100 protein-coding genes, 2 tRNA genes and 1 pseudogene (1 of these 103 running past the window's edge) are annotated in these 115,343 nt (G+C 62.6%); 64 read left to right on the top strand and 39 right to left on the bottom strand.

All coding sequences use genetic code 11. The features are described 5' to 3' along the window. Both ACKAMS_RS20075 and ACKAMS_RS20070 read left to right on the top strand, forming a co-directional pair. On the top strand, positions 1-616 hold the 3' portion of the coding sequence (locus ACKAMS_RS20075; RefSeq protein WP_050768703.1) for an ABC transporter ATP-binding protein. 236 nt of this gene lie to the left of the window's left edge; only the last 616 of its 852 coding nucleotides appear in the window; the start codon falls outside the window, past its left edge; it ends in the stop codon at positions 614-616. After that, the gene (locus tag ACKAMS_RS20070) at positions 613-1,653 is read left to right on the top strand and encodes an ABC transporter substrate-binding protein (RefSeq protein WP_408989431.1); all 1,041 of its coding nucleotides are present in this window, start codon (positions 613-615) and stop codon (positions 1,651-1,653) included. The genes ACKAMS_RS20075 and ACKAMS_RS20070 overlap by 4 nt, the downstream gene beginning before the upstream one ends. A gap of 1 nt (position 1,654) precedes the next feature. On the opposite strand, the gene ACKAMS_RS20065 is transcribed toward ACKAMS_RS20070, so the two are convergent. After that, positions 1,655-2,629, bottom strand: a complete 975-nt coding sequence (locus tag ACKAMS_RS20065) for an ABC transporter substrate-binding protein (protein ID WP_408989430.1) — start codon at positions 2,627-2,629, stop codon at positions 1,655-1,657. 71 nt (positions 2,630-2,700) lie between these two features. After that, positions 2,701-3,339 (bottom strand): helix-turn-helix domain-containing protein, encoded by a 639-nt coding sequence (locus ACKAMS_RS20060; protein ID WP_308370981.1) that lies wholly within the window; start codon positions 3,337-3,339, stop codon positions 2,701-2,703. An 84-nt stretch (positions 3,340-3,423) separates the two neighbouring features. Here ACKAMS_RS20060 and ACKAMS_RS20055 point away from each other — a divergent pair, with 84 nt between their 5' ends. The 7 genes from ACKAMS_RS20055 to ACKAMS_RS20025 all read left to right on the top strand — a co-directional run bounded on the left by ACKAMS_RS20055 (position 3,424) and on the right by ACKAMS_RS20025 (position 11,407). Next, positions 3,424-4,806, top strand: coding sequence for an MFS transporter (locus ACKAMS_RS20055; protein ID WP_408989429.1), 1,383 nt, complete (start codon positions 3,424-3,426; stop codon positions 4,804-4,806). 55 nt (positions 4,807-4,861) lie between these two features. Next, the gene (locus tag ACKAMS_RS20050) at positions 4,862-5,851 is read left to right on the top strand and encodes an ABC transporter substrate-binding protein (RefSeq protein WP_020908588.1); all 990 of its coding nucleotides are present in this window, start codon (positions 4,862-4,864) and stop codon (positions 5,849-5,851) included. Continuing rightward, positions 5,848-7,713: an ABC transporter ATP-binding protein gene (locus ACKAMS_RS20045; protein ID WP_408989428.1), complete on the top strand. Its 1,866-nt coding sequence runs from the start codon at positions 5,848-5,850 to the stop codon at positions 7,711-7,713. Before ACKAMS_RS20050 ends, ACKAMS_RS20045 begins: the two co-directional genes overlap by 4 nt. After that, positions 7,710-9,446: an ABC transporter ATP-binding protein gene (locus tag ACKAMS_RS20040; protein WP_408989427.1), complete on the top strand. Its 1,737-nt coding sequence runs from the start codon at positions 7,710-7,712 to the stop codon at positions 9,444-9,446. Before ACKAMS_RS20045 ends, ACKAMS_RS20040 begins: the two co-directional genes overlap by 4 nt. Before the next feature lie 21 nt (positions 9,447-9,467). Further along, positions 9,468-10,109 carry a TetR/AcrR family transcriptional regulator gene (locus tag ACKAMS_RS20035; RefSeq protein WP_019744674.1) on the top strand — a complete coding sequence of 214 codons (642 nt, stop codon included), beginning with the start codon at positions 9,468-9,470 and terminating at the stop codon, positions 10,107-10,109. Positions 10,110-10,206: 97 nt separating this feature from the next. Then, positions 10,207-10,707 carry a nuclear transport factor 2 family protein gene (locus ACKAMS_RS20030; protein WP_020970307.1) on the top strand — a complete coding sequence of 167 codons (501 nt, stop codon included), beginning with the start codon at positions 10,207-10,209 and terminating at the stop codon, positions 10,705-10,707. A 25-nt stretch (positions 10,708-10,732) separates the two neighbouring features. Next, positions 10,733-11,407 (top strand): pyridoxal 5'-phosphate synthase, encoded by a 675-nt coding sequence (locus ACKAMS_RS20025; protein WP_408989426.1) that lies wholly within the window; start codon positions 10,733-10,735, stop codon positions 11,405-11,407. A 15-nt stretch (positions 11,408-11,422) separates the two neighbouring features. Here the strand turns inward: ACKAMS_RS20025 and ACKAMS_RS20020 are convergent, their stop codons facing one another. Beyond that, a complete protein-coding gene (locus tag ACKAMS_RS20020) occupies positions 11,423-11,731 on the bottom strand; it encodes a hypothetical protein (protein WP_283301934.1) in 309 nt (102 codons plus the stop codon). Between the two features lie 55 nt (positions 11,732-11,786). Between ACKAMS_RS20020 and ACKAMS_RS20015 the strand changes: the two genes are divergently transcribed. Next, positions 11,787-11,978: a hypothetical protein gene (locus tag ACKAMS_RS20015; protein WP_306490524.1), complete on the top strand. Its 192-nt coding sequence runs from the start codon at positions 11,787-11,789 to the stop codon at positions 11,976-11,978. A gap of 93 nt (positions 11,979-12,071) precedes the next feature. Here ACKAMS_RS20015 and pnuC read toward each other — a convergent pair whose 3' ends face one another. Further along, entirely contained in the window at positions 12,072-12,722 is a 651-nt protein-coding gene (gene pnuC / locus ACKAMS_RS20010) for a nicotinamide riboside transporter PnuC (protein WP_019744670.1), read from the bottom strand. Next, the gene (locus ACKAMS_RS20005; protein WP_135000451.1) at positions 12,722-14,326 is read right to left on the bottom strand and encodes a peptide chain release factor 3; all 1,605 of its coding nucleotides are present in this window, start codon (positions 14,324-14,326) and stop codon (positions 12,722-12,724) included. The genes pnuC and ACKAMS_RS20005 overlap by 1 nt, the downstream gene beginning before the upstream one ends. 353 nt (positions 14,327-14,679) lie before the next feature. Between ACKAMS_RS20005 and ACKAMS_RS20000 the strand changes: the two genes are divergently transcribed. Beyond that, a complete protein-coding gene (locus ACKAMS_RS20000; RefSeq protein WP_408989425.1) occupies positions 14,680-16,314 on the top strand; it encodes a fatty acyl-AMP ligase in 1,635 nt (544 codons plus the stop codon). A 3-nt stretch (positions 16,315-16,317) separates the two neighbouring features. Here the strand turns inward: ACKAMS_RS20000 and pth are convergent, their stop codons facing one another. Continuing rightward, positions 16,318-16,890, bottom strand: a complete 573-nt coding sequence (gene pth / locus ACKAMS_RS19995) for an aminoacyl-tRNA hydrolase (RefSeq protein WP_003946229.1) — start codon at positions 16,888-16,890, stop codon at positions 16,318-16,320. Positions 16,891-16,993: 103 nt separating this feature from the next. Next, a complete protein-coding gene (locus tag ACKAMS_RS19990) occupies positions 16,994-17,602 on the bottom strand; it encodes a 50S ribosomal protein L25/general stress protein Ctc (RefSeq protein WP_020908579.1) in 609 nt (202 codons plus the stop codon). 290 nt (positions 17,603-17,892) lie between these two features. On the opposite strand from ACKAMS_RS19990, the gene ACKAMS_RS19985 reads away from it, so the two are divergent. Then, positions 17,893-19,098, top strand: a complete 1,206-nt coding sequence (locus ACKAMS_RS19985) for a GAF domain-containing protein (RefSeq protein ID WP_019744666.1) — start codon at positions 17,893-17,895, stop codon at positions 19,096-19,098. Here ACKAMS_RS19985 and ACKAMS_RS19980 read toward each other — a convergent pair. After that, positions 19,095-20,555 (bottom strand): FAD-dependent oxidoreductase, encoded by a 1,461-nt coding sequence (locus ACKAMS_RS19980; protein WP_408989424.1) that lies wholly within the window; start codon positions 20,553-20,555, stop codon positions 19,095-19,097. The two genes, ACKAMS_RS19985 and ACKAMS_RS19980, sit on opposite strands and share 4 nt — an antisense overlap. A gap of 82 nt (positions 20,556-20,637) precedes the next feature. Continuing rightward, positions 20,638-21,819: an aminotransferase class V-fold PLP-dependent enzyme gene (locus ACKAMS_RS19975; protein ID WP_195790641.1), complete on the bottom strand. Its 1,182-nt coding sequence runs from the start codon at positions 21,817-21,819 to the stop codon at positions 20,638-20,640. A 14-nt stretch (positions 21,820-21,833) separates the two neighbouring features. Between ACKAMS_RS19975 and ACKAMS_RS19970 the strand changes: the two genes are divergently transcribed. From ACKAMS_RS19970 to ACKAMS_RS19945, 6 genes are all read left to right on the top strand, one after another. Further along, the gene (locus tag ACKAMS_RS19970) at positions 21,834-23,108 is read left to right on the top strand and encodes an APC family permease (RefSeq protein WP_021332722.1); all 1,275 of its coding nucleotides are present in this window, start codon (positions 21,834-21,836) and stop codon (positions 23,106-23,108) included. 78 nt (positions 23,109-23,186) lie between these two features. Then, positions 23,187-24,410 carry an ergothioneine biosynthesis glutamate--cysteine ligase EgtA gene (gene egtA, locus ACKAMS_RS19965; protein ID WP_408989423.1) on the top strand — a complete coding sequence of 408 codons (1,224 nt, stop codon included), beginning with the start codon at positions 23,187-23,189 and terminating at the stop codon, positions 24,408-24,410. After that, the gene (gene egtB, locus ACKAMS_RS19960) at positions 24,407-25,714 is read left to right on the top strand and encodes an ergothioneine biosynthesis protein EgtB (protein ID WP_408989422.1); all 1,308 of its coding nucleotides are present in this window, start codon (positions 24,407-24,409) and stop codon (positions 25,712-25,714) included. Before egtA ends, egtB begins: the two co-directional genes overlap by 4 nt. A 1-nt stretch (position 25,715) precedes the next feature. Further along, on the top strand, positions 25,716-26,462 hold the full coding sequence (egtC, locus tag ACKAMS_RS19955) for an ergothioneine biosynthesis protein EgtC (RefSeq protein ID WP_020908572.1): 747 nt from the start codon (positions 25,716-25,718) through the stop codon (positions 26,460-26,462). Continuing rightward, positions 26,459-27,430, top strand: a complete 972-nt coding sequence (gene egtD / locus ACKAMS_RS19950; protein WP_019744659.1) for an L-histidine N(alpha)-methyltransferase — start codon at positions 26,459-26,461, stop codon at positions 27,428-27,430. The genes egtC and egtD overlap by 4 nt, the downstream gene beginning before the upstream one ends. A gap of 132 nt (positions 27,431-27,562) precedes the next feature. After that, the gene (locus ACKAMS_RS19945; protein ID WP_408989421.1) at positions 27,563-28,768 is read left to right on the top strand and encodes a PQQ-dependent sugar dehydrogenase; all 1,206 of its coding nucleotides are present in this window, start codon (positions 27,563-27,565) and stop codon (positions 28,766-28,768) included. A gap of 3 nt (positions 28,769-28,771) precedes the next feature. Here ACKAMS_RS19945 and ACKAMS_RS19940 read toward each other — a convergent pair whose 3' ends face one another. The 6 genes from ACKAMS_RS19940 to ACKAMS_RS19915 form a co-directional block, all read right to left on the bottom strand. Then, positions 28,772-29,659 carry a cyclase family protein gene (locus tag ACKAMS_RS19940; protein WP_047888909.1) on the bottom strand — a complete coding sequence of 296 codons (888 nt, stop codon included), beginning with the start codon at positions 29,657-29,659 and terminating at the stop codon, positions 28,772-28,774. After that, positions 29,659-31,239, bottom strand: coding sequence for an SLC13 family permease (locus tag ACKAMS_RS19935; protein WP_408989420.1), 1,581 nt, complete (start codon positions 31,237-31,239; stop codon positions 29,659-29,661). Before ACKAMS_RS19935 ends, ACKAMS_RS19940 begins: the two co-directional genes overlap by 1 nt. 78 nt (positions 31,240-31,317) lie before the next feature. Next, a complete protein-coding gene (locus ACKAMS_RS19930; RefSeq protein WP_024487329.1) occupies positions 31,318-31,974 on the bottom strand; it encodes a hypothetical protein in 657 nt (218 codons plus the stop codon). Between the two features lie 239 nt (positions 31,975-32,213). Next, a complete protein-coding gene (locus ACKAMS_RS19925) occupies positions 32,214-33,194 on the bottom strand; it encodes a ribose-phosphate diphosphokinase (RefSeq protein ID WP_020970292.1) in 981 nt (326 codons plus the stop codon). 73 nt (positions 33,195-33,267) lie between these two features. Beyond that, the gene (glmU, locus tag ACKAMS_RS19920; RefSeq protein WP_080909203.1) at positions 33,268-34,716 is read right to left on the bottom strand and encodes a bifunctional UDP-N-acetylglucosamine diphosphorylase/glucosamine-1-phosphate N-acetyltransferase GlmU; all 1,449 of its coding nucleotides are present in this window, start codon (positions 34,714-34,716) and stop codon (positions 33,268-33,270) included. 78 nt (positions 34,717-34,794) lie between these two features. Further along, positions 34,795-34,865: transfer RNA gene (locus ACKAMS_RS19915), tRNA-Gln, on the bottom strand. A gap of 154 nt (positions 34,866-35,019) precedes the next feature. Between ACKAMS_RS19915 and ACKAMS_RS19910 the strand changes: the two genes are divergently transcribed. From ACKAMS_RS19910 to ACKAMS_RS19860, 11 genes and pseudogenes are all read left to right on the top strand, one after another. Beyond that, entirely contained in the window at positions 35,020-35,673 is a 654-nt protein-coding gene (locus tag ACKAMS_RS19910; RefSeq protein WP_019744652.1) for a TetR/AcrR family transcriptional regulator, read from the top strand. 189 nt (positions 35,674-35,862) lie between these two features. After that, positions 35,863-36,504, top strand: a complete 642-nt coding sequence (locus tag ACKAMS_RS19905; protein WP_003946317.1) for a ScbR family autoregulator-binding transcription factor — start codon at positions 35,863-35,865, stop codon at positions 36,502-36,504. A 286-nt stretch (positions 36,505-36,790) separates the two neighbouring features. Beyond that, on the top strand, positions 36,791-37,237 hold the full coding sequence (locus ACKAMS_RS19900) for a holo-ACP synthase (protein WP_408989419.1): 447 nt from the start codon (positions 36,791-36,793) through the stop codon (positions 37,235-37,237). Beyond that, positions 37,230-37,472: an acyl carrier protein gene (locus ACKAMS_RS19895; protein WP_003946296.1), complete on the top strand. Its 243-nt coding sequence runs from the start codon at positions 37,230-37,232 to the stop codon at positions 37,470-37,472. Before ACKAMS_RS19900 ends, ACKAMS_RS19895 begins: the two co-directional genes overlap by 8 nt. Beyond that, a pseudogene (locus ACKAMS_RS19890) lies at positions 37,469-38,658 on the top strand (acyl-CoA dehydrogenase family protein). Before ACKAMS_RS19895 ends, ACKAMS_RS19890 begins: the two are co-directional and overlap by 4 nt. Next, positions 38,655-39,611: an amino acid--[acyl-carrier-protein] ligase gene (locus tag ACKAMS_RS19885; protein WP_031333718.1), complete on the top strand. Its 957-nt coding sequence runs from the start codon at positions 38,655-38,657 to the stop codon at positions 39,609-39,611. Before ACKAMS_RS19890 ends, ACKAMS_RS19885 begins: the two are co-directional and overlap by 4 nt. Beyond that, positions 39,611-40,597, top strand: a complete 987-nt coding sequence (locus ACKAMS_RS19880; RefSeq protein ID WP_070385479.1) for a DUF1839 family protein — start codon at positions 39,611-39,613, stop codon at positions 40,595-40,597. The genes ACKAMS_RS19885 and ACKAMS_RS19880 overlap by 1 nt, the downstream gene beginning before the upstream one ends. Positions 40,598-40,599: 2 nt before the next feature. After that, positions 40,600-43,185 carry a glycosyl hydrolase 2 galactose-binding domain-containing protein gene (locus ACKAMS_RS19875; RefSeq protein ID WP_113683192.1) on the top strand — a complete coding sequence of 862 codons (2,586 nt, stop codon included), beginning with the start codon at positions 40,600-40,602 and terminating at the stop codon, positions 43,183-43,185. Between the two features lie 128 nt (positions 43,186-43,313). After that, positions 43,314-46,940 carry a transcription-repair coupling factor gene (gene mfd / locus ACKAMS_RS19870; protein ID WP_031331022.1) on the top strand — a complete coding sequence of 1,209 codons (3,627 nt, stop codon included), beginning with the start codon at positions 43,314-43,316 and terminating at the stop codon, positions 46,938-46,940. A gap of 7 nt (positions 46,941-46,947) precedes the next feature. Then, a complete protein-coding gene (locus tag ACKAMS_RS19865; RefSeq protein ID WP_259121050.1) occupies positions 46,948-47,784 on the top strand; it encodes a MazG family protein in 837 nt (278 codons plus the stop codon). A gap of 320 nt (positions 47,785-48,104) precedes the next feature. Then, positions 48,105-49,586 carry a sugar transferase gene (locus ACKAMS_RS19860; protein WP_060939761.1) on the top strand — a complete coding sequence of 494 codons (1,482 nt, stop codon included), beginning with the start codon at positions 48,105-48,107 and terminating at the stop codon, positions 49,584-49,586. 14 nt (positions 49,587-49,600) lie between these two features. Here ACKAMS_RS19860 and ACKAMS_RS19855 read toward each other — a convergent pair whose 3' ends face one another. From ACKAMS_RS19855 to ACKAMS_RS19830, 6 genes are read right to left on the bottom strand one after another with little or no spacing between them, the layout of a single operon-like run. Beyond that, positions 49,601-50,155 (bottom strand): YdcF family protein, encoded by a 555-nt coding sequence (locus ACKAMS_RS19855; protein ID WP_029255883.1) that lies wholly within the window; start codon positions 50,153-50,155, stop codon positions 49,601-49,603. A 33-nt stretch (positions 50,156-50,188) separates the two neighbouring features. Next, positions 50,189-51,310, bottom strand: a complete 1,122-nt coding sequence (locus ACKAMS_RS19850; protein ID WP_029255882.1) for a glycosyltransferase — start codon at positions 51,308-51,310, stop codon at positions 50,189-50,191. Continuing rightward, positions 51,307-51,843, bottom strand: coding sequence for a DapH/DapD/GlmU-related protein (locus tag ACKAMS_RS19845; RefSeq protein ID WP_283383915.1), 537 nt, complete (start codon positions 51,841-51,843; stop codon positions 51,307-51,309). The genes ACKAMS_RS19850 and ACKAMS_RS19845 overlap by 4 nt, the downstream gene beginning before the upstream one ends. Then, positions 51,840-52,820, bottom strand: coding sequence for a GDP-L-fucose synthase (locus ACKAMS_RS19840; RefSeq protein ID WP_133727856.1), 981 nt, complete (start codon positions 52,818-52,820; stop codon positions 51,840-51,842). Before ACKAMS_RS19840 ends, ACKAMS_RS19845 begins: the two co-directional genes overlap by 4 nt. After that, positions 52,817-53,854 (bottom strand): GDP-mannose 4,6-dehydratase, encoded by a 1,038-nt coding sequence (gene gmd, locus ACKAMS_RS19835; protein WP_133727855.1) that lies wholly within the window; start codon positions 53,852-53,854, stop codon positions 52,817-52,819. Before gmd ends, ACKAMS_RS19840 begins: the two co-directional genes overlap by 4 nt. After that, positions 53,851-55,242 carry a glycosyltransferase family 4 protein gene (locus ACKAMS_RS19830; RefSeq protein ID WP_408989418.1) on the bottom strand — a complete coding sequence of 464 codons (1,392 nt, stop codon included), beginning with the start codon at positions 55,240-55,242 and terminating at the stop codon, positions 53,851-53,853. The genes gmd and ACKAMS_RS19830 overlap by 4 nt, the downstream gene beginning before the upstream one ends. A gap of 382 nt (positions 55,243-55,624) precedes the next feature. On the opposite strand from ACKAMS_RS19830, the gene ACKAMS_RS19825 reads away from it, so the two are divergent. The 7 genes from ACKAMS_RS19825 (at position 55,625) to ACKAMS_RS19795 (ending at position 65,443) form a co-directional block, all read left to right on the top strand. Beyond that, a complete protein-coding gene (locus tag ACKAMS_RS19825; protein WP_283383913.1) occupies positions 55,625-56,884 on the top strand; it encodes a hypothetical protein in 1,260 nt (419 codons plus the stop codon). A 192-nt stretch (positions 56,885-57,076) separates the two neighbouring features. Next, positions 57,077-58,381 carry a hypothetical protein gene (locus ACKAMS_RS19820; RefSeq protein WP_408989417.1) on the top strand — a complete coding sequence of 435 codons (1,305 nt, stop codon included), beginning with the start codon at positions 57,077-57,079 and terminating at the stop codon, positions 58,379-58,381. After that, the gene (locus ACKAMS_RS19815; RefSeq protein WP_408989416.1) at positions 58,378-59,814 is read left to right on the top strand and encodes an oligosaccharide repeat unit polymerase; all 1,437 of its coding nucleotides are present in this window, start codon (positions 58,378-58,380) and stop codon (positions 59,812-59,814) included. Before ACKAMS_RS19820 ends, ACKAMS_RS19815 begins: the two co-directional genes overlap by 4 nt. After that, positions 59,811-60,614, top strand: a complete 804-nt coding sequence (locus tag ACKAMS_RS19810) for an SGNH/GDSL hydrolase family protein (protein ID WP_024488192.1) — start codon at positions 59,811-59,813, stop codon at positions 60,612-60,614. The genes ACKAMS_RS19815 and ACKAMS_RS19810 overlap by 4 nt, the downstream gene beginning before the upstream one ends. Further along, on the top strand, positions 60,611-62,026 hold the full coding sequence (locus ACKAMS_RS19805) for a hypothetical protein (protein WP_408989415.1): 1,416 nt from the start codon (positions 60,611-60,613) through the stop codon (positions 62,024-62,026). The genes ACKAMS_RS19810 and ACKAMS_RS19805 overlap by 4 nt, the downstream gene beginning before the upstream one ends. Next, the gene (locus ACKAMS_RS19800; RefSeq protein WP_408989414.1) at positions 62,023-63,804 is read left to right on the top strand and encodes a Wzz/FepE/Etk N-terminal domain-containing protein; all 1,782 of its coding nucleotides are present in this window, start codon (positions 62,023-62,025) and stop codon (positions 63,802-63,804) included. Before ACKAMS_RS19805 ends, ACKAMS_RS19800 begins: the two co-directional genes overlap by 4 nt. Before the next feature lie 253 nt (positions 63,805-64,057). Next, positions 64,058-65,443 (top strand): glycoside hydrolase family 71 protein, encoded by a 1,386-nt coding sequence (locus tag ACKAMS_RS19795; protein WP_223257897.1) that lies wholly within the window; start codon positions 64,058-64,060, stop codon positions 65,441-65,443. Here the strand turns inward: ACKAMS_RS19795 and ACKAMS_RS19790 are convergent, their stop codons facing one another. Both ACKAMS_RS19790 and ACKAMS_RS19785 read right to left on the bottom strand, forming a co-directional pair. Continuing rightward, positions 65,444-66,676 (bottom strand): lipase family protein, encoded by a 1,233-nt coding sequence (locus ACKAMS_RS19790; RefSeq protein WP_053062022.1) that lies wholly within the window; start codon positions 66,674-66,676, stop codon positions 65,444-65,446. It abuts the gene before it with no gap. After that, positions 66,673-68,511: a serine aminopeptidase domain-containing protein gene (locus ACKAMS_RS19785; protein ID WP_408989413.1), complete on the bottom strand. Its 1,839-nt coding sequence runs from the start codon at positions 68,509-68,511 to the stop codon at positions 66,673-66,675. Before ACKAMS_RS19785 ends, ACKAMS_RS19790 begins: the two co-directional genes overlap by 4 nt. A gap of 141 nt (positions 68,512-68,652) precedes the next feature. On the opposite strand from ACKAMS_RS19785, the gene ACKAMS_RS19780 reads away from it, so the two are divergent. Then, positions 68,653-69,924, top strand: a complete 1,272-nt coding sequence (locus ACKAMS_RS19780) for an Hsp70 family protein (protein WP_408989412.1) — start codon at positions 68,653-68,655, stop codon at positions 69,922-69,924. A gap of 15 nt (positions 69,925-69,939) precedes the next feature. Here the strand turns inward: ACKAMS_RS19780 and efeB are convergent, their stop codons facing one another. Genes efeB through efeU form a run of 3 tightly spaced genes read right to left on the bottom strand, consistent with a single transcriptional unit; the run spans position 69,940 to position 73,268 of the window. Next, positions 69,940-71,220, bottom strand: coding sequence for an iron uptake transporter deferrochelatase/peroxidase subunit (gene efeB, locus ACKAMS_RS19775; protein WP_060939526.1), 1,281 nt, complete (start codon positions 71,218-71,220; stop codon positions 69,940-69,942). Next, the gene (gene efeO, locus ACKAMS_RS19770; protein WP_019744631.1) at positions 71,221-72,351 is read right to left on the bottom strand and encodes an iron uptake system protein EfeO; all 1,131 of its coding nucleotides are present in this window, start codon (positions 72,349-72,351) and stop codon (positions 71,221-71,223) included. A 14-nt stretch (positions 72,352-72,365) separates the two neighbouring features. Next, complete coding sequence (gene efeU / locus ACKAMS_RS19765) at positions 72,366-73,268, bottom strand: iron uptake transporter permease EfeU (protein ID WP_021345071.1); 903 nt, start codon at positions 73,266-73,268, stop codon at positions 72,366-72,368. 140 nt (positions 73,269-73,408) lie between these two features. On the opposite strand from efeU, the gene ACKAMS_RS19760 reads away from it, so the two are divergent. The 6 genes from ACKAMS_RS19760 to ACKAMS_RS19735 all read left to right on the top strand — a co-directional run bounded on the left by ACKAMS_RS19760 (position 73,409) and on the right by ACKAMS_RS19735 (position 78,086). Beyond that, on the top strand, positions 73,409-74,221 hold the full coding sequence (locus tag ACKAMS_RS19760) for a lytic transglycosylase domain-containing protein (protein ID WP_031333703.1): 813 nt from the start codon (positions 73,409-73,411) through the stop codon (positions 74,219-74,221). A gap of 214 nt (positions 74,222-74,435) precedes the next feature. Then, complete coding sequence (eno, locus tag ACKAMS_RS19755; protein WP_019744628.1) at positions 74,436-75,722, top strand: phosphopyruvate hydratase; 1,287 nt, start codon at positions 74,436-74,438, stop codon at positions 75,720-75,722. Positions 75,723-75,742: 20 nt separating this feature from the next. After that, on the top strand, positions 75,743-76,474 hold the full coding sequence (locus ACKAMS_RS19750) for a septum formation initiator family protein (RefSeq protein ID WP_283383905.1): 732 nt from the start codon (positions 75,743-75,745) through the stop codon (positions 76,472-76,474). After that, on the top strand, positions 76,471-77,016 hold the full coding sequence (locus ACKAMS_RS19745) for a DUF501 domain-containing protein (protein ID WP_046378944.1): 546 nt from the start codon (positions 76,471-76,473) through the stop codon (positions 77,014-77,016). Before ACKAMS_RS19750 ends, ACKAMS_RS19745 begins: the two co-directional genes overlap by 4 nt. Beyond that, positions 77,013-77,978: a Ppx/GppA phosphatase family protein gene (locus tag ACKAMS_RS19740; RefSeq protein ID WP_256063447.1), complete on the top strand. Its 966-nt coding sequence runs from the start codon at positions 77,013-77,015 to the stop codon at positions 77,976-77,978. The genes ACKAMS_RS19745 and ACKAMS_RS19740 overlap by 4 nt, the downstream gene beginning before the upstream one ends. Positions 77,979-78,012: 34 nt before the next feature. Further along, positions 78,013-78,086, top strand: a tRNA-Leu gene (locus ACKAMS_RS19735). A gap of 97 nt (positions 78,087-78,183) precedes the next feature. Here ACKAMS_RS19735 and ACKAMS_RS19730 read toward each other — a convergent pair. The 3 genes from ACKAMS_RS19730 to ACKAMS_RS19720 form a co-directional block, all read right to left on the bottom strand. Further along, positions 78,184-78,870, bottom strand: a complete 687-nt coding sequence (locus tag ACKAMS_RS19730) for a hypothetical protein (protein WP_060939524.1) — start codon at positions 78,868-78,870, stop codon at positions 78,184-78,186. 944 nt (positions 78,871-79,814) lie between these two features. Continuing rightward, a complete protein-coding gene (locus tag ACKAMS_RS19725) occupies positions 79,815-80,009 on the bottom strand; it encodes a hypothetical protein (RefSeq protein WP_047888884.1) in 195 nt (64 codons plus the stop codon). A 290-nt stretch (positions 80,010-80,299) separates the two neighbouring features. Continuing rightward, positions 80,300-80,977, bottom strand: a complete 678-nt coding sequence (locus ACKAMS_RS19720; RefSeq protein WP_007728823.1) for a tellurium resistance protein TerA — start codon at positions 80,975-80,977, stop codon at positions 80,300-80,302. A 297-nt stretch (positions 80,978-81,274) separates the two neighbouring features. On the opposite strand from ACKAMS_RS19720, the gene ACKAMS_RS19715 reads away from it, so the two are divergent. From ACKAMS_RS19715 to ACKAMS_RS19680, 8 genes are all read left to right on the top strand, one after another. Beyond that, positions 81,275-83,578 carry a bifunctional diguanylate cyclase/phosphodiesterase gene (locus tag ACKAMS_RS19715; RefSeq protein ID WP_223257895.1) on the top strand — a complete coding sequence of 768 codons (2,304 nt, stop codon included), beginning with the start codon at positions 81,275-81,277 and terminating at the stop codon, positions 83,576-83,578. Further along, complete coding sequence (locus tag ACKAMS_RS19710) at positions 83,571-85,961, top strand: putative bifunctional diguanylate cyclase/phosphodiesterase (protein WP_408989411.1); 2,391 nt, start codon at positions 83,571-83,573, stop codon at positions 85,959-85,961. The genes ACKAMS_RS19715 and ACKAMS_RS19710 overlap by 8 nt, the downstream gene beginning before the upstream one ends. Positions 85,962-86,007: 46 nt before the next feature. Beyond that, positions 86,008-86,859, top strand: coding sequence for an SDR family NAD(P)-dependent oxidoreductase (locus ACKAMS_RS19705; RefSeq protein WP_020970272.1), 852 nt, complete (start codon positions 86,008-86,010; stop codon positions 86,857-86,859). A gap of 3 nt (positions 86,860-86,862) precedes the next feature. Continuing rightward, positions 86,863-87,768 (top strand): TIGR03619 family F420-dependent LLM class oxidoreductase, encoded by a 906-nt coding sequence (locus ACKAMS_RS19700; protein ID WP_133727845.1) that lies wholly within the window; start codon positions 86,863-86,865, stop codon positions 87,766-87,768. A 68-nt stretch (positions 87,769-87,836) separates the two neighbouring features. Then, complete coding sequence (locus ACKAMS_RS19695; protein ID WP_020908534.1) at positions 87,837-88,523, top strand: nitroreductase; 687 nt, start codon at positions 87,837-87,839, stop codon at positions 88,521-88,523. 73 nt (positions 88,524-88,596) lie between these two features. Further along, positions 88,597-89,733 (top strand): methyltransferase, encoded by a 1,137-nt coding sequence (locus ACKAMS_RS19690; protein ID WP_308370959.1) that lies wholly within the window; start codon positions 88,597-88,599, stop codon positions 89,731-89,733. A 177-nt stretch (positions 89,734-89,910) separates the two neighbouring features. After that, the gene (locus ACKAMS_RS19685) at positions 89,911-90,762 is read left to right on the top strand and encodes a Bax inhibitor-1/YccA family protein (protein WP_007728810.1); all 852 of its coding nucleotides are present in this window, start codon (positions 89,911-89,913) and stop codon (positions 90,760-90,762) included. 120 nt (positions 90,763-90,882) lie between these two features. After that, positions 90,883-91,638, top strand: a complete 756-nt coding sequence (locus ACKAMS_RS19680) for an enoyl-CoA hydratase/isomerase family protein (protein WP_408989410.1) — start codon at positions 90,883-90,885, stop codon at positions 91,636-91,638. A gap of 66 nt (positions 91,639-91,704) precedes the next feature. On the opposite strand, the gene ACKAMS_RS19675 is transcribed toward ACKAMS_RS19680, so the two are convergent. Both ACKAMS_RS19675 and ACKAMS_RS19670 read right to left on the bottom strand, forming a co-directional pair. Beyond that, the gene (locus ACKAMS_RS19675; RefSeq protein ID WP_019744600.1) at positions 91,705-92,922 is read right to left on the bottom strand and encodes an acetyl-CoA C-acetyltransferase; all 1,218 of its coding nucleotides are present in this window, start codon (positions 92,920-92,922) and stop codon (positions 91,705-91,707) included. 121 nt (positions 92,923-93,043) lie between these two features. Continuing rightward, entirely contained in the window at positions 93,044-94,015 is a 972-nt protein-coding gene (locus ACKAMS_RS19670) for an SGNH/GDSL hydrolase family protein (RefSeq protein ID WP_408989409.1), read from the bottom strand. A gap of 71 nt (positions 94,016-94,086) precedes the next feature. Between ACKAMS_RS19670 and ACKAMS_RS19665 the strand changes: the two genes are divergently transcribed. From ACKAMS_RS19665 to ilvA, 3 genes are all read left to right on the top strand, one after another. After that, on the top strand, positions 94,087-95,472 hold the full coding sequence (locus ACKAMS_RS19665; RefSeq protein WP_003943292.1) for a cystathionine beta-synthase: 1,386 nt from the start codon (positions 94,087-94,089) through the stop codon (positions 95,470-95,472). Positions 95,473-95,516: 44 nt separating this feature from the next. Continuing rightward, entirely contained in the window at positions 95,517-96,689 is a 1,173-nt protein-coding gene (locus ACKAMS_RS19660; protein WP_003943272.1) for a cystathionine gamma-synthase, read from the top strand. A gap of 135 nt (positions 96,690-96,824) precedes the next feature. Further along, positions 96,825-97,988: a threonine ammonia-lyase gene (ilvA, locus tag ACKAMS_RS19655; protein WP_223257899.1), complete on the top strand. Its 1,164-nt coding sequence runs from the start codon at positions 96,825-96,827 to the stop codon at positions 97,986-97,988. A gap of 6 nt (positions 97,989-97,994) precedes the next feature. Here the strand turns inward: ilvA and ACKAMS_RS19650 are convergent, their stop codons facing one another. Next, on the bottom strand, positions 97,995-98,789 hold the full coding sequence (locus ACKAMS_RS19650) for an FAD:protein FMN transferase (protein WP_408989408.1): 795 nt from the start codon (positions 98,787-98,789) through the stop codon (positions 97,995-97,997). Further along, positions 98,786-99,031, bottom strand: coding sequence for a hypothetical protein (locus tag ACKAMS_RS19645; RefSeq protein ID WP_153211881.1), 246 nt, complete (start codon positions 99,029-99,031; stop codon positions 98,786-98,788). Before ACKAMS_RS19645 ends, ACKAMS_RS19650 begins: the two co-directional genes overlap by 4 nt. 205 nt (positions 99,032-99,236) lie before the next feature. Between ACKAMS_RS19645 and ACKAMS_RS19640 the strand changes: the two genes are divergently transcribed. After that, a complete protein-coding gene (locus ACKAMS_RS19640; protein WP_408989407.1) occupies positions 99,237-100,337 on the top strand; it encodes an NlpC/P60 family protein in 1,101 nt (366 codons plus the stop codon). Between the two features lie 86 nt (positions 100,338-100,423). On the opposite strand, the gene greA is transcribed toward ACKAMS_RS19640, so the two are convergent. After that, a complete protein-coding gene (greA, locus tag ACKAMS_RS19635) occupies positions 100,424-100,918 on the bottom strand; it encodes a transcription elongation factor GreA (protein ID WP_007726385.1) in 495 nt (164 codons plus the stop codon). Between the two features lie 227 nt (positions 100,919-101,145). Then, positions 101,146-101,571 carry a DUF4307 domain-containing protein gene (locus ACKAMS_RS19630; RefSeq protein WP_021345049.1) on the bottom strand — a complete coding sequence of 142 codons (426 nt, stop codon included), beginning with the start codon at positions 101,569-101,571 and terminating at the stop codon, positions 101,146-101,148. A 303-nt stretch (positions 101,572-101,874) separates the two neighbouring features. Here ACKAMS_RS19630 and mca point away from each other — a divergent pair, with 303 nt between their 5' ends. The 3 genes from mca to ACKAMS_RS19615 are packed head-to-tail and all read left to right on the top strand — an operon-like array spanning position 101,875 to position 105,111. Next, positions 101,875-102,753 carry a mycothiol conjugate amidase Mca gene (mca, locus tag ACKAMS_RS19625; RefSeq protein WP_020908526.1) on the top strand — a complete coding sequence of 293 codons (879 nt, stop codon included), beginning with the start codon at positions 101,875-101,877 and terminating at the stop codon, positions 102,751-102,753. Then, positions 102,750-103,064, top strand: a complete 315-nt coding sequence (locus ACKAMS_RS19620; RefSeq protein WP_007726381.1) for a hypothetical protein — start codon at positions 102,750-102,752, stop codon at positions 103,062-103,064. The genes mca and ACKAMS_RS19620 overlap by 4 nt, the downstream gene beginning before the upstream one ends. Before the next feature lie 19 nt (positions 103,065-103,083). Then, on the top strand, positions 103,084-105,111 hold the full coding sequence (locus tag ACKAMS_RS19615; RefSeq protein WP_408989406.1) for a thioredoxin domain-containing protein: 2,028 nt from the start codon (positions 103,084-103,086) through the stop codon (positions 105,109-105,111). Here the strand turns inward: ACKAMS_RS19615 and trhA are convergent. Further along, positions 105,078-105,746: a PAQR family membrane homeostasis protein TrhA gene (gene trhA, locus ACKAMS_RS19610; protein WP_020970260.1), complete on the bottom strand. Its 669-nt coding sequence runs from the start codon at positions 105,744-105,746 to the stop codon at positions 105,078-105,080. The genes ACKAMS_RS19615 and trhA overlap by 34 nt on opposite strands. Before the next feature lie 172 nt (positions 105,747-105,918). On the opposite strand from trhA, the gene ACKAMS_RS19605 reads away from it, so the two are divergent. Continuing rightward, a complete protein-coding gene (locus ACKAMS_RS19605; RefSeq protein WP_003945211.1) occupies positions 105,919-106,686 on the top strand; it encodes an isoprenyl transferase in 768 nt (255 codons plus the stop codon). Between the two features lie 6 nt (positions 106,687-106,692). On the opposite strand, the gene coaA is transcribed toward ACKAMS_RS19605, so the two are convergent. Then, a complete protein-coding gene (coaA, locus tag ACKAMS_RS19600; protein WP_003945270.1) occupies positions 106,693-107,625 on the bottom strand; it encodes a type I pantothenate kinase in 933 nt (310 codons plus the stop codon). A gap of 172 nt (positions 107,626-107,797) precedes the next feature. Here coaA and ACKAMS_RS19595 point away from each other — a divergent pair, with 172 nt between their 5' ends. From ACKAMS_RS19595 to ACKAMS_RS19575, 5 genes are all read left to right on the top strand, one after another. Next, entirely contained in the window at positions 107,798-108,994 is a 1,197-nt protein-coding gene (locus ACKAMS_RS19595; protein ID WP_020970259.1) for a hypothetical protein, read from the top strand. Positions 108,995-109,070: 76 nt separating this feature from the next. Continuing rightward, positions 109,071-110,378 carry a serine hydroxymethyltransferase gene (gene glyA / locus ACKAMS_RS19590; RefSeq protein ID WP_003945195.1) on the top strand — a complete coding sequence of 436 codons (1,308 nt, stop codon included), beginning with the start codon at positions 109,071-109,073 and terminating at the stop codon, positions 110,376-110,378. 152 nt (positions 110,379-110,530) lie between these two features. After that, entirely contained in the window at positions 110,531-111,964 is a 1,434-nt protein-coding gene (locus ACKAMS_RS19585; RefSeq protein WP_019744590.1) for an amidase, read from the top strand. Between the two features lie 26 nt (positions 111,965-111,990). Next, positions 111,991-112,707: a LuxR family transcriptional regulator gene (locus ACKAMS_RS19580; RefSeq protein ID WP_029255852.1), complete on the top strand. Its 717-nt coding sequence runs from the start codon at positions 111,991-111,993 to the stop codon at positions 112,705-112,707. A 275-nt stretch (positions 112,708-112,982) separates the two neighbouring features. Next, positions 112,983-114,350: a PhoH family protein gene (locus ACKAMS_RS19575; RefSeq protein ID WP_003945274.1), complete on the top strand. Its 1,368-nt coding sequence runs from the start codon at positions 112,983-112,985 to the stop codon at positions 114,348-114,350. Positions 114,351-114,410: 60 nt separating this feature from the next. Here ACKAMS_RS19575 and ACKAMS_RS19570 read toward each other — a convergent pair whose 3' ends face one another. Next, a complete protein-coding gene (locus tag ACKAMS_RS19570) occupies positions 114,411-114,815 on the bottom strand; it encodes a carboxymuconolactone decarboxylase family protein (protein ID WP_019744588.1) in 405 nt (134 codons plus the stop codon). A gap of 30 nt (positions 114,816-114,845) precedes the next feature. Next, complete coding sequence (locus ACKAMS_RS19565; RefSeq protein ID WP_019744587.1) at positions 114,846-115,271, bottom strand: limonene-1,2-epoxide hydrolase family protein; 426 nt, start codon at positions 115,269-115,271, stop codon at positions 114,846-114,848. Positions 115,272-115,343: the final 72 nt, after the last annotated feature.

Below are 115,343 nucleotides of genomic sequence, written 5' to 3'. Positions count from 1 at the left end.
GATCACGTCGTACCCGGCCAAGGAAGTTGCGAGGCGGCTCGGGCTTCTGCCGCAGACGTCGATCGCCCCGGACGGTATCAAGGTCGCCGATCTGGTTGCGCGAGGACGTTATCCGCATCAGAAGCTGATCCGTCAGTGGTCGCGAGAGGACGAGGCCGCCGTCATCAAGGCGATGGAGGCAACCAAGGTCACGGATCTGTCGGCAAGGCCGGTCGACGAACTGTCCGGTGGTCAGCGCCAACGTGTCTGGGTCGCGATGGTTCTCGCGCAGCAGACTCCGTTGGTGCTGCTGGACGAGCCGACGACGTTCCTCGACATCGCGCATCAGATCGAGCTTCTGGAGTTGTGCCGCGATCTGAACGAGAACGACGGGCACACGCTGGTGGCTGTGCTTCACGATCTCAATCACGCGTGCCGCTACGGAACTCACATCATCGCGATGAAGGACGGCGCCGTGGTCGCCGAAGGCCCGCCCGCGGAGATCATCACCGAAGAACTGGTGCAGGAGGTGTTCGGCATGGCGTGCCGCATCATCGACGATCCGGTTTCCCACACACCACTTGTCATTCCGCTGGGACGCGAGCGTCAGCGAAACATCGAAGGAGCAAAGGTATGACACTCGTCCTGGATACGCAGGTCACCGATTCGGAGTGGGCTCAGATCGTCGACCGCATTTCACGGCGCCGATTCTTCGGTGGCGCAGCCGGTGTGGCTGCAGCACTGGCGCTGAGTGCGTGTGGAACTTCGGATGCCGAGTCGGACTCGGCCAGTGACACTCTCCCGTACACGTGGGGCGAGTTCAGCGGCGACGTTCCGCGCGACCCCAAGCGTGTTGTGGTGCTGGACGGACGCGTCGACCTCGAATTCGCGATGATGATGGATTACCCGATCGTCGGTTCGGGGAACTTCTGGTTCCCCGATGCCAAGGCAGGATTTCAGTTTCCCGGCCGCACCATCGAGGACGCGAGCTTCGTCAACGTAGCCGGCGACTTCTCCACCAATTTCGAGGCTCTGCTCGCTCTCGAGCCCGATCTGATCGTCATCACTGCGATCGGCTACACGAGCGACTGGTACGGCACCGAGCGCTTGTCTTCGATCGCGCCGCTGTTGGTCGTCGGCGACGACGTCGAACCGATCGCCGGACACCCGGTCGACTGGCGAGGTGCGCTGATGGCGCAGGCGAGCCAACTCGACCGTGTGGCAATCGCCGAGGCTTCCATCGCGGAGTACGACGGCAAGCTCGCGAGACTGCGACCCATGTTGCAGGAGAAGCTGGGCGGAAAGAAGATCGTATTCGGCGTTCAGACGCCGACCGGATTCCTTGTGCATCAGCGGAATCTGCGGATCAGTGTTGCGATCGATGCCGGCCTGGACGTGCTTTTCCGTGACGACGACAATGCAGAGAACTCGTTCGAGTTGTCGTTCGAGCAACTCGACACCTTGGCTCCGGCGGATGTGATCATCGCCCAAGCTCGCGATCAGGAAGCACTCGACGCGATCAAGACGCAGCCGACATGGCAGCGGTTGCCTGCAGTTCAAGCGGGCAACGTGTTGACCAGCGACGCGCGATACAACCAAGGATTTGCGCTCACCGCGGCCATCTTCCTCGACGTTCTTGAGGAAGCGGCCGGGCGAATCACTGCTGGGCAGTAATTCAGGCGACGTTGCGGGCCTGGTCGAGTAGTTGTGCAACCTGCTCGAACCAGGCGCCGTAATTGGCGTAGGTGTTGGGACGCTTGTCGTCGAAGTCGATCACCTGGTTCGCGGTCACCGCGGGCAGCTTGACGAACACGGGTGATACTGCGAATGCTTCTGCCGACTTCGCGAACTGGAACACGATGTCCGCCGGGTAATCCGGGACCTGCTCCCAGCTGAGGTCGGCCCAGCCTTTGTCGCCTCCCGGTCCGGTGAACTTCACACCGAGTTCTTTCAGATAACCGAACTGGGCGAGCGCCGTTGTGCCTGCGTACAACTCGGAGCTGTCACCGTTCAGGGCGAGGACTTCGATGTCGTCGACCTTGGCCGCGGCAGTTCGGATGCGCTCTGCACCGGATTCGAATGCTTCCTTGCCCTCGCGTGCTGCGGCTGTGTCGGTGTTCCCGCCGAGAGCTTCGGCGAGTGCGGCGTATTCGCTCAACACGTCCGGTGTCGAGGCTCCGGAGAACTTGACGCCGACAAACGGTGCAACATTGTTGACGGTGTTGCCCATCGGCTCGTCCCACCAAGTCCATCGCGTCGGGTCGTCGCTGTTGCCGTACCCGATGACGAGGTCGGGGTCCAGTGCCGCAAGTGCTTCCGCGCTGAGTTCGCCTTCACGGCCGACGACCGTCATGGTCGACTCGTCGGCATGATCGGTGACGTCGGGATTGCCGACGCCGTAACCGAAGATGCCGACCGGCCGAATACCGTAGTCCCACAGCGCCGCTGCGGAATACGCGTCGACGACGATCCGCTCCGGGGCGTGATCGAGGGTGATCGTGTTTCCGTATCCCGTTGTGTAACTCCAGGACTGGTCGGCAGTTCTGGTCTCGGTAGAAGGTGATGCGTCGCTACTTCCGCAACCGGTGAGTAGGAGTGTGGCGACGGCGGGTAGTGCGGCGAATCCGGCGAACCGGCGGGTGAGTTTCATGAAAACCTTCCGAACATGGCGAACTAAGCTAGGTAAGCCTAACCTGATGTTCCGTTCGGGTGTTCTCCGGGTCAGGTGCCCTGCCACATCTGAAGCCATTCGCTCCAGGACGGGGGAGTGATCGATGGTTGAGGTGTTCCGCCACGAAGTCCGTCAAGCATGAAGTCGAGATAGCGCGTGTGTATTTCGGTGGCTCGATCGCCCTCGATCGGCAGAGTCGGCCGCAGATGCACTGTCATGAGCATGACGTCTGCAGCAGTGAAGCTGGGCGGGACTTCGTGAGCGTCGATGCAGACGTCGACCATGGATTGCAGTGCGTCCTCCAATTCTTCGGCGGCACGAGTGACTTCGGCGTGTTCGGGCAGTCTGCCGCCGAGGACCGGAATGAGCGGTCCCACCGATTCGGTGAGATATCGCGAGAAGAACGTCTTCAATACGGCTTCATCGGTTTTCGCGGTGCTCACGCACTCTCGGGCAAGGGTGGCGAGGTGATCGATCGCCCAGACGCGCAGGGATTGCGCCAGTTCCTCCTTGCCTCGGTATCGGCGATAGATGCTGCCGACGCCCACTCCGGCCCGTGCGGCAATCGCCGATACCGGTGCATTCCAACCCTGTTCGGCAAAAATCTCGCGCGCTGCTCGCAGCACGGTGACGTCGTTGTCTGCGGCTTCTCGGGCGCGTCCGGGGAGGCTCGCATTCTCTTTCGCCATTCCCACAGGCTAGCAATGCATGGTTTACTCAATCGGAACGGAGTGTTCCGTTCCGATTCGATTCATGATTGGAGGAAGGTGTCGATGACGACCTTGGCAGGGGCGCCCACGCGATCCGGGAGCCGGGTGATCGCAGCCCTGGCTGGAGCGGTACTCGTCTACTCGCTCATGCAGACCATGCTGGTGCCGGCGTTGCCGGTGTTGGGTGAGCATTTCGACACGTCCGTGGCGGTGACCGGGTGGATTCTTACGTCCTATCTGTTGGCGGCCGCGGTGATGGCTCCGATCGTCGGGGCAATGGGTGACCGGTTCGGCGACAAGCGAGTTCTGGTGATCGTTCTGATCATCTTTGCCATCGCCACATTCGCCGCCGCGGCAGCGCCGAACATCGGGGTGCTGCTCGTCGTTCGGGCCGTCCAGGGAGTGAGTATGGCGAGCTTCCCGCTCGCGATGGCAGTGCTGCGGAGAACGGTAGTGGGCCCCGAGTTGTCTTCGGGGATAGGTTGGCTCGCTGGGACTTTGGGAATCGGTGCCGGAAGTGCACTGGTGATCGGCGGTGTCATTCTCGAGTATCTCAGTTGGCAGTGGTTGTTCGTGATCACCGGGATCTTGATCGTGCTCGCATTGGTCGCGGTGGTGGCCGTGGTTCCGGGTTCGCATCGCCGGCCGGGTATGCCGACGGACTGGGCCGGTGCCGGAGCACTGGCGTTCGGGTTGGTGAGCCTGCTCCTGGCGATCACCAAAGCCTCCGACTGGGGAGTTCTGTCGCTGGGATTCTGGGGTCTGGTTGTGATCGCGTTCGTTTCGTTCGCGACACTGATTGCCGTCGATTCCCGCCACGACGCGCCGATTGTCGACATGCGAGTCTTTCGGGACAAGCCGATGATGATCACCAGCGCACTCACTCTGGTGTTCGGATTCGTGCCGTACATCTTCTACCTCTGCCTGCCGCGGATCCTCCAGGCGCCGGACACGTCCACGTACGGAAGCGGATTCACTGTCGTGCAGACCGGGTTGGCGCTCTTGCCTGCCGCTGTACTCGTCTTTCTCGGCGGGCGTTTGACGCCGGCTCTCGCGCGGCGATACGGGCCGCGAGTACCGGCGGTGACAGCGCTGGCACTCATGGCGACGGGCGCGATCGGACTTGCAATCTGGCCGAGTTCGGTGGTTGCGATCGTGCTGTTCTTCTCCCTCGTCGGGTTGGGGAACGGCGTGGGGTTCGCGGTCTGTGCTCTGTTGGTTGCTTCGATCGTGCCGCCATCGGAGATGGCAGCGGCCAGTGGTGTCAACAGCGTGATCAGGACCGTGGGATCGGCGGTGGGTGCGCCGGTAACCACAGCAGTCCTGGCGATCGGTATTTCCGGTGATTCGTTCGGAGCGGCGTTCGTGATGGGCGCAGTCATCAGCGTTGTCGCGTGTCTGCCGGCGTTTGCACTTCCGGTGACGAGGGCTGCACAAACGGCTTGAGTTATTGTAGGCTCCCCTAATCGAGACAGTGTGTAACTAAAGCAGGGAGAGAAGGATGCGGCAGCAGTGGGGCCTGCGAGCAACGGCACTCGCAGCGACAGCAACGGCCCTTGTCGGTTGCTCCTCGGGCGTCGATGACGCCGACGCAGCGGCACACGAGTCCTCTGCCGCGCCTGCGCCACAGAAGTTGCTCGCACTGGACGAGTTCGCAGCACTCAACGCGCTCACGCTCGGGGTCAAGCCCGATACGGTCTTTGCCACCCTGCAATCACAGGCGGCGAAGGAGATCTTGCAGAGCGAGGGCGTAGAGGTCATCGACAAACCGACGTTCTTCGAGTCACCCGACGTCGAACAGATCGCAGCAGTCGATCCTGACAGAATCCTGCTCAGTGACGTCGGGTCGCTGACGTCGATCACGGCTCAGGCCAACGAGATTGCCCCGACGACGGTGCTCGCCTATGCGGCGCCGTGGCGCGAAGTTCTGAATACCGCGGCGACTGCTCTGGGTCGAGAGTCCGAAGCTCGCGAAATCGTGTCGAGGCTCGAGACCAAATTTGCCGAAGTATCCGGAACGGTCGAGGCGCAACCGCAGACGTTGTCCGTGCTGGTGGGATTCTCCGGCGGCATCTACACCGTCATCCCACAGTCGCCGATGTCCTCGATCATCGAGGAAGCCGGTTTCAGGCGTCCACAAGCCGAACTCGACGCGAAGATCGGACCGAACACAGGTGTTGCCACGTCTTCGGTGTCGGGCGAGGAGGTCGGGCAGCACGCGGCGGACGCGATGGTCGTGACCTCGGGAAACATCTACGACGGCGCACTGGTACACGCAAATCCGTTGTTCAACGGGATCCCTGCGGTGCAGGCCGGGCGCACGGCAGACGTCAGCGGCGAACTCTGGTTCGGCAGTTATCCCTTCGCGGTCTACTGGATCCTCGAAGACCTCGAGGCACTTGCCGATCGCACACTCACCGGCGCGGAGCTCCAAGGACGCATCGCATCCGACGCCGACGCAGTTACCCGATGGAAGGCGTTCTCGAAATGACGACGACACAGGCCACGAAAGCAGACATTTCATCTGAAGAGGCCGACGTATCACAAGGAGCGGCGGCCGAAGCCTCGCAAGCCAAAGCTGAAGCGGCGGAGCACAAGAGCGCGCTTCGCGAACTCCTTGCTCCAGTGCGCACGCGGACCACCATCGCGATGGTGATGCAGGTGATCGCCGCGGTCGCCGCCATCGTGCCGTACGTGGCCATCGCCGAACTGGGTAAGACGCTGATCGTGGGCGGTGACGTCGACTCGTCCCGTGTCTGGACGATCGTGTGGGTGGTCGTCTTCGGTCTGGGTATGCGTGCGTTCTTCGGAGGCGGTGCGTTGATCGTGACGCACTTCGCCGATGTGAATCTGCAGGCGGTGCTGCGGCGTCGAATCGCAGTGACTCTCGGTCGACTTCCCCTGGGCTGGTTCACCTCCCACTCGTCCGGAACCGTGCGCAAAGCCGCGCAGAACGACATCTCCGATCTCCATTACCTGGTTGCGCACAGCGCCGTCGAGACCACCGGAGCCATCGCAGTGCCGCTCGTCGGACTCGGCTACGTGATCTCGATCGACTGGCGTCTGGGATTGGTCGCGATTGCCACGCTCCCGATCTACATGATCGCCTACGCGACGATGACCAAGGACATGGCCGTCAAGATGAGCCGGATGAATGAGGGCATCGCGGCCATCAGCAACACCATCGTCGAGTTCGTCACCGGTATCGCAGTGGTCAAGACCTTCGGTCAGGACAAGCAGACACACTCCCGGTACCGCGACGCCGCCAAGGCATTTGCACTCTCGTGCGAGGGCTGGGTTCGCCCGATGCTCCGGACCGAGGCGCTGGCCTCGATTGCATTGAGCGCACCGGTAGTGCTGGTGGTCAACCTTGGCCTCGGCTCGTGGTTCGTCCACTCCGGATGGGTGTCACCCATCGATGTGCTGACTAGTTCTCTTGTCGCGATGGTGATTCCGGTGTCGGTGACGACCATCGGTTTCGGTATGCAGGCTCGCCGAGAGGCAGCCGCCGCTGCGGCGCGACTGATTGCGCTGTTCTCGACCGAGGCGCTGCCGGAAACCGATCATCCGAAAAGTCCCGTGGGGAACGAAGTTCGATTCTCCGGAGTTTCTTTCGCCTACGACGACGGCGCCGACGTTCTGACCGACATCGATCTGACGCTGCCGGAGGGCACGGTGACGGCGTTGGTCGGACCTTCGGGTTCGGGTAAGTCGACGCTGGCAACGCTGGTTCCGAGGTTCCACGACGTGCGTGCCGGATCCGTGGCCATCGGTGGTGCCGACGTCAGGGACGTGGCGACCGACGAGCTGTACCGCCACGTCGGATTCGTTCTGCAGGACGTGCAGCTGGTCGAAGCGACCGTGCTCGACAACATTCGGCTTGCCCGACCGCAGGCGACTTCGGCCGAGGTGAAGGCCGCTGCCGCAGCCGCGCAGATCGACACCCGAATCGAAGCGCTCCCGAGAGGCTACGACTCGGTAGTCGGGGTCGACGCCAGATTCTCGGGTGGTGAAGCCCAAAGAGTCTCCATAGCGCGTGCGATTCTCGCGGACACTCCTGTTCTCGTGCTCGACGAAGCAACCGCTTTCGCCGATCCGGAGTCCGAAGCCGATATCCAGGAGGCGTTGTCGCGCTTGACGGTGGGGCGCACCGTGCTGGTGATCGCGCACCGGTTGGCTTCGATCGTGAGCGCCGATCAGATCGTGGTTCTCGATGCCGGACGGATCGTGGAGAAGGGCACACACGATCAGCTTGTGGCGAGTGGTTCAACCTATGCCCGGATGTGGGCGAGTCACAGTCGGGCCGACAGCATCGCTGGTACGTCTGACGCAGCAGGAAAGGCCAACTCATGATTCGCGACCTCTTCCGGATACTCGGCCCGCAGAATCAGGGCCGTTATCGCGAGTTCTTGGTGTGGGCAGTGTTGTACGGCGTGATGCAAGGTTTGGCAGTGGCGCTACTGGTCCCGGCGGTGCGGGCACTGTTCGATCAGGACTGGGGCAGTTTCCTTCGGTGGCTCGCCGCAATGGCCGTGTGCGCCGTGATCAGTTCGATTGCGCATTACCTGCAGGCGATGAAGGGATTCGAGTCGGCCCTCACGCTGCTGAGGACTATGCATCTGCGCCTGGGAGATCATCTCGTCACTCTGCCGCTCGGCTGGTTCGGTGCCGGCCGACTCGGCCAGGTATCGCAGGTTGCCAGCAAGGGCACCATCTCGGTGATGGGGGCGGCTGCGCACCTGATGACACCGATCATCTCCGGAATCGCCAGCCCGGCAACCATTGTCGTGTGCATGCTGTTCTTCGACTGGCGGCTCGGGTTGGCGCTGGTGGTCAGCGTTCCGATTCTGTTCGCGGCAGCCAGATTTGCCTCGACGATGACTGCCAAGGCCGACGATCGGGCACATGCCGCAGCCGTCGAATCGAACAATCGAGTGCTCGAATACGCTCGTTGCCAACCGGTCCTGCGTGCTTTCGGACGCACACACGGGGTGTACGAACCGCTCGACGACGCGATCGAAGCGCAACACACTGCGGGTCGTTCACAACTGTGGTTCGTGGTGATCGGGTCCGTGGTCAACGGGATCGCCCTGCAATTCGTCTTCTCTGCCGTGATCATCCTGGGTGCATTCCTCGCGCTCGGCGGCGACATCGACCCTGTCACGTTGATCGCGCTACTCGGCCTGACCGCACGGTTCATCCAGCCGCTGGGTGAGATCGGCGAGTTCGGCGGTGCAATCAGAATGGCACGCAACGAAATCCGTCGGATGTCCGAGATCCTCGAAGTGGAACCACTGGTCGAACCCGATACCAGCGGGCAGCCGACGGGGGAGACGGCCGTGCAGTTCGACGCCGTCGACTTCGGCTACGCGGACGGTGGGCAGGTGCTGCGGGACATCTCCTTCGAGGTGCCGCGGAAGTCGCTGACGGCGTTGGTCGGTCCGTCAGGGTCTGGCAAAACCACCGTCACCCGGCTGATCTCGCGCTTCTACGACGTCGACTCGGGGGTGGTGCGTGTCGACGGCGTCGATGTGCGGGACCTCACGAGTGCCGATCTGATGTCGCAACTGTCCTTGGTTTTCCAGGACGTGTACCTCTTCGACGACACGTTGATCGCGAACATTCGCCTCGGTCGTCCCGAAGCCACGGACGAGGAGGTCTTCGACGTGGCTCGGATCGCAGGCGTCGCGGAAATCGTCGAGCGACTTCCGCGGGGTTGGGACACCCGTGTCGGTGAGGGTGGGACGGCACTGTCCGGTGGAGAGCGGCAGCGGGTCTCCATCGCGCGCGCACTCCTCAAACGCGCACCTATCGTTCTGCTCGACGAGGCGACGGCCGCGCTCGATCCCGAGAACGAGGCCCATGTACAGCGTGCGATGCAGGAACTCGCCAGTGAAAGCACACTGCTCGTGATCGCTCACAAACTGTCTACCGTCGTGGCCGCAGACCAGATCATCGTGCTCGGTGACGACGGCTCGATCGTCGAAGTGGGAACCCACGAAGTTCTGCTCGCAGCCGGTGGGAACTACGCCGCGTTCTGGAACCAGCGCCACCGTGCGTCGGGATGGCGGTTGGTAGCGGGCTGAGCAGGTGGCAGGCTGAGCAGAATGCAAACCGGAAAGAAGACGGGGCGGCCGCCGACGTTGTCGACAGTGGACATCGTCGAGGCCGCCCTGGCTGGTGATCTGAGTGAATTGACCATGCCGAGTGTGGCAAAACGTCTGGGCGTCAGTCATTCCGCACTTTATCGCTACTTCGCGGACCGTGAAGCGCTGCTGCGGGCTTGCGCGGATCACGTTGTGCGTCAGACTGTATGGCCGGACACGGATCGTCCGTGGCGTGAGTTTCTGACGGATTTGTGCGACGTTCTGTGGTCCTCGTTCGAGCGCTATCCAGGTCTAGCCCAGGTCGGTCTCGCAGTTCCGGGCACGCCACCGGCGATAATCGAGATCGTGGAGAAACTGGTCGGTTCGTTGACTGCGCAGGGTTTCACACCACATGACGCGGTCCTGGCGGTGGACTTCATCTCCGAGGTGACCATGACGCAGTTCGCAATGATGGCGGCGATGGACAAGACCGTGAGCTCCGCGGATTCGCGTTCTGCGCGCCAGGCGTATCAGGAGAGTTGGAATGCGTCGGAGTCGTTGGTCGAGGGGATCGGCGACGAATCGACGTGGCACGGGCGAGGTTGGTTGGACGAGAAGATCACGATCATGCTCGACGGCCTGGAAAAGCGTGTCATCGGCTGACATTTCTACTAGCTTTGAGAGTAATGCCCGTTTCGGCGTGATACAGGCTAATGTGCACACATAGGACGGGTGGTTGCTGCACCGGGAGGCGGGGATCATGGATCTCGAAGCGATTGTTCTCATCCAAAGACTCAAGTACCGATACGCACGCGCCTTGGACACCAAATCGTGGGTCGAATTTGCCGACACTCTGACCGTCGACGCCACCGCGATCTACGGAGAACAACTCAGTTTCGATTCCCGAGATTCGTTCGTCTCCTTCCTCGAGAACACCCTCGGATCACACGTCATCACCGAACATCAGTGCGGGCAACCCGAGATCGACGTCGATGGAGACACCGCAACCGGGATCTGGTGCCTCGCGGACACTGTGGTGATCCCCGAAGACGGCATGCTTCTTCGTGGATCGGCCTTCTATCACGACAGATACACCCGCTGCAGCGACGGTGAATGGCGAATCTCCCACACGAGCTACGAGCGGACCTGGGAATCGGTGGTGGCGCTCGCCGACATGCCGAGTTTCCGATTGACGTCCAACAAGTGGGCGCTGCTGCAGCAACCGTCGTTCGGCGACTCGGTAGTTCGCAACGTCTCCTGAGGCCGCCCGCGATTAGAGTCGGCTCATGGTTGATGCAGATTTTTCGCTGCCTGACGTACGGACGTGGATTCGCGGTATCCCCGCGCTGACCGGAACTCCGCCGCCCGCGCCTGAACATTTTCCGGAAAAGCCGGGAGAGCTGTTCCTCGACTGGCTCCGTGCGGCCGTGGCCTTCGGCGTCGTCGAGCCACACGTGTGTGCGCTCGCGACCGTCGACAGTGACGGTATGCCCGATTCCCGCTTCCTCATCCTCAAGGACGTGACCGAGGGAGGGTTCTGGTTTTCGGGCTCAGCTGCTTCGCCGAAAGGCATTGAGCTGAAAGAAAATCCGCGAGGATCGCTCGCCTTCTACTGGCGTGAGACGGGCCAGCAGGTCCGGATTCGCGGGTTGGTTCGCGAGGGCGACGACGCACTTCGAAGCCGAGACTTCGTCGAACGCTCCGTCACTGCGAGGGCGGTGGCGACGGCAAGTAAGCAGAGCGAGGTGCTCGAAGACTTAGGGGCGTACGACACATCGGTGGCCGCTGCGGAAGCAAGAATCAGTGACGACCCGGGGTTCGTGTCGAAGGACTGGCGTGCGTGGTGCCTCGAGCCGGAGTCTGTCGAGTTCTGGCAGGCAGACTCCGGGCGTCGGCATCAGCGATGGTTGTACCGGCGCGGCTCGGACCGAGCATGGACACGAGCAGTGCTGTGGCCCTGAACAGCTGGGTCGAGCTCAGCTGGCGCTGATCTCCGGCGATACGAGGTTGACGACGATCGACTGTCCACCGAGCTTGGCGTGGATTTCGGGATGTTCGAACCCCGAGGACAACAGGTAGCTGCCGAGCATCGTGAGCAACTCGTCCAGATCCATCGTGGGATCGGAGGAATGCGTGCTCGAGGGTGAGGCCTGATTCGCGATGAGTTCGGTGTGGGTGAGTCGACCGGCCACTCGAACGGCGGCTACGCCCATCGCGTCGCGCCGTACGACGGTGCGACTCCGAGTCTCGAGTGTCCTCGATGATTCGCGTGTTGAAGCTGGCACTGAAAGGTCCTCTCCGCTGCTGTGTGCGGCCGTGGTTCGGGCAGGAAGCGGAAACGTGAATGCATCTGATTGCTTGGGTGCGGTCGACAGAAAATCCGCTGTGGCGGTGGCACTGCTGGAACCGTTGCTCGTGGAAAGGTTGCTCGCAGAACCGTTACCCGTGGAAAGGTTGCTCGCAGAACCATTACTCGCGGAACTACTGGCTCTCGATCCGTTGCCGGAACCGTTGGCGCCCGTTATTCCGTGAGAATTCTTGTCTTCCATTGTTTCGCTCCTGATGCCCGTAAACAGACCGCTGGTTTGCTTAATCGACGCAAACATACCAGGAGTTCGTTTACGGTCATACCCCTTGTGGAGTCCGGCGCTGAATACGTAGCCACATCGCAAAGCCCCACAATACGAAGAATGCGTAGACCAGATAGAGGATTGCCGACGGGTAGTACCCGGCCCGGAATAGAAGGGGAACGCCGACAGCGTCGACGCCGATCCAGATGAGCCAGAACTCGGTCCAGCCGCGTGCCATCCCGTACGTCGCGAGGATCGAGCCGGTGAAGATCCAGGCCTCCGCCCACGCTCCGTACGAGCCGAGAAGGTCGAATATCCAGGCGAAAGCGATTGTGCCGCTTGCCATGACGGCGATCATGGCGACTCGCTCGCGAGTTGTCGCCCAGTGGGGCAGGACTGCGCGACCGGAGTCACGTGCCCCACGTCGCCACTGGGTCCACCCGTAGACGCTGACGGTGATGAACAACAACTGACGGCCGGCCTGGCCGTAGAGATTGAGCTCTTGCGGCGTGTGGAAAAGTGCGCCCATGAAGACCGTGAACAACAAGGCATTTCCGGCTATACCGACAGGCCACGCCCATACCGAGCGTCGCGCGCCCGCGATCGCGGAGCCTATTCCGAACGCGTTTCCGATGATCTCTCGCCAGAGAATCGTGGCGCTGCCGATGTGCAGTTCAGCGTCGAACAGCGCCTCGATCAGGCTCATCAGTCCGCAGCAGCGACGAGGGGTTCGAGCGTCAGATCCGGGAGTTCCTTCTGGATGTACTGCAGGCGCCACTTGTCACTGACAAGGGCGAGCAGGACACCGTCGGATCGGGTGAAGACCTCCACACCGCGCTGACGGTTCAGTTCGACCTCGGATGCGGCGTCGGTACGGCGGGCCAATGCGTAGCCGAGTGGTTCCATCTTGGCCTCGACGTTGAACTCGGCCTTCATGCGCGCTGCGACGACCTCGAACTGCATCGGGCCGACAGCAGCCATGACGGGGGAGGCGTCGCCGCGGATGTCGTTGCGGAGAATCTGGACGACGCCCTCGGAATCGAGTTGATCGACTGCACGGCGGAACTGCTTGTACTTGCCGGCGCTTTCGGCGCGCAGGATCGAGAAGTGTTCCGGCGCGAACGACGGGATCGGCGGGAACTCCACCTTCTTCTCGGTGTACAGCGTGTGGCCGGGTGCGAGTGCGGTGGCGTTGACGAGGCCGACGACGTCGCCGGGGAACGCGGATTCGACGGTGGAACGTTCACGGCCGAATACCGTCTGCGCGTACTTGGTCGTGAAGGGCTTGCCGGTTTGAGCGTGTGTGACAACCATGCCGCGCTCGAACACGCCGGAGACGATGCGCATGAACGCCAGACGGTCACGGTGCGCGGTGTCCATACCGGCCTGCACCTTGAAGACGACCGCACTGAACGGATCGGTGACCTCGCGCGGCTTGCCGCTGAGGTCTTCGCGGCCCCGCGGCGGCGGCGCCAATTCGACGAGAGTGTCGAGGATCTGGCGGACACCGAAGTTGAGCATCGCGGACGCGAAGATCACCGGGGACGTCTGACCGGCGAGGAACATCTCCTGATCGTGGTCCTGGCCGGTAGCGGAGAGCAGTTCACTCTCCTCGGCCGCGGTCTCCCACTCGGAGCCTTCCTTGGCGAGCGCCGCGTCGGCGTCCATGACCTCTTCGGGGGCGATCTTCGCGCCGCCTGCGGTACGGGTGAAGCGGACGTACTCGCGAGCCTCACCGTCTTCGCCGCGCCGCAACAGTCCTCGGAAGTCGCCGGCGATGCCGACGGGCCAGTACAGGGGAGTGGGCGTGAGGCCGATGCGTTCGCTGATCTCGTCGAGCAGTTCGAGAGGAGTCTGGCCGGGACGGTCCCACTTGTTGATGACCGTGATGACCGGAATGCCGCGGTGACGGCACACCTGGAACAACTTGAGCGTCTGCGGTTCGAGGCCCTTGGCAGCGTCGATGAGCATGACGGCTGCGTCGACGGCGGTCAGGACGCGGTACGTGTCCTCGGAGAAGTCGGAGTGACCGGGGGTGTCGACGAGGTTGATGACGTTGATCTGCTCGTCCGGGGTCTCGGACGAGTGGTAGTTGAACTGCAGTGCGGTGGAACTGACGGAAATGCCGCGGGCCTTCTCCATCTCCATCCAGTCCGAGACCGTCGACTTGCGGCCGGCCTTGCCGTGGACGGCACCTGCCTCGGAGATCTTCTTCGCGTGCAGTGCCAGCGCTTCGGTGAGTGTCGACTTACCGGCGTCAGGATGCGAGATGACGGCGAAGGTGCGGCGACGCTCCGCCTCGGCGGACAAGCCCTTGGTCGTCGTCGTGACCGCGACCGACCCGCTCTCGGTTGAATCGGGGCCTTCGGTGTCGGACTGGACAGTCGAGTCGGAAGGGACGGTCGAGTCGGACGGGGTAGTCAACGAAGAACCTCTCGAAGTGGGCGTCGGTGCCGGCGACGTGCCGGTGCGCGGACAGGTGGAGAGTGCGGCAGCACAACAGAGAAAGGATACTCGCAGACCACGAGGCAGTAGCCACTGCGGCGTAACACTCGGCGAAGGATCGCTGATTATCAATGTATGTGTGTGTTCGAACACACAGCCATTTGTGTCCTGCGAAGAGTTGCACTGAATCGAAGAGTGACACTGACCGAGGAGTTGCGTTGAGCAAGTTCACCGAAGAGATGTACGCGACCGCCGCAGTCACCGACCGCGGCCTGGTGACGGGAGAGCCCGACAACGCTTTCCGTCAGACCTGGGGCGACATCCACCAGGAAGCTCGGCGCATGGCCGGTGGCCTGGCCGAGGTCGGCATCGATCGCGGCGTCGCGATCGGCATTCTCGCCGGACAGCCCGTCGACATCGCGCCTGCCTGCCAGGCGACGTGGATGCGCGGTGCGTCGGTGACGATGCTGCATCAGCCGACCCCCCGAACGGATCTGGGCGTCTGGGCTCAGGACACCGAGACGGTGATCGACATGATCTCCGCAAAAGCCGTCATTCTGGGTGCACCATTCGACGCGGCCAAGCCGCTCCTAGAAGAGCGAGGCATCACCGTCGTGACGGTGGACGAGCTTCGTGGCGGAACGTCGATCGATCCCGTGGAGACGGCTGAATCGGATATCGCACTCCAACAGTTGACGTCAGGTTCCACCGGTTCGCCCAAGGCCGTGCAGATCACGCACGAGAACTTCTACACAAATGCGTACGCGATGATCAACCGCATCAAGTTCTCCATCGAGGACGACGTGATGGTGAGCTGGCTTCCGCTCTTCCACGACATGGGCATGGTCGGCTTCCTCACGGTTCCGATGCAGGTGGGCGCCGAGGTCATCAGCATCACGCCGATGGATTTCCTGCGCACCCCGGTGCTGTGGGCGGAACTCATGGGCAAGTACGGCGGAACTGTCACCGCCGCACCGAACTTCGCGTATTCGCTCTTGGCTCGTCGACTCGCACAGGCAGAAGACGGGGCAGTCGACCTGTCCAGCGTCCGATACATGTGGAACGGCGCCGAACCGGTGGATCCCGACACGATGGATGCCCTCGCCGAGGCCGGTGCGCGTTTCGGTTTGAACCCGACCGCGCTCGCTCCCGTGTACGGAATGGCGGAAACCACGCTCGCCGTGTCGATTCCGGATCCCGATCAAGGTCAGGTCCTCGACTACGTCGATCCCGACTTCCTCGAGTCGATGTCTCGGGCGGTGCCGTCCAATCGCCCCAACGCTCGTGCCCTCGCCACACTCGGAAAGATGGTGCCTGACCTCGAGGGACGCATCGTCGACCGCGACGGCCAGGTGCTTCCGGCCCGCGGCGTCGGAATCATCGAGGTTCGCGGCAAGGCAGTGACCCCTGGTTACGTCACGGTGGAAGGTCACAAGCCGGCGCATGACTCCGACGGTTGGCTCGATACCGGTGACGTCGGGTACTTCACCGAAGAAGGACTGGTCGTGGTATGCGGGCGAGTCAAGGACGTCATCATCATGGGCGGCCGGAACGTGTACCCCACAGACATCGAACGGGCGGCCGGAAGCGTTGCCGGTGTGCGCCCGGGAAATGCCGTCGCAATCCGTCTCGATGCCGGCCAGAAGCGTGAGAGCTTTGCGGTCGCCGTCGAGACCAACGCTTTCGAAGATCCGGAAGAGGTCAAGCGCATCGAGCGCGAAGTGGTCCACGCCGTGGTTGCCGACGTCGGTGTCCGACCTCGCGCCGTTGCGGTTCTGGGCCCCGGCAGTATTCCGAAGACGTCGTCGGGAAAGCTCCGCCGCGCCAATTCGGCTGCCCTGCTGGGTAACTGACTGTCAGTGCAAGCGGTTCTGTGCGGCTTCGAGCCCGAGTTCGAGCAGTAGCTCGACTGCATCCGCAGCTTCTTCGCACACGAGATCGAGTTCTTTTCGCTCCGTGGACGAGAACGGCTTGAGAACGTAGTCCGCCGGGTCCATGCGGCCCGGCGGGCGACCGATCCCGACGCGCGTGCGCAGGTAGTCCTTGGTGGTCAACGAACTCGAAATGGACCGCAGACCGTTGTGTCCGCCTTCGCCGCCGCCGAGTTTGAGTCTGATGGTCCCGAAATCGAGATCCAGTTCGTCGTGGACGACGATGATGTTCGCGGCATCGACCGAGAAGAATCGCGCGAGACCGGCGACCGCGCCACCCGAGAGATTCATGTACGAGCGTGGTTTTCCGAGAATCACGCGTCGTCCGGCGAGGCGACCTTCGACGATTTCGGCGCCACTCTTCTTGTGTACGTTGAACTTTCCGCCCATGCGCCCGGCAAGGGTGCCGGCGACCATGAAGCCGACGTTGTGCCGGGTCTTCTCGTACTGCGGGCCGGGATTACCCAGGCCGATGACGAGGGCGGTATCTGTGCTCAACGGACGCTACTTTCTGGCTTGTTTTTCCTGCTACGCACGAACGGCGCGTCACTCCGAATCGGAATGACGCGCCGCGCAGTGAGTTCTGTTGGAACCGAGAGGATCAGGCCTCTTCTGCAGCCTCGTCGGCGGCGGGAGCTTCTGCGCCCTCTTCGAGGTCAGCCTCGGTCGGTGCAGCAACGACGTTGACGATCAGGGTGTCGGCGTCAGCCTGCAGGACGGAGCCGGCGGGCAGTTCGAGCTGGCTTGCCAGGATCTGGGTGCCGATTTCGAGGCCCTCGACCGAGACCTCGATCTGCTCGGGGATGTGGAGGGCGTCTGCCTCGATGGAGATGGTCGATGCATCCTGCGCGACCATGGTGCCTGCAGCAGCGTCACCGACGACTACGACGTGAACGTCGATGGTGACCTTCTCGCCCTTCTTGATGACGAGGAGGTCAGCGTGCTCGATGTAGCTGCGGATGGGGTGCACGACGACCGACTTGGTCAGTGCAACCTGCTCCGTGCCCTCGATGTCGAGGGTGAGGATGGCGTTGGTGCCCTGTGCGCGGAGGATGCGAGCGAAGTCGCGAGCCGGCACGTTGAGGTGGCGGGGATCTTCGCCGTGGCCGTACAGAACCGTGGGGACCTGGCCGTCGCGACGTGCGCGGCGAGCTGCGCCCTTGCCGAATTCGGTGCGGACGACGGCGACGAGGTTGTTTTCTTCAGACATGATGAAACGGCTCCTACAACTCACGGGGTTCGTGCTCGGTTTACTGACGTGTGGTTTTGCCTGCGGCAAGGCGGACAGGCGCGCACACGGCCAGGAGCGAAACGCTCGAGCTGAGCCGTAGCCGCGTCGATCACGGTAAACCTGCAACGTGTGGAACTGCTGCGATTCACCCTCGCCGAGACAACTTTGGATACGTTACCGGAGTTTGCTCCCCGCCGCTAATCGCAGGTGGTGGGGCCCTGGCCGTGTGGACGTGGTTCGCGTCACATCGAAAGCGGTAGCCTGACGGAGTGACCACCGTGGGGAGCGCTCCCGAAGGCAGTCGGCTCGGTGCCGTCGTGCCGGGTACCGACCTGTCGCAGCATGCGCGCCTACTGAGCCGGGTGCACGACGCAGTTCTCTCGGGGCAGGAACCACCGGCGCAGCCGCGGACCGTCGTGGCGCGATCGTGGTCGCGGGTGGCCGCGGGTGGGCTCGCGCCCGATCATTGCGGCGCGTCCGCTGTCGCCGATTTCTCCGAGCTGGAGTCGAGGCGTTCGCGTACCGCGCTGCGCAGCGTTCTGCCCGAACTGCGAACCACGCTCACCGAGGTCGCCGAGGACGCGGGCTTCATCGTGGTCGTTGCCGACGCCGACGGTGTCCTGCTCTGGCGCGAAGGGGCGAAGACCGTCAAACGTGCGGCGGACGCACTCGGGTTCGCCGAAGGCGCGCGCTGGTCGGAGCAGTCGGTGGGTACCAACGCGATCGGTACCGCGCTGATCGAAGATTCTGCGGTGCAACTCTTCTCGGCCGAGCACTATGCGCCGACGCATCACAATTGGTCATGTACCGGCTCGCCTGTGCACGACCCCCGGACAGGCGAGATCCTGGGTGTGGTGGACATCAGTGGGTCCGCAGCCTCGGTGCATCCCACCACTGTCGCGCTGGTTCGCACCGCGGTTCGCCTCGCGGAGGCGACGCTGTGGCGCGAGCATGCAGCTCAGCTCGATCGCCTGCGCTCGCGGGCGGCGCCATTGTTCGCGGCGGGCACGGGTCCGGCATTGGTGGTCGACGAGTTCGGCTGGGTGGCCGGCGCCAGCGGGATTGCCGCGCCTGACCGGGTGGCGGCACCCAGTGCGGGAAAGCCCGTCATCGTGCCAGGTCTCGGGATGTGTCTGCCTGAGCCGCTCGGTGACGGCTGGCTGTTGCGCACCGGCGTCGGCGGGCCGGTGATCGAGCTCGAGCTGTCCCTCGGTGCATCGCCGCAGGTGACGGTGCGTGGTGATGCAAACTGGACGCGCGCGCTTTCGCCGCGTCACGCTCAGATCTTGCGTGCGCTGGCAGCTGTGGGATCGGCTGGCGTGGATGCCGCAGGCCTGAGCGAAGTGCTCTTCGGTGATCGCGAGCATGTGGTGGCAGTGCGCGCCGAGGTGTCCAGATTGAGGAAACACCTCGGCGCGGTTCTGCAGACTCAGCCGTACCGCTTTGCCGACGGCGTGCGGGTTGTGGTGACCTAGCGCGCTGCGCTGATTCCGGCACGACGTCCGAAGAAGCTGCCGTCGCCGAGACTGGTTCCGCTGGCGTAACCACCTGCGCAGACACCGGACGTGCAACGGCCTGCCGCGAACAGTCCGGGGATCGGCGCACCCGAGACGTGCAGAACCTCGGAATCGACGGTTGTCTTCAATCCTCCCAGCGTGAATCCGCCTGTGCGGCCACGTAGATCGATTGCCGCGAACGGGCCGACGATCGGCTTGACCCACTCGGACTTCTTGCCGAGCACCGGGTCGGACCCTTCAGCCGCGTGACGGTTGTAGAGGTCGACAGTCGATTGCAGCGATCCGGCGGGAAGCCCCATCTCGGCTTCGAGTTCCTCGACGGTTTCCGCCACCCAGGTCGGCTGCGCCCGCAACTGCGCACTGGACGATTCGGCATTCATGCCTTCGTCATACGCAGCTTCGTCGATCACGAGGAATGCCTGGTTGTCCTGCTGGAACTGTGTTGCCTGTCCGATGCGGCCCGGGTAGGTGTCTTCGGGGATGTATCGCTGACCACGGCCGTTGACAAGAATGCCGCGCACCATCAACTGTGGGTCGCAGAAGAACGCGACCTCGGTGGCGTCCATGTGTGCGGTGTCGGCGCCCAGGGCCTGACCGATCTGGATTGCGCGGCCGTCGTGCGCTTCGATCGAGGCCGCCGGGTGGCCGAAGATACGCGGTGCGTTCGAGCGCACCATCTCGTTGTTGTACGCGAAACTGCCCATCGCAAGCACGACGCCTTTGCGGGCACGAATCGCGACGTCCTTGCCGTAGCGCTTCGCGACAACTCCCACGACCCGATCGCCGTCGACCACCAAAGTCTGGACACGCAGATCGTATTCTGCACGGACACCGAGCTTTTCGGCCGTCTCGACGAGTGGCTTCATCAGCATGTAGCCGCCGCCCTGCTCGCCGGTCTTCTTCTCGCTCATCTGCGGGACGTGTCCGCGGGGCGCGGGATCGACGAGCGCGTTGAACGGTGCGGCGTTCTCGCCGCCCGAGTACATGAGGCCGTCGTCGTACGGCGGTTCCCAGCCGGGCTGACCCCAGAACGATTCCTTGAACGGGACCCCGGCGTCGACGAGCCAGTTGTAGTGATCGACGCTGCCCTCGCAGTACGCGTCGATCTTCGTGTCGTCGGTTCCGGGGCCGAGCGCTGCCTTCATGAACGTCTTCATGTTCTCGACCGAGTCCTCGAACCCACACGCCTTCTGCAACGGCGTTCCACCGCCCAGGTAGATGAATCCACCAGCCAGTGACGCGGCTCCGCCCCAACCGCCCGTCCGCTCCAGGACGAGCACCTCGGCGCCCGCACGCGCTGCTTCGATCGCAGCGGTGACGCCGGCGATGCCGTATCCCGCGACGACGACGTCGGCCTCGTAGTCCCAGGTGGTGATGTCTGCAGCGGAGATCGGTCTGACGGTCGGGTCGGCCATGCGAAGCGTCCTTTCGGAAGACGAAACTACTGATCGCCACACAGTTGCAGTTTCGACTTCCGCGGATCAGGCGTGGTCCCGGTCAACGGGAGGTTTGTAATCTCCTGACCGCGCCCAGGAATGCGTCCAGGTCCGTTTCGTCGACGAAGTAGTGCGGCGATGCGCGAACCACGGCGTCGAGCCCGCGTGCATCCATGTCGAGGAGCGTGGACCCGCGACCGCTGACGGTGACGGTGATGTTCTGTGCTGCAAGCTGATCCCGCACGAGGTGCTCGGAAATACCTTCGACGGTGAAGGAAACGATGCCGCTCAGCTGGGTTCCTCGATCGTGGACGTCGACTCCGGGAATCGATGCCAGCCCTTGCCGCAGCGCGACTGCTCTGGATTCGATCTGTGCCCACACCGTGTCGGTGCCGATCGAGAGCAGATAATCGGCGGCGACGCCAAGACCCAGGCGCGCAGCGACACTCGTCTCCCAGAGTTCGAATCGTGTTGCGTCCGGTGCGGGGACGAAGCTGTTCTCGCTCGTCCATTCCGCTCCGTGCAGGTCCATCGCAGCAGGTTCGAGCGCGTCGACGAGTCCGGGGCGGACGTACAGGAATCCGGTTCCGCGTGGCCCGCGGAGCCACTTGCGACCGGTGGCGCTGAGGGCGTCGATGCCGAGTTCGGTGACGTCGATGGGCAACTGGCCGAAGGACTGGCACGCGTCGAGCAGAACGAGAGAGCCATGGGCTCTGGCCAATTCGACGACCTCACGGACGGGGTTGATCAGGCCGCCGTTGGTGGGGACGTGGACGACGGAGACGAGGCGAACCCGATCGTCGAGCATGTTCTCGAGTGCGTCGAGGTCGATGCGTCCGTACTGATCGCTCGGGATGATCTCGACGTGGGCGCCGGTCGAACGCGCCCGCCCCAGCGCGGCGATGGCGTTGCTCGCGTATTCGACTCCGCTGATGAGGATTCGATCACCAGGTCCGAGCGAAACCGAGGCGAAGAAGTCGTTCCACGCGCGGGTCGCGCTGTCCGTCAACGCGATATCGGTTGCCTGAGCGCCGATGACCCGGGCCAGCGAATGCGGAACAGCAGCCAGGGCGCCGCTCTGACGAGCAGCTGCGACGTATCCGCCGACGTCGGCTTCACGTCGCAGGTGCTCGATCATCGTGGTCAGCACCGGCTCGGGCGGGAGCGAGGATCCCGCGCTGTCGAGGAACACCTTGTCGAGGCATCCGGGAGTGTCGCGGCGGATCGTGTCGAGATCGAACATGGCACCTTCCGTTCATGTCGGTGTGGTTCAAACTACCTGTGAACGAAGCTGTCCCGATGGAGCGAAGGCTGGGCACGGTCGATGCCGTGGTGATCGGCCTCGGCGCGATGATCGGCGCCGGAGTCTTCGTAGTGTTCGCGCCCGCTGCCGCGGTAGCCGGTACCGGGTTGCTTGTGGGCCTGGCGATTGCAGCGTTCATCGCATTCTGCAACGCGACGTCGTCGGCGCAGCTTGCGGCCAGATACCCCACGTCAGGTGGGACCTACGTCTACGGACGTGAGCAGCTCGGACCATGGTGGGGGTTTGCCGCAGGCTGGTCGTTCGTGATCGGGAAGACCGCGAGTTGCGCGGCAATGGCCCTGACTTTCGCGACGTATGTTGCGCCTACCGCCTGGCGTGTTCCCGTCGCGGTATTGGTGGTGGCGGCGCTGGTTGCAGTCAACTACCGCGGAGTGACGCGGACGGCGCACATGGCCAGGGTGATCGTCGCAGTGTCGGCGACAGCACTGTGCGTAGCGCTGCTGGTTGCCGTCGTCGGTCCTGGTGCAGTGCGCGAGCTCCCGGATCTCGCGTTCGGGTCGTGGTACGGAATCCTGCAATCGGCGGGGCTGCTGTTCTTCGCCTTCGCCGGCTACGCCAGGATCGCGACGCTGGGGGAGGAAGTGCGCGATCCGCGCCGCACGATTCCGCGGGCGATCCTGATTGCTCTCACCGTCGCCGTCATCCTCTATGCACTGGTAGCAGTGGTGCTGTTGGTGACGTTGGGACCTGATCGGCTGGCGAACTCGGCACGGCCCTTGGCCGATGCAGTGGGCGCGACCGGGTGGAACTGGGCAGTTCCCGTAGTGGTGATCGGTGCTGCGGCGGCGTCGGCGGGGGCGCTGCTGGCTCTGATCGCGGGGGTGAGCCGTACGGCGATGGCGATGGCACGCGAGCGTGATCTGCCGGTTGCCCTGTCAGCCGTCCACCCACGGTTCGAGGTACCTCACCATGCGGAACTTGTGGTCGGTGCTGTCGTGATCGTTTTGGTGTCGACAACCGATCTTCGTGGGGTGATCGGCTTTTCGTCGTTCGGAGTGCTGCTCTACTACCTCGTCGCGAACGTGAGTGCGTACAGCCAGCGCGGGGTGGACCGGATGTATCCGAAGTGGCTGCAAGCGGTCGGCGCGGCTGGTTGTGTCGTTCTGGTGGTCACACTTCCGTGGATTGCGGTTGTTTTCGGGGTAGGTGTTGTTCTGGCCGGTTGTGGGTACCGGTGGATACGACTGAAGAAATTCAACGACACGTAACACCACAAAGGGTGCATCTCGGACGTTGGCGTTCTATCGTCGGTAGCGACCGCGAAGACCGCCCGAAGGGGAAGTCGAATGGTGACAGCAGCGTTGACAGCAGCACAGACCACGCAGGTGGATTCGCGTCCTGCGGCCGAGGCCTACGTCGGTGGTGTGTGCTTCAAACAGGGGCCACCCCGCTTGGTAGGAGCTGAGCTCGAGTGGCTGACCAGCCACGTTCCCGGTGGAGAGAGGCCGTCAGCCGCGACTCTGGCAAGGGCACTCGGGCGACATGCACCCACCAGTATCGACCCGGATTCACCGGCGGCACCGCTTCCGCGTGGCAGCCTCGTCACCGTAGAACCTGGCGGACAAATAGAACTCTCCTCAGCGCCGCGCACGTCCGCTCGCGAACTGTGTGACTGCCTCGACGACGACCGTCGTACTCTCGAAACACTCCTCGCGCCGTACTCCATCGAAATCAGTTCGGCGGCGGCCGACGTCGCCCGCCCACCTTCCCGGATTCTCCGGCTGCCGCGTTATTGCGCAATGGAATCCTGCTTCGCCGGGATAGGACCGTACGGCACCTTGATGATGTGCAATACCGCGGCAGTACAGATCAGTGTCGATGCCGGCGGCAGCCCGGAGTCCATCGCCCAGCGTTGGCGGCTCCTCGGGGACATGGGCCCGGCTCTCATCGCAGCGTTTGCGTGTTCTCCACGCTTGCAAGGGGTTCCGAAGGGAGATTGGGCGTCCCAACGCATGCGGACGTGGCTCGAACTCGATTCCTGGCGAACGGTCGCAGTCCCGGAAGTGCAGGACTACGCCGGCTGGGCTCTCGATGTTCCGCTGATGTGTGTGCGAAACGAGGGTGACGATTGGACGGCTCCGCGGGGCGCCACTTTCGGAGACTGGATAGACGGCGCTGTGGATGCCGAGATCGGACGCCGACCCGTCTGGGCAGACTTGGACTATCACCTGTCCACGCTGTTCCCGCCGGTTCGCGCCGTCGGCCATCTGGAAGTTCGCTACATAGATGCGCAGCCGGGAGATCTGTGGCGAGTACCGGTAGCAGCGATCGACGCGTTGCTGTCCGGGCCTGCCGTGATGCGGGAGGCCAGTGATGCTGCAGCATCGACGGCCGGGAGGTGGCGGGACGCGGCGGAGTACGGATTGGACGATGTCGAACTGCGTTCGGCTGCAACCTCTCTGATGTCGCTTGCCGCGTCGTACGCGCCGGAGCCGCAGTTCGTTCGTCTTCTCGATGCTGCAGCCGAACGGTGTTGTCGCGCAATCGTGCCCGGTGAGAGCGACACATGACGGGGGAGATCACCAAGGAAGCGGTCGAGGCCGTACTTCTGCGAGCGCGTGAGCGGTCGACGCTGCTCACCGACTGCGTCGACGATACCGAATTGATCGCTCAGCATTCCCCGTTGATGAGTCCACTCGTGTGGGACCTGGCGCACATCGGTAATCAGGAGGAACTCTGGTTGGTTCGCGATGTCGGTGGCCGCGATCCGGTGCGTAGCGACATAGACGAGCTGTACGACGCTTTCAAGCATTCGAGATCGTCGAGACCCACACTTCCCCTGCTCAACCCGGCCGAGGCGCGCGAATACGTACGTACGGTCCGTGGGAAGGTCTGGGATGTGCTCGAAGCCAGCACGTTCGGTCGCACAGAACTCGACGTGGACGGTTTTGCCTTCGGGATGATCGCGCAGCACGAGCAGCAACACGCCGAAACCATGCTCGCGACACACCAATTGCGTTCGGGACCCACGGCACTCGTTGCGACACCCGCTCCGCAAGCGGCCCGCATGCCGGAACTCGACGAGGTCACGATTCCCGCCGGCCCCTTCGTCATGGGGACCGACGACGAACCGTGGGCACTCGACAACGAGCGCACTGCGCATCAGGTCTATCTCACCGACTTCGCGATCGACAGATTCCCGGTCACGAACGGGCAGTTCGTCGAATTCATCGAGGACGGCGGGTATTCCCGACCGGAACTGTGGTCTCGCGACGGTTGGCGGCATCGCGTCGACGCGAAACTTCGTGCACCCCTGTTCTGGGAACACGACAGTTCGGGTTGGTGGCACGAGACTTTCGGCGTCGAGGCTCCGGTTCCGCCGGACAAGCCGGTCGTGCATGTGAGCTACTACGAGGCCGAGGCCTACGCCAGCTGGGCAGGCAAACGGCTTCCCACCGAGGCGGAATGGGAAAAGGCCGCGCGCTGGGATCCGGAATCCGGAAGATCACGACGGTTCCCGTGGGGGCACGCGTCCGCAGACGAGAATCTCGCCAATCTCGGTCAACGCCATCTCGGCCCCGCCGGCGTCGGTTCTTACCCAGCAGGGGCGTCAGCAGCGGGTGTCGAGCAGTTGATCGGCGACGTATGGGAGTGGACGTCTTCGGGTTTCCATCCGTATCCGGGTTTTCGGGCTTTCCCGTATCGGGAGTACTCGGAGGTATTCTTCGGCGGCGACTACAAGGTGTTGCGAGGGGGATCGTTCGGGACCGACAGCGTTGCCTGTCGTGGGACGTTCCGTAACTGGGACCATCCGATCAGGCGCCAGATCTTCTCGGGTTTTCGTTGCGCCAGAACGATTTCGGGTAGACCCTGACATGTGTCGGCACCTCGGGTATCTCGGGCCGCCACGTTCGGTTCGTGAACTCATCCACGACGGCGAGAACTCACTGATGCGACAGTCGTGGGCACCTCGCGAGATGCGTGGCGGCGGGACCATCAATGCCGACGGATTCGGTGCGGTGTGGTGGAACGGTGGAAGACAGGGACGGTACCGCAGTATCTCGCCGATCTGGTCGGACCCGACCGTCGACGAGACGTTGTCCCACATCGGTTCCGGAGCCGTCCTCGCCGCCGTGCGTTCCGCGACGGAGGGGATGGCCGTCGAGATCGGTGCCTGCGCACCGTTCGTCGACGGAACCTACGCTTTCAGTCACAACGGAGCGGTATCCGGTTGGCCTGGATCACTCGCCGACTTGGCGGCAGAAGTTCCGGCCGTCGAACTGCTGAAGATGCCCGCCCCGACGGATGCTGCCTTGTTGTGGACAGTGCTTCGGCATCGGTTGAAGTCGAAGCCCGCGGAAGTCGCCGTGACGAGCCTCGTTCACGATGTGGCTGCGGCGGCGCCGGATTCACGATTGAACCTCCTGTTCGGTGACGGGCAGGAACTGTGGGCAACGGCGTGGGGCCACACGTTGTACACGCGGGTCGACGAGTCGCGGGCCCTGATCGTTTCCGAACCGTTCGATCGATCCCCGGACTGGGAGCAGGTGCCGGACCGGCACATCGTCTGCGCGCGTCCCGGCCATGTGATCATCACCCCGATCCCGATGGGAGAAAAATGAAAACCCCTACGCTCGAGGTTTATCTGACACCGGCCGAATCGGTCGACGCATTGCGAGCCGAGGCCAGGGAGGGTCTGACCGCTACGCCGAAGTGGCTCTCGCCCAAATGGTTCTACGACGCGCGTGGAAGTGAACTGTTCGAGGAGATCACGGCCTTACCCGAGTATTACCCCACCCGTACCGAACGCGGCCTGCTCACGCAGTACGCCGACGAGATCGCGGCGTTGACCGAACCCGAGATCCTGATCGAACTGGGTTCAGGTTCCTCGGAGAAGACGCGGTTACTCCTCGACGCGATGACGGCTCGCGGAACTCTGCGAACGTATGTACCGCAAGATGTTTCGGTGACGGCCCTCGAAGGCGCGGCGCAGCAAGTCGGTGCCGAGTTTCCCGGAATCGACGTGCTCGGAGTGGTCAGCGACTTCACCGGTTCGCTGCATCATCTGCCCGGTGGTGGACGGCGCGCGGTCGCTTTTCTCGGCGGAACTCTCGGTAATCTCGTTCCCGCAGAACGAGCCGAGTTCCTCTCGGGGATCGCAGCGGTGCTCGCTCCGGGGGAGAACCTGATCCTGGGTGTGGGATTGGTGATCGATCCGGCTGTTCTCGTGCCTGCCTACGACGACGCTGCCGGCGTGACTGCGCAGTTCAACCTCAACGTTCTCGCGGTCCTGAACAAGCAACTGGGAGCGAACTTTCCCTTGGAAGACTTCCGTCACGTCGCGCTCTGGGATGCCGAGAACCAGTGGATCGAAATGCGGTTGGAAGCACTTCGCGAACTCTCGGTGCATATCGACGACCTGGATCTGGAGATCACCTTCGCAGCGGGCGAGCAGCTGCGCACCGAGATCTCGGCGAAGTTCACCGAGGACGGGATTGCCGCGGAGCTCGCATCCGCGGGCTTCGGGGTACGGAAGGTGTGGACAGATCAGGATCAGCGCTTCGCGTTGTTGTGCGCGCAGCGGGCGTGATCGTTCACTAATCGACTCGAAACGCGGGTTTCCGCGTCTGGGAAGGACTTCTGTGCGCTCGGTTCCGGCAGCGCAGACCGATTTGTCTGTTTATAGTGAGGCGCAGAACGGTTTCCGACCCGAGGAGAACGCGTGCGTCATCCGAAGCTCGCCGCATTGACCGTGGCCCTGACTGCAGTACTGGTGATGCCGGTAACGCAGAGCGTGGCTCAACCCTTCCCCTTCGACCCCGGCAGTTTCGGCAACGGCAGTACCGGATCGCTGGGCGGTGACGACCCGGACATCCCCATCGAGAACACCCTCCCGCAGCTGTCGGTCACCACACTCGTCGACGGACTCGATCACCCCTGGGACGTCGTGGCAGCCCCGGACGGCGCGATCCTGACGGGACAACGGTCCGGCGGATTCTTCGTTCGCCGAGGCGACAACACGACAGGTCCAGTCTCTGCTGACCTTTCGGATCTCTACGCTCAGTCCGAAACCGGGCTCATGGGCATCGCGCTTGCCCGTGACTTCGCTCAGTCGCGCACCCTCTACACCTGCCAGGGATTCAGCGCTGGGGGAGTCACGGACGTTCGAGTGATCTCGTGGACCGTCGACGCCGGATGGACCGCCCTCACTCGAACCGGAACCGTATTGCCAGGAATCCCGGTCTCGTCCGGGCGTCACGGGGGTTGCCGAATTCTTGCGGCCCAGGACGGAACGCTGTTCGTCGGGACGGGTGACACCGCGACGCCGAGCGTTCCGCAGGATCCGAATTCGCTGGGCGGCAAGGTCTTGCACATCAACGCCGACGGATCTCCAGCAGCGGGGAATCCGAATGCAGGCAGCCCCGTCTACACGCTCGGTCACCGCAACGTCCAAGGCTTGGCCGTGCAACCTGGAACCGGCCGGGTCTACTCGGTTGAACAGGGCACAAGCGTCGACGACGAAGTCAACCTGCTTACCCCCGGCGGAAATTACGGCTACCGCCCGGATCGGCTTCCCGGAACGTACGACGAATCCGTGCCGATGACCGATCCCGTGCGAGTGCCGGGAGCAATTGCGGCAGTGTGGCGTTCGGGTAGCTCCACGTTGGCTACCGCCAGCGCTGCCTTCACGGGCGGAGCCGCGTGGGGCGCCTGGGACGGTGCACTCGTGATGGGTGGTCTCAAGAGCAAGGAACTGATTTTCCTCCGCCTCAGTGCCGACGGACGCTCGGTCGACGCGCAGACCTTCGGATTGGTGAACCAGTTCGGGCGCTTGCGCTCGGTGACTCCGACGCCGGACGGCTCGCTCCTGGTGACCACCGACAACGGAGCAGGCGACAGGGTGCTGCGGGTGACGCCCACGCCCTGATCTTCAATACCAGGCGATGACCCGGCACGGACCACCCGAACCACCCGCATGCGTCGGCGCTCCCACCATCACCGTGGCGCCGACGGCCGGAAGTGCGGACAGGTTCGCGAGGGCTTCGACTGCGTACTTTCCTGAGCCCAAAGCGCTTCGGTGAGCCCCGTGGGTGGTGCTTCGGCCCGCGTCGATGCTGAGGGTGTCCGAACCCACGGCCACTATGTCGCGCTCGCGGACGAGGAAGTCGATCGCTTCGGGGGCGAATCCCGGAGTGTGTTGCACGCCGTGTACATCTCGATTCGTGAAGGCTCCGCCGGCACCGGCCCGGGTATCCCAGCCCGAGTTCATCGCCACCAGACTGCGAGGAGAGATCGTCCCGTGGGCGGCTTCCCAATCGAGGATGTTCTGGCGGGTGAGCAACGCGTCAGGGTCGACGGCGGCTCGGGCGCTGATATCGACGACCGCAATCGGTACGACGAGGTCGGCGACCGGAATCTTCTCGACGGTGATTCCGTCCGCACTGGCGTGCGCGGGCGCGTCGATGTGCGTACCGGTGTGTTCCTCGAGGCGGAGTTCGTTGAGGTAGAAGTTTCCGCCGAAACCAGCGGACCCGAGCGAGCCCATGGACCCGCCGGCGTCGGCGATCTTCGCCAGGTTCCTCATCTCGAACGAGCGCGCGCCCGGCCACACCGGGAAATCCGGCGTCAGTACATGGGTCAGATCGACGATGGTCCGACCCGATGGCGCTGCCGACGCAGTGGGCTGCACCGCGCCGGCCACGACGGTCGCACCGAGCGCAGTAGTGCCGAGCGCCGCGAACATCGATCGTCGGCTGACTTTCCTGCCCTCTCGTCCGATCGATTCGTAGACCTCCGACAACACCTTCGGTGAGCACATCAGAAACTCCAGATCACTGGGATCAACACCGTCGCAACTACCAGGAACCACAACAACATCGGGAGTCCGAGCTTCCAGTAGTCGCCGAACTTGTATCCGCCAGGTCCCATCACCATCATGTTCGCGGGAGTGGCGACGGGTGTTAGGAAGGAGGCTGCGGCAGCGACAGTCACCGTCATCAGAAGGGGCAGCACCGAGATATCGAGTTCGCCGGCGACCGAGATGGCGATCGGCGTGATGATCAGCGCGGTCGCGGTGTTGCTGATCAGCTGACCCAGCGTCGCCGTCACGACGAAGAGTCCGGCGACGACGACATACGGGCTTGCACCACCGACGACGTCGACGAAGGCATGAGCGAGTTTCTCGGCTGCGCCGGTCTGCTGGATCGCGGTCGAGAGCGGGATCATTCCGCCGACAAGAATCAACGTGGTCCACGAGATGGACCGATGCGCGTGCTCCACGCTGATCACTCGTAACAAAACCATCGCACACGCCGCGAGGAGTCCGGCTATCGCCGACGGCACCAATCCGAAGGTCAGCAACACGACCATCGCCGCGACGACGACGAGGGCGATGACCGCGCGAGTTCCCAACGGCGCTGCCTGCTTACGGATCTGACCAGGTGCGTCGACCACGAGGACGTTCGGATCGACCGCGGTGTGCGTGTCGAGATCGTCCCAGCTGCCTTGCAGGAGGAGCGTGTCACCTGCCGCCAACTTGACGCCCTTCGGGCCGCAGTCCTCACCGGCACGCTGGACCGCGAGGATCACCAGATCGCCACTGTCGGTCACCATGCCGGGAAAAGCCCTGTCGCCGATCATTTCCGAGCGCGGCGGGATTATCACTTCGACCACACCGTCGTGCTTGGTGATCAAGGGCTCTGCGGACGGCGCATCCTTGCCCATCAACTGATACTGCTTCGCGAGGGTCTTGGCGTGCCGGCTCAGGTCAGGCGACATCGACGTCCCCGCACGATGGGGGAGGACGTGAGGACCGAGAAGTACGGCGATCGCGATCGTTCCCACTACGAGCGGCGCACCGACCAAGGTGAAACTGAAGAACCCGAAAGCACCGGCCCCGGATTCCTCGGCGGCTTCGGAAACGATGATGTTGACCGGTGTTCCGGTCAAGGTGAGCATCGAACCGGCATGGGCGGCAAATGCCAACGGCAGAAGCAGTTGTGACGTCGACTTACCGAGACGCACTGCCAAGACGACCACCATCGGCACCAGCGCGGCTACGGCTCCGTTGACGCTGATCAATGCGGTCAACGCGGCAACCAGCAACATGATCGCACTCAAGAGGCGGACACGGGATTCGCCGACTTTCGCCAGTAGTTTCTCGCCCGCCCACGTGGTGACACCGGTGGCGTCGAGGGCTTCGCTGACGACGAAGAGCGCGGCGATGAACACCACCGTGGGATCGCCGAATCCGGCAAGCGCCTGCTCCATCGTGATGACACCGGTGGCGTAGAGCGCCAGGGCAGTGCCGATCGCGATGATGCCGACCGGGATTCGGCCGAACACGAACAGCGCCACGACCAGTGCAAGCACGACAAAGGTGATGGTGATGTCATTCACGATTCGTAAAGGTACCTGCTCATACAGAACGGCCCCGTCTCGCAAGGGAGACGGGGCCGTGGGACGGACGCGAAGGAATTAGTTGGAGGCGGCGATGCGAGCCTTCTCGAGAGCGGCCAGCGTGCGAAGAACCGTGGCCTTCTGCTTGTTGAGATCGCTCAGTCGCGCGCGCGCCGGCAACCCTTGTGCGAGCTCGGCGACCTTGATCTGCTCGTCGATCGAACCGAGCTGATCGAGAAGCCCTAGGACGCGAGCCTGGAGCGTATCGATGTCCACGGTGTCCGTCTTGACCGGAGCGGCAACGCGCGTCGCTGTGCCCGTGCTGGCGGGGCGGGAAGCCCGTGCGGGTGACGTGTCGGCGACAACCGTTGCGGCACGGGGCCGAATTGCCTTGCGAACGGCGGCCGCATCGGGAAGGACGTCCATGCGGATTTCGTTCAGAACTCGGCGAGCCTCGCGAGCGTTGACGCGGTACTCGCGTTCTTCGTCGTCGTCGGACTGCAGCGTGCCGCCGAGCGGGCGCAGACCGTACATACCGAGGAAGCGCTTCGCGTCGTCGATGATGCCTTCGTTTTCACGACATTTTCCACAGCGGGGTTCGTTGCGGAACATGTCCACGGAGTTGTCGTCTCCGCACCAGACACAAGATCCTGGGCGCCACCGCCGGATCGTCGGAACTGATGAATTCAGGGAATGAGATTCGGGCCGGGATTCCAGGGTTTGCGCGTCGATCACGACGAGCCACACTAGGCGAAGATTGCGGCGCGGTGAACACCGCCCCAACATCGACCTGGGTTTCTGGTCGTGGGCGTGATCAAGATCATGCTGAATGCCGTATTCGGTGGTATTCGTGTGTCCCACAGGTGGTTTCATGATGACCGGGTGGTCTGTTTCTGTGGTGTTCACGAAGACGACGACGGGCGCGTACCAGTGACCGTGAAGTCACAGGTACGCGCCCGTAGAGCAGCGTGAGACTAGGCGCTGCCGTTGAACAGCGAAGTCACAGAACCGTTCTCGAAAACTTCCTTGATGGTGCGAGCCAGCAGCGGTGCGATGGACAGCACCGTCAGCGTCGGGAACTTCTTCGACTCGTCGATCGGAAGTGTATTGGTGACAACAACTTCCTTTGCGCCACACGTCGACAGACGCTCGGCAGCAGGGTCGGAGAGGACGCCGTGGGTTGCAGCGATGACGACGTCACCCGCTCCGGCCTCCTTGAGTACCTTGACCGCGCCGGCGATGGTTCCGCCGGTGTCGATCATGTCGTCGATCAGGATGCAGGTGCGACCTTCGACATCACCGACGACGCGATTGGACTTGACCTGGTTGGGTACCAAGGGATCGCGCGTCTTGTGAATGAACGCCAGCGGCGCTCCGCCGAGCGAGTCGGCCCATTTCTCGGCGACGCGAACGCGGCCCGAGTCGGGGGAGACCACCGTGATGTTCTCGAGGTTGTAGCCCGCGCGAATATGGTTGGCCAACTGGCTGTGTGCGTGCATGTGATCGACGGGGCCGTCGAAAAAGCCCTGGATCTGATCGGTATGCAGGTCGACCGTGATGATGCGATCGGCGCCGGCGGTCTTGAGCAGGTCAGCGATCAGGCGAGCGGAGATCGGCTCGCGTCCGCGGTGCTTCTTGTCCTGGCGGGCGTACGGGTAGAACGGAAGAACGGCAGTGATGCGCTTGGCCGATCCACGCTTGAGAGCGTCGATCATGATGAGCTGCTCCATCACCCACGTGTTCAGCGGTGCCGGATGACTCTGCAGGACGAACGCGTCGGAGCCGCGAACCGACTCTTCGAATCGAACGAAGATCTCACCGTTCGCGAAGTCGCGCGCGGTCTGCGGGGTGACGCTGATGTCGAGTTCCTTCGCCACCTGCTCCGCCAACTCGGGATGTGCGCGACCCGAGAACAACATCAGGTTCTTCTGGTTGTCGATCCAATTCGCAGTCACTGGTTCATGCCATCCTTTTGTACTTGCCGGTCGATCTGGTGGTGATCTGTGCTGTCAGGTTGTTGCAGGGCTGTCAGGTTGTTGCAGGGCCGTCAGGTTGTGCTGCTGCTGCAGCATCGGCCGCGGGCGTGCCGGGACGATTCTTCTGGACCCAGCCCTCGATGTTGCGCTGCAAACCACCGGAGACGGCAAGCGCCCCTGGCGGTACGTCGTTTCGCAGAACGGTTCCGGCCCCGGTATATGCGCCGTCACCAACGGTGAGCGGGGCGACGAACATCGTGTCGGAACCGGTTCGCACATGCGACCCCACCACAGTACGGCTCTTGTTCACGCCGTCGTAATTGACGAAGACGCTCGAAGCCCCGATGTTGCTGTGATGGCCGATGGTGGCGTCGCCGACGTAGGTAAGATGCGGAATCTTCGAATGCTCGCCGATGTCCGCGTTCTTCGTTTCCACGTATGCGCCGATCTTCCCGTGGTCACCGAGGCGTGTAGCCGGCCGCAGGTAGGCGAAAGGACCGACGGTCGCGTCGGCTCCGATTACGGAGTCGGTCCCGTGGGAGCGGACGACTTGCGCGCGCTCCCCGACGCTCACGTTGTCCAAGGTGGTGTCGGGGCCGATCACGGCGTCCTCGCCCACCGACGTTGTGCCGGTCAACTGAACTCCGGGCAGGAGCGTCACGTCCTGTGCGATGTGCACGCCGCAATCGATCCACGTGCTCGCCGGATCGACGACGGTGACGCCGGCACGCATCCAGGTCTCGAGGATCCGACGGTTCATCTCGCGGGCGAGCGTCGAGAGCTGCACGCGGTCGTTGGCGCCCGCGACGAGAACCGAATCCGCGATGTGCTGCGCGCGAACACGCTTGCCCGCGCGACGGGCGATCATGATCACATCAGTGAGATAGAACTCGTGCTGTGCGTTGTTGGAGTCGAGAGACGCCAGCGCATCGCGCAGAGTCTCGAAGTCGAAGGCGTAGACACCTGAATTGACCTCGGTGATCGAGCGCTGCGAATCGGTGGCTTCCTTCTCTTCGACGATGGCGTTGACTTCGCCGTCCGTCGTGCGAAGGATCCGTCCGTAGCCGGTGGGGTCGAGGGCCGTCGACGTCAACACCGTGACCGCGGCCGCGGGGGCGGCAGTGTGCTGAGCGAGGAGGTCTGCGATGGTCTTGCCGTCGAGCAGCGGCACGTCGGCGGCCGTCACGAGTACGGTTCCGGCGAAGTCGGCCGGCAGACCCTCGAGTCCGCAACTGACGGCGTGCCCGGTGCCCTTCTGCTCGTCCTGAACGGCGACGGTGACGGGCCGGCCCAGTTCACCCGCGACTGCGTTGACTGCTTCGGTGACACGCTCACGATCGTGACCGACGACGGTCACCAGGTGCGTGGGGTTCAGTGAGGTTGCCGCGTGAAGCGAATGTGCCAGCATGCTGCGTCCGGCGAGAGTGTGGAGGACCTTGGGAGTCTTCGACTTCATTCGTGTACCGGCACCCGCTGCGAGAACGATCACGGCGGTCTGCACTGGTTTGAGCTCCCTCTGTCGATCAAACTGTCGATCAAGACACGCATTTCCGCTCGGAAAATGCATGTTGTTCACCAGCTCCGCCGCCAGGACTCGAACCTGAACTATCTGAACCAAAATCAGAGGTGCTGCCATTACACCACGGCGGATTGCCACGCATTGCCGAGCCTTGCGGCCGAACGCGCGCAAGAATAATCGCATGCCGACCCGCCGTAGGTCGAACCGCTCCTCTGATTGGGTCCCCGAAGTCCCGATAGGCTGAGCGTCCACAGCAGTAATTTGTGTGTCGGCGAGAGGAAGACAATGGCGGCGGTGTCCGGTTCGGGTGGCGGGGATCCAGTTCCCGAACGAGTGACACGGATCCGGATGACCGGTACCCAACGTCGGCAACAACTGATCGAGATCGGGCGGGCATTGTTCGCCGAACGGGGATACGAAGCGACGTCGATCGAGGAGATCGCCCAGCGAGCAAACGTGTCCAAGCCGGTCGTGTACGAGCACTTCGGCGGCAAGGAGGGGCTGTACGCCGTAGTAGTGGACCGGGAGATGTCGCGACTCCTCGAGATGATCACGTCTTCGCTCTCGCAAAATCGCTCGAGAGTTCGAGTCGAGCGGGTTGCGTTGGCTTTGCTCACCTACGTGGAAGAGCACACTGACGGATTTCGGATACTCGTGCGCGATTCGTCCGTCGTCGCGCCCAGTGGGACGTATTCGAGCTTGCTCAACGATGCGATCAGTCAGGTGGGCTACCTGCTTGCGGGGGACTTCTCCAGACGCGGTTTCGACCCCGGACTAGCAACGATGTACGCACAGGCGCTTGTCGGCATGGTGTCCACTACGGCTACTTGGTGGCTCGACGAGCGGACTCCGTCGAAGGAAGTTGTCGCCGCTCACCTCGTGAATTTGTGTTGGAATGGGCTGACGAATCTGGAAGCCGACCCACAATTGGAGGGTTAACCAGGCGCGCCTGCCGCGCAGAGATGGATCGCGGTCTAAGCTGTGTTCGCTGTATCACGATCGTTTGATGGGCAAATGTCTCATTTGTTTGCAGGGTGGGTTGAATGCCGAACCGTGCCTTCCATTTTGACGCTGTGAACGGGTAAGACCAAGGATTCGTTCGATGTGTGGTGATTGGAGGCCGGATCGATGGTGAGGCAAGAACGGGCAGAAGCCACCCGTGATTCGGTGCTGCGCGGAGCAGCGGGTGTGTTCTTGCGCCTGGGTTATGCCAATGCCAGCTTGAGCGAGATCATCGCCGAGTCGCAGGTGACCAAAGGCGCGCTGTACTTCCATTTCGGGTCCAAGGAAGAACTCGCGCGGGCGGTGATCGACGAGGGTTCGGCGCGTTTCGACGCAAAATGTGAGCTCTGGTTGGACCGTCGCACTCCCGCACTCGAGTCGCTGATCGGTATTTCGTCGGTCATCGTCGACATCGGTGCGCATGACGCCATGGTTAGAGCAACGTTCCGCTTGTTGGTCGAGATCGGGGACTATCGGGGCTCCGGGCCGGCGACTCTGGACGTGTGGCTCGATATTTACCGTGAACTTGCCAGCCGTGCGGCAGACGAAGGTGATCTGCGTTCGGACGCGGATTCTGCTGACATCGCTCGTTTCCTGTTGGAAGTGGCGTCCGGAGTTCGGCTGATGGCAGCCGCGACCGGGACCGTTCGTGAGCTTTCGGACTCCATGAAGGCATCGTGGAACCTGATACTCCCGATCGTGGTCCCGGAATCGAAAGTGGAGTACTTCAGGCAATTCGCGGCCCGCCGCCTTGCCAGCGATCACTGAAATCACTGGCGCTCCGCACTGCTCCTTTGGTCAGTTTTCTGCAAATGTCCTGGTAGCGACATTGTTCTCTTTGTTCTACATTCGAAACAAACTGAGAGTATGTTTATAGTGTTGATGGGAATCTGGAAGTCTGATCTTGCCCATCATCTTCGGATTGCGGTATGTTCTACCGGTAGCTGAAGAATTGCTGAGAATGAAGGTTTGTCAGGGCAGGGTGACGGCGTCGGCGCACCGGGCAGCATAGGGGGCTGCCCGGCGTGTACGACCCCAGATGGGGAGTCAACAGATGGGTGACACTGCGCCGACGCCGATGCTCGATATCGGCCCGCGGATCGGCTGTGACGTAGTGAACGTCGTGGATGTCACTCGAAGTATCGAACTCTTCGGGCGGAGGTATCTCGATCGGACCTTTACCCGGCACGAATTGCAGACGTGCGCCGGGCCGGCGCGGGATCAGCGATTGGCTGCACGCTTCGCCGCCAAAGAGGCTGTTGTGAAGGTACTGCGGCCTGGTGACATCCCCGTTCCATGGAATTCCATCGAAATCACTCGGGCCGAGTGGGGTGGCTGTGGGGTGACGCTGTCCGGCAATGCCGCGGAACTCGCGCGGGCCCAGGATCTGCACGATTTTCAAGTATCTATCTCGCACGAAGCGGACGTGGCCATCGCAATGGTGATCGCAACACGCTCGGGCGCTCGCATCGAAAAGAAGGACGACATCGCTGATGATTGATCAGGCAATTCGGAAAGTGCTCGTCGAGCACGGTCGACTGGCAGTCGACGTGAGCACGATCGATGGAGAGGCCGATCTTTACGAGTTGGGTTTGACGTCGCACGCGAGCGTGAATGTCATGTTGGCGCTGGAGGATTCGTTCGACATCGAGTTTCCTGACGAGTTGTTGCGGAAGAGTACTTTCGCAAGCGTCAAGGCGATCGAGGGTGCGTTGACGGAGTTGGGTGCTGCATGAACGCTCCGCAATCGCAGTGCGCCACCGGGACAGCCCTCGAGCGGGCCACACGGTTGGCCGACGAAGTTGCAGCGGTGTGGGCCGACGAAGTCGATGCCGAGGCAAGGTTTCCGCGTGAAACTGTCGACGCCATGCGAAGCGAACGGCTGCTGTCGGTAGCTGTGCCGAGGGAACTAGGCGGCGAAGGACTCTCGCTGCAGGAAGTGTCGCAGATCGCCCGTGTGATCGGAACACGCTGTGCAGCAAGCGGAATGATTTTCGCGATGCATCAGACGCAGATCTACTCGTTGGTCAAGCACGGCAACACCGAAGCGCTACGCGGGTTTGTCGAAGAAACGGTCGACAAGCAACTGCTGTTGGCATCGGCAACCACTGAGCTGGGAATCGGTGGTGACGTCAGCCGGAGTTACTGCGCGGTCGAAGACTTGGGCGGTCATCTGCTGTTGATCAAGAACGCGCTGTCATTTCGTACGGCGAACACTCCGACGCGATAGTCGTGACGGCTCGGCGAACCCCGGAGAGTCAGCCGAACGATCAGGTTCTCGTTGTGTGTCGTACCCCAGACCTGACGCTCGAACGCACCACCGAGTGGAACACGCTGGGACTCAGGGGAACTTGCAGTCTTGGTTACATCCTTCGGGCCACCTCGACGCCCGAGATGGTCGCCGACGTACCGTATTCCGATATCTCCACCCATACGATGCTTCCGGTCTCGCACGTCGTCTGGAGCTCGGTGTGGTTGGGAATTGCCGACGCTGCAGTCGAGAAGGCACGCAAGTACGTGCGTGCCGCCGCACGCAAGCAGCCCGGAGTCACTTCCCCCGGAGCGCTGCGGCTCGCCGAAGTTGCTGCTTCGGCACAACAATTCGCCGATCTCGTCGACGCCTCTGCACGCAGGTACGACCGCGCAGTCCACGCTGCGGAAGGCGCCGCCGATTTCGAGGCGACAGGAGCGGTGGGCTTTTCGCTCGCGATGAACAACCTGAAAGTCACAGCCTCCACCGCGGTGGTGGAAATCGTGGGGCAGACAATGCTGATCTGTGGCATCTCGGGATATCGCGAGGACACCGAATTTTCGCTCGGTCGGCACCTTCGTGACGCGCACGGCGCAGCGGTGATGGTGAACAACGATCGAATCATGGCAGGTTCAGCGCACATGGCTATCGGATACCGGGGAACGCTATGACGACGGAGAATGTGACAACCGAGACTGTGACAGGCGAGACCGATCTGGATCGGGCTCGGGCTGCATTTCAACGCGAACTGCTCGTCGAAGGACTATTAGTCGAGACAGAGGTACCGGGACTCTACGGGCGTTCCGGCGTGTTCGAGGACATCGTCGACGGTATCGACCGAGTGGTGGTTGCAGCGGGGCCAGGCGACGCCGCGACTCGGCTGCGGTTCCCGCCGGTGTTCCCTCGTAGCAGTTTCGAGCGCACCGACTACATCGCTTCGTTTCCCAACCTCACCGGCGCCATCAACACCTTCGCTGGTTCCAATCGCGATCACGCGCGACTGCTGGCCGATCGCGCCGACGGACAATCGTGGGATCGCCACCTCGAGCCGACCGAGACCATGCTCGTCTCCGCAGCGTGCCATCCTGCCTATGCGCGATACACCGGAGTTCTCCCCGAAGGCGGGGTGCTGCTGGACATCTACGGTTTTTGCTTCCGGCACGAACCGGCGATCGATCCGGCTCGCATGCAAGCGTTTCGGATGCACGAGTTCGTGACGATCGGTGACGCCGCGGCAGCGCGAGCGCATCGCGAGCACTGGATCGAGCGGGGGCTCGAGGTGCTCGGCCGGCTCGAACTCGACGCCACCCCGGTGATTGCCAATGATCCTTTCTTCGGACGCGCCGGAAAGATGCTTGCAGCCAACCAGCGTGAAGAGAATCTCAAGACGGAACTGACGGTTCGGCTCTACGGAGATCTCGACGAGGGCACGGCGATCGTGTCCTCGAACAACCATCTCGACCATTTCGGTGTCAACTTCGACATCCGAACGGCGGAGGGGGAGGTGGCGCACAGCTCGTGCGTCGGCTTCGGGATGGAGCGAATCGCGTTGTCCTTGTTGCGGACTCATGGTCTTGATGTGGCTGCGTGGCCAACCTCCGTACGCGAACGAATGGGCATCTGATGTCCCGGCTCATCGACATTTCACCTGATCGCTACCAACCCCATTCGTTGCACCAGGACGACCGGGTGTGGGCGCAGACCAACTGCTATACGGATCTGTGGATCGAAGTGTTGCATTCGCTGGGATTGGACCCCGTCCCGGCGCTGGCATGTGCCTTCTCATCGCGGTTCGACGGGACTCAGTGGACGTTCCTCAAGCTCAAGGCCGAGGACATCTACGCGCTGTACGGAATCGAAGTCGCCGAGATGAACGTCTGGCGGGCCCCGCTGATCCATGTCGAGGACAACCTCGCGGTTGGGATGCTGTCGACGGTTGAAGTCGACGGATACTGGCTTCCCGACACTCTCGGAACGAGTTATCACGAGGGGCACACCAAGACCACGATCGTGCCCAATCGGATCGATCGCGTTGCCGGCGAGCTCGAATACTTCCACAACAGCGGGTACTACTTGCTGCGAGGCGACGATTTCTCCGGTGTCTTCGATCTCGATCGTTCCTCACTTCCTTCGTTCGTGCCCTACGTCGAACAGATCAGGTTGAATCCGGTTCACGCGACCAACGCCGGAAACATCGCCGAAGTGGCTCGGCGGAACGTAGCGGTTCGAGCCGCGGGTAATCCCGTGCGAGAGCTGGGACGCCGGGTGATCGACGACCTCGAATGGGTGCAGGGGGCGGGTATGGATGCCTTTCACCTCTGGTCCTTCGGGCTACTTCGTCAGTGTGGTGCCAGCGCGGAGCTGGCAGCCGACGCCAGCGAGTTTTTGGACACTGCAGGTTTCTCCGGGACAGGCGAAGCTGCGCCAGATTTCCGCAAAGTGGCGTCCGGGGCCAAGAGCGTGCAGTTTCAGATGGCGCGTGCCTCCAGGGGCCGCGCGGTGGACCCGCGTGAGCAACTCGACGAGATGGCCGTGTCGTGGAAGAGAGCGATGGAAGTCGTTGCCGACACAATCGGCGTCGACTCGCATCGACACTTGAGGTTGGTCTAACAGTGCCTCGTTCGTCAGCAGACCTGCTGGCCGGCGCGATATGGCGATGCGCTGCAACCGAACCCGGATCCATATCTGATCCGGATGCCCTCGAAACCGTGACCGAGTGGGTCGCAGCGTCTGTGCCTGGGACAGTCGTTGGTGCGATACAGGCGGCGCAAACGGACGCCGGACGCACGAAGTCCGTTGCATCGTCGTCGGTTTCATCATCGTCTGTTGCATCATCGGACTGGTGGTTCGTGACTACCGTGGCCACGACCGGTGAGGGGTCGTGGCTGCTCCAGTTCGACGGTGTGACGGCGTTTGCCGATGTCTGGATCGGCGGCGTCCATGTCGCGTCCACTGAATCCATGTTCACGCCTGGGGAAGTGAGCATTCCGGCCGTAGTCGGCGCTGGTAAACGCGTCCAGGTCGCTATTCATTTTCATTCTCTGTCCGCGATTCTGAGATCGAGGCGTCCTCGAGGACGTTGGCGCTCGTCGATGGTCCGTGAACAGGGTCTTCGGTGGATCCGAACCACGATGCTCGGTATGGCTCCCGTATTCAGTGGCGTTCCGGTACCGGTGGGACCGTGGCGGGGTATCCGGTTGTTGGACAAGGGAGTTGCCGCCGTAGTCTCGGCTGTCAAGCACGCGAGTGTTGACGGCACAACCGGTCACGTTGCCGTCAGCGCTCGGCTCACCGGATTGCCGGCCTCGCTGGAGTACGTGACCGTGCGCGTCGGCGAACACTCGCGACAATTGGCTGTAATTGCCGGACCGGACGGATTCCTCGAGGTGTCCGGCGTCGTCGAAGTGCCGGACGCGCAGTTGTGGTGGCCGCACACTCATGGCGCTCCTCGCACGTATCCGGTGACGATAGAAACGATCGGAGTCTCCGAGCATCTCGGTTCAGTGGGCTTCCGGACGGTGGAGGCCGACAGATCCGATGGTGGATTCCGTTTGAATGTCAACGGCATCCGGGTGTACTGCCGTGGTTCGGTGTGGGTGCCGACCGACCCGATCTCGCTTCAAGACGACGCCGGCACCACTCGTGTCTTGGAACGCCTGGCTGAGGCGGGCCTGAACATGATTCGAATCCCGGGGACGATGGTCTACGAGAGCGACCACTTCTGGGAGGAATGCGCGCGACTGGGCATTCTCGTGTGGCAGGACATGATGTTGGCGACGCTTGATCCGCCCGATACCGACGAATTCTTCGAACTCGTCGCAGCAGAGGTCACCGCGTTCTTGCACAGAGTGCGTGGAAATCCCGCTTTGGCAGTCTTCTGCGGCGGCAGCGAGACCGAACAGCAGCCGACCATGCTGGGCTTGGTCGATCAACACATCCCGCTCATTCATTCGAGACTGCCGGAGCTGATCTCGGCGGTGGCACCTGAACTCGAATACGTGACGTCGTCGCCCTCGGCGCCTCGCGGGGGAGAGCAATTGGCAACGCATGTCGGAAGCGGGGTCGCTCACTACTTCGGGGTGGGTGCCTATCGTCGTCCACTGGCCGACGTGCTCAGCGCGCGAGTACGTTTTGCGACCGAATCATTGGCATTTTCGATTCCACCGTCGAATGCCGTGATCGAGAACGAATTCGGTTCGCTCGCCGTCGCAGGGCACCACCCGGCATGGAAAGCCGCGGTGCCGCGGGACAACGGATCGTCGTGGGATTTCGAGGATGTTCGGGATCACTACGTCCACGCGCTTTTCGGCGAAGACGCTCGTGAAGTCCGGTGGTCCGACCCGGAACGCTATCTCGACCTGGGGCGAGCAGCCGTATGTGAGGCGTTCGCCTCGACGCTCGGCTATTGGCGTCGCCCGGATTCTCGGTGCGACGGCGCCTTGACACTCGCACTGCGAGACCTGGAGCCCGGGCCGGGATGGGGGGTCCTCGATTGGAGCGGCAGCCCCAAGGCTCCGTGGTTCGTGCTCCGTAGGAGCGCCAAACCGATCGCGCTCCTCGTCACGGACGACGGTATGGACGGACTGAGGCTCGACGCGATCAACGAGACTGCCGAACCTGTCGTCGGCGAGATCAGGTTTCGAGCGCACAGTCGGTCAGGTGTCGTCCCAGTCGACGTCGCGCTACCGGTCAAGGTGGAATCGCACTCGAGTCTGACCTGGTCCGTGGACAGCCTTGTCGGCCGTTTCACCGACCTCACTCACGTCTTTCAGTTCGGGGCGCGGACATACGACGCCGTCACCGTCACGCTCGAAGACGAAGACGGCGAGATGGTGGACGAAGTGGTGCACCTCCTGGGGAGTCCGGCACGGCCCCTCGAGCGGTCGGTCGGACTTGTCGCCACGGCGCGCAACGTCGGCGACGAAGAGTGGGTAGTCGACGTCTCGACGGATGCTTCCGCCCAATACGTTGCCCTCGAACTGCAGGGCTTCGAGCCCGAAGACTCCTGGTTCCACCTCGCGCCGAACGGTCGCAGGACTGTATGTCTACGGAGAACCAGCCAGGCAACGAAGGTAATCGGCCGGGTTCGGGCGCTCAACTCTCACACCAGCGTGGCCGTGGCACCGCCGAGCGCACCGGCCACCCGATCTTCACCGGCCAAGCGGACGACGAAGAAGCCGAGCGTTACGGGAAACTGAACAGATCGGACTGCGCTGCGAGATCGCGCACCGATAGAATCGAACCGGCGCACAACTCTGCCTCGGTGGAGATCTTGCGCTCGGGCTGTGCGTCCGCAACCCGTCATCACTGTTCAGGAGTGCGTTCGTTGACTTCCTTGTCCTCTGCCCAGACTGCGCTCGCTGGACTCGCCGAGGTCGCCCTCGCAGACGCCGCGTTCACTCCAGTGATCGACTCGATCGGTGCGCCTGCCCTGGACATCGTGGCGCCGAAGCCGGCTCGACCATTCATCGCCGCTGCACTTGCCGCGCGCACTCCGGTGCTGCTGGTGACGGCCACCGGTCGCGAAGCCGACGATCTGACGTCAGAACTCACCGAGATGCTCGGTGGAGGCGTCGCGCAGTTCCCGTCGTGGGAAACATTGCCGCACGAGCGACTGTCGCCGAGCGCGGACACCGTCGGGCGACGGGTGGAGGTACTGCGCCGACTCGCCAGACCAGACGACGCCTCGTACGGCTCGCCTCTTCGGGTGATCGTGACCACGGTGCGCTCTCTCGTTCAGCCGATGGCGCCGGGTCTTGGCGAGATCGAGCCGATCACGTTGCGCGTCGGCACCGAGATCGATTTCGATTCTGTTCTGGTTCGCCTGGTGGAGATGGCGTACAGCCGTGTCGACATGGTGGGAAAGCGTGGTGAGTTCGCGGTCCGCGGCGGCATTCTCGACCTGTTCTCGCCGACGGCGGATCATCCGGTACGTATCGAATTCTGGGGTGACGAGGTATCGGAGCTTCGGTACTTCTCTGTCGCCGATCAGCGTTCGCTACCGGACGTCGACGTCGATTCCGTGATCGCGCCGCCGTGTCGTGAACTGATTCTGACAGCTGATGTTCGCGATCGAGCTGCGGCACTCGCTGCTGAGAATCAGGCTGACGCGTCGTTGGTCGAGATGCTGGACAAGATCTCGGCAGGCATCCCCGTCGAGGGGATGGAAGCTCTGCTCCCGGTTCTCAAACCCGGTGAACTGCAACTACTTTCCGATGTCCTTCCGGTAGGGGCACACATCCTTCTGTGCGATCCGGAGAAGGTGCGCACCCGCGCCACCGACCTGGTGCGCACCGGCCAGGAATTCTTGGAAGCATCGTGGACGGCGGCGTCGATCGGCGGCGCTGCACCGCTCGACACGTCGATCCTCAACGGCGGGGGAGTCGATCTCGGTGCCTCCGCATACCGGTCGCTTCGTCATGTTCGCGAATCTGCCGAAGCTGCCGGCCGTCCGTGGTGGACGGTCAGCCCGCTGGCGTCGGGAAATGGTGAAGAACTGGAAATCCCGGTTCAGGCGGCACCGCAGGTACGTGGTTCCGACGACCTGTTGGCCGAGCTGTTCGTCAGCCTCCGGGCACATGTGAGCACGGGCGGTCGCGCGGCGATCGTGGTGGCAGGCGCCGGCACAGCAAGCCGAGTCGTCGAGCGACTCGGTGAAGCCGAAGTGCCCGCCAAGATGCTCGATGGCGGAGCGACCCCTGCCCGCGGACAGGTCGCGGTGCTCCGCGGGTCTCTGCACGACGGACTGGTACTCGCCGGCGACGACTCGACGCCGGGGATGGTGATCGTCACCGAGTCCGATCTGACGGGCAACCGCGTTGCTGCGGTCGGCGACGGAAAGCGCTTGCCGGCCAAGCGCCGCAATCAGGTCGATCCCCTCGCGCTGTCTGCCGGGGACATGGTCGTGCACGATCAGCACGGTATCGGCCGGTTCGTCGAGATGGTCGAACGCACCATCGGCGGGGCGCGTCGTGAATACCTGGTCATCGAGTACGCGCCGAGCAAGCGTGGTCACCCGGGTGATCGTCTGTTCGTCCCGATGGAATCGCTCGATCAACTCTCCCGGTACGTCGGTGGAGAGTTGCCTGCGCTGAGCAAGCTCGGTGGATCCGACTGGGCAAACACCAAGCGTAAGGCCCGCAAGGCGGTTCGTGAGATCGCGGGTGAGTTGGTTCAGCTCTACGCTGCGCGTCAGGCGGCCCCGGGGCATGCGTTCGGCCCGGACACGCCGTGGCAGAAGGAACTCGAAGACGCATTCGCCTTCACCGAGACCATCGACCAGTTGACCGTCATCAGTGAGGTCAAGGCCGACATGGAGAAGCCGGTTCCGATGGACCGGGTGGTGATCGGTGACGTCGGGTACGGCAAGACGGAGATCGCCGTTCGTGCCGCGTTCAAGGCAGTCCAGGACGGCAAGCAGGTGGCGGTACTGGTCCCGACGACTCTGCTTGCACAGCAACATCTTCAGACGTTCACGGAACGAATGGCGTCGTTCCCGGTGAAGGTGCGAGGGCTGTCCCGTTTCACCGACGCCAAGGACTCGAAGGAAATCATCGCCGGCATGGCCGAAGGCGAGATCGACATCGTCGTCGGTACTCACCGGTTGCTGCAGACCGGTATTCGCTGGAAAGACCTCGGGCTTGTGATCGTCGACGAGGAACAGCGATTCGGAGTCGAGCACAAGGAACACATCAAGGCACTACGCACCCACGTCGACGTCCTGACGATGTCGGCTACCCCGATTCCTCGTACTCTCGAGATGAGCATGGCCGGGATCCGCGAGATGTCCACGATCCTCACACCACCGGAAGAACGTCATCCGATCCTCACTTACGTCGGCGCGTATGCGGACAAGCAGGTTGCCGCGGCCATCCGGCGTGAACTTCTGCGCGACGGTCAGGTCTTCTACGTACACAACCGTGTCAGCTCGATCGACAAGGCAGCCAAGAAGATCCGTGAACTCGTCCCGGAGGCTCGCGTCGTCGTCGCGCACGGTCAGATGAACGAGGACACTCTCGAAAAGACCGTGCAGGGCTTCTGGGAACGCGACTTCGACGTGTTGGTCTGTACCACGATCATCGAAACCGGTCTGGACATCTCGAACGCGAACACACTGATCGTCGAACGTGCGGACTCGCTTGGCCTCTCGCAGTTGCATCAGCTTCGCGGACGCGTCGGGCGTAGTCGTGAACGTGGATACGCATACTTCCTGTACCCGGCCGAAAAGCCGTTGACCGAAACGGCATACGACCGACTGGCAACGATTTCGCAGAATTCGGACCTCGGCGCCGGTATGGCAGTCGCGATGAAGGACCTCGAAATCCGTGGAGCCGGAAACGTTCTGGGCGCAGAGCAGTCCGGCCACGTCGCGGGGGTCGGGTTCGATCTGTATGTCAGGCTGGTCGGTGAGGCGGTCGAAGCCTTCCGGGCTGCAGCCGACGGCAAACCGATCACCATGGACGAGGGCACGAAGGAAGTCCGGATCGACCTACCGGTGGACGCGCACATCCCGCCCGACTATGTCACCAGTGACAGGCTCAGGTTGGAGGGGTACCGCAAGCTCGCTGCGGCAACTGATTCCGACGGCATCGCTGCCGTAGTCGAAGAACTGGTCGATCGCTACGGCCCACTGCCCGAAGAGGTTCGACGGCTGATCTCGGTGGCCAAGCTTCGACTGCTCTGCCGCGAGTACCAACTGGAGGAAGTCGCCGTCACCGGAACTCAGCTCAAGATCTCGCCGATGTCACTGCCCGATTCCAAACAGATCAGGCTCAAGAGGATCTATCCGAGCGCGCAGTACCGGGCAACGACCGGGCTCGTGCAACTCCCGCTGCCTCGCACCGGCGGAGTCGGCTCGGATCGCCTGCGGGACGTCGAACTACTTCAGTACATCGCGGACTTCATCCTGGCGATAGACGGGCGCGCCGCCGGTGCCGTCCTGGTCGAGGCGTGAGCACACGGTGAACGAATCGCCCGTCGTCGTACTGCTCGATCCTCTGCGGCCGCATGTCTTTCCGCTGGAGGCGCTCCCGTTCCTGTCCGGCGCGATCGATATCGACCCGGACGTTCCCGACTCGGTACGCGGCGCATTGCCGGCCACGACACCCGGCGCCGCGGTGACTGTGATGATGGACACCGCCGAGCCGAAGATCGAGGCGTTGTCTGCCGCTGGGGTAAAGATGATTCGCGCCGAACCCATTCACGGCGATCGACTGGTGGAAGCGGCGTCGATCATGGACCGGTTGTGGAATCGCGGCGGTTGGGAGTCGACCCAGACGCACGAGAGCCTGTCGGTTTACCTCGTCGAGGAGACCTATGAGGTACTCGACGCGATTCGAAGCGACGACGAGAGCGATCTCCGTGAGGAACTCGGCGATCTGTTGCTCCAGGTGTTGTTCCACTCGCGGATCGCTCAATCTCACGACGTTTTCGAATTGGACGACGTGGCCGGCGCATTGATCGCGAAACTTGTGCACCGCAGCCCGCACCTGGTCAGTTCCGGAGTGGTCGACATCGCTGAGCAAGAGCGGGCGTGGGACGCTTTGAAGGCTGCCGAGAAGGCGCGCGCGTCGTCCATGGACGGCATCGCTCGGTCGCAGCCGCCGTTGCTCCTCGCCGAAAAAGTACTGAGCAGGGCCGCCAAAGCCGGTGTGATCGAAAGCGCCGACGAAGCTGATCTGGAAGCTTTGATCGAACAGTGCCGACGCGCCGACACTGCACTCCTGGGCGCCCTGGACATGCTGATCGCCGACATTCGGATTCGTGAGGGAAGACGTTTCCAAAACGTGGAGGATTAGCCCACTTTGACGTAATTGCCCGGTAATCATCTGGCAACCGGGAAATAGCCTGGACTCGGTGAGTGCAGTTGAAACAAACCTAAGGTATGTTTACGTACGAAATGAGCAACACTGGGTCGTTTTGTCGCACGAAGTGGCCTTTGATCGGCAGTTATGTAGGGGGGTCCGATGACGGTTCGTTTCTGCACTGCGAGCAGCGAGGTACGGCAACCGGCGGGGTGTTGCCGTACCTGGAGGCTCGCAGTGGCTACCGATCAGCGATCCGCTGAATCCGTTCGACCCGCTGAAGTCATTCGAATGACTAGAAGGACTGATGGCAAATGAGCGTTCATGCTGAGGTGGAGAGCCGGTCGGCAGCATTGCAGGATTCCGCTCATGTCGGCACCGACTGGCGTCGGGCATACCGGAAGCGGATTGCCGTGAGCGATTCGATCACGGTTCTGTTCGTGATCGCGCTCGCACAGATCGGCAGCATGTGGCCGCATCCGATCGAGTGGCTGACACCACTCAAGGTGATTGCGTCTGCAGCGCTGGGAGGGCTGTGGATGATCGCGCTCGCACGCGGACGCAGCCGTCATCAGTCGATGCTGGGCGAGGGCAGCGACGAGTACGAGAAGGTGCTGCTCGCTACCGGCCAAGTCTTCGGAGTGGGCGCATTGGCCGGGATCATTCTCGGCGTAGGAATCGCGCGTAGCTATCTCATGATCGCACTGCCCGTCGGGCTCGCTGCGCTGCTTCTCGGGCGCTACCTCTGGCGACGCGACATTCGAAAGAAGCGTGCGAGCGGGGATTGCCGCAACTCGGTGCTGTTGGTCGGTGGACACGCGTCCGTCGTTGCTACTACGCGAGCCTTCGTGCGGGACTCCTCGGCAGGCTACGACGTTGTGGGAGCGTGCATTCCGCGTCGGGCGACCGCGCTGGACGATCACATCGTCGTCGACGGCGCAGCGGTCCCGGTATTGGGCAACGAGTTCGAGGTGGTCGAGGCGATGCGCGCAAGCGGCGCAGACACCGTCATCGTCACCGGAACCGAAGACCTCGGGCAGGTGGGCATACGCAAGCTGATGTGGGACCTCGAAGCCGAGGGCGTCGACATGGTGGTTTCACCGGTCGTAGCCGACGTGTCGAAGGCTCGCTTGATGTTTCGCCCGGCAGCAGGACTCCCGTTGATTCACGTTGCGCGACCGCGCTACCAGGGCGCCAACCGGCTTGCGCCCGCTGTTTTCGACGCGGTGTTCTCGATGCTGATGATCCTCCTCGTGGCGCCGGTCATGGTCGCCGCCGCCGCTGCGGTCAAGTTCACGTCGAAAGGCCCGGTGTTCTACAAGGCAGAACGCATCGGCCTCAACGGGAAACCGTTCCCTATGTTGAAGTTTCGTACCATGGTGGAAGGCGCCGATCAGCAGGTTGTCGATCTGATGGGGGACAACGAAGGCGCGGGAGGCGTGTTGTTCAAGATGCGGGAGGATCCACGAATCACGTCCGTCGGCAAGATCCTTCGTCGATTGAGCATCGACGAGCTACCACAGTTCTTCAACGTCATTCGCGGCGAGATGAGCGTTGTCGGTCCGCGGCCGCCGTTGCGGCGTGAGGTCGAGATGTACGACGACGAGGTTGCCCGGCGCCTGCTGGTCAAGCCTGGCATCACCGGTCTCTGGCAGGTAAGTGGTCGCAGTGACCTCTCCTGGGAAGAATCTGTTCGTCTCGACTCGTCGTATGTGGAGAATTGGTCTGCGGCGCAGAATATCTCGATCATCACCAAGACCGTATCCGCAGTGCTCAGGAGTGACGGAGCGTACTGACCGGCCAGAGGCAGTCAGCATTCCTGGAACTGGGCGCGAACATACCCGGCGGTTTGCCACACGTAGTTCGCGGCCCAGACCCAGACCGGAAGTGGTCGGGGGTCCGCGACTACGTCGATGTCACCGTCCCAGCAACGGTTGATGATGTAGCGACTGCGAGAGACATGGGGAACGAAGGTCACAACGATGACGCGCTTCCATCCCTGTGCCTCTGCGCGACGCCGAATCTCCTGTCCTTCACCACGCGTGGTCGACGGATCTGGCTTGAAACAGCTGACCTCGAAGTCGTAGGTTCCCTCGCATATCGCGTTGATCTTCGGATCATTGCTTCGATACGGATTCGAAAAGATGATCTGGGGCGCGTAGCCCTGCTCGGCCAAGGACAGTCCGTACTCTTCTCTGCCGTCGTGATCACCGCCGAGAACAACTATCGCGTCGGCCATTTCGGGTGTGTCGATCACCGGATCGACGTAGACCGGCCAGCCGGCGGCAGTGATTGCAGTAAGTCCGCCGACAATCCCGCTGAGAACGAGTATGCGTCGACGGACCTTGGGGCGAGTGGATTTCACAATTACTTCCTGTAGTGCAGATGTGGGAGCCGCTCAGAGCCCGTACTGGGTTTCGAGCACCGCACGAACGGCAGGCATTCCTAGTCGTTCGCGAGCAACATTTCGCGCGCGGGCGCCCATCTCTGCTGCGACGACGGGATCCTTCAAGAGCGACGAGATCGCCGCAGTCAGTGACTCGGTGGCGTTGTCGATCACGAGGCCACAGCGACCGTCGCGAATCAGTGGTGCGAGGCCACACGTGTCGGTGACGACTACGGGCAGTCCAGCGGCCATCGCTTCGAGTACGGACATTGGGAACGGCTCGTTCACGGAGGGCAAGACGTATACCGCGGCTTGACGAAATCGTGCGGCAGACTTGTCGAACGGAAGTGGGCCTTCGTACCGGATGACACTGCTGTGCCCGGAGCGGTCGATCAGTCGGTTGACGGCTTCTGCTTCGCCCTCATCCGGTCCGACTATCGAAAAGTGCGCCGTGTGTCCGCTGTCCAACAACTCTTTTGCGGCTTCGACGAAGACCTGGGGTCGCTTTCTTGCCTGTAATCGTGCGAGGTACAGGACCTCGGGCGGGTCGCATCTGTCCACAGGCGGCGACTCGAGGTCTTCCGCCTCCGGAATCCCGTTGTTGAGTTCCACCAAGTTGAGGCGACCGTCTCCGACAACGGACTGCAGGTCTGCATGTTCTCGTTCGGTGAGATAGAACACTGTCCGTGCGCGTTTGAGGACCGGGATCGTGAGAGCAGCGTCCAACGGTCTTGCCAGCAGCTTGTCTGTTTCGTCGATCATCCCGTGAGTCTGTGCGAAAACTGGAATGCCGTATGCAAGAGCCAACTTGGCGGCAGGAAGGGTCACCAGGTCGCGCGCGAGATGAATGTGCACGACGTCGAATTCTCGGATGTGCTTGCGAAGCCACACAAGCATCGACGGCGCGCCGATTCCCGCGTACCCGATCTTGGGGATCACGGTTCGCGCCGGAAACAATTTCAGAGCGATACCCTGCTCGCGTGTCGGGGGCACCGCGTACCCACGCTCACCTGCGACGATAGTTACGTCATGGCCATTGTCCTGCAATGCTTTCGACTGATTGAGGGCGACCCGGATAGGCCCTCCGTAAGCGGCGTCCGGTGAGAAGAGAGTGACGATCTGCAGTATCTTCATCGTGCAGTGCCGGCCCGTGGCGCCAACATCGTGGTTCCGGCGGAAACATCGGACGTCACCAAAGCCGTCGCGCCGACGATTGCGTTGTCCCCGATCGTTACACCTCGGAGTATCGTCGCGCGGGCGGCGATCCATGCCTGGTCGCCGATGACGATGGGGGCATTGTCGAACTCGAATGTGGGACTTCGGTGATCATGACTGCCCGTACACAGGAGGACATCCTGCGAGATAGCCGTGTTCGCCCCTATCGTGACGGGTTCGAGATTGAGTATCCAGGTTCCCTCGCCGATCCACGAGTCTGCTCCGACCGTGAGCTTCCACGGCCAGTGGATACGGACGCGGTGCCGAATCAGGACCCCGTCGGCGATGTCTGCACCGAACCGCCGGAGAACTGCAACGCGTATCCCGTTGGGGCACCACCAATGAGAAAGCAGTACACCGGAAATCACGAGCCAGGAGATTTGAACCAGCGGACCGCGTCCCTTGTCGTATCCGGCACCGGTGAATCCGGACAGAGTGCGGATTGTGCTCACAGTCGGACCGCTGCAGACGAGTCCCGTACGTGCTCGCGATACCAGGCAACGGTCGACTCGATGCCCTCGCGGGTTGTGATCTGTGGTTGCCAACCGGTGGCCATCAGTGTGGACACGTCGAGTAGTTTGCGCGGTGCACCATCGGGCTTGCTTGTGTCCCAGTCCATTCGGCCTTCGTATCCGACTGCTTCGGCCACAATGTTTGCGAGATCTTTGATGGTTTCGTCGTGACCGGTACCGACGTTGATGTGTCCGGACTCGTCGAAGGTGTCGAGTAGGTGAAGGAGTGCGTCGGCCAAGTCGTCCACGTGGAGGAATTCTCGACGTGGGCTCCCAGAACCCCAGTTCGTGACGGATTCAACTCCATCCTTCTTGGCTTGGTCGAGACGGCGGATCATCGCAGGAAGTACGTGCGAAACATTCTCCGAGAAGTTGTCGCCGGGTCCGTACAGGCTTGTCGGCATCGCCGAGATCCAGGGCAACCCGAACTGCCTGCGAACGGCCTGGACCTGGATGATTCCCGCAATCTTGGCGATCGCATATGCGTCGTTGGTCGGTTCGAGATGGCCGTTCAGTAATTGATCTTCGGTGATCGGCTGTGGTGCCAGGCGCGGGTAGATGCACGAGGACCCGAGGAACAGCAATCGACGCACGCCGTGCCGCAGCGCTGCGTCGAGCACGTTGGTCTGGATCTGGAGGTTGTCGGAGATGAAGTCGACCGGATATGTGTTGTTCGCGACGATTCCCCCGACCTTCGCGGCAGCCAAGACAACGCACGACGGTGTGGTGGCTTCGAAGAAGGCGAACACGTCTGCGCGGTTTCGCAGATCGAGTTCGGCAGATGTGCGGCCGATCAGGTCGGTGAAGCCACTCTGCTCGAGCTTGCGCCACAGCGCGGATCCCACTAGCCCCTTGTGTCCGGCGATGTATGTCGGGGCGCTGCGATCAAGAGGTGCAATCGATTTCGTCGTGATCATGAGAGCGAGATCTTCCAATCAGGGAGATGTGGCGTGTCGATCCACGGTGTGCCGGCATGTGCCAATGCTGCGATGTCGGCGTCCATCATGATTCGAGCCAATTCTGGGGTCTGTACTGTCGCTTTCCAGCCCAATTTGTCCTCGGCTTTGCCTGCGTCGCCGACCAGAGCGTCCACCTCTGTCGGGCGAAGGTAACGAGGATCGAATTTGACGTACTTCTGCCAGTCGAGACCAACGTGTTCGAATGAGGCCACGACAAAATCCTGGACCGTGAAGTTTCCTCCAGTGGCCAACACGTAGTCATCTGGTTCGTCGACTTGAAGCATCCGCCACATACCCTCGACGTACTCGGGTGCGTAGCCCCAGTCCCTTACCGCGTCCAAATTGCCCAGGTACAGCGAATCTTCGATCCCGGCCTGGATCCGTGCGACTGCACGCGTGATCTTTCTCGTGACGAATGTTTCACCGCGGCGGGGTGACTCGTGATTGAAGAGGATCCCGTTCACTGCGTGAATTCCGTAGGCCTCGCGATAGTTCCTGGTGACCCAATACGAGTACACCTTCGCAGCACCGTACGGCGATCGCGGATAGAACGGGGTGTCCTCGTTCTGTGGAGGCGGACTGGCTCCGAACATTTCCGAACTCGAAGCCTGGTAGAAACGGCACTGCAATCCCGACATGCGGACTGCTTCGAGCAAACGAATAGACCCGATTCCGGTTGTGTTGCCGGTGTGTTCGGGCTCGTCGAAGCTGACCCGCACGTGCGACTGCGCAGCGAGGTTGTACACCTCGTCTGGTGCGATCTTCGACAAGAGCGTGACGAGTCGTGCGCCGTCGGACAGGTCACCGTAGTGCAAGAACAGCCGTGCACCCTGTTCGTGAGGGTCCTGATAGAGGTGATCGATGCGTGACGTGTTGAAAGTTGATGCGCGTCTGATCAATCCGTGTACTTCATAACCTTTGGCCAACAACAGTTCTGCCAGATAGGAACCGTCCTGTCCGGTGATCCCTGTGATGAGTGCGCGTTTGGTCATCGAGCGTCAGCTGCCTTGTCTGTGTTCGTCGTCTTCGGATCCGAGTCGAGATGTGCGTCGAGATGTGTGACGTGTTGTTCCGAGTGGCTCGCGTGCTTACTCCGGCCGGCCACCAGGTCGCGGATCCACTGTTCGCATTTGTCGATGGACGCGGTTTTACCGACCGCGGTAGCGCAGTACCGGACCCCGGCGGCGCCAAGTCTGGCGGAGGTCTCCGCGTCGCCCGCGAGTTGTAGGGCCGCGGTGAGCAGGCCGGCGGGATCGCCGTTCTGCGTGACGACGCCGGCACCGGAAGCACGGATCTCGTCAGCAGTCGTGGATGCCACGTCGGTCGCGGCGACGATCGGGGTACCGCTGCTGAAGTACGACGTCAACTTGCTCGGCACTGCCATCCCGACGATTCCGGGTGCCTCGTTGACCAGTAGAACGTCAGCGGCGGCCATGGCAGTACGGAAGTCCTGGTCGTCGAGTGGACGGACGAAGTCGATTCGATCGACTCCCACTGCCGCGGCTTCGAGGTTCGGTCGCTGATTGCCGTCGCCGACCAGAACGAATCGGATGGGCAGATTCTGCTCGTCGGCGAGTCGAGCCGCCTCCACCACATTCTCCAAACCTTGCTTCACGCCCATGTTTCCGGTGTGCAGAACTATGGTTTCGTCGGGCGACCACCCGAATCTGGTGCGTGCGGCGGTGAGATCGTCCACATCGATCGGTGCCACATGCGTCCAGTTCCGAACGACGGTGACTCGTTCGCGTGGGACGTGAAGTTCGTTGACGACGTGGTCGACGAAACGGTCATGGACGACGGCGATTCCGTCGGCGGACTTCACGACAGCCGCCTCGAGCTTCGACGTTGCGCGGGCACTGCGGCCTGTCATCGCGCCGGTCTCCACGACGCCTTGTCCGTACAAGTCGTGGACCCAGACCCCGATGGCCGGACGTTTGGGCGTCAGCCGAGCACGTCCGAGGACCATCGCAGTGGCCAGCAATGCCGGACTGGTACACACGATCACATCAGGTGTGTTCCACCCGGAGCTGGCGGCACGTGCGCCGAAACTCAGCTCCATTTTGATTCGTCCCAATGCGTTCGGTGGGTTCGGCACGAAGTGGCGGCGTCGGTGAACATGAACGCCGTTCACGACCTCGTCTATCGACCGTCCCTGATACGAAGCGTCGATTTCCCATGCCGGATAGTGCGGGTACCCGGTGACAACGTGCACCTCGTGTCCGCGCTCACCGAGCGATTCGGCAAGGTCCGTCATGTACGGAGCTATCCCCGTGGTTTCCGGCGCGTAGTTGATGCCGAGGATTGTGATGTTCAGCGAGCCGACAGTGGCACTTGTCGGTAACTCGGGAGTCGCCGAATCGTCGACAGGGTGCTCGTGCATCTGGTCGGTCTGTGTACTGATGACGAACCTCCGGTTGGGAAAATGCGCGTTAAACAGTCAAACGGTTTTATTCAAGCTATTTAAGCGCCAGTAGGGCGGTTTATCAACCTGGTCAGCTGGATGGACTCGACAAAATGGGCGAATCGCCCTGGCGGATTCCGACATGCAACCGTCCGGACGACTGATTTAGCCGAAAAATAACTGGGTGGATGTGATTCTGGTGATAGTTGCGTCGAGGTGGGTGGTGTGCGTCCGGGCGGGTCCAGATTCTGCGCTCTCGCACCATGTGCAATTCTGTGCTCATGCAATGGTCTGCGTGAATGTTCGATCGCATTTTGACCGTCTTGCGGTTTGTTGTGTATTCGGCGGCAGAGGGGAAATGATGAGGTCTGATCCGTGGGGGAACATCTACTGCTGTAATACTCAGCAGGCGTTTGCGACAGTTGTACCGTCAGTAGTCGACGACGCGATTTCGGTGTGGATCAGCAATGTTTTCGATCCCGCGGACGACATCCGTGTGCGCGTCGTGCTGGTGCGCCGAGTCGATGAATCCGAAATCGAACCCGAGCATCTGGTGCTCGACGACGTGGCAGGCGATCTCCCCGACGAGTTCGACACCGTCGATGTCGACGAATTCAACAAGGTCTTCGTGAGTTTCTTCCACAACAGTCGCCTCGTCGACCCGTCGACAATCGTGTTGGTCGTAAGTGCCGGAATGCTCGGACTGATCTACTCGCACCGATTCGGTGACGAGACCGTGTTCATGCCGAAGTCGGAACGACTCTTTCTGGCATTGAGTGGGTTGAGTCCTGACTATGCGCCCGATCGTCAGGACCGGCGGCCGTTGACTGCGCGCAGGATCGTCGAGGGCGGACTTCGGATGTCCGTCGCTCGTCCCAAAGCATCTTTCGGCGCGATACGGCAGATTGTCGCTATGCGGAAGGAGGTTCCGCGTCCTGTTGCTCGCCCGGACGAGTCGGGCATTGATGCATTGGATTCGCGCGCGTGGTGGTATTTCGCCCGGCTCGAGGGCAGTACTGATCGCAAATTGCCGTCGGTCTACTTCTACTGCGCACTACTCGCCGCGTTGCGACGTGGGGCTCACGAGAGTCATCACGTGGTGGCGGACCTTCGCTCGTATTCCCCGGTTCTCGGGCTCACCGATGGGAATGCGTTCAGTCACATACCATTTCGGGCCGATTGGTCGGTCGATGACCCTGCGGACGTAGCGCGTGAACTGTCGTCGCGAATTCGGTCGGGTGAGGCGCTGATCCGTCGATCAGTAGGCGAGGTGGTTGCGCGCGCAGCTGACTACAGGCACGGATCCAGCGGTGGGTCCGGCGAAGGTGACGAGATTGTGGAACAGCCTCTGACCACCAGTATGTCGTGTTTTCGTCTCCCAGCCGATCGACCGTATGCGAAGCTGGATGGCCGACTCGTGTACTCCGGTGGCATGCAGACCTACGCCCCGAACGCGCTGTCGATCAACATTCGGGCGACTGGGAACGTCTCCGATTGCACGTTCAGTCATTCCGGTGGACATGTCGCGAAGGCCTCACTGATGGCGGCGGTGAAGACTGCCGCTGGCCTGTCGGGTGCCGACGTCACGATGGAAACAGGATTTCACTTCGGCGAGCGATAGCGGAAACCTGCGTCCCACGGTGCGTCTGCAGGCACTTCGTACTCCTCGGCTACTTCGCAGTAAACAATCCTATAGACTGTTTTGAGTGAACTGAGCCGACCGATGGTTTCAAATTGATCTCGGTCTTGAAATCTCGGTCGCGGAACATCGAAGTCTTGGAATGCGGCGAGCGCAAGGGGGGAGGTGAGAGACGTGGCGGGTCTCAAACTGCGCGTGCTGTTCAGCGCGGGTGATCAGGTGCTGTCCAGTGTCAGCAACGCGTTGATTCTGTTCGCGATGGCAGGCCCGTCGTCCGTGAGTGAGTTCGGTCTGGCGATCCTCGTTTTCTCCATCCTCACGGCTGCGCTCGGATTCGTTCGAGGCGCAGTGGGCACACCGCTGCTGTTGATGAGTGCATACAGCCGCAACAGGATTCGCACGGAGAGCAGACATGCGATCTCGGGTGCGGCCTTCTTCGGAATCGTAGTCGGGATCGTTGCCCTCGGAGTCTCTGTTTTCCTGCACGAACCGCAGGTGGGGATTGCATACGCCGTCGCCGCACCGGTTGTCCTCGCGCAGGATGCCTTGAGGTTCACCGCGATGTCGATGGGAGAACCGGAACATGCGTTCTTCAGCGACGCGTTGTGGGCAAGTGTGGCGTTCGGTGTGCTTGTCGTGACTTGGCTTCGACCAGAGGCACTTTCGATCGCTGAGATGATCTGGCTGTGGTCCCTCGCCGGAGCGCTTGCACTCGTTTACCTGATGATTCGCGTACAGACGCTACCGCGACTGACTGGTCTGTATCGCTGGTGGGCGTCGTTCTGGACCCATCGAATCCGGTTCGGATTCGAGAGCGGTATCGACCAACTGGCCGCAATCGTGATCGTCGCGGTGTCCACAGCCTTCATCGGAACGGTGGCTGCCGCGTCTTTGCGCGGTGCAGTGACCGTCCTGGGTCCGTTCGCCGTGCTGATCAGTTCGCTTCCACTGATCGTCATTCCCGAATCCGTTCGTGCCGGCCACACCGCGCGCCAGGTGTGGAGCACACTGCGTTATGCAGCGTGGCTCACATCCGCGATGGCGGCAACGATCGGATTTGCCGCTCCCTTCCTTCCAGATTCACTCGGCCGGGTCGTTCTCGGAGAGTCCTGGGCCGAGGCGCGCCATGTCCTGCCGTTTCTCGGACTCGAGTACGCGGCGATCTGTTGGATAGCGGGCGTTTACAATCTTTACCGCACTCAAGGAGCCAGTGGACGACTGCTCAAACTGCGAATCATCCAGAGTCTCACGGCAATTGTCATCTGCAGTGCGGCTGCAGCCCTCACCGGAACCGCGGTCGGAGTCGCGATCGGACTGGCGCTCTCATCCATCCTGGTCGCAGTCTGCCTGGTGATTGCTGCCCAACGGAAGCACTCTGGCCGCGAAAGCCCTGCGATCGTGCCGTCCACTGTTGATCGTTCCGAACCCGGCGACCTGCGCCGAACACGAACAGGCGCACTGGCCGGGACGACCACGTGAAAACAATTTCCAGCGGGCGGACAAAGCCTCACGAGTTCGCGGAATTCGACGTCAATCGGCGAGACTCGTTGATGCCACCACTGATTGCGATCTGGACCGCAGTGATCATGGTGATCATCGTGCCTTTCGCAGTCGTCGAGTTCACTCCGACACCCCCAGGGCGCGTGTGGATGGCGGTACTTGCCGTCACCACGATTTCGGGATTGCGCTACGCGTGGATTGTCGGCGAGGGCTTTCGTCGGCTCGTCGAGATGTCGTTCTGGGTCTTCACCTATGTCTTCATGGGTCTTGCACCACTTGCTCAGCTCCGCCTGCGAGAGATTCCTCCTACGACGCCGCGAGTGGATCCGTCCCTCAACTCAACGGCGGTCTCGATCGTCCTTCTGGGGATCGTCGGCTTCCTGGTGGGATTAGTGTTCTCCGGTGCGGTCTGGCGTCGAATCAGAGACACGCGATGGGGAAACGCCACGAGCGTGCGTGTGGATCCCGTTCGGGTTTTGATTCTTGCCGGTTGCGCCCTGGTCGCCAACGCGTACTACATCAAGAAACTCGGTGTAGGGACGCTTCTGTCGAGCCGAAGTGCCGTGGTGGAGCAGGCGAGTGCTTCGCTGGGGCAATCCACGGTCGCCAGCATCATCGGCGCCGTCGCGATGATGTCCTTGCTCGTCGCATTCATCGCGGTGGTCAAATACCGTGATCAGAATCCCGGAGCGGATCGTCTGTTTCTTCTCTGCGCCATCGTGCTCGGAGCCGTGCTGTTGTTGACGTTCAATCCGATCTCGAGTGCGAGGTATCTGTTCGGTACTGCAGCACTCGCCGTGGCGGCACTTTTCGGACTCTTCGCGACCCGCGTTCGATTCCGTGTGGTTGCCCTGCTTGCCGTGGCGGCACTTGTCCTGGTCTTTCCGCTCGCCGATGCGTTCAGGTACAGCACGTCGGCACAGTTCAAGACAAGCTCGCCACTCGAATCGCTCACGTCTCCGGACTACGACGCATTTGCACAGGTCAACAACACCGTAAACTTTGTGAATACGCACGGGGTTACCGATGGCAAGCAGGCACTCGGAGTTGTTCTTTTCTGGATTCCGCGGACCATCTGGCCCGGCAAAGCTACGGACACGGGCATCCTGCTCGCGGAGAGCCGCAACTACACGGTCAAGAACCTTTCTGCGCCGTTGTGGTCCGAGTTGTTCGTCAACGGTGGGTGGATCGCGTTGATAGCCGGAATGGTTGCTCTGGGCCTGATCGCAGGGATTCAGGACAGAAGAATCGAAATGTCGCTGCGCCAGTCCAGGGCGCCGACGATTCTTGCCTGCATCCTGCCCTTCTACCTGATCATTCTTCTCAGAGGGTCACTGCTGCAAGCGATGTCGTACTTCCTCGTCATCATCGGCTGTGCATTCTTCGTCTCACGACGGGAGGCGACTCGATGACTCGGACGAGCCGATTCTCGTCGAGAATCTCTGCCCGTCGCCCGCTGGAACTCGTGGGTCTTGCTCTACTGGTGGTATTGGTCGTCTGTGCGACGACGCTGGCCGTGCGTCAGAATTCGGCTGCCGAAAACGGCCGGTCCGCCCTCACCTCAGCGACCACGGTTCCTCAGTTGCCGCCGGACACAGCGCCGGCATCGATGTGGTTCGGCGACAGCTTCACTGCGGGCATCAACGGAATCGGGCTCGGGGCGTACCCGAGAATCATCTGCGTCCGGATGGGGTGGGACTGCAATGTCGATGCACAGGGAAGCACCGGTTTCGCCAACGACGGCGCACCGGAGTATCAGGGAACTACAACACGATTCGCGAATCGACTACCGGTGTCGATCGAGCGGTATCGAGCGGACATCATTTTCGTGGACGGTGGGCGAAACGATCTGCACATGAGTCCGATGGATTTGTTTCCCGTCATGACGTCGTACATCGACGCCGTCCGGGATGCATGGCCGGATGCGCGTCTGGTGATCATCGTGCCGACATACGTCACACCAGTGCCGTACGAAGGATACGAGCAATTCGTGTCAGCGCTGCGAAGTTACGGGGAATCGGTTGCCGCGACCGTGATCGATCCCGTTGCAGACGGTTGGTACGCCGACGTCGACCTCGAATCACTGAAATTCGAGGACGGTGTACATCCGAATGCAGTGGGGAATGCAGTGATTGCTCAGAAGCTGGTGGAATCGCTGACTGCCTCCGGTGTGATTCGCGACGGCGCGCCCAATGGTGGGATTCTCCGATGAACCCGTCCCGTTTCTTCGAAGTCCTTCGTGACAGGTGGATTGTCGTCGGCATCTCGACAGTGCTCGGCCTGCTGGTAGGCGTTCTGTTGACAATGCTCACGCCGACCACTTTCAAGTCCTCGACCGAACTCTTTCTCACCACGCCAGGGTGGGGAACACCGACCACTCTGGGCAATGCCGATTCGAGCCCTTTCCAAGGTGACGAGTTCTCGCAGCAACGAGCCGGTACGTACACGCGTCTGGCGGAAGGTGCCGACTTCTCGGCCCGTGTCGCAAGTCGTCTGGGCGAGAGTGGTCTTCGTGACGTCGAGAGCATTTCGGTTCGCGTTGTGCCCGACACCGTGTTGCTCGAAATCTCTGGGACCGCCGACAGTGCAGATCGGGCGCTGCAACTGACGAACGCGGCTTCGGATGAGATGAACGAGACGATCCGGCGGCTCGAGACGCCGAGTGGGACTTTGATCCCGACGGTTCAGCCGCTGACTGTCGTCACGGCGTCAGCACCGACGAGCCCGTCTGGCCCGCAGACGATTCCGAACCTTCTTCTGGGGTTGGTCGTCGGATCGATGGTTGGAGTGACTGGTGTGATCTTGGCTGCTGCGAGGTCGAGAGCAGTTCAGGGTGTCGACGAATTGGCGGCCTGGACGGGTCTACCTGTGCTCGAGTCCATCCCGTACCTCGGTGACAGGGGACTGTCCGCCGAGGAAGGTGCTCAGTCGGCATCGAGAAGTTCTTTCGAGAGACTGCAGTTCAACCGAGATCTCATCGGGTCAGGCACGCCGGTATCACCTGTGCTCGTGACCGCTGCCGACGAGGGGGAGATCAGCAGGTTCGCAGCTGGCGGTATCGCCGATGCTGCTTGCGCTCTGGGGTATTCGGTGGTTCTCGTCGACTGCAACTTCCGATCCTCGCGTGCTCATATCGAGTTGGGGGTCACCGACATCGTCATGTCGGACAGCGTCCTCGACGATGTTCTGATCTCGACACCGCTGCAGCCGACCCTCCTCCGGAGCGGTTCGCCGACCGAAACTCCCGAGCGAGTCTTCGAGTCGGAGTCGTTCGGACGCATGTTGCGAGATCTGAGTGCCAGGTTCGACGTTGTGGTTGTCTTCGACTCCGGCGGGACGCAGTACGCTGACTCGAGCCGATTGGCCAAGGTGTGTCGTTCGATAATCCTTGTCGTTCAGTCTCATTCGACGAACAGGCAGGACTTGATGACGAAGATTCACGATCTGGAAATCGCAGGTGCGAAAATCGAAGGTTCGGTCCTCCTGACCACCACACGCCGAGGGCAGCGAGGGGCAGTGTTGCCCGGCGGTCGGCCCGAAACAACTGACTCGGTGGCAAGTCACACGCCACGGCGCGACGGAGACACACGCACACAGCGGTCTCCAAGAAAGGCGAACACATGAATGCACTCAGCTCTGCCGCGCGAATCCTGAGGCGGGGGTGGGCAGTACCTGTCTTCGCGGTGTTCGGCTTGATCCTCGGTGCTTTCATGGCCATTTCGAGTCCGTCTTCGTACACGTCGACAACTGTGCTGTTCATCGGCTCGCCGATCAGCGCCGACTCGGCCGGTGCCTATCAGGGCGATCTGTTTTCTCAACAACGAGCGGCGACCTATGCCCAATTGTTTTCGAGCGACGATCTCGCGGTCAAGGTGATCGACGACCTGGGTCTTCCAATGAGCGGACACGAGTTGGCCTCGCAGGTCTCGGCGGCAGCAGTGGAGAAAACTGTGCTCTTGCAGGTCTCTGTCACGGATTCGACGGCCGAAGGATCGGCTGGTATCGCCAATGCGTATGCGAAGAATTTTGCACAATATGTCGGGCAGTTGGAGACCCCTAACGGTGGTGGACGTCCGAATACGTCTGTCCAGGTGGTCACCGAGGCGAACGCTGAAGATGCCAGTGGGGGTTCGAATCTCGTGATGACGTCCCTGTTCGGCCTCGTCGGTGGCCTGGTCGTCGGCGTCGGCGTCCGGGTGCTCCTCGGGCGGCTCGATCGATCCGTTCGAAGCGCTTCCATGCTCTCGGCCGTTGCGGGTGTACCGATTTTGGCGACAGTTCCGGAATCGGCTTCGCGGGGATCTCACGCGTTGACATTCCCCGCCGACGGCGCGACCGCCTATGCCGAGTCGATACGCAAGCTCAGGACAGGTATCGAGTTCGCCGGCCCGAGTGCCGACGCGATCCGTTCGGTCCTTATCGCCTCGCCTCGGTACTCGGAGCCTGCGGGGTGCATCGCAGCCGATCTCGCGGTTGTCCTGTCCGAAGCGGGACGTCGAGTACTGTTGGTGGACGGTGACTTGAGGTCGCCGAGCTTGGATTCATACTTGGGGATGAAACCGGCAGCCGGCTTTTCCGACGTTCTTGCCGGCGCAATTCCGCTCGTGGACGCGCTCGTTCAGGTACCTGGTCGCTCATTGACCCTGCTGCCCGCCGGCTCGATACGATCCGATTCCGGTGACGCCATCGCATCGGTCTCAGCACGCGAGGTGCTTTTGGAGGTCACCGAGAATTTCGAATACACGATCGTCGTGGGCCCACCTTTATCGCTCTATACCGATTCGACTGTGATCGGCTCAGTCGTCGACGGTGTGGTTCTTGTTTCAACACAGAGTATTTCGTCGGTGGACGAGGTGGAAGGGGCAGTGGCCACTCTGCGCGCTGCCGGCGCGAACTTGTTGGGTGCTGTGCTGACGGGTGCCGGACGTAGTGGCTCGGTCAAGGGCCGCAGCCGAGTGAGCGTGGTCGACAAGCCTTCGCCGAGCGAGCCTCCGGTTAATGATGCATCGAATGAACGAGTCGGCGCGTGGCCCCCCGTCGAACGGGGAGCCGCTGTGCATTCGGTCCATACAGAACCGGGCATGGGCTCGACCGGGAAGAATGAAGTGGACAAGCATGATTCGGCCGATTCCGGTGAATCTATTGCCGACGGTGTGCGAATCGATTTCGACGAATGGGAGCCGGCAGAGACCGAAGAGCGCTACACGCGGAGTGATCTGGACAGTCCCACGGTGGCGATCCCGCGCTCGATGCTCCGGACGAAAGTCGCGCCGAAGGTAAACCGGTCGAGCGACGAGTTGCCGACCGATGAGCGGCAGGTAAGATCACCTGGTGAAAGCGGCGATTCCGATTCCATGTCGAGTCACCCCACGCAAGCTTCGGATTCTGTGCAGCAGAATTGAATTGGAATTCGATTTCCAGGTTCGGGATGTCAACTCACCGGACATTGCGTCGTAAGGCCGTGTGTGAGAAGGGGTGGCTGATTCGGTGAACGCCGATGCTCGAAAACGGAAACGGGTGAGTATCGAAGGTTCGCGGGGCAGGAAATTTCGTGCAGTTGCAATCGGCATTGCGCTGGTGTCGTCAGCGCTTCTCGTAGCGTCCGGCCTCAGGCTCTCTGGTGGGGTGGACCCAAACGCGAGGGTTGACGCGGCGGTGTCATCACATCCCGCCGTCGAGCTTCCGGACAACGGACAGTCGACCGGCAAAATGGTCTTTGCGCACTACTTCCCGCCGTATCCCCTTTCGATCGACAACCTACCGTCGGGCGAAGACTATTACGCCACTCAGTATCTCAATCCGAACGGTGAACGAGGTTCATACGCCGCATTCGGAGGGTTTCTTCGAGACCGGCCGCAACCACGGCCCGTTTCAGCTGACGCACAGTGGAGGCAGCGAGATCTCGAAGATGAAGTGCGGCAGGCAATCGACGCAGGAATCAGTGGGTTCTCGGTTGACATTCTGACGAAGTCGTCGAACCCGTTGTGGTCTTCGTCCGTTCCGTCCGAACTTCTCGCTGCTTCGGCTGCGGTTGATCCTGCGTTCGAAATAATGCTGATGCCGGATATGAACGGCGAACTCGGCACATTGGACCCCGCGAATCTGGCAGGCGAGTTGTCGCAGTACGCGTCATCGCCGTCGGTTTTTCGATTGACGGACAACCGGGTGGTGATTTCGCCGTTTCTTGCCGAGAAACACGACCCGGCGTGGTGGTCGCAGTTTCTCGAAATCATGAAGGCCCGCTACGGGATCGAGGTGGCCTTCGTTCCACTCTTCCTGAACTCCACCACGAATATGGATTCATTCGCGTCGATAAGCTACGGAATGTCGACGTGGGGTGGACGTAACCCTTCCTTCAATCCAGTGACGGACACCGGGATCGGCTCGCCACTGGATCAGGTGAACCGAGCGCACGCTCTCGGCAAGATATGGATGCAGTCGGTCTCGTTCCAGGATGCGCGCCCCAGCCAATCGGTTTTCGACGAAGCGCAGAACACTGGGAATCTCCGAAACACTTGGCAGATTGCGCGCGAATCGGATAGCGAATGGGTGCAACTAATTTCGTGGAACGACTACAGCGAAGGTACGGCGTTTGCACCGAGCGAGGGGCACGGTCGTGCGCTGCTCGATTTGAACGCATATTTTGTCGACTGGTTCAAGACCGGAACGGCACCGGCGATTACACGTGATATCGCGTACGTCACCTATCGGAACCAGCTGTCGTCCGCGCAACCCGCACTACCCTCGGTATCGCCGATGATTCTGCGTGCGGGGTCGTCCCCGGTTCGCGACACGATCGAGGTTTTGACCTTCTTGGTCGAAGGTGCCGAAGTGAAAGTTACGGTCGGCGGTACGACGACCACGTGCAGGGCCGATACAGGGATGGACATCTGCACGGTTCCATCGGCGGTCGGCGCCGTCTCGGTCAGCGTGGTTCGGAACGGGACGGAAGTGTCTTCGGCGAAGACACATGCCGACGTCGCATCCACTCCTGCGGTTCAGAACATGGAGTACCTGGTCGATTCGAGTTTTCGACGATAGTCAGCAGTCCGACGGCGGTGGCTCGCCTCTGAAGCGCGCTTGGAGCCAGACTGCGGTCTCGGACCCCGGATCCAGATTGTTGTGAGTTTGGCCTGCCCTGACGATGTGCTGCACCGAATCGTCGAACGCGCAGGCATTGTCGACGGCCTCTTGCACCCACTGCGGGCGGATCGTCTGATCAGCGTCGCCGTTGATGACCAGGAGTGGTCCTCCGGCCGGACGCTGCGGAAGGGCGATCGATGTGAGCCAGTCGCGCAGGACTGCTCCGGCCTCGTCGGAGCTCGGCAGGGTATCGGCGGGATTCAGTCGTGATGCTTGTTCGCCGCGTTCTTTCAACGCCGGGCCCGCACATGCCAACCACATCTCAGAGTTACTCGACAGCGCACCGTGTAGGTAGTTGCCTGGATCGGTGCCGGGTCGAGCGACGGTCAGCCCAGATACTACGTACGACATCATGATCTGCTGTTCATGCGTCAGCCACTGCGACTGGGCCAAGTCGGCGAGCTTGGAAAGATCTGCGGCCGGAGCCAGCGCTACCGATCCGACAAAATTCAATTCGGGCGCGTAGAAACCGGACAACTCTGCCGCCGCCCATGTGGCTTGCCCACCGATCGACACGCCGAGTCCTGCCCATTTCCCGGACGTGTCCGGGACCATTTCTCGCGCCGCGCGAACTCCGTCGATCAGGTTGAACGCGCTGGTGTTGGGATCGAGGTACGGGGTGATGCCGCCTGCCGGACCCAACCCTTGGTAGTCGGTCATGACTGCCACGAATCCCAGTTTCATCAAAGGGACGATCGTACTCGCGTAGCCCAGGAGATCCGGGTGCATCGAAGGTCCGCACTCCGCAGTCACTCCCGTTGTGCCGTGACCGACGGTGACGACAGATCGCCCGCCGGGTGGTGGGTCGCCTTCCGGAACGAAGACGACTCCAGAGACGATCGTTGAGCTTCCGTCCGTGCCTGAGGTTGATCGGTACGTGATCTGGTGGGCAGTCGCGCCCACTCCGGCTATCAGTGGATCGACGTTGTCGAATGCGGACGTGCTTTCGAGTTTGCCTCTGGCCGCGACGGCGTCGGCGCTGATCGAGGGAAGAGGTGCGGACGTCGGAGCCGGTTCGGCGGGCGCTGTGTCGGAAGCGCAACCGGTCAGAAGCGCCGCGGTTGTCGCTGCAACGACTACGAATACGTAGGACGACGTTCGAATTCCGTCCCGGGTAGACGTGCGCATCATGCTCCGAGTCCCTCCTTGTCGTGCTTCGACACGGCGAGTCTTCGGTCTCCGAACGCATCGAGTGCAGAGGCAACTATCAACCGGCCGACGCGTTCTCGAGAACTGCGATGGAACAGGTTGTGATCACCGGAGCCTGAGAACAAGACGTGCGGGGGATTCTTCGAGCTCGAAAGACGCGTGACACCTTGTCTGCCTCTGTTCGCCTCGAACCACGCTTCGTCTTCAGGCGCGAGGGACACTGCGGTCTTCGTCCCGCGGCGGGTCAAGGTGCGAAGCATCGACTCAGGGGCGTTGACCAGTCCGAGGAAGCCGAGACCGAGCCACACCGGGTAAGGCACGTACCGCTGGGCTCGTCGTCCGGCATTGCGAATTGTTCTGGCCACGACGAAAATTCGGTTTGCAACGTCAGACTCCATTGCATCGACATGTGCCTTCTTCACTGGTGGTCGTCGATTGTTGATCGACCAATTCACGATGTTGAGAAGCACCACGGACCGTGCGCCGCGCTGGCTTGCCACGTAGGCACCCATCCATGCGCCGGAACACATTCCGACGTGCATCCGGCGGGACGGCGGTACGTCGAGAGTGTCAATCAGATCCAACACATTGCGGCGCGCTTCCGGAGACACGATGGGGGTGTTCTCGTCGGTGAGGACAGTTCCGCTGTCTCCTGTGCCCATCCTGTCGAAGCGAACCGAGCGGATGCCGTGCGCTGCGAGAGTTCGAGCGGACTCGACCCACAGCCTGGCCGGCCCGATCCGGTGTTCGTTCGCGGTGCTGTGAAAGACCGCAGTGGCAGCGTGACTCGTAGTCGTGCGGGAGGCGGTGGAGATTGCAAAGAGTGATCCGGTGGACCGTCTTTCCAAGGTTTCCCAGATTTCTTCGCCGTCGTCAGCCGTCGCGACATGCGCCGCCGACGTGATCTCTGGATCGACGACAGTCTTGTCCTCGCCGAATTGACGTGACACCCAACTCGAAATCTGTTTGATGTCGTGCGTTGGCACCGAGAGTACGAAACTGCTGGGGGATACGAACTGATTCTGGCGTTCGACGAACATGCGTTCTGCGCCGGATCGCTCGAGCATCCGAACAGTGCGGGGCGAAGCAGCGAATTCAGGGCGAATCGCGGCGAGGACCTTCGTCGAGGAACCCGGATCGAAGGTGCTGAGGTCGAGTCCGGAAAGGTCTTTCACCGCAGCGGAATCAAGCACGCCGCCGACGATGGATGTGCAATCGTCGTGGTGAGGGTCGTCGTCGACCGAAACGCGGTACAGCGAAGTCAGTTCGCGAACGTAGGACCGACCGGATATGACCGGATCCCACAAGACCATCGCACGTAGGTCGCCAAGCGTATCGACGGTGGCCGCCGCGATCAGTGCCCCTGCGCGCAAACCCGTGACGGCAACGGACTCGATGCCCGCGCGCCGCGCGTACGCAACGGCTGCCGCAACGCTGGCTTGCCATTGCGCAACTGCGAGCGGGTCATCCTGGCGGCCGGATGAATCACCCTGTCCTGCATAGTCGAAACGAAGCGCGAGGAATCCGTACTCGGCAAGTTCTTGGGCGAGTTGGCGTAGTCCCCGGTAAGCGCTGATGTGTTCCTTCGCAAGGGGTGGACATATGACGACGGCGCCGCGCACGGCACCATCCGAAGGCAGGTGAAGCGAGGCGAACAGAGCCCTATCGCCTGGGCCTGGAATCCACGTGTCAATCGTGCGAATCCCGGACGGTGTCTGGCGGTGGCGGAAGTGTCGAGGGGTGGTCTCCAGCGGGGTGAGATGAGGGACGTGTAGTGCGGACATCGCGCTTGTCATGTTGGCCATCGACTTGTTCAAGGACCTCTCCACACATTGATTCAGCCTGCCAGTTTCGCGTAGTTCTCCGGTTTCCCGAGGATCCGGTAAACTTCCCGCTACGGATAACATACCGCAAGTATGTTTTGCGACGAATAAGCAGTGCAAGAGTTGGATATGGGGGTGCGTACAGCGATGGATCCAGTGTTCGGTGCGTCGTTGGGCGCTGCATCGGTTCGTATTGTTCGGGCCGACTCTCAGCCGGAAACCGGATCCGCGAGCGGTCGATTCCTGACTCGGACGGTAGACGCATACGACGCCTCTCCGGTGAGGACAGCCGCGATTCACCTAGTTGCTGCGGTTCGCGGGGACACGTCACGGATGGTCATCGCGTTTCCTGACGAGCGGCAGAACGTGGCGCTCGAATCAGAACTGCGTGCCCGAGGTATCGAGGGTGCTGTCACGGTGTCGGAAGCGGTGGCCGTTGTCGCGCTGGTACGGACTTCGGGTGCGGCCGAAGGTTTTCGGTTACTGACAGTTCTCGATATCGGTCGAACCGGGGTGACTGTCTCGATGATCGAGATCGGAACCGCGACAACTATCGCGTCCACGCGGTCGACGGCGCTCGCTGGTGACAGACTCGACGGGGTAGTCGTGGAGTTACTCTCCGCAACCACGGCTGATGCAGCCCTCGACGCTGATGCAGCGTTCGACGCCCGCGAAGTCAAGGAATACCTCGCCAGTGGCTCCCGTCGTGCGCAGGTGATGCCCGTTCCCGAATCCATGTGCATCCGTTTTGATTCGGTTGTCACGCGGGAAGTCGAAGACACGCTGATGGTGATCCGAGAAGTTGCGGCTCGAGCCCGGTGTGTCCCTGACGCTTTGGTTCTCGTCGGAGGAGGCGCCCGAATTTCACTGGTGGAGAAGATACTCGAGCGGGAGTTTTCGGTACCGGTGATCAGGCCGGCCGAGCCCGAGCTCGCCTCGGCCAAGGGTGCAGCATTGATAGCCGAGGTCTTACATCAGGAGCACCACAGCTCGGAAGTCTCGGTTTCGGAAGTCGCGGTTTCGGAAGTCTCGGTTTCGGGCGTCTCCGACTCGGAAATCGCAACGGATGCGGTAGACATGTCTTCCGATCAGGCCGTTGTGCGCAGTGTCGGTGAAACCGAGGAAGGCACGGAATCGGATTCGCTGCCTTCTGGTGGGCTTGGGAGAATGCAAATCCTTGTGGGCGTTGGGTTCTCGCTGGTTGCACTGACCAGCTTCCTCGCGTGGGCGGTGCTGCGCCCGTTCTCGGATCCTGCGCAGGCGGAACCACCGCTGACCCAAACAACGGAGATTGTCGCGCCGGTACCTACCGCCGAGTTGTTGCCGCCGACCACGACCAAGGCAATCGATCCACTGACCGAGCGGAATCGGGCACCGGTCAATTTGGTGCGTTCGTGGAGATACTGAACCCGGAGACTCGCATCAGGTGAACAGCTGGGAACTCCAGTCCTTGCCGTCGGCGAGACCGCCGGGGCACGCGAAGACGGCAGAACCGACGTGTTGGATGTATTCGTTCAGCGCATCGTGTCGTGAAAGGTTTTGCTGCATCGGAACAAATTGCTCGACCGGATTCCGGCAGTACGCAACGAAGAACAGTCCCGCGTCCAGGTGGCCGAAGCCGTCGGAGCCGTCGGTGAAGTTGTATCCGCGGCGCAAGATCTGAATCCCACCGAGTTCCTCGGCAGAGGCCAGGCGCACGTGTGAATCCTCCGGGATGACGAAGTCGTGGCCCATTTTGGAATCGAGATCGAGTTCGTCGAACTCGTCTTTGCCGCCCAGTGGTGCTCCGCTGCGTTTGGAGCGGCCGATGACGGCTTCCTGTTCCTTGAGTACTGCGCGATCCCACTGCTCGATCAGCATGCGGATTCGTCTGGCGACGAGGAATGAGCCGCCTGCCATCCAGGCCTGATCGTCAGTGGGATCAACCCAGACGTGCTGGGCGAGTGCGTTTGGATCTTCCGCCTTGATGTTGGCTGTTCCGTCCTTGAACCCGAACAGATTTCGTGGTGTTGCCTGCGTCGTCGAGGTCGAGGACGTTCGCCCGAACCCGAGTTGTGACCACTTGACCGACGCGGTCCCGAAAGCGACTCGCGCGAGGTTGCGGATCGCATGGACGGCAACCTGGGGATCGTTGGCGCACGCTTGGATGGCGATGTCGCCCCCGCTGCGATTCGGATCGAGGTTGTCCGCGCGGAAGTGGGGGAGATCGAGCAGGGCAGCAGGTTTCTTGTCTGCGAGCCCGAAACGGTCGTCGAAAAGTGACGGTCCGAATCCGATGGTCAGGGTGAGTTGCGACGGCGCGAGATCGAGTGCCTCACCGGTATCGCTCGGTGGCGCGTACGGACCGTCGCCGGTCGCTCCGTCCTCGGTTGCTTCCTGACCCGCCGTCATTCGTTCGGCCATCGCCGTCCACGTCTGCAGCAGCGTGATCAGTTCGTCGCGCGACTTCGTCGTCACATCGAAAGCGACGAAGTGCATGCGATCCTGGGCCGGCGTCGTGATGCCTGCCTGATGCTCGCCGCGGAATGCCACCACGTCTGCGTGATCGGTGCCGGAATTCTCGTCGGCGGTCACCCGCCCGATGACGGCACCGGCACCGGCCAGGACGGCGCCGGCCCCCACGGCGCCGAACAGTCGGCGCCGTGAGACCGCATGCGGTGCTGCGTTTTCCGCAGCGGGTGTGCCTTCTGGTGAATCAGTCATCTACTGTCCCGCGACTACTTCCTGGACCTGGCTGACCTCGGCGGACAGAGCATCGATTTTACGCGAGAGTTCTTGACGCTGCGCTTCGGTGACGGTGTCGTAGTACACGAATCCGTCGCCGACGCGGAACTGCGCCAGAGCGGCGTCGAGGTCGGCGAAGCGGTCCGCGATGCGCTGGGCGAGCTCGGGATTACGTTCCTGCAGAATCGGGTTCAGTGCCGCGATCGCCGCTTGTGAGCCGTCGACGTTGGCCTGGAAGTCCCACAGGTCGGTGTGCGAGAAGATGTCTTCCTCTCCGGTGATCTTGGAAGTCGAGATCTCGTCGAGCAGTCCTTGGGCGTCGCCGGCGATCTTGGTTGGATCGATCGTGTAGTCCTCGGCGTTCACCTGGTCGGCAAGATACTGAATGTCTTCGAGCAGTTGATCGGCGACTGCGTTGGTATCCGGCTGAAGTCCGGTAACCCACAAATCCTTCTCGAGGCGGTGGAATCCCGTCCAGACCTGACCGGGCTCCAGGTCCGCTTCGCGCAGGTCAAGCTTGGGATCGAGTTCGCCGAAGCTCTCGGCTTCGGGCTCGATGCGCTCGTAGTAGGTACGTGCGATCGGGAACAGTGCCTTCGCCTGGTCGACGTTGCCGGACTGGACGGCGGCGACGAACTGAGCTGCGGTGTCCTGCAGCGCGACGATCTGGCTGCGGATGTACCGCCGGTAGCCGTCGGCAGCTTCGGCGAGTTGTCCGCTCTCGTCGGTGGCCGCCTGCGAATCGCCCGTGACGACGAAGTCCTGGCGGATGCCGGTTCCGACCATGCCCGGCTTGCACGCGAGTTGATAGGTCGCAGCCTCGGGGAGAGAGACGATCAGCTGCCGGGTAAGGCCGGGGCCGATGTTCTCGACTTCGCCCATCGCTCGATCACCCTCGGCGAAGACGTAGAACTCGGTGACCTTCGAGCCGTTGTTCGTCACCTGGAACGTCGAACTGCCAGTGGTCCCGGTGGTGGCACTGACGTCACACGAATCGTCGGTGGCCGTGACGACGATGTCGCCGTCGCTCGCCGTCGTCTTCTCGGTGCACGCGGCGAGGGAGAAGGGAAGTACCGCAGCCGTGGCCAGTACGAGGGTGGATTTACGCATGTCGGCAATGCCTCTCAGGATTTTTCGGGAACGTGTGTGTCGTGCGCCGGCGGGGCCGTCGGCTCGGTTGGCTTCGACGGAAGGGGACGCAGGAAGAGCGCTAGGACGACTACGAGGTAGACGACCCACGCGACGGCTTGCAGGACCGTCGGATCCGGGCGGAAGTTGAAGATTCCGGCGAGGACGGTGCCGTACCAGGTCGACGGGTCGTAGCCGGGCGTCAGGTTGAACGCGAGATTCGAACCGCCCGGAAGCACATTTCCGGTCTGTAGAGCGCGAACACCGTACGAGAGGATTCCGGCGGCTACGACGATGAGGAAGATCGCCGTGTACCGGAAGAATGTCGTCAGGTTGAGACGGAGGGCGCCGAAGTACATGGCGACGGTCAAGACGGCGGCCAGGAGAATTCCGAGGAGCAGTCCGACCAACGGCCAGGAGCTGCCTGCGGTGTTCTCGGCGTATCCGACCATGAGCAACGCTGTCTCGACGCCTTCACGACCGACCGCGAAGAACGACAGCGACAAGATGGCGACGGGGCCGGCGATCAACGCCTTCTCCATCCCCGCTTTCAGATCGCCGGAAATGTTCTTCGCGGCCGTGCGCATCCACAGGACCATGATCGTGACGATGACGACGGCGACCAGGGAGGCAACGCCCGCGATGATCTCTGCGGTCAGGCCGTCGACCGTCGACGTTCCGTAGTGGATCGCGAAAAAGATGATCGCCACCATCGCGACGGCGATGGCGACGCCGAGCCACACCCATTTGAGTGCGTCCCTGCGCTGAGCCTTCACGAGGTAGGCAGCGAGAATCATCACCACGATGCCCGCTTCGAGGCCTTCGCGCAGACCGATCAGGCCACTGCCGAATAACTGGGTGGCAACTGATGGTGTGCTCGCGGCAGCGAGTACCGACACGGGCACGGGCGACTCCTGACTGAGTGAGTGCGACAGCTTCTGACGAACTTATGAGGCTAGGCCAGCCTTAACTCAGAAGAAGATACTCCATAATCGGTGGTGAACCACGCCCTGACCTGTACTTTTGCTGTTCTTTACCAATGGGTTCGGGAGTACTTCGCTCGCATGTGGATGATGGAAGGGTGTACCGAACTCCCGCAGCCCGCAGAAGTCCCCGGCGTCTCTCGAGAGTCGTAGCCGCAGTAGCTGCCGGAACAGCCTTGCTGGGCGCAGGCATCGTGGCGTGTGGATCGAACGAACCGAAAGTAGCCATTCCGGAGGGCATACCCCCAGGTACAGGCTCTCCGACGCCACCGATCGACATCAATGCCCCCGGCCGCAGTGCTGATCAACTCGCCGACTGGGCCGCGGGATTGTCGGACGACATCGGGATCGGGACGACGGCACTCGAGGCATACGGGTACGCCGCTGCGGTCATGGCCGAGACGCTTCCCAGCTGCGGAATCGGGTGGACGACATTGGCCGGTATCGGCAGCGTCGAGAGCCGACACGGGACCTACGACGGTTCGTCGGTCGATGCGTTCGGCCAGGTCGCCCCGACGATTCGGGGAATCCCTCTGGACGGTGGCCCGGGAGTTGCCGAGATACCCGACACCGACGGCGGGGCGATGGACGGCGATCCAGTGCACGACCGTGCGATGGGGCCCATGCAGTTCATCCCTGAGACGTGGCTCAAATGGGGAGTCGACGCCAACGGCGACGGCCGGGTGGACCCGGACAACATCGACGACGCTGCCCTCACCGCCGCTCGTTACCTGTGTGCACGCGGGGGAGACCTCACTGCCGCTGCCGGGTGGCAGCAGGCGCTCATGGCGTACAACCTCTCGGGCGACTATCTCGCGCTCGTTCGTGATCGTGCGTCGGCGTATTCAGTCGGGGTACGGCCGGACTGACGGCGATCGATCCGCAGGTCGGGACCGTGACCGCGCGTCGATAAAGAAGCCTTCGGCCCGTGCGGTTAGGCTGTGTGCTGGCACTACAGAGGTGCTGGCACTGCAGAGGCCCAGCCGCGATCGTGGTCCTCTTTCGACCGGAGGGGTCGGAGCCCAAGTGTCAAGCACGCAGAGCGTGCCCCAATGCGAAGCCCATTCGAAGGAGAACCACACAGTGGCCAGTATTGAGCAGGTCGGAGCTCGCGAGATCCTTGATTCACGTGGCAACCCCACGGTTGAGGTCGAGGTTCTGCTCGAAGACGGAAGTTTCGCCAGGGCTGCGGTGCCGTCCGGTGCTTCCACCGGTGAGCACGAAGCCGTCGAACTGCGCGACGGTGGCGCACGCTACGGCGGAAAGGGCGTCGAGAAGGCCGTGGAGGCTGTGCTCGGCGAGATCGCTCCGGCCATCATCGGCATCGACGCAACCGAGCAGCGCACGGTCGACCAGGCGCTGCTCGACGCAGACGGCACCCCGGACAAGTCGCGTCTGGGCGCAAACGCTCTGCTCGGTGCCTCGCTTGCCGTGGCTCGCGCCGCTGCCGAGTCCTCGGGCCTCGAGCTGTTCCGCTACGTCGGTGGCCCCAACGCTCACGTTCTCCCTGTCCCGATGATGAACATCCTCAACGGTGGCGCGCACGCAGACACCGGTGTCGACGTCCAGGAGTTCATGGTTGCTCCCATCGGCGCACCGAGCTTCAAGGAATCGCTGCGCTGGGGTGCCGAGGTCTACCACTCCCTGAAATCGGTCCTCAAGGAGAAGGGCCTCTCCACCGGTCTCGGTGACGAAGGCGGATTCGCTCCCGACGTCGCGGGCACCAAGGAAGCACTCGACCTCATCACGATCGCCGTGAACAAGACCGGCCTCAAGCTGGGCACCGACGTCGCGCTCGCTCTCGACGTCGCCGCCACCGAGTTCTACACCGATGGCACCGGCTACAAGTTCGAGGGCAAGAACCGCACCGCGGCCGAGATGGCGGCGTTCTACGCCGAGCTCATCGACGCCTACCCGCTCGTTTCCATCGAGGATCCGCTCGACGAAGACGACTGGGACGGCTGGGTTGCACTCACCGATCAGATCGGCAACAAGGTCCAACTCGTCGGCGACGACCTCTTCGTCACCAACCCCGAGCGCCTCGAAGAAGGCATCGTCAAGGGTGCGGCAAACGCACTCCTGGTGAAGGTCAACCAGATCGGCACTCTGACCGAGACCCTCGACGCCGTCGATCTCGCTCACCGCAACGGCTACAAGACGATGATGAGCCACCGTTCCGGCGAGACCGAGGACACCACCATCGCCGACCTCGCGGTTGCCGTCGGCAGCGGTCAGATCAAGACCGGTGCTCCGGCCCGCAGCGAGCGCGTTGCCAAGTACAACCAGCTGCTGCGTATCGAGGAGAACCTCGGCGACGCAGCACGTTACGCCGGCGAGGTTGCGTTCCCGCGCTTCGCTTTCGAGGCCTGACGGAAATCTAAGATTCAGTAGTGTCTGCACAGCGCGGTAAGCCACGATCCCCCGGCGGAAGTCCGGGGGGTCGTGGTTCCCGTCGTGGGGACACACCGTCGCGTGCGCGTCGTGACAGCGCTCGACGCCCACGCGCGTCGGAACCGGCATCTTCGGTAGATCCGGCAGCAGTTGATTCCGCTGTGACAGACCCCGCGCAACCGGGGGTCTCCGCCGAGAAAGCGTCGGCGCGTGGGTCGAGGTCGGCCCGGGGGAAGAGCGGAACCAACAAGTTCTGGTCTCGGCTTCCGAAGTCGGACAACACCATTTTCGGCTTGTCCACCAGTCGGGCCGTTGTGCTCGCGATGGTTGTGCTCATGCTGGCGCTGACACTGGCAGTGCCGCTGCGTACCTACATCAGCCAGCGTTCGGATGCCGCGCAGGTGGCGGCCGAACGTCAGGTGCTCGAGGAAGAACTGCGAAAGCTGCAAGGCCAGAACGCGCGCTTCGACGACCCTGCGTACATCGAAGCTCTTGCACGAGAACGCCTTCGGTACGTCAAACCGGGCGAGACCCCGTTTCAGGTTCAGCTTCCCGGCGACTACAAGGAACCCGAGAAGAAGCAGGAAAAGGAAACACCGCTGACAGGTCCGTGGTATCGCGATCTGTGGCAAACGATTTCGGAACCGCCAGTGGTTCCCGAGACGACGACACCGGCCCCGATGCCGTTGGCGCCGATAGAGCCAGAAGAACAAGGAGTACCCACCGGGTGAGCAACACGTCCGAAAATTCCCCACAGGTTTCACAAGCGGATCTCGACGCCGTTGCCGCTCAATTGGGCCGTGAGCCACGCGGAGTGCTCGAGATCGCGTACCGCAGCCCGGACGGTCAGCCCGGCGTCGTCAAGACTGCCCCCAAACTTCCGGACGGAACACCGTTCCCGACGTTGTACTACCTCACCGACCCGCGACTGACGGCCGAAGCGAGCCGTCAGGAATCCGCCGGCGTCATGCGTGAAATGACTGAACGCCTGACCCAGGATCCGGAACTTGCCGCGGCCTACCGGCGGGCATACGAGTCGTACCTTGCCGAACGGGACGCGATCGAATCTCTCGGAACCGACTTTGCCGGTGGCGGGATGCCGGATCGCGTCAAGTGCTTGCACGTGCTGATGGCGCATTCGCTTGCCAAGGGTCCCGGCGTCAATCCGCTCGGTGACGAGTCCGTTGCCTTGGCCGGCCACGGAAAGCTCCGCGGAACTGCAATTCCCGCGGACTGGCCTGGCATCGACGATGCCGACACCGCCGACCGGTGACTCGCCGTGTTGCCGCAGTCGATTGCGGTACCAACTCCATTCGACTGCTGATCGCCGACGTCGGCGCCGACGGCCGTCTGGTGGATGTCCGGCGCGAGATGCGCGTCGTGCGACTGGGTCAAGGTGTTGATGCGACAGGGACATTCGCGCCCGAGGCCATCGAACGCACCCGGGTCGCGCTGGTCGAGTACGCGTCGATGATCGCCGATGCCGGAGCAACCGCCGTTCGAATGGTCGCGACGTCGGCTACTCGCGACGCTGCGAATCGGGAAGACTTCTTCACGATGACGCGGGACGTGCTCGGTGCGGTGATTCCCGGATCCGGAGCGGAGGTGATCACCGGCGACGAAGAGGCGCGACTCTCGTTCGGTGGTGCTGTGGGAGAACTTGATCCGTCCGAGGGCCCCTTTGTGGTAGTCGATCTCGGCGGCGGGTCCACCGAAGTTGTCCTCGGCGACGCGTCGGGCGTCCAGGCTGCGTACTCCAGCGACATCGGCTGTGTGCGCGTCACTGAGCGGTGCCTACCGTCGGATCCGCCTACGGCAGAGCAGGTTTCCGAGGCGACGGCTTTTGCGACCGCGAAATTGGCCGAGGCATTCGAGGCCGTGCCCGTCGAGAAGGCTCACACCTGGGTGGGTGTCGCTGGAACCATGACGACGCTGGCCGCGATTGCTCAGGAACTTCCGGAGTACGACGCCGAGAAGGTGCACCTGTCGAGGATTCCGTTCAAGCAACTTTTCGAGGTGTGCGAGCGACTTACCGCCATGCCTCGGGTTGATCGCGCCGCCTTCGGCCCGATGCATCCGGGGCGGGTGGACGTCATCGGCGGCGGAGCGATCATCACCACGGTGCTGGCTCAGACATTCGAAGCCAAAGCCGGGATCACCGAACTGGTTGTCAGCGAACACGACATCCTCGACGGCATCGCGATGTCGATAGCTCAGACCCACCCGATAGTCTGATTCCCGACGCACCCGACCAGTCGGGTGCGTCAAGGCCCCCATAGCCCAATTGGCAGAGGCAACGGACTTAAAATCCGTCAAGTGTCGGTTCGAGTCCGACTGGGGGCACCGCGTAGTCCAACATTCGGTGCGATATCGAAGAACCCCGCTCGTCCTCATACGGACGGGCGGGGTTTTCGTGGAGCAACGACTGCTCACCAAGTGGCTACTGGGCCCAGACGGTCGTTCCGGCAGGCGCATTCAGTGTGTTGACGAGATCGATGCCGGCTACGACAGCCGCGCCGCCGCCACCGAGGATGGTTCCGGCGACACCGCCGATTCCGGCTCCTGTTGCGAGGCCACCCAGGCACAGTGCCGCAGCGACGGGGAGTCCGACGATGGTCAAGCCCAGCGGAGCGCCGACAGCGCAACCGATTCCGGCGCCGACGATGGTGCCGAGCAGGCTGCCGACCTGAGTGCCGAGACCGAGTTGACTCTGGAAGTGCGCAATCGCCCGATCATTCTCCTCGGGCGAGGCTACCGGCGTCCATTCCTTTGCCGCAGGCGCACTCTCGGGTCGAGGTGTTGCCTTCGCCGAATCGGTAATCGGTGTCAGTGTGAGGGTCTTACCGTCTTCACTGATCGTGCGATCGAAGGGGAACTGCAGATCCCCGAGGTTGTATGCGAGAGGCAGCGAAACAAGGTCGGCTCCCTTGCTGTCCTGCAAGACGACGGAGTGGCCGTCGCCGGATACCTTGAACAGCCCGGCGTCGATAGTGGTGACGATCGACTTGTCGACGATCTTCGCTTCGTAGTTCACGTCGGTCGACGGATCAGCTGATGCGATCCCTGTTGATGCTCCGACTGCAGCGACCGCTAGAGCAGTCACAGCCGCCTTCTTGAAGAAACCCATAGTTCAACCCCGTGTTCGCCTGCGTGTGCTCGCAGAAACTCGACAACTTCGGACATTGGTAAACCCCCGACAAAGCCTTCGTATTAAAGCAGACCGAAGTGACAGAAGGGATAGTTGCGCTCGGGCTGACCGGCAGCGGCCGGTGCAATCGAATTTGCAGTGTCCAGCACCAAGGTATCGAACGTGTGTGCGAGAATGTGGAGATGCGGCTAACCGAGCGATCCCCGGACCGCTGCCCGAACGGACACCCGCTGACGGCCAATACGTGCCTCGTCGGCTGGGAGGTTTGCGGGTGTGCCTCGAGCGAGAATGGCGGGCATCGGACCCATTACTGCAGGCGCTGCGGTGAAACTGTCCGGACGCCAGAGTGTGTCGGCGTGGATCCGCAGAAAAGTCGATGGAGTTGAAGTGCTGTTACGTTGTGTTTCAAAGAGATTCGTGAGAGCCTCACCCGGCGGATTGGTGCCGGGTGAGGCTTGTGGATCAGGTAGGCGGGGCGACGGGTGCGTCGCTGCTTCCTCCCGAGCTCCCGCTCGACGAGCCGGTGCCGAACAGTAGGCCGAAGAAGCCGGAGATTGCGCCGAAGAAATCGAACATGGGCGAGCCTTTCGCGAGGACGAATGCGGTCACGACAAGTGGCCGACTTGTGGTGGTGTTCAGAGAAGTTCCGTCGACATTGACGGCAAAGGCGTCGGACGAAGGCCGACTGCCGGATGAAATGTACGATTCGTCCCGGTTTGATACAAGTCTTTCCCGAGTAACAGTTACTTGAGGCTTAAATTATCGGGGGTGCCTGCCTGATCTGGGGTGCCCTGCCTGCTTGGGTGGGGCAACCAGGCAGGGCAGTGGTTGGCCGTCCCTCTCAATACCGACCTACGGCGAACCATTGGCGTTGAAGGTACCCACAGTTCGTGACGCGCGCCACTTACGTACCAGTACCTTCGTTAGCCGAGGTCAGTGGTGGCGACGACGGAGGTTACCGACGTCCCCGCGGGGACGTGGTTCATGGAGAAATCGCGGTCCCGGTCAGGGTTGACGACGCTTGCCAGCAGGAGCATGGCGGCGACAAAGAGAACTCCTGCGGCGAGGTAGGCGATTCTCGCGGGCAGGCGCGGGCGTCGATCTGAATTCGTGGACATTCACGTTCTCCATCGGTACATGTTGGACGAACGCTTAGTTTAACAATCAACTAATAAAACGGGTCCGAACAGTGACGCAAGATACGAAAAGACCCTCGATCTCGGGGGAAATCGAGGGCCTTTCCGGTCGAACGTCGGTGTCGCCAAGCACATAGCGTCACCGACCCACTATCGGTGTCGAGCGTGACCCCTCATGTCCGACCCCACTTCTCGACACTATCCAGTAACTTGCGACATTGTGGACGATTCGGACATTGTCATTCGGATGGGGGACACCCCGCCCGTGACACCTACTTTCGTCCAGCCGCCCATTTCATTCCCCAGTTGTAGGCCCGATCGAGATCTGACTGACTGCCGTTGATGTACTGAACTTCGCGGGTCACCGTCACGCCCTGACCTGAACTCTGGATGAGAGCGATTGCGCACAACCGCTCCTGGTTGCTGGCCGAATCGAGCCGCACTTCCACCTCGGGGCCGTTGGTGGGATACAGGGTGACGACGCCGTCCACGGCCGCCCAGTTGGGGGCGCCGTCGTAAATCATCGCGAAGATCAGGATTCGCCGGAAAGCGCTTGGGTCACCGAGATTGACGTGCATGTTCTCGCCGCCGGTGTTCGCACCACTGCGGTCGTCGCCGTCGAGGGAGATGTAGGGCGGAGAAGTCAGTGAACCGAAACTGTTGCCCAAGGCTTGGACCACTCCCTTGGACCCGTCGGCAAGTTCGTAGAGGCATCCGAGGTCCAGGTCGACCGCGCCAGAACCTGCGCCGGCGAGTTTGGCGAGGAAACCGGTCTTCTTCGGTGGTGCTCCCTGCGACCAGTTGAGGTTCACCCGCATATTGCCTTGTCGTTCACCCGCCTTCGCGAGGTTGACCGTCGGTGCCGATTTGGTGAGCGTGATCTTGCTCAGGCTGACCGGTGCTTGCGACGGAGTGGACTCGCCGGAACGTCGGGTGTAGTCGATTGCCATCGTGATAGTCCTTGTCTGAACTCGAATGAGTCCGATCGTGTTACCCGTCGAGGAATCTCCACCGACGTGATCGGCGATCTCCGGCCATTGTCCCTCATGTCTGATTTCAACCCATCGGCATCAAACTTGCCGCACCAACTACCGGCAGACCAGTAGTTTGCTGATTACTGTGTCTGTGGGCAGACCTGACTCCGAAATAGGTCGGACGTACTGGTTGGCGCCGCAGTGCCTAATTACGAGAGAATTGCTGAGTCGGACGTCCGATTCGAATTGCGTCGTGGGAGCGGGAGGTAAGTGATGTCGGTCCTGTCTCTTCTGCAACCCCACCAGCGAGAAAGATTGACGCCCGCGCAGCGCGATGACGTCACTCGTGAGCAGATAGCCGTCACCTTCGGCGTGCTGCCGTGGGCCGCTGCTGTCCACCTCGTCGTCACACTCGGGCTGACGTTGTATGTGATTCCGCCGGACAGCGGACCGTTGCCGCGCCTGTGGCCATTCCTGTCCGGAGTGATCGGGCTGGTGGGGATGTGCGTCGGTCTCGCCATTCATTTCAACCTGATCGCACCCACGTACCGGATGTCCTACGCGTTTCTCATCGTCGAATTTGCTGTAGTCGGGATCCTGTATTCCTCGCTCGCCCTGGTCCTGTATCCGATCCTGGACGATTCCGGCGATCTGATCCTCACGGCGGCGTCCGCGTCTATCACCGGCGCCGGAGCCGTGGCTACCGCGATGTTGCGGATCGTCGGACTCACCTGGGTCCTGTCGAATCTCGTGATTTTGGGCGTGGCGTTCTGGCTCCAACCGGGGCCCGAGTTCGAACGAATTCTCATCGGATTGATCGTGTACGGAGCAGCTCTGATCGGCGGCACGATAGTGGTCTCGGGCAACCTGGAATCTCGCTACCGAGCCGAGCTGCGCGCAGCATCGGAACGATCGGTTGTGCAGATGCTGCTCGAAGACTTCGAAGGCAACGCCGGGGACTTCGTGTGGGAGACGGACCAGAAAGGCAAATTCAACCGAATCCCGACGCGGCTCGCATCCGAAGCGGGGCTGGACTCCGCCGAGTTGCAGGGAACGGCGTGGCAAGACCTGTTCATGGAGCTGGGCACTCTACGGATCCCCGGCGGAATCGATGCGCTCATGGAGCTGCAGCAAGCCCGCCACACGAAGACCGCATTCGTCGACGTGCTCGTTCCGGTCCGAGTGCACGGTGAAATCCGGTGGTGGCAGATCTCCGGACGCCCGCGCCCCGGCCGCACACCTGACGAGTTCGTCTGGCGAGGAGTCGGTTCCGACGTCACGGAAGTGAAACTGCAGAGTGACGAGATCGTGCGGATGGGTCGCGTGGACGCACTGACCGGCATGCCGAACCGGCACAGCTTCTGGACCGAGCTCGAGCGACTGCTGCGTGATCCGTACACAAGCGAAAGTGGTCTCGCGTTGGCGATGCTCGACCTCGACAACTTCAAATCGGTCAACGACACACTGGGTCACACCGTTGGCGACGCGGTTCTGCGAGAGGTCGCGGATCGCCTGTCCGAAGCCGGCGGAATGTCACAGTTGTTCGCACGTCTGGGTGGAGACGAGTTCGCGATTCTTTTCACCGACATGGGTGACAGTTCGCAAGTTCGTACTCTGCTCGGCCGCTACATCGAAACTCTGCATGAGCCGATCACAGTGGCCGGCACGCGGTTGGAGATCGGATGCAGCATCGGGTACTACCTCCCCGCCGAACTGCCGTCCTCCGCCGACGAAATGATGGGCGCTGCGGACCTCGCATTGTTCGCGGCAAAGGAATCCGGGCGCGGGGCCGTGCGTGAATATCGAGACTCGATGAAGTCCGTGGCCGATCGGCGGGCCCGCCTGCTCGAAGATCTGGGAAACACCGTCGCGGAGAAGGACCTCGAACTCGAGCTGCTGCCCAGGATCGACGTGCTCTCCCGCGAGATCGTGGCCGTGGAGGTCCGCGTGGTCTGGCACAACGCCCGCCTCGGAGCTGTGACGTCCGCCGAATTCATGAGCGTGGCAGACGACACCGGTTTGGCTTATTCACTAGGAACGACAGTCTTCGAGCTGGCGTGCGAGGCGGCGTCGCGTCTTCCTGATCACCTGCGGGTAGCGGTCGCGGTATCGACGCGTCAGCTCGAATCGGAGGCGTTCATCGAGGCGGTCGGCGACTCGCTTCGTCGATCAGATGCCAGGGCAGGGCAGTTCGAGCTCCAACTCGACGAGTCCTCTGTCATTACCGACCAGTCCAGAGCCGCGTTGCATGCCATCGCGGAGATGGGAGTATCGCTGACGGTCGACGAGTTCGGAGCCGGATTCTCCTCCCTTGCATCACTGTCCGGCCTTCCGTTCACGCGAGTGCGCATCGAACGCTCCATTTCCGGTGCGGCGCCCGGCGGGCGGCCGATCCTCGAAGCGCTCGTGGATCTGGTCGACGCACTGGGAATGGAGGTCGTTGTCTCGGGGGTGGACAGCGAGGAGCAACTGAAGGCCGTTGCGGCTGCGGGGGTGCGGACGGTGCAGGGGCGTGCTGCCGGCGAAGTCATGTCTGTCCAGGCAGTGGCGCTGGCGACAGCAGGCCGACGTGGATGACCCGGCGGTGGTACGCAGACGTCGAGTCGTAACCACCGTGCGCAGGCTCGGTCGACGAGGTTCTGACGACCACCTTTCGGATTACGATCGTCACCGACTTCTCAACCGACGCCTGGAGTTCACGTCGCGAGTACTGCCGTGGGCCTTCCTGATCGCTGCTATCGCGCTTTCGACGATCGTGGTGCTTCTGCCGGCAGATACCGGGATGTTCCGCTGGGTATGGCCGAGCGTCGTGGCCGTGTCGAGCATCGCGTTCAGCCTCTATTGGCTGGGGCGCTCGCGGCTGGGGGTTTCGGAGTCGCAGACCACCGAATTGGTTGTACTCACAACCCAGGTCGTCGTGTGGGGGGTCTTGCTCGCGTGCCTGGCGCTGGTGCTGTTCCCGATCCTGGATCCTGGTAACGAATTGGTGCTGACCTCGACATTGATGGGAGGCATCGCAGTCGGCGTTTTCCCGACATTGATGTTTCGCGGATTCACGCTGATATGGATCGGACTGGTTGGGCTTGGGTTGGCGGGGGGATTCTGGACCGAGCCGGAACCCTCGCGCTATGTACTGATCGGGGTGCTGGTCATCTTCGTAGGCTCGCTCTACAGCGGAACTTTGCTGTTGGCCAACCTCTTCGAGAGACGGCTACGCGCCGAACTCGTAGCCGAGGACGAACGAGATCTCGTCGAATTGTTGCTCAACGATCTCGAAGACGGAGCGCAGGATTGGCTCTGGGAAACCGATTCGCGCGGTATCGCCAGTACCGTGTCGTATCGATTTGCCGAGCAGGTCGGTTTACCGGCAGCGCAGATTCGGGGCCGCACCATGCACGAGATCCTGATCGGGATCGGCGCATCTCGAACAGATGCGGGCAGGAAGTCCCTTGATCTTCTCACCGCGAATTTTCAAGCCGGGACGGCGTTTCGGGACCTCACCATGCAAGTTGTCGTACGGGGCGATACTCGCTGGTGGTCGATGTCAGGTCACCCCGCCAGCGGCGACGGGGCGGACTACGGGTGGCGCGGTGTCGGATCCGATATCACGCACTCTTATCACCAGCGTCAAAATATATTGCGACTGGCGGAAGTCGATTCTCTGACCGGGCTCAAGAATCGGTACAGCTTCAACTCTCAGCTCTCGTCGAGGCTTCGGGACGGACGCAGAGTGTGGTTGGCGATTCTGGACCTGGACAACTTCAAGTCGATCAACGACCGGTTGGGACACCACGTCGGAGACGACGTGCTTCGCGATGTTGCGAGCAGGCTGCACAGCGTTCTGCGATCGAACGAGATCTGTGGGCGACTGGGGGGTGACGAGTTTGCCATCGCCTTCGACGACGCCGCCTTCGACGACATCGCGAGTGCAGATGAGGTTGAGGAACGATTCCAAACGATTCTCGACTCATTCGAACGACCATTTTCACTGGTCGGCAACCAGATTCGCATTCGTGCCAGTCTGGGGTACGGCTCGATGCCCGACGACGCCGACAGCCTCGAAGACCTGGTGATTGTTGCGGACCTCGCGCTTTACCACGCAAAGGAGAGCGGTCGGAACCAGATTCGCGCCTTCGATGCGACTTTGCGGGATCGTGCGACAGGTCGGGCCAGAGCACTGTTGGATCTTCGTCGTGCGTTGATCGACGAAGAGTTCGAGTTGGTCTATCAACCGCAGGTTTCAGCCGCGACGGGAGTTGTTGTCGGGTTCGAGGCTCTGCTGCGTTGGAACCATCCGACTTCAGGTCTCGTCTCGCCGGGAGACTTCATTTCGGTCGCCGAGGAAACTGGCTTGATCGTGCCGATCGGTGCAGGTGTTTTGCGGGCTGCCTGCACGGCAGCGACAACGTGGCCGGAGGACATTCGGGTTGCCGTCAATGTTTCTCAGGTGCAACTGCGTTCGAGTCGATACGTCGAATCGGTACGCCAGACACTGAACGAGGTGAACCTCCACCCCAGCCGACTCGAGATCGAGGTGACCGAATCGCTGGTCATCGACGACGCCGACCGAGATGTGTTGGTACAGCTCTCGGCGCTCGGAATCGCGATTGCGATGGACGACTTCGGTACAGGGTTCTCCTCGGTTGCCAGCTTGGCCCGGCTGCCGCTCGATCGGTTGAAGATCGATCGGGCGTTCGTCGCACCGCTGGACGCGGATCCCTCGAATTCGAGGTTCGCTGTCCTGCGAGCCGTCATCGCGATTGCCAAATCTCTCGGGCTGGACACCGTTGCCGAGGGCGTGGAGACGGAGAGGCAGCGCGCGATAGTGACGGAGTGCGGATGTGACGTGATCCAGGGGTACTTGGAGGGAATGCCGATACGGGCAGCCGAGATTCCGGACTATTTGAATGAGCGACCAGGCGGTCCGAGCAGGCTGGGTGTCGCGGCTACCACTGAGTGAGAACTTTGCGCCCGTTTTGGCGATCGATGTGTGACGGTACGCCGAAGTGATTCACATCGAACTGCAGAAGGGTGTCTTCGTGGTGGTCGGATCGGCGTACTTCCCAGGGCCGATGTTGGTGGGTAAGAAGGCAGTGGTCACAGGCGGTTCCCAGGGAATCGGCGCAGCGATCGTTCGAGCATTTGCCTCGCATGGCGCGTCAGTTCTGGTTGTGGACATGGCACCGCTGGGCGAGGTCGAATTCGACTCAGCTGCAGGTGGTTCGATCAACCATCTCGAGTACGACGTGCGTGCGCAGGAGGTCCCCGTCGCGTTGACCGAGTTCGCGCCGGACGTTCTGGTGAACAATGTGGGTCATTTCCTGAACCCGCCGACAGCGTTCGCCGGTACGGATCCAGGATTCTGGTCCGAGGCGGGCAACATCAATTTCGATCACGTCGTGCGCCTGACCCATGCCCTGCTTCCCGGCATGATCGATCGCGGAGTCGGTGGATCGATCGTGAACCTGACGACGGTGGAGGCGCATCGAGCGATCCCGGGCCACACCATGTACTCGGCATACAAGGCCGCGCTGACGCAGTTCACCAGAAGTCTTGGTGTGGAGATCGGTCGAACCGGAGTGCGCGTCAACGCCATTGCCCCGGATCTGATCGAGTCGGTACAGGTGCCGTATCGCAGGATCGTCCCTGCCGACGACTGGGACAAGTGGCCGGCATGGGCGCCGTTGGGTGGACCGGGCCAGCCGGTCGACATCGCCGGCCCCGCGCTGTTCCTGGCTTCAGACCTGGCGAGATACATCACCGGAACCGTCATCCACGTCGACGGCGGCTCGCACGCTGCCGGAGGCTGGTTCCCCACCGAAGAAGGCGGCTGGACCAACCGGCCCCGAAAGGCTTGACACATGACAACTTTCAGTCTGAACGTTCCTAATTTCGGCACCACTCTCGCGGAGAGCTCCTACGGGAAACTCGTGCAGGTCTGTCAGAGCGCGGAAGCTGCCGGCTTCGACCGGGTCCTCGTCACCGATCATGTGGTGATGGGCTCGGACAACTCGGCATACACGTGGTCGGCGTTCCCCACCGAGCCTGACGCCAACTGGCTCGAACCGCTGACCGTCCTGGCTTTTGTTGCCGGACAGACGAAGACAATTCGCTTGGGGACCGGAATCGTCATCGCGGCGCTTCGCGGGGGAGCGGTACTTGCCAAGACTGCCGCGACACTCGATCTGCTGTCCGGCGGCCGCCTCGACCTTGGCGTCGGAACCGGTTGGCAGCAACGCGAATACGACGCGGTCGGTATGGACTTCGGTAAACGAGGACCGTTGCTCGACGACGCTCTCGCCGTGTGCCGGGCCCTGTGGAGTTCGGCGCCGGCGAGCATCGACACTCCTCGTCTGAAGTTCGACGACGTGTATTGCGCGCCCCGTCCGGCCGCTGGAATCCCGATCTGGGTATCCGGTTCACTATCCAAGGCCGTCGTACGACGCGTCGCAACCTGGGGTGACGGGTGGATTCCGATCATGGGCGCCGCGGACGACGACCTACGTGAAGGGATCGATGTCATCGGGAAGGCCATGGCGGATCTCGGACGCGATCCAGCGGAATTGCAGGTCCGTGGGCGACTGACCGTTGTTCGCGGGGCTGACGGTTCGATCGATCTCCCGGCGACGATGATCGGTGCCGAACAGCTGCTCGAATCCGGTGCTACCGATGTGCTGGTCGCGCTGGCAGCTGTTGATCCGGATCCGGACACGGCGATGTCGGAGTTCGGCGAGCTGGTGTCGGCCTTCGCAAAGGTGACCCGATGACTATTGCGTTGAAGCGATAGTTCTATCGTGCGAAGTGTTGTAGTGCAGCCTGATCGAGGAGAGAACACATGACCGAGAGCATCGTCGTGGATACGAGCCTGGAAGGGTTGCTCGATGCCCGGATCAGCTGCCGCGCCTACGAGGACCGTCAGGTGCCACGTGAGGTGATCGAGGAGATCCTTCGGCTGGCGCAGAAGACGCCCTCGTGGTGCAACACGCAACCGTGGCAGGTTGCGATCACCGAAGGAGAGGGCACAGAACGATTCCGCGCCGGCCTCGGTGAGTACGTGATGGCCAACGCCCAGGAGTCGGACTTCGAGTTCCCCCGCGAGTACCAGGGCATCTACAAGTCGCGTCGGTTCGACTGTGCGATGGCGCTGTATTCGAGCGTCGGAATCGAGCACGGTGACCGCGCCGGTTCCGCGGCACAGACGATGAAGAACTTCGAGCTCTTCGGCGCTCCCCACGTCGCGATCATCACCACCGACGAGGCATTGGGCACCTACGGCGCCGTCGACTGTGGGTTGTACGTGAACAGCTTCCTGCTCGCGGCCCAGAGCCTGGGGGTGGCCACCATTCCGCAGGCGGCGCTCGCGGGTAGCTCCAAGTTCATTCACGAGCACTTCGGCATCGACGACACTCGCAAGGTCGTGTGCGCGATCTCGTTCGGGTACCCCGACACCGACCACCCGGTGAACGGATTCCGCACCGAACGCGAAACCGTCGACAACGTCGTGCAGTGGATGTCGAACTGATGTGGATGTCGAACTGATCACCTGCACTTCCAGGGATTGAGTGTTGAGCTGATTCACCTGAAAGACTGGTGGCATGTCCGACACACCCGAACTGTTCGATCGTCTGCGCCGATTCCCCGATGTCGAGGCACCCAATCTCTTTGCCGTCGACGCGGCTGATCGTCTGATCCTCGACGAGGCCGCCGACGCTCTGGCCGCGGCACCGGCGGGCACCGTCGTCGTGATCGGCGATCACTACGGTGCGCTGACCGCCGGTGTTGCGCTCGTTCACGGAATCGCCGGCGTGCGGGTTCACCAGGATCCACTCACCGGAGAGTTGGCCCTCGCCAACAATGCGCGCGAACTCGGTTTCAGTGACGCCTTCACCTCCCACGGACTGGACGAGGAGTTGCTCAGCGGCGCCCGCGTCGTGCTCATGCAATTGCCGCGTAGCCTCGCTGAACTTGCCGAGATCGCTCAGCTGATCGCGCTGCACGCCGACCCGGCGGTTCGTGTCTTCGCCGGTGGGCGTGACAAGCACATCACCCCGGCGATGAACAAGGTTCTCGGCGAATCGTTTTCCGACGTCAGCGCCTCGCGTGGGCGTCAGAAGTCCCGCGTACTCAAGGCATCGGAACCGAAGACCGATGTTGCCATCACGTTCCCGATGACCGAACGCCTCGACGAGTTCGACCTCGACGTCGTTGCTCACGGCGCCGTGTTTGCCGGTGCGAGCCTGGACATCGGCACCCGGTTGCTCCTGGAGAACCTCGGAAAGATTGCGGTCGATCCGCTGAGCGACGTGATCGATCTGGGTTGTGGCAGCGGCATTCTCGCGGCGGCGATCGCGCGTAAATTCCCGAATGTCCACGTGATCGCAACGGATCAGTCCTCGGCAGCCGTCGCTTCGGCTCTGGCGACCGCAACTGCAAACGGCGTCGGCGATCGGGTGAGCGGCCTGCGCGACGACGCCGTGAGTTCGTTGCCCAGTGCGAGTGCCGATCTGGTTCTGTTGAACCCGCCGTTCCACGTCGGCGCGGCGGTGCACACCGGCGGAGCACTCAAGATGTTCGAAGCCGCCGGTCGCGTCCTGCGTCCGGGTGGGGAGTTGTGGACTGTTCACAACGCGCATCTGGGGTATCGCGAACCGCTGAAAGCTGCGGTGGGTCCGAGCGAGGCGATGGCGAAGAACGCCAAGTTCATCGTGATGAAGTCGGTCAAACCGTCCTAGTATCGAAGAGTGTTGACTTTCCGGAAATGCGCCGGGAACTACAACCGACGCTTCGACGTTGTAAATTACGAGTGCTTTACTTTTAGTTAGGTACACGGACCGTGTCGGAAACTCGGATCCGTACGGCGAACCCGCGACGCACCCGTCGTAGGCCACCACGATGAAGGGATGATCACGGTGCGCACCACCAGCAACCCGGTGTTCCGCAATCTGCCCAAGCAAGAGGGCAACGGATACGCCTCGTTCGGATCTGCGACGGCGGGCGCCTCGCAGGCAACCCAGCAGTTCGGTCAGCCGCAGTACGCTCCGGCCGAGCCGTACCAGACCGGTCCCACCTCGCGGGCCATGACGATCGACGACGTCGTCACCAAGACGGGCATCACGCTCGGTGTGCTGACGATCTCGGCACTGGTGTCGTACTTCCTGGTCAACAACAACGCCGACCTTGCAGCCCCGCTGGTCATCGGCGGCGGTCTCGTCGGCCTCGTTCTGGTTCTGGTCGCGACGTTCGGTCGCAAGATGGACAACCCGGCAATCGTGTTGGCGTACGCCGTCGCCGAAGGTCTGTTCCTCGGTGCGCTGTCGTTCATGTTCACCGATATTCAATTCGGTGGCGTCGGCGGATCGGCACTGATCGCGCAGGCAGTCCTCGGAACCTTCGGCGTGTTCTTCGGCATGCTCGTTGTTTACAAGACCGGCGCGATTCGGGTGACACCGCGTCTGACGCGAATGATCATCGGCGCGTTGATCGGCGTTGTCGTTCTGGCCCTCGGTAACCTCGTCGCAAGCTTCTTCGTCGACGGCGGACTGGGACTGCGTGACGGCGGAACGCTCGCCATCATCTTCAGCCTCGTCTGCATCGGCATCGCAGCCTTCAGCTTCCTGCTCGACTTCGACGCCGCTGATCAGCTGATCCGCGCACAGGCCCCGGAGAAGGCAGCCTGGGGCGTCGCATTCGGCCTCACCGTCACCCTGGTCTGGCTGTACGTCGAGATCCTGCGTCTGCTGAGCTACTTCAACAACGACTAGTTCTCGAGTCGTTCCGTAACACGAAGAAGGGCCCCACTCGGGGCCCTTCTTTTGTCGTCTGTGGGCGGTTACGGTGCTTGGATGCCTAGCAACTGCTTGGTTTGGAGCGAAGGGGAGCGAATGTCGACAAACACCACCGAACCCGTGCTGGTGGCGGACGTCGGAGCAGTGCGAACGCTGACCTTCAACAATCCGGGCCGCCTGAACGCTTTCGATGCGGCCGGCTTTCGAGCGTTGACCAAGGCGCTTGACGACGCGGCGTCGGACGAAGCCGTGGCCGTGGTGATCGTCGAGGGCGCAGGCAAGGCATTTTCCAGTGGCGTCGACCTACGCGCACTCGCCGAACCAGGCACCGACAATTCAGACTTCGGCAATGCATTCGCGCCGCTGATCGTTGCGCTGGTGGAGTTCCCGAAGCCATTGATCGCCGCGGTGCACGGCGCTGCCGTCGGCATCGGCCTGACCATGCTGCTCTACTGTGACGTCGTCTACGTTGCCGAGAACGCACGCCTGCGGGCACCGTTCACGTCGCTGGGTACAGCTCCCGAAGCTGCCAGTAGTTGGTTGCTGCCCAAGGTGATCGGAACGCAGCGAGCCGCCGAGCTGATCCTGTCGGCCCGGTGGCTCAGCGGCGTCGAAGCTGCCGCCTACGGACTGGCGACAGCCGCCGTACCGGCCGACCAGGTACAGGCACGTGCCCGCGAGAGTGCCGAGCAGATTGCCGCCAACATCGGACCGGCAGTCCTTGCCGCCAAGCGACTGCTCCGCCACGGTTGGGCCGACGAAGCCCGCGCCGCTGTGCAGCGTGAGGACGACGCTGCACGAGCGTTGATTCGCGAGTTGGGGAGTTTTGCTCGGAAATTCACGACTACCTGAAACACGACCACACGAAAGCGGCCGCCCGGCAGAAGCCGGGCGGCCGCTTTCTACGTGCTCAGGGGATCAGCTGAGGCGCTCGATCACCATTGCCATGCCCTGTCCGCCGCCGACACACATGGTCTCGACGCCGAAGGTCTTGTCCTGCTCCTGCAGGTTGTTGATCAGGGTGTTGGTGATGCGGGCACCGGTCATACCGAAGGGGTGACCCAGGGCGATCGCGCCACCGGAGATGTTGAGCTTGTCCTCTTCGATGCCCAGTTCGCGAGCGGATCCGAGGACCTGCACGGCGAATGCCTCGTTGATCTCGAACAGGTCGATGTCGGAGATCGACTTGCCGGCGATCTTCAGGGCGTTCTTGACGGCCTGGATCGGGCCGAGGCCCATGATCTCGGGGGACAGGCCCGAGACGCCGGTGGAGACGATGCGAGCGAGCGGGGTCAGGCCGAGTGCCTTCGCCTTGGTGTCGGACATGATCACCAGTGCGGCTGCGCCGTCGTTGAGCGGGCAGGCGTTGCCGGCGGTGACGGTGCCGTCGGGGCGGAAGACGGGCTTGAGGCCGCTGATGCCCTCGTAGGTGGTGCCGGCGCGGGGGCCGTCGTCCTTGGAGACGACGGTGCCGTCGGCGAGGGTGACGGGCGTGATTTCACGCTCGAAGAAGCCGCGAGCGATGGCTTCCTCGGCGCGGTTCTGGCTGCGAACTGCCCAGCGGTCCTGGTCTTCGCGGGTGATGCCGGTGGCCGAAGCGACGTTCTCGGCGGTCTGGCCCATGCCCAGGTACACGTCGGGGATCAGGCCTTCTTCGCGAGGATCGGTCCAGGCGACTCCACCCTCGGCGAGCTTGGCGCTACGAGCCTGCGCTGCGTCGAAGAGCGGGTTCTTGGTGTTGGGTAGGCCGTCGGCGTTGCCCGTGATGAAACTGGAGACGGACTCGACGCCGGCGGAGATGAAGACGTCGCCCTCGCCTGCGCGGATGGCGTGCAATGCCATCCGGGTGGTCTGCAGCGAGGAGGAACAGTAACGGTTGACCGTCACACCGGGGAGGAAGTCGTAGCCGAGCTGAACGGCGACGACGCGGGCGATGTTGAAGCCCGACTGGCCGGCGGGCTGGCCGCAACCGAGCATGAGGTCGTCGATCTCGGTGGGGTCGAGCTCGGGGATCTTTGCCAACGCGGCGGCAACCATCTGAGTTGCGAGGTCATCCGGGCGGATGTCCTTGAGCGAACCCTTCATTGCGCGGCCGATGGGCGACCGTACTGCTGAGACGATTACTGCCTCGGGCATGAAAACTCCTTTTGTGTACTGCTCGTGGGCGGCTTGAAACGCCGTCGAGCAGGGCAAGTTGAATGCAGCTTCGACTTACAATTTACGTTGCCGCTCCCAGATGGTGGTCACGCAGTCTCACTCAGTTGACGTCGGGGCGCTGAACTGCGGGTTTGGTGCGTCTCGCGAAGGCTTTCCACTGGGTTGCCGCTGCCGTCAGTCGGGCCGCGACGGTGCGAGCTTGCGCCGCCTCCGAGACATGGGGGAGTTCGGGTAGCGGGCCACCCTGCCACTCACCCAGAGCCGACGCGAGAACCGGGACGATCTGCTTCGCCGCGAGTTCGTAGCCGGCCGCCGACGGGTGGAAACGATCAGCCGAGAACATCGTGTCGGGCGAGGCCAGGAATTCCTTGGCCAGCAGGTCGGCTAGTGGAACGGGATGACCCCCGGCGTTTCTGGTCGCGGACGCCTGGGCGAGCGCGAGACGATGACCCCATTCACGCACCACGGAGCGCAGTGGTTGTGGGATAGCCGTGACCACCCCCAGATCCGGGCAGGTGCCGACAACAACGACGGCGCCACTCTCGCGTAGCCGTCGTACCGCGTCGCCGAGGCGTTTTGCCGAAGCATGAATTGCGTTCTTCGCCGTGACGTCGTTGGCGCCGATCAGGATCACGGCAGCATCCGGGGGAGGGCCGGCGACGAACATGGCGTCGACCTGCCCACTCAACCCGCGTGAGGTGGCGCCGCCGATGGCCTTGGTGCTCAAACGGATTCGCTTCCCGGTTTCACTCGAAAGTAGCTTCGCGACCTGCACACCCGGAACTTCCGACGCCGTCAGCGCGCCGACGCCGGCCGCCGACGAATCGCCGAAGATCATCAAGTGGAGATCGAAGGGCACGGCCCGCCACCAGAGTTCCGGGTTGTCGGCGCCGGGTGCGTACACCCCGTCCGCCTCGGGTGGCTTGGCGATATTGCGACCGATCACCCCACGGGCCGCCCCCGCCTGCGACATCAGATAGTTGTAGCCCAACCAGGAGAGCGTGCCTGCACTCGATCCGGCCACCACCGTGGCCACCGACGCTTTCAGTCCGGTTCGACTCACACTTGCCAATCTAGCCGGATTGCACCACCTTCGCCCGACGTCCGCGCGCACCGTTTTCTTTCATCTGGGAACATGGACGAATGCGCATCGCGGAACACGTCGTCGACCTCATCGGCAACACCCCACTCGTCAAGCTCACGTCCGTCACGGGCGAAAACTTCGGCACGGTGGCAGCCAAGGTCGAATACCTCAACCCTGGCGGTAGCTCCAAGGACCGCATCGCCGTCAAGATGATCGACGCAGCCGAGGCTTCGGGTGAACTGAAGCCCGGCGGCACCATCGTCGAGCCGACTTCGGGCAACACCGGAATCGGCTTGGCACTCGTGGCGCAAAAGCGTGGATACAAGTGCGTTTTCGTCTGCCCCGACAAGGTCAGCGAAGACAAGCGCAACGTCCTGCGTGCCTACGGCGCCGAGGTGGTCGTGTGCCCCACGGCCGTCGCACCGGACAACCCGAACAGCTACTACAGCGTCTCCGACCGTCTCACCCGTGAGATCCCCGGCGCCTGGAAGCCCAACCAGTACTCCAACCCGGGCGGACCGGAGAGCCACTACGAGACCACCGGTCCCGAGATCTGGGCCGACACCGACGGCAAGATCACGCACTTCGTCGCGGGCGTCGGCACCGGCGGCACCATCACCGGCACCGGCCGCTACCTCAAGGAAGTTTCGGGCGGCAAGGTCAAGGTCATCGGCGCAGACCCCGAAGGCTCCGTCTACTCCGGCGGCACCGGTCGCCCGTACCTGGTCGAAGGCGTCGGCGAAGACTTCTGGCCGTCGGCATACGACCCGTCCATCCCGGACGAGATCATCGCCGTCTCGGATGCCGATTCCTTCGAGATGACGCGTCGCCTCGCCCGCGAAGAGGGACTGCTGGTCGGCGGTTCCTGCGGTATGGCAGTCGTCGCTGCCCTCGAAGTAGCCAAGCGCGAAGGCCCCGACGCTCTGATCGTCGTCCTCCTCCCGGACGGCGGCCGCGGCTACCTGTCCAAGATCTTCAACGATCAGTGGATGGCGTCGTACGGATTCCTGCGCACCCCACTCGACGGCAAGACCAACGTCCCCACCGTCGGCGACGTCCTGCGCGGGAAGTCGGGCGAGCTGCCGGACCTCGTTCACACTCACCCGTCGGAGACTCTGCGCGACGCGATCGAGATCCTGCGCGAGTACGGCGTGTCCCAGATGCCCGTCGTCGGTGCGGAACCGCCGGTCATGGCAGGCGAGGTCGCCGGAAGCGTGTCCGAGCGAGATCTGCTGAGCGCGGTATTCGAAGGCCGAGCGCACCTTGCGGATTCCGTCGAGAAGCACATGAGCAAGCCGTTCCCGCTCATCGGTTCCGGCGAGCCGGTCTCGGCTGCCACGAAGGCGCTCGGTGACACCGACGCACTCATGGTCGTCGACGACGGCAAGCCGGTCGGTGTCATCACGCGCCACGATCTCCTGGGTTTCCTGAGTTCGGATTCCTGAGTACGGATTCCTGCGCCGGTGCCGGCGCCATTAGGCTGGGGACCATGAGTGAGCAACGCAGCAAGGCCGACAACATCAGCTGGCAGGGTTTCTCCACGAAAGCGGTGCATGCGGGTTACGAACCCGATCCGCTGACCGGTGCGGTCAACGTGCCGATCTACGCAAGTTCCACCTTCGCCCAAGACGGCGTCGGTGGAATGCGCAGTGGCTTCGAGTACGCGCGAACGGGCAACCCCACCCGTCGCCCGCTCGAGGCGAACCTTGCCGCGCTCGAATCCGGAACCTACGGCCGAGCGTTCAGTTCGGGAATGGCGGCCACCGACTGCCTGCTCCGTTCGGTACTTCGACCGGGCGATCACCTGGTCATCCCTGACGACGCGTACGGCGGAACCTTCCGTCTCATCGACAAGGTGTTCACGCAGTGGGGGATCGAGTACACCCCGGCTCCGGTGTCCGACGTCGATGCGGTGCGCGCGGCGATGAAGTCCAACACCAAGCTGGTCTGGGTCGAGACGCCCACGAACCCGCTGCTCAATATCGGTGACATCGAGCTCCTTGCCGAGGTCGCCCACGAGGGCAACGCAAAGATCGTGGTGGACAACACCTTCGCGTCGCCGTACCTGCAGCAGCCGCTGCAGCTCGGTGCCGACATCGCGCTGCACTCCACGACCAAGTACATCGGCGGACACTCCGACGTGGTCGGTGGCGCTCTCGTCTGCAACGACGAAGAACTGGACACCGCGTTTGCCTTCCTGCAGAACGGATCCGGCGGCGTTCCCGGCCCGTTCGACGCGTTCCTGACGTTGCGCGGAATCAAGACACTGGCGCTGCGCATGGAGCGTCACAGTGACAACGCGGAGAAGGTCGTCGAATTGCTCGACGGCCACCCCGCGGTTGCCGGCGTCATCTACCCGGGCCTGGCTTCGCATCCGTCGCACAAGGTCGCGGCCAAGCAGATGCGACGCTTCGGCGGCATGATCTCAGTCCGCCTCAAGGGCGGCAAGGCGGCAGCTCTCGACCTGTGCTCGCGCACCGAGATCTTCACGCTGGCAGAATCTCTCGGCGGCGTCGAATCCCTCATCGAGTTCCCCGGCGCGATGACCCACGCCTCGACGGCCGGTTCCGCTCTCGAGGTTCCCGACGATCTGGTTCGCCTGTCGGTCGGCATCGAAGACGCCTCCGATCTGGTCGGCGACATCGAGCAAGCGCTGTCCTGATCTTCGCTCTACAGTAATTCGACTTCGAATCTGCAGTGCGCCTTCACACCTCACGAGGGTGTGGAGGCGCACTTTCTGGAGGCATGCGTGAATCTCGAACAGATAAAGGCTGCACAGCAACTGCTCGCCCCGGTCATGCGACGCACCCCGGTCGTGGCCTCGCGAGTGTTGTCCGAAACCACCGGCTTCGCCGTGAGCTTGAAATGTGAAAACCTGCAGCGCACCGGCTCTTTCAAACCGCGCGGTGCGTACAACCGCATTGCCAATCTTTCCGCAGAGGAACGGGCAGCGGGCGTGGTGGCGGCCAGTGCCGGTAACCATGCGCAGGGAGTTGCCTGGTCTGCAACAGAACTGGGAATCAAGTCGACCGTCTTCATGCCGACGGGTGCGCCGCTGCCGAAGTTGGTGGCCACCAAGGCATATGGAGCTCAGGTCCACCTGCACGGTTCGACTGTCGACGAAGCGCTCGTGGCCGCTCGCGAATTCGCGGACCGGACGGGAGCAGTTCTGGTCCACCCCTTCGACCACGAGGACGTCGTGGCGGGGCAGGGGACTGTGGGGCTCGAAATCCTCGAGCAACTGCCTGAGGTCGGCACTATCCTCGTCCCCACCGGCGGCGGCGGGTTGATCGCCGGAGTGGCCGCAGCAGTCAAAGCTGTACGCCCGCAGGTCCGCATCGTCGGAGTGCAGGCCGAGACCGCGGCTGCCTGGCCGGCGTCGTTGGCAGCCGGGAAGCCGACCGCCTTGGCGTCGATGTCCACGATGGCAGACGGTATCGCCGTTGGCTGCCCGGGCGAGGTTCCGTTCGCCGAAGTTGCCGCCCATGTCGATGCCGTGGTGACGGTCAGCGAGGAAGCGCTGTCCAAAGCGCTCCTGCTGTGCCTCGAACGCGCCAAGCTCATCGTCGAACCGGCCGGCGTTGCGGCCGTTGCGGCCTTGATGACCTGCTCTCCGGAGGAGCTGGGACTGACAGGGCCGGTGTGCGCCGTGCTTTCCGGCGGCAACATCGATCCGCTACTGCTCACGCACGTCATCTCGCACGGTCTGCGAGCGGCCGGACGGTTCCTCGGCGTTCACATCACCATCGACGATCGGCCGGGCGCACTGGTCTCGTTGCTCGAAGTGGTTCGAGCGAACGGCGCCAGCGTGGTCGACGTCATCCATTCCCGTACCGGTGGCGAACTCGCGCTCGACGAAGTGGAAGTCTTCCTCACCGTCGAGACGAGGGGTCCGGACAACAAGGCGGAACTTCTCACCGCCTTCGACCGTGCCGGCTACGCCGTACGACTTCAGAACTGACGCGACTTACTCGTCAGGCCAGCCGCCCAGAACCGTTACGCGGTACTCCTGGTCGACCAGCCTGGCGGGTACGTCGAGTTGATGTAGCCAGTCGATGGCCGAACCGCCCATGCCGACCGCAACCCGACTGAATGCGGCGGCCTGGGCGCAGGAAGATGCAATCACCGACACCGTGCGCCACATCGGCGTCGCCGTCGATTCGCGGTGTAGTGGTTTGACGGTGCTGGCTGTGGCGATCCCGCAGTCGGAAGGAAGCGCTACCTGGCACGTCGGGTCGCCGGGCAGGTCTTGAACCTGAATCTGCCAGCCGTCTTCCGGCGCCGGGCCGGCAACCGCGATGTTCCCGCCGAGGCCGACCAGTACTCCGCACCCGAGAAGCGTGGCGGTCGATGCCGCGCAGTGGTCCGCTGAACTGGCGCGGGCCGTCGCGGACAGATCGAGAACGACGTCGTCCGGGCTGTACACGCGGTTGTTCTCGACGCGAATCTTCCACCAGGAGTGAGGGTCTGCCGACCCGGCCGTCGGCGTGAGTTTGCCGTCGGTCAGTCGTGCGACAGCCAACGCGTCTTCGAGGAAGTGCGCGAACATCGGGGTCACGGCGACGCCGTCGACGTTGCTCGCGGCGCTGACATAGGTACGAATCTCGGAGTCGGCACGATCTCGATTGGTGGCAGCGTCGGCAGCGGTGAGGTACCCGCGCACCAGGCTGGCCGCGGAGGGAAGGACCTCAGGGTCGGTGACGACAACCCGGGCCTGCACACCCCACGTGAGCCACTCGGAGGCCGAGCGCGGAGTGCTCACGAACCGTTGGAGACGGCGTCCGGGGTTCCGAATCCGGCGACCACGACGGGCCGCTTCGCTACGGGATTCTTGGTGTGAGAAGCCGAGGTGTCCGGCGCGAGTGCCGTGGCAGTGGGAGAAGAAACGAGTGAAAGTCCGCCGCTTGCGAGTGCTCCCGCCACAGCCGTGGCTGCGAGGGCGAGGCGAACGGGTCGATACACCGTAGTGCGTCCCCGGGCGGGTCGTGGCCGATCGTCGCTCATGCACTCAGCTTGCACGCCGAACCTGAGAAAAGCCTTGGTGTCTGTAGTCATTTGCGTAACGCCCACCGAGATAAATGAGACATTGGTTACAGGAGTCGCGAGACTGAGCCGTGTCGAATGCATGTTCGAAAGGGTAGATGTTCGCACCGACAAGTTTCGGGTACGACCACGTACGTAGATTTTCAGAGGTTTATCGGAGGTTCGGATGGCAGTCGGTGTCCTGGCGATCGCTGTGTCGATCGGCACCGCACTGGGCGTGATGAGTGGAACTCTCGGAGCGCCCGCACAAGTCGAGAAGAACGAGTCTTCGAATGCTGCAGTCTCACTTGCAGCCTGGAACGGACCGGCACGAACTCAGGACACACCTGAGGGAATCGTGCCTTCCGTACCCTCCAACTTTCCGGGAGCGACATTGGCGCCCGTTGGAGCGGTGGCGGTGTTCGCGCCGTGGATCAAGAAGGCCGGTGCTCTGTGCTCGGAGATCACGCCCGCGGTGATCGCTTCGCTGTACTCGGTCGAGAACGGATTCAAGTACGGACCCGATACCGACATCTCACCGGAAGGTGGGCGCGGGCCTGGCCGCTTCACCACCGCAGCGTGGACGGCATACGGCAAGGACGGTGACGGCGACGGAAAGATGGACATCCTGGGCGTTGCCGATCCGGTGATGACAACCGGATACCGGTTGTGCGATCTCGTGAAGCAAGCGCAGTCCTGGCAGAAGTCCGGTGAGGTCGAGGGCGATACCGTCGACCTCGCGCTCGCTGCCTACGACGTCGGGCCGGACGCAATTCGCGAAGCGGGCGGCGTCCCCGCCGACAAGGCGGGCGAGGTTCCCGCGGAGCAGGCGGTCGCCGCTCCGTTTGTCGCACAGATCAAATCGTTGCAGGACTCGTTCGCTCTGATGCTCGCCCCCTTCGACTACAACAACCTCGCCGCTGCCGTTGGCGGCGTCGTCGAGGCCGGTCTGAAGTTTCTCGGATTGCCGTACGTGTGGGGCGGCGGAAACATCAACGGGCCCTCGATGGGCGGGTTCGACTGCTCGGGTCTGACGTCGTACGCGATCCACGCGGCCACCGGAGTGACTCTGCCCCGGACCTCGGAGACACAGTGGGGCGTCGGCGTCGAGGTCCCGCTGGATCAGGCGCAGCCCGGTGACCTGTTGTTCGGCAACTGGCAGGCAGGCGGTCCCGGCCATGTGGCGATCTATGTCGGGAACGGACAGATGCTTCACGCACCCACATTCGGTGACGTGGTGAAGGTCGGCCCGATCTTCGCCGGCATGAAGGCTCGCCGCGTGGTGTGAGTGGGCCGGAACTGCAACGCCGACAGAGCAAGAAGCGCCACCCGACCGAGTCGGGTGGCGCTTCTTTTCAGAGCTGGTACAGCCGATCAGCTGTGGTAAGGCTCCGCGCTCAGCAGCGTGACCTTCATGGTGCTGCCGTTGGGCAGGTTGTACTCACGCGTGTCGCCGACCTTGGCTTCGAGCAGCGCGCCGCCCAGCGGTGAGTTCGGGGAGTAGACCTCGAGCTTGGCGTCACGTGCGCCTTCTTCGCGGGTAGCGATGAGGAACGTCTCGGTGTCACTCTCGTCGCCGTCGTAGTAGACCTTGACTACGGATCCGGGCAGTGCAACACCGGACTGAGTGGGGGCCTCGCCGACCTTTGCGCTGTTCAGCAGCTCCTGGAGCTGGCGAATGCGGGCTTCCTGCTGACCCTGCTCTTCGCGGGCAGCGTGGTAGCCGCCGTTCTCTTTCAGGTCACCCTCTTCGCGACGCTCGTTGATCTCGGCGGCGATGACCGGGCGATTGGCGATGAGCTGGTCGAGTTCGTTCTTGAGCCTGTCATGTGATTCCTGGGTAAGCCAGGTCACCTGGGTCTCGGTCATCTCGATCACTCCCTAGTAGTCGGAGCCGGGGGCTCCCTCGACGATCGCTGCAACAGCAGCGAACAACGACTCGGAAGCACCACCAGGGATGCAACCTTGCCGTCAAACCTTGCGTCAATGCAGCAATACACGGTTCCACCCGGAACCGTGTATCGGGCAATTCTATCACGCATGACTACCCGCCCTGTCCGGCGCCAAACGTCCGGCAGGGTGGATGCGTTCCGAGGTCAGCTCTTGGTCAGGTACTCCGGAACGTCGAAGCTGCAGCCGTAGACGTCGGCCATGCCTGGCGGCTGGGACGTCTTGACCTCGGTGTTGAACTCGAGGGTCTGATGCTCGGAGGACGGGACGTAGACCTCACGTCGTCCGGTTTCGGATCCGTCCTTCGAGCGAGCGCGCACGATGCACATCGCGTCACGTGACGAGTCGTCGCGTGTGACGGTGAAGCGAATCTTCACCGTGGAGTCGTTGGCGATGTCGAACGAGATGGTCTCGGTCTCGATTTCCTTGACCGCAAATTTTCCGTACGCGTAGTACGCGATTCCGCCGCCTACGACGATGACGAGTGCGGTCAGAGCCCACACCATCCACTTGCGGGGACTGCTCGTGCGAGTTGTGCTCGGGTACCGATCTTGGGGAAGCGGTTTGCTCATCACTCTGCTCTCGAAGACTCGAGTTCACGTGTCGTGCAGCAACTGACTGTGTCCCGCCGAATTACCGAAGGGGTCACGGCTGCGCCAGGAACTCTCGGGTGGAACTATAGAGGACGTGTCCCGTCGCGCCGTCGGTAGGTTTGTCGGCAGTCGGTACGTTTGACGGCAACCACCCGGAGTAATCCGAGCGGTGCACAGCGTGTGACTCGAAGACTGCCGGTGACGGCTACAGGTGAACTGCCGGTGACGGCTACAAGTGAACTGCCGGCAACGGCTACAGGTGAAGTTGAGGTGAACGAACACGTGAGCGGATTCCGGCTCATGGCCGTCCATGCCCATCCCGACGACGAGTCGAGCAAGGGTGCGGCCACCACCGCCCGTTATGCAGCCGAAGGCCACGAAGTGATGGTCCTGACGCTCACCGGGGGTGAGCGTGGCGACATTCTCAACCCGGCCATGGACGTTCCCGGTGTCCGCGATCGAATCAGCGAAGTTCGCCAGGAGGAGATGGCCGAGGCCGCTCGCATCCTGGGCGTGAAGCAGCGCTGGCTCGGTTTCGTCGATTCCGGGCTCCCCGAGGGTGATCCTCTTCCGCCGCTGCCCGAAGGGTGCTTCGCCCTCGTTCCGCTCGAAGAGTCGACGCGCGCTCTGGTCAAGGTGATTCGCGAGTTCCGTCCCCACGTCGTCACGACGTACGACGAGAACGGCGGATACCCGCACCCGGACCACATCCGGTGCCACGAGGTGTCGATGGCTGCCTACGAGGCCGCTGCCGATCCCGAGTACTTCCCCGAGGACGGTCAGCCGTGGGAAATCAAGAAGGTCTACTACTCGCACGGATTCATCCGTAAGCGCCTCGAACTCTTCCAGGAGGAGTACGAGCGTCGCGGTGAGCCGTTCCCGATGGCGGACTGGCTCAAGAAGTGGAAGACCGAGCGCGGCGACATGATGGTTCGGGTGACCACTCAGGTCACGTGCGGCGACTACTTTCCCCAGCGCGACGACGCTCTGCGTGCGCACGCGACGCAGATCGATCCCAACGGTTCGTTCTTCGCTGTGCCGCTCGATATTCAGCAGAAGATCTGGCCCACCGAGGAATTCGAGCTCGCCAAGACGCGGGTCACCACGTCCATTCCGGAAACCGACCTGTTCGCAGGTCTCGAAGAGGACGCTCAGAAGTGAATGCTCTGTCCGCCGAGGTAGTTCTCGGCACCACACAATTTCTTGCTCAGACCCCGAGTAACCCATCCGGCCCGGAGTTCGGAAAGTCGTCTCCGGTCGGCCTGCTGGTGATTCTTGCGCTGCTCATCGGTGTGATCCTCTTGGTCCGGTCGATGAACCGCCAGCTCAAGAAGCTGCCGGAAACGTTCGAACCGGATCATCCCGAACTCGATCAGCAGGCAGACGAAGGCACCGACCGGGGAGCGATCACAGCTCCGAGCCCGGCGGAACCGAACGTCTCTACCGAGAAGAAGCCGAAGCAAGAATCCTGAGACGAACGAGGTAGCGACGATGGACCCACGGCTGCGGAACAACCTGGGTGGGTCCTCGAGCCCCTACCTGCGTCAGCACGCCGACAATCCGGTCCACTGGCAACAGTGGGGCGAAGAGGCGATGGAGTGGGCGCGCGAGCGCAACGTGCCGATCCTTCTCTCGATCGGATACTCGGCGTGCCACTGGTGCCACGTCATGGCGCACGAGTCGTTCGAGAACGACGAGATCGCGGCCGTCATGAACGCGAACTTCGTCTGTGTGAAGGTGGACCGCGAAGAACGTCCCGACATCGACGCCGTCTACATGAATGCGACGGTCGCGATGACCGGTCAGGGCGGCTGGCCCATGACCTGTTTTCTGACTCCCGACGGTTCACCGTTCTACTGCGGCACGTATTACCCGCCGACGCCTCGCGGCGGAATGCCGTCGTTCACACAGCTTCTCGAAGCGATAGTCGACACCTTCACGAATCGGCGCGACGAGGTCGACAACGCGGCGCAGTCGATCGTCACGGAACTTCAGCGCGCGTCTGGCGGAATTCCGTACGGCGGAGCGCCTATCGACGCCGAACTGCTGAACGCGGCGGGTCGATCGATCCTCGGTGACGAGGACATCCCGCGCGGGGGATTCGGTGGGGCACCGAAGTTTCCACCGTCGGCACTACTGGAGGGGCTGCTCCGACAGTTCGAGCGAACGGGTTCGGGCGAGATCCTCGGCGGTATCGAGCGCACCGCCGAAGCAATGGCACGCGGCGGTATCTACGACCAGTTGGGCGGGGGATTCTCGCGCTACTCGGTCGATGCCGAGTGGGTGGTTCCGCACTTCGAGAAGATGCTCTACGACAATGCGTTGCTCCTGCGGTTCTACGCGCACTTGGCGCGGCGAACCGGATCGGACCTGGCCACCCGCGTAGCCAGGGAGACCGCAGGATTTTTGCTCTCCGATCTGCTGACCGAGAACGGTTGCTTCGCTTCGGCTCTCGATGCCGACACCGACGGCGTCGAAGGCCTCACGTACGTATGGACGCCGACGCAGCTGGTCGAGGTACTCGGTGCGGAGGACGGGCAGTGGGCGGCGGACTTGTTCCGGGTCACCGATACCGGAACCTTCGAAGAGGGTGCGTCGGTATTGCAATTGCTCCGTGACCCCGACGACTGGTCGCGCTGGCAGACGGTCTCCGACGCTCTCCGTGCCGCCCGGGCTCAGCGTCCACAGCCTGGCCGCGACGACAAAGTGGTGACGGCCTGGAACGGGTTGACCGTCACGGCTTTGACGGAAGCGGGACTTGCCCTGGACCGACCCGACTGTATCGCGGCGGCCGCCGAGTGCGCTGGCGCTCTTCTCGACCTTCACCTGGTGGACGGTCATTTGCGTCGCGCTTCCCTCGGCGGGGCTGTCGGCACCCCGACGGCAGTGCTCGAGGATTACGCAATGTTGGCCACCGGCCTCCTGGCTCTCTACCAGGCAACGGGATTCGCGCGGTGGCTCGATGCGGCGCAGCAGTTGCTCGACGTCACGCTCGACCACTTCGCCGATCCGGCCGAGCCGGGAAGCTGGTTCGACACGGCCGATTTCGCGGAGTCCCTCGTCACACGGCCCCGAGACCCGTTGGACGGCGCGACGCCGTCCGGTGCGTCGAGCGTCGCGGAGGCTCTGTTGACCGCGGCGGCGTTGACCGATGCCGGTCGATCCTCTCGTTACGCCCAGGCCGCGGCGGACGCGTTGGCGAGGGCCACGCTGCCGCTCGAGCGTGCGCCTCGGTCGGCGGGACACTGGCTCACAGTGGCGGAAGCGTCGTTGCGTGGTCCGATACAGGTTGCCGTCGTCGGGGAAGGTTCGCTGTTGGCCGATGCCCGGCGGCTTGCCCCGGGTGGTGCAGTGGTTGTCGGCGGAGCGCCGGATTCTTCACCGCTGCTTGCAGATCGCCCCCTTGTCGACGACGGTGAAGCCGCGTACATCTGTCGGGGATTCGTGTGTGATCGGCCGGTGACGACGGTGGTGGAACTGGCGAATCAGTTGAACACGACGAGCCATACCGCGATGTAGTGGCAGATCGCTGCAATGACAGTGGCAGCGTGGAAGAACTCGTGATGCCCGAACGTCGTCGGCCACGGGTTGGGCCATTTTGTCGCGTACAGAATTGCGCCGACGCTGTAGAAGATTCCGCCGACGAGCAGCAGCACCATCGGCGCCACACCGACCTGGTGTGTCAGTTCACCGACCACGGGAACGATCGCCCAGCCGAGGAGAAGGTAGAGCGGTACCCCCACCCATTTCGGCGCGGTGGGCCAGAGCATCTTGAGGGCAACGCCGGCCAGTGCACCTGCCCACACGATCGCAAGAATGATCTTGCCGGTGTGGGTGGGAAGGCCGAGCATGGCGAACGGTGTGTAGCTGCCGGCGATGAAGAGAAAGATCATCGAATGGTCAGCACGCTTCATCCACGTACGGCCCTTGACGGTCTGCCACTGGATGCGGTGATACGTCGCGCTGATGCCGAAGAGGCCGCAGATCGTGATGCTGTAGATCGCGGTTGCCCAAGCCGCCTTGGCGCCCACCTGAGCGCCGGCTACGGAGACGAGAACGATGCCCGCGACGACGGAGACACCGAGCGCCCACAGATGGATCCAACCGCGCATGCGTGGTTTGACCGGAAGCTCGTCGAGCCCGAATGCCGTCATGTGCAACCCCTCTCGTTCCATGCTGTTGCGAACTGCGTAACCTACGGTACCGTAGGTTACGCACCAGTAGCATAACCTACCTGCGGGTTTTCGACGCGTACAAAAAGCGTGACGGCGCTCGCATGTGGCTGTCACTGCCGGGCGTAGTCTTTGACACCATGGTGATGTCACGGTGAATCTGCGCGGACTGCTGTACAGCATCTACGAGCGACGGCTCCTCAGTCATCTCGACGGTCTCGCGCACCCACGGCACGTAGCCGTGATGTGTGACGGAAACCGGCGATGGGCTCGCGAGAACGGCTTCACCGATGTCAGTCACGGGCACCGCATGGGCGCGCTCAAAATTGCCGAATTGCTCGAGTGGTGCGACGCCGCCGGAATCGAGATGGCAACCATCTACCTGCTCTCGACCGAGAACCTGCGCCGCGAGCCGGAAGAACTCGACACGCTCCTCGAGATCATCACCGACGTCGTCGAAGAGATCTCCGGGCCCGGCAAGAACTGGAGTGTGCAGATCGTCGGTGCTCTCGATCTTCTGCCCCCCGAGCAGTCCAGGCGCTTGCGGGAAGCGGCGGCGGGGACCAGTGGCCGAACCGGGACACATGTCAACGTCGCGATCGGATACGGCGGACGTCAGGAGATCGCCGACGCCGTCCAATCGCTCCTGCGTGACAAGATCGGTGCGGGTCTGAGCGGAGACGAACTGATCCAGGCTGTCACAGTCGACGGCATCGACGGTCATTTGTACACGTCGGGACAGCCCGATCCGGATCTGGTGATCCGCACCTCCGGCGAGCAGCGGCTCTCCGGATTCCTGTTGTGGCAGAGCGCTTATTCGGAGATCTGGTTCACCGAGGCGTACTGGCCCGAGTTCCGTCGAGTCGACTTTCTTCGAGCCTTGCGTGACTACGCGGCGCGCCACCGCCGGTTCGGCGCCTGAGCCGTCTCAGAGCTTGCGCAGGCGCAGCCGGTTGATCGTGTGATCGGCGTCCTTGCGCAGTACCAGGGTTGCGCGGGGGCGGGTGGGGAGAATGTTCTCCACCAGGTTCGGGTGATTGATCGAGTTCCAGATCTCCTTCGCCGCGATGGTCGCGTCACGGTCGGAGAGGCCGGAGTAGTGGTGAAAGTGAGCGTTCGGATCGGCGAACGACGTGTTGCGTAGCGCGAGGAACCGCTGGATGTACCAGGCTTCGATGTCCTCGATACGGGCGTCGACGTAGATCGAGAAGTCGAACAGATCGGAGACCATCAGACGCGGGCCGGTCTGCAGGACGTTGAGGCCCTCGATGATGAGGATGTCAGGCTGGCGGATCAGGTGGTACTGGCCCGGGATGATGTCGTACGACGTATGCGAATAGACCGGCGCCGCTACCTCTTCCGCCCCGGACTTGACTTCGGTGACGAAGCGCAACAGCTTGCGGCGATCGTAACTTTCGGGAAAACCCTTGCGGTGCATGATGCCCCGACGCTGGAGTTCCCTGGTCGGATAGAGGAATCCGTCCGTGGTGACGAGGTCGACGCGTGGATGGTGGTCCCAGCGGGCCAGGAGAGCTTGCAGCACACGAGCAGTCGTGGATTTTCCGACCGCGACCGAACCGGCGACACCGATGACGAAGGGCACCTGACGGTCGGGATGCTTCTCACCGAGGAACGTCGCGGTGGCCGCGAACAGCCGTTGGCGTGCCGCCACCTGCAGGTGGATCAGACGTGCGAGGGGGAGATAAACCTCGGCAACTTCTTCGAGATCGATCTGCTCGCCGAGACCACGCAGGCCGTACAACTCGTCCTCGGTCAACACCAGCGGCGTCGACTTACGCAGTGTCCGCCACTGCTTGCGGTCGAACTCGACGTAGGGACTCGATTCGTTGGTGCGCGCCATCAGCCCAGCTCACCGGCATGTAGTGAACCCGGGGCCCGGCGGACGAAACAGCTATGCGAGCAAGCCAGGCGCGTGTGCGCACGATCCGAGTGCATAGTCGGATTGTGCTCGGTGCCACGTCCGGGACTTTCGCCGGGTGGCATTCCGGAGCGAGCGGCTAGGCTCGGTCGTTATGGATCCAGACACACTTGTTCGCCAATATCTGCTGCTCGGACTGGGTTTCGACCGTCTCGAAGACGGGTTCGTCGACGCGTTCACCGGTGACCCCGCGCTGCGTAAGCAGATCGAGAGCGCCCCGAAGCCCGATCCGCGTGAACTTGCCCGCACGGCACGTGAATTGCGGGGCGAGCTGGCCGGAAGTGGTCTGAATGCCGAGCGCGCTCACTTCATCGACGTTCACCTTCGCGCCCTGGAATGCTCCGGGCGCAAGTTCGCGGGTGAGGACATCGGCTTCGTGGACGAGGTGGAGGCGTACTTCGACGTACGAATCGAAAAGGGAAACGAGGACGCCTACAGCGACGCGCACCGGTTGATGGGTGAAGTTCTGCCCGGTCCGGGACCGCTGGCACAGCGAGTGCAGGCGCATCGCAAGGCCGACGAGATCCCCGCGGCGAGACTGAACGAGTGCGTCGAGGCAATGTCGAGTGCGCTGCGCGATCTGGTCCGCGGCACGTTCGGGCTTCCGGCGTCGGAAACCGTCGAATACGAAGTGGTGGGGGACAAGCCGTGGTCCGGCTTCAACTACTACCTTGGTGACTACCGCTCCAAGGTTGCGATCAATTCGGATCTGCCGCAGTTCATGGCCAACCTGCCGCGGCTGATCGCGCACGAGTCCTACCCCGGCCATCACACCGAGCATTGCCGTAAGGAAGCCGGTCTGGTCGGTTCGGGTCAGCTCGAGCAGACACTGTTCCTGGTCAACACGCCGCAGTGCATCATGGCCGAAGGCCTTGCAGATCTGGCGCTGGAAGCGATCGTCGGTCCGGAGTGGGGCTTGTGGGCGCAGGACATCTACGCCGATCTCGGCTTGTCTTTCGACGGGGAAAAGGCGCAACGGCTCTCCGCCGCGTCGGGGCAACTGCTGAGTGTTCGTCAGGATGCCGCTCTGATGTTGCACGACGAGGGGCGCAGCCTCGACGACGTGGCACTGTTCCTCGAACGGTGGTCGCTGTCGACGCCGGAACGCGCTCGCCAATCGCTCAAGTTCCTGTCTTCACCGCTGTGGCGGGCGTACACCAGCACGTATGTCGAGGGATACCGGCTGCTCGGGGGCTGGCTGGACGAGGTGCCGGTGGGCGCAGAGCGCACCGAACGCTTCCGCAGGCTGCTCGACGAGCCGCTGGTCCCCAGCTCTCTGCGTGCTGCCTAGTGCCGGGTGGAGACGGCGGGAGCGAACTTCGTAGACTGGACGCATTCGTTTCCGCATCCAGCTTGGAGATTCCTCGATGACCGCTGTGCCCGGCTCCGACGTCAACTCTGCATCACTCGCCGAACTCGACCCCGAAGTCGCCGAGGCGATGGCTGGTGAATTGGCTCGTCAGCGCGACACGCTCGAGATGATCGCGTCGGAGAACTTCGTTCCCCGCTCGGTTCTGCAGGCTCAGGGCAGCGTCCTGACCAACAAGTACGCCGAGGGCTACCCGGGACGTCGTTACTACGGCGGTTGCGAGCACGTCGACGTCATCGAGGATCTGGCGCGCAACCGTGCGAAGGAACTCTTCGGTGCAGAGTTCGCGAATGTTCAGCCGCACTCGGGCGCACAGGCCAACGCTGCTGTTCTGATGGCACTGATGAACCCGGGTGAGAAGCTGCTCGGCCTCGACCTTGCACACGGTGGTCACCTCACGCACGGCATGAAGCTGAACTTCTCCGGCAAGTTGTACGACGTCGCGTCCTACGGCGTCAGCAAGGAAGATCACCGCATCGACATGGACGAGGTGCGCTCGATCGCCCTCGCCGAGAAGCCGAAGGTCATCGTTGCCGGTTGGTCCGCGTACCCGCGTCAGCAGGACTTCGCGGCGTTCCGTGCGATCGCCGACGAGGTCGGGGCGTACCTGTGGGTGGACATGGCTCACTTCGCCGGACTGGTTGCCGCAGGCCTGCACCCGTCGCCCGTCCCGTACGCGGATGTCGTCTCCTCGACCGTCCACAAGACACTCGGTGGACCGCGTTCCGGCCTGATCCTGGCGAAGAAGGAGTGGGCCAAGAAGCTCAACTCCGCTGTCTTCCCGGGTCAGCAGGGTGGACCGCTCATGCACGCCATCGCGGCCAAGGCAGTCACCTTCAAGATCGCTGCCGGTGAAGAGTTCAAGGATCGTCAGGCACGCACCCTTTCCGGTGCGCGCATCCTTGCCGAGCGTCTGGGCAACAAGGACGTCGCAGACCAGGGCATCAGTGTCCTGACCGGCGGCACAGACGTCCACCTCGTTCTCGTGGACCTGCGTAACTCGCAGCTCGACGGCCAGCAGGGTGAGGACCTTCTGCACGAAATCGGCATCACGGTCAACCGCAACGCTGTTCCGTTCGATCCCCGCCCGCCGATGACCACCTCCGGTCTGCGTATCGGTACCGCAGCGTTGGCCACCCGCGGATTCGGCGATGCCGAGTTCACCGAGGTCGCCGACATCATCGGTACCGCTCTGGCCGGCAACGCGGATCTGCCGGCGCTGCGTGCGCGCGTCGCCAAGCTCGCCCTCGACCTTCCGCTGTACGACGGTCTCGAGAACTGGGGCCTGCTCAGCAAGAACGTCTAGGTATTCCTTCACCGACGGCCCGGTCCCTTTCGAGGGGCCGGGCCGCTGGTTTTTTGCCAGTCGCGGATTGTGGCATCGGTCACATGACCGATGGTGGCCGAGTTCGGCGCTTCCTAGCCTGAGAGCATCACCCCTCCGGCGAAGGAAACCCCATGACCGAACAGAATCTGCATTGGCTCTCCGCTACCGAGATGGCGGCGTCGGTCGCGTCGAACAGTCTCTCGCCCAACGAGATTGCCGAAGCGATGATCCAGCGCGTCGACGCCGTCAATCCGTCGATCAACGCGATAGTGCAGTTCGATCGCGAGCAGGTCACGCGCGACGCGGCCGAACTCTCACGGCAACAGGAATCGGGCGAGAAACTCGGCCCGCTGCACGGCGTTCCATTCACGATCAAAGATCTGACGGCAGTCGACGGGCTGCCGACCACGTTCGGGATGAAGCCGATGGCCGACAACATCGCGACGGGAAATGCCGTCGTCGTGGACAGGCTGCGCGGCGCCGGCGGACTGTTCCTGGGAAAGACGAACACTCCCGAAAGCGGTTACTACGGTGGCACGGACAACCACCTGTACGGGCCGACGCACAACCCGTGGAAGCTCGGCAACAGCGCGGGCGGGTCCAGTGGCGGTGCGTCGGCTGCTGTGGCTGCAGGCCTCGGGCCACTTGCCGAGGGCAGTGACGGCGCCGGATCGGTGCGTATCCCGTCGGCGCTCTGCGGGGTCGTCGGGCTCAAACCGACCACCGGCGTGATTCCTCAGACCATCCTGGCCGGGCGCTTCTACAACTGGGCGTACCACGGTCCGATCACCAGGACCGTCGCCGACAACGCGCTGATGCTCGACATCATGGCCGGGCCGGACAATGCGGATCCGCTCTCGATCGAGCGTGCGGAGACCTCGTACGTCGAAGCGGCGAAGGGTGACGTGAAGGGGCTTCGCGTCGCGTGGTCGACGAATCTCGGCCTCGGCCATGTTGATCCGGAGGTGCTGGCGGTGTGCCTCGACGCGCTGGCGGCATTCGAGGAATTGGGTGCCCAGATCACCGAGGCCACCCCGCAGTGGGGAAATCCGTCGGAGTCGATGTGGAACGGCATCTGGGTTCCCGGTTTCGCTTCCGAATACGACTTGCTCGACTGGGAGAACCAGCGCGGCGAGGTCGACGACAACCTGATCGAGATCATGCACGAGGCCGAGCGGCTCACCGGTGTCGACGTGGGGCGGGCCGACGCATTCCGCGGCGTCATGTGGGACACGTGGACCACGTTCATGAACGACTACGACGTGTTGGTCTCGCCGACCTTGGCTTCGGCCACGTTCCCGCTCAGTCAGTTCGCGCCGTCGTGGCTCGAAGGTGCGTCGTTGCGTGAGCAGTTGCTCGATTGGCTCTTCACCTACCCGTACAACATGCTCAACAACCCCGCGATCACCGTGCCAGCCGGATTCACCGCCGACGGTCGACCGGTGGGGCTGCAGATCGCCGCACGCCACCGCCAGGACGCACTGGTTCTGCGGACTGCCGCGAACTTCGAAGCGGTGCGTCCGTGGGCGGACAGGAAGCCGGCCGATTCACTGGTGGTGGCCTAGCTCACACGATTGGCTAGATTGGTGTGATGACGTCTGTACTGCCTGATCGCGGCGCTGGACCTGACATGTTCGCGCCGCGATCGCCGGCGGCCGGGGCGTACGGCATTCTCGGCCTGTGCGCCGAAGAACTCCGCACACGTGGACTCGCGTACTCGGCTGCGGCGGTCACGTACCGAGACCCGTCGAGCGGACGGCATCGGGCTCTGGCGAGTTCCGGATACGACGCCAGGGTGCTCGAGTTCCTGCTCGACGACTTCGTCGCCGATCGCAATCTCTTCGGCATCATTCGCGAGGCTTCGGGCGTGCCAGTGTTCTGGCAGGACGTGCCACGATTCGAGCAGGTCGAGATGGTTACCGATGTTCTGCGGCCGTCCGGGTACGCCGAGGGCGCGTCGGTCGCATTGGGGTTCTCCGGCCGTGAGGTGACCGGATTGCTGCACATGAGCTTCGCGGATTCCGGCGTCGTCGATCGCGTGCGCGAGGTGGTGGCGGCGTCCAGCGCGGCCTGCTCGCGCGTCGTGGGGGACCAGGTGGCGCTCGATCGTGTCCATCTGAGCCCACGGGAGATCCAGGTACTGCAATTGGTGGCCAGGGGCGCGGGCAATGTCGAGATCGCCGAGGAGTTGTTCGTCAGCCGTCGCACCGTCGCCACCCACCTCGAGAACATCTTCGTCAAGACCGGAACCAATTCGCGGGTTCAGGCAGCGGTGCGCGCCGCGAAGTGGGGTCTGATCGAGTCCTGAGTGACGCTGAATCACACGAGTGGCATTTTGTTACCTGGCGTTCACCAGATGTGCGGCTCGTTCCGTGGCGCGAGTGTCCGATCCGCAGTACCGTCGGCAGTAACGAGTAACCAGAAGTTACTTGTGCGGGAGGTTCTGATCGTGACTGAAACACTCAGTACGAGAGGGCCGGCGCCCGGCCCTTGTTTCAGCTGACACAGCGTCACCTGACACCAGAGCCGTCCGGCCCAGCGAGCTGAGTTTGCGCGGGTGCCGCGCAGACCTAGGAGCCCAACGTGACTGCATCACGCTCCGTCTCTGCCCACTCGGCCCGGGCTGATCTATCAGCCGGGAATCATTCGGGAGATGCACTTCGCACGTACGTCTTGGATACCTCGGTACTACTGTCCGATCCATGGGCTGTCACTCGATTTGCCGAACACCACGTGGTACTGCCACTGGTCGTGATCAGCGAACTCGAAGGCAAGCGACACCACCACGAACTGGGATGGTTCGCCCGAGAATCGCTCCGCATGCTCGACGATCTCCGGATCGAATACAGCCGCCTCGACCGTCCGGTACCGATCGGCACCGAGAACGGGACACTGCAGGTCGAACTCAATCACACCGACCCTGCGGTCTTACCCGTCGGATTCCGCACGGACAGTAACGATTCGAGGATTCTGGCGTGCGCGCTGAACCTTGCGGCGGAGGGCAAGGACGTAGTCCTCGTCAGTAAGGACATTCCGCTTCGTGTGAAGGCAGGCGCGGTGGGACTACCTGCCGACGAGTACCACGCTCACGACGTCGTGCCATCCGGATGGACGGGCATGACCGAGCTGGACGTCGCCTCGACGGACATCGACGAGCTGTTCAACGAGGGTTTCCTGGACCTTGACGAAGCGCGAGATCTGCCGTGTCACACGGGTCTTCGTCTGCTCGGTGGTTCGTCGAGCGCCCTCGGTCGGGTGACTCCCGACAAGCGCATCCAGTTGGTGCGCGGTGAGCGTGAGGCGTTCGGACTGCACGGCCGCTCTGCCGAGCAGCGCATTGCGCTCGATCTCCTCATGGACGAGAGCATCGGCATCATCTCTCTCGGCGGCAAGGCAGGCACCGGTAAGTCGGCCTTGGCTCTGACAGCAGGTTTGGAAGCCGTTCTCGAGCGCCGCACCCAGCGCAAGGTCGTCGTCTTCCGTCCGCTGTATGCCGTTGGCGGACAAGAACTCGGCTACCTTCCCGGTAGTGAGAGCGAGAAGATGGGCCCGTGGGCTCAGGCCGTTTTCGACACTCTCGACGGGTTGGCTTCGCCGGAGGTTCTCGAAGAGGTTCTCGCCCGCGGAATGCTGGAAGTGCTGCCGCTGACGCACATTCGCGGTCGGTCGCTGCACGATTCGTTCGTGATCGTCGACGAAGCGCAGTCACTCGAACGAAATGTTCTGCTGACAGTGCTTTCTCGTCTGGGAACCGGCTCGCGGGTGGTTCTCACGCACGACGTCGCGCAGCGTGACAACCTGCGAGTGGGCAGGCACGACGGAGTTGCGGCCGTCATCGAGAAGCTCAAGGGGCACCCGCTTTTTGCGCACATCACACTCACGCGCAGTGAGCGGTCGCCGATCGCCGAGTTGGTGACCGACATGCTCGAGGAGTTCGGCCCTACTTCCTGAGAAGCGATCTCCCCGTGCGGACTTCGGTCTGCACGGGGAGATTCTTGGGTTTTCAGTAGTTCAGTTTTGCAGCGGTCCGAGTTCGTTGTCGAGAACTTCCTGCACCACACGCATTGCCGCCAGCCCCGCCGGCGCGCCGCAGTACGCGCTCGCGTGGATCACGGTTTCGACGATCTCGGTGCGCGTCAAGCCGTTTCGTAGTGCTCCGCGTACGTGGCCTTTGAGTTCGTTCTCCGCGCGCAGCGCGATCAGCATCCCCAGATTGATCAGACTGCGGCTGCGGCGATCGAGTCCGGGACGCGTCCATACCGAACCCCAGACGTTGGCCGTCACGAAGTTCTGCAGTTCTTCGCTGTCGGTGCCGCGGGTGCGCTCGAAGGCGGCGTCGACAAAATCGGCCCCCATGACTTCGGTGCGCACAGCCAAGCCGGCGTCGAAGGAGTCAGGCGTGGTGTTCTCGGGCATGGCAGGTTCGCTCGCTTTCGGCAGGTGATTTCAGGCCGGAGCAAGCCTACTTCGTGTCCCGCTCCCGACGACTGCACGGCCGACCGCGGTCACCACACCCCACGCGACGTCTCGCAGACTGAAGTAGTCACGCCAGACGGAGACCTTGCCGTCGCGCAGTTCGAAAGTTCCGCACACCCAGAATTCGATGCGCAGCGGCCCGACGGTCAGGATGTCGGTGCGTTCGGTGAGCACCGTGGACTCGTCGCCGACGATGTGGTGCATCTCGGCCTCGAATTTCAGTGAAGGCTTGGTGACCAGACGAAGCGCTCGCACGACGGTCTTCTTGCCTCGCAGTGTGGGGAGCGAGACGTTCTGCCAGACGATGTCGTCTGTCATCAATTCGGCTGCTGCGTCCACGTCGAAATCGGTGAGGGCCGCGAACATTGCGTTCACCGTGGCTGTCGAACTACTCATGGGGTGTCCTACTTTCTTAGGTGCGGGTTTGATCCGGTCATTCGTAAGATCGGAGAGCCCCTGGGAGCTGCG

It is taken from the genome of Rhodococcus sp. 5A-K4 (assembly GCF_046097995.1).
Classification (GTDB): Bacteria; Actinomycetota; Actinomycetes; order Mycobacteriales; family Mycobacteriaceae; genus Rhodococcus_F; species Rhodococcus_F erythropolis.
This window is presented reverse-complemented; position numbering and strand designations above follow the sequence as displayed.

Coding starts and splice junctions, on each gene's coding strand:
- ACKAMS_RS19665 (WP_003943292.1), top strand. CDS start 94,087: ATGCGCATCGCGGAACACGTCGTCGACCTCATCGGCAACACCCCACTC.
- ACKAMS_RS19660 (WP_003943272.1), top strand. CDS start 95,517: ATGAGTGAGCAACGCAGCAAGGCCGACAACATCAGCTGGCAGGGTTTC.
- ACKAMS_RS19840 (WP_133727856.1), bottom strand. CDS start 52,820: ATGATCACGACGAAATCGATTGCACCTCTTGATCGCAGCGCCCCGACA.
- ACKAMS_RS19830 (WP_408989418.1), bottom strand. CDS start 55,242: ATGCACGAGCACCCTGTCGACGATTCGGCGACTCCCGAGTTACCGACA.
- pnuC (WP_019744670.1), bottom strand. CDS start 12,722: ATGAGCCTGATCGAGGCGCTGTTCGACGCTGAACTGCACATCGGCAGC.
- ACKAMS_RS19585 (WP_019744590.1), top strand. CDS start 110,531: ATGACCGAACAGAATCTGCATTGGCTCTCCGCTACCGAGATGGCGGCG.
- egtC (WP_020908572.1), top strand. CDS start 25,716: ATGTGTCGGCACCTCGGGTATCTCGGGCCGCCACGTTCGGTTCGTGAA.
- ACKAMS_RS20025 (WP_408989426.1), top strand. CDS start 10,733: ATGGTTGATGCAGATTTTTCGCTGCCTGACGTACGGACGTGGATTCGC.
- ACKAMS_RS20030 (WP_020970307.1), top strand. CDS start 10,207: ATGGATCTCGAAGCGATTGTTCTCATCCAAAGACTCAAGTACCGATAC.
- ACKAMS_RS19790 (WP_053062022.1), bottom strand. CDS start 66,676: ATGATGCGCACGTCTACCCGGGACGGAATTCGAACGTCGTCCTACGTA.
- ACKAMS_RS19675 (WP_019744600.1), bottom strand. CDS start 92,922: ATGCCCGAGGCAGTAATCGTCTCAGCAGTACGGTCGCCCATCGGCCGC.
- ACKAMS_RS19695 (WP_020908534.1), top strand. CDS start 87,837: ATGACCGAGAGCATCGTCGTGGATACGAGCCTGGAAGGGTTGCTCGAT.
- ACKAMS_RS19730 (WP_060939524.1), bottom strand. CDS start 78,870: ATGGGTTTCTTCAAGAAGGCGGCTGTGACTGCTCTAGCGGTCGCTGCA.
- ACKAMS_RS19725 (WP_047888884.1), bottom strand. CDS start 80,009: ATGTCCACGAATTCAGATCGACGCCCGCGCCTGCCCGCGAGAATCGCC.
- ACKAMS_RS19850 (WP_029255882.1), bottom strand. CDS start 51,310: ATGAAGATACTGCAGATCGTCACTCTCTTCTCACCGGACGCCGCTTAC.
- ACKAMS_RS19810 (WP_024488192.1), top strand. CDS start 59,811: ATGACTCGGACGAGCCGATTCTCGTCGAGAATCTCTGCCCGTCGCCCG.
- ACKAMS_RS19980 (WP_408989424.1), bottom strand. CDS start 20,555: ATGGCCGACCCGACCGTCAGACCGATCTCCGCTGCAGACATCACCACC.
- ACKAMS_RS19595 (WP_020970259.1), top strand. CDS start 107,798: ATGGATCCAGACACACTTGTTCGCCAATATCTGCTGCTCGGACTGGGT.
- ACKAMS_RS19760 (WP_031333703.1), top strand. CDS start 73,409: ATGGGTTCGGGAGTACTTCGCTCGCATGTGGATGATGGAAGGGTGTAC.
- ACKAMS_RS19580 (WP_029255852.1), top strand. CDS start 111,991: ATGACGTCTGTACTGCCTGATCGCGGCGCTGGACCTGACATGTTCGCG.
- ACKAMS_RS19680 (WP_408989410.1), top strand. CDS start 90,883: ATGTCGACAAACACCACCGAACCCGTGCTGGTGGCGGACGTCGGAGCA.
- efeB (WP_060939526.1), bottom strand. CDS start 71,220: ATGACTGATTCACCAGAAGGCACACCCGCTGCGGAAAACGCAGCACCG.
- egtB (WP_408989422.1), top strand. CDS start 24,407: ATGACGGGGGAGATCACCAAGGAAGCGGTCGAGGCCGTACTTCTGCGA.
- ACKAMS_RS20070 (WP_408989431.1), top strand. CDS start 613: ATGACACTCGTCCTGGATACGCAGGTCACCGATTCGGAGTGGGCTCAG.
- ACKAMS_RS19885 (WP_031333718.1), top strand. CDS start 38,655: ATGACGACGGAGAATGTGACAACCGAGACTGTGACAGGCGAGACCGAT.
- ACKAMS_RS19720 (WP_007728823.1), bottom strand. CDS start 80,977: ATGGCAATCGACTACACCCGACGTTCCGGCGAGTCCACTCCGTCGCAA.
- ACKAMS_RS19715 (WP_223257895.1), top strand. CDS start 81,275: ATGTCGGTCCTGTCTCTTCTGCAACCCCACCAGCGAGAAAGATTGACG.
- ACKAMS_RS19690 (WP_308370959.1), top strand. CDS start 88,597: ATGTCCGACACACCCGAACTGTTCGATCGTCTGCGCCGATTCCCCGAT.
- ACKAMS_RS20040 (WP_408989427.1), top strand. CDS start 7,710: ATGATTCGCGACCTCTTCCGGATACTCGGCCCGCAGAATCAGGGCCGT.
- ACKAMS_RS19640 (WP_408989407.1), top strand. CDS start 99,237: ATGGCAGTCGGTGTCCTGGCGATCGCTGTGTCGATCGGCACCGCACTG.
- ACKAMS_RS20065 (WP_408989430.1), bottom strand. CDS start 2,629: ATGAAACTCACCCGCCGGTTCGCCGGATTCGCCGCACTACCCGCCGTC.
- efeO (WP_019744631.1), bottom strand. CDS start 72,351: ATGCGTAAATCCACCCTCGTACTGGCCACGGCTGCGGTACTTCCCTTC.
- egtD (WP_019744659.1), top strand. CDS start 26,459: ATGAAAACCCCTACGCTCGAGGTTTATCTGACACCGGCCGAATCGGTC.
- ACKAMS_RS19940 (WP_047888909.1), bottom strand. CDS start 29,659: ATGTGCTCACCGAAGGTGTTGTCGGAGGTCTACGAATCGATCGGACGA.
- egtA (WP_408989423.1), top strand. CDS start 23,187: ATGGTGACAGCAGCGTTGACAGCAGCACAGACCACGCAGGTGGATTCG.
- ACKAMS_RS19615 (WP_408989406.1), top strand. CDS start 103,084: ATGGACCCACGGCTGCGGAACAACCTGGGTGGGTCCTCGAGCCCCTAC.
- ACKAMS_RS19880 (WP_070385479.1), top strand. CDS start 39,611: ATGTCCCGGCTCATCGACATTTCACCTGATCGCTACCAACCCCATTCG.
- ACKAMS_RS19630 (WP_021345049.1), bottom strand. CDS start 101,571: ATGAGCAAACCGCTTCCCCAAGATCGGTACCCGAGCACAACTCGCACG.
- ACKAMS_RS20050 (WP_020908588.1), top strand. CDS start 4,862: ATGCGGCAGCAGTGGGGCCTGCGAGCAACGGCACTCGCAGCGACAGCA.
- ACKAMS_RS19825 (WP_283383913.1), top strand. CDS start 55,625: ATGAGGTCTGATCCGTGGGGGAACATCTACTGCTGTAATACTCAGCAG.
- ACKAMS_RS20035 (WP_019744674.1), top strand. CDS start 9,468: ATGCAAACCGGAAAGAAGACGGGGCGGCCGCCGACGTTGTCGACAGTG.
- ACKAMS_RS19860 (WP_060939761.1), top strand. CDS start 48,105: ATGAGCGTTCATGCTGAGGTGGAGAGCCGGTCGGCAGCATTGCAGGAT.
- gmd (WP_133727855.1), bottom strand. CDS start 53,854: ATGACCAAACGCGCACTCATCACAGGGATCACCGGACAGGACGGTTCC.
- ACKAMS_RS20045 (WP_408989428.1), top strand. CDS start 5,848: ATGACGACGACACAGGCCACGAAAGCAGACATTTCATCTGAAGAGGCC.
- ACKAMS_RS19895 (WP_003946296.1), top strand. CDS start 37,230: ATGATTGATCAGGCAATTCGGAAAGTGCTCGTCGAGCACGGTCGACTG.
- ACKAMS_RS19565 (WP_019744587.1), bottom strand. CDS start 115,271: ATGAGTAGTTCGACAGCCACGGTGAACGCAATGTTCGCGGCCCTCACC.
- coaA (WP_003945270.1), bottom strand. CDS start 107,625: ATGGCGCGCACCAACGAATCGAGTCCCTACGTCGAGTTCGACCGCAAG.
- ACKAMS_RS19700 (WP_133727845.1), top strand. CDS start 86,863: ATGACAACTTTCAGTCTGAACGTTCCTAATTTCGGCACCACTCTCGCG.
- ACKAMS_RS19905 (WP_003946317.1), top strand. CDS start 35,863: ATGGTGAGGCAAGAACGGGCAGAAGCCACCCGTGATTCGGTGCTGCGC.
- ACKAMS_RS19645 (WP_153211881.1), bottom strand. CDS start 99,031: ATGAGCGACGATCGGCCACGACCCGCCCGGGGACGCACTACGGTGTAT.
- trhA (WP_020970260.1), bottom strand. CDS start 105,746: ATGACGGCATTCGGGCTCGACGAGCTTCCGGTCAAACCACGCATGCGC.
- glyA (WP_003945195.1), top strand. CDS start 109,071: ATGACCGCTGTGCCCGGCTCCGACGTCAACTCTGCATCACTCGCCGAA.
- ACKAMS_RS19910 (WP_019744652.1), top strand. CDS start 35,020: ATGGCGGCGGTGTCCGGTTCGGGTGGCGGGGATCCAGTTCCCGAACGA.
- greA (WP_007726385.1), bottom strand. CDS start 100,918: ATGACCGAGACCCAGGTGACCTGGCTTACCCAGGAATCACATGACAGG.
- ACKAMS_RS20055 (WP_408989429.1), top strand. CDS start 3,424: ATGACGACCTTGGCAGGGGCGCCCACGCGATCCGGGAGCCGGGTGATC.
- ACKAMS_RS19900 (WP_408989419.1), top strand. CDS start 36,791: ATGGGTGACACTGCGCCGACGCCGATGCTCGATATCGGCCCGCGGATC.
- ACKAMS_RS19570 (WP_019744588.1), bottom strand. CDS start 114,815: ATGCCCGAGAACACCACGCCTGACTCCTTCGACGCCGGCTTGGCTGTG.
- ACKAMS_RS19990 (WP_020908579.1), bottom strand. CDS start 17,602: ATGTCTGAAGAAAACAACCTCGTCGCCGTCGTCCGCACCGAATTCGGC.
- ACKAMS_RS19970 (WP_021332722.1), top strand. CDS start 21,834: ATGTCGGTGTGGTTCAAACTACCTGTGAACGAAGCTGTCCCGATGGAG.
- ACKAMS_RS19800 (WP_408989414.1), top strand. CDS start 62,023: ATGAATGCACTCAGCTCTGCCGCGCGAATCCTGAGGCGGGGGTGGGCA.
- ACKAMS_RS19805 (WP_408989415.1), top strand. CDS start 60,611: ATGAACCCGTCCCGTTTCTTCGAAGTCCTTCGTGACAGGTGGATTGTC.
- ACKAMS_RS19975 (WP_195790641.1), bottom strand. CDS start 21,819: ATGTTCGATCTCGACACGATCCGCCGCGACACTCCCGGATGCCTCGAC.
- ACKAMS_RS20060 (WP_308370981.1), bottom strand. CDS start 3,339: ATGGCGAAAGAGAATGCGAGCCTCCCCGGACGCGCCCGAGAAGCCGCA.
- ilvA (WP_223257899.1), top strand. CDS start 96,825: ATGCGACGCACCCCGGTCGTGGCCTCGCGAGTGTTGTCCGAAACCACC.